This is a genomic window from Methylocystis sp., from assembly GCF_051061285.1.
In the GTDB taxonomy this organism is placed as follows: domain Bacteria; phylum Pseudomonadota; class Alphaproteobacteria; order Rhizobiales; family Beijerinckiaceae; genus Methylocystis.
On the sequence record NZ_JBPFEA010000040.1, the window covers coordinates 1 to 112,110 of the forward strand.

Consider the following 112,110-nt stretch of genomic DNA (forward strand, 5'->3'; position numbering starts at 1 on the left):
GCTCTCAAGCGCGTGCGCGGGCTCGGTTCTACCCGCAGCGGCACCGAGACCTTCTGGCGGCAGAGGGTCACGGCCATCGCCAATATCCCGCTGGTGATTTTCCTCATCCTCGCCCTCGTCACCCATATCGGCGCCGATTACGGGACGATGCGCGTGTTCATCGCTCGTCCGCTGGTTGCGCTTGCATTTCTCGCCCTCATCATTTCAGCCGCGATCCATATGCGCATTGGGTTGAAAGAGATCATCGAGGATTACGTGCACGGCGGCGCCAAAATGATCGCCATATTGCTCGCGACCTTCTTCGCCGCAGGCGTTGGCCTCGCCTCCATCGTCGCCATCTTGAAGATCAGTTTCGGAAGCTGAGAGTTCATGCCGCAAGACGCCACCCCCCAAGACGCAACGCCGCACAACGTGCCGAAGATCAATGGCCGCGCCTATCCCATCACCGACCACGCCTATGACGTGGTGGTAGTCGGCGCAGGCGGCTCGGGCTTGCGCGCCGTGGTCGGCTGCAGCGAGGTCGGCCTGAGGACAGCCTGCATTACCAAGGTCTTTCCCACCCGCTCGCATACCGTGTCGGCGCAAGGCGGCATCGCAGCCGCGCTCGGCAATATGGGCCCCGACGACTGGCGTTGGCACATGTATGACACGGTTAAGGGTTCCGACTGGCTCGGCGACCAGGACGCCATCGAATATATGTGCCGCAACGCCCCGCCCGCCGTTTATGAGCTGGAGCATTGGGGGGTTCCCTTCTCGCGCACGAGCGAAGGCACGATCTATCAGCGTCCGTTCGGCGGGATGACGACGGACTTCGGCAAGGGCCCGCCGGCGCAGCGCACCTGCGCGGCGGCCGATCGCACCGGCCACGCGATGCTCCATACGATGTACGGACAGGCGCTGAAGCTCGACACGAAATTCTTCGTCGAATTTTTCGCGCTCGATCTCATCATGGATCAGGACGGCGCCTGCCGGGGCGTCGTGTGCCTGAAGATCGATGACGGGACAATTCACCGTTTTCGCGCCGCGCTCACCGTGCTCGCGACCGGCGGCTATGGCCGCATCTATCTCTCGGCCACTTCCGCTCACACCTGCACGGGCGACGGCAACGCCATGGTGCTGCGCGCCGGGCTGCCGCTGCAGGACATGGAGTTCGTGCAGTTTCATCCGACGGGGATCTATGGCGCGGGCTGCCTGATCACCGAAGGCGCGCGCGGCGAGGGCGGCTATCTGACGAACAGCGAAGGCGAGCGCTTCATGGAGCGCTACGCGCCCTCAGTGAAGGATCTCGCGCCGCGCGACATGGTCTCGCGCGCGATCACGATGGAGGTGCGCGAGGGCAGGGGCGTCGGCAAGGAGAGGGATCACGCCTATCTGCATCTCGAGCATCTTGATCCGGCGATCCTGCATGAGCGCCTGCCGGGCATTTCCGAAAGCTCGATGGTTTTCGCCGGCGTCGACGTCACGCGCCAGCCGATTCCGATCATACCGACCGCGCATTACAACATGGGCGGCATACCGACGAATTTTCACGGCGAGGCGCTGCGCAAGCGTAACGGCAATCCCGACGAGGTGGTTCCGGGCCTGATGGCGCTCGGCGAAGGGGCCTGCGTCTCGGTGCATGGCGCCAATCGACTGGGCTCCAACTCGCTTATTGATCTCGTCGTCTTTGGACGCGCCGCGGCGCTGCGCGCCGCCGAACTCATCAAGCCGAACGATGCGCAGCCGGAACTCCCTGCGGGTTCGGCCGATCTCGCGCTGTCGCGGCTCGATTTTTTCCGCAACGCCAATGGCTCCGCGCCCACCGCGGCCTTGCGCGACAGGATGCAGCGCACGATGCAGTCGCACTGCGCCGTCTATCGCACCGGCGAGGTCCTCGCCGAAGGCGTCGAACAGATCAACGCCGTCTGGCGCGACGGCGCCGACGTCAAGGTCGCCGATCGCTCGCTGACCTGGAACTCCGATCTGATCGAGACGCTGGAATTCGACAACCTGATCGTTCAGGCGGTCACGACGATGGAGAGCGCCGCCAATCGCACCGAGTCGCGCGGCGCGCATGCGCGCGAGGATTTCCCGAACCGCGACGACAAGAACTGGATGAAACATACGCTGGCGACGATCGACCGCGAGAGGAAAACCACCTCAATCGATTATCGCCCGGTGCACAGCTACACGATGACCAATGAGGTCGCTTACGTCGAGCCGAAGGCGCGGGTGTATTAAGATGGTCGAATTCGCCCTCCCCAAGAACTCTGTCGTCGACGAAGGCAAGACGTGGCCCAGGCCCGAAGGGGCCGAGCGCCTGCGCGAATTGCGCATCTATCGATGGGACCCTGACGACGGCGCCAATCCGCGCCTCGACACCTATTTCATCGACGTTGACGACTGCGGACCGATGGTTCTCGACGCGCTGATCTGGATCAAGAACAAGATCGATCCGACTTTGACTTTTCGTCGCTCCTGCCGCGAGGGCATTTGCGGCTCGTGTTCGATGAATATCGGCGGTCTGAACACGCTCGCCTGCACCAAGGGCATGGATGAGATCGACGGCGTGATCAAAATCTATCCGCTGCCGCATATGGCGGTGGTCAAGGATCTCGTGCCCGATCTGACGATCTTCTATGAGCAATACGCCGCGATCCAGCCCTGGCTGCAGGCCGGACCCGCCCCAGAGACGGAGCGGCTGCAGTCGCCGGAACAGCGCGCCAAGCTCGACGGGCTCTACGAATGCATCCTGTGCGCCTGCTGCTCGACCGCCTGTCCAAGCTATTGGTGGAACGCCGATCGTTTCCTGGGCCCCGCGGCGCTGCTGCAGGCGTTCCGTTGGGTGCAGGACTCGCGCGATGAAGCGACGACGGATCGCGTCTCCTATGTGGACGATGTTTTCCGCCTCTACCGCTGCCACACGATCATGAATTGCACCCAGGTCTGCCCGAAGTCCCTGTCGCCGGCGAAGGCGATCGCGGAACTCAAAAACATGGCCATCGCCCAGGACGAAGCGTAAGCGGCGGTCACATGTGCGAGATCGCCGCGCCGTGAGGCTTATCGGCGGTCGCGGCGCGCCGGCGCAATTTCGTCAGCGACGCGATATGCAACAATATCCACAACGGAACAAGGAAAGCGGGAACGAGCACGAGGGGGAATATGGTGATCAGCACGTTCGGCTGGTCGAACGCCGTGACCTGAATCCTTGATGGCGAACTGGCTATGCCGGTTGCGACGGCGATGATGAGGTCTGTGAGGCCGAGGATGTTCCACCACATGACCAGATCTGGATACACGCGCGGCGCGCGCGCATAGGCGGCCGCAATGACCCCAGCAAGAACGCCGACGAGCAGGTCGCCGACTCCTGCGGGCCAGGCGAATACGCCGGGCATCTTGCCCATTGCATAGAGGACCAAGAAAATTCCGCCGAGCACACGAAAGACTTGAACGCCCACGAGCCATTGCTGAGGTATCGCGTCGATGATCAGGCTGACTGTCGGCGATCGCCAGATCAGCCACGCGCCGATGATAATCGGCGTAAAAAGCGCGTATTGGATCGTAGGCATTGTGCCTGGGGCTGCGTGATAAGCGCCGAGCCACGCTGAGACGGTCGCCGCCAGGAACCAGCCGATGAGCGCGATCGCGAAGGCGATCAGCACCTTGTCACGGTCGCGCGCCGTCCATGGGGGCGTTTGAAGCGCCATGCGCAACCCGAGAAGGATCAGCACGATGATCGAGACGGCGCTGGCAAGCGTTAGGACGGTGAGAAGGACTGAGACGTTCATCGCGTGCCTCAAGCTGCCTGATTCCCGCGGAAGTTAATTAGGGCGACCAGGACCAGGACAAACTGCCGGGCTGGCCCGCCTTGATCCCGCCGCGCCGCCGGTTTAGGAGGGGGTCAAATGTTCACGGAGATTTGCGCCATGTCGACCTGCGCTCGTCTTTCTTTCGGCCCGCTCCTTTGCGCCGCTTTCCTGATCGCGGCCGGGCCCCAGGTCGCCTCGGCGCAGCAGCTTCAGGTCGATCCCGGAGCGCTGGACGCCTCGGGGTCCGTAACGGCGCAGCCGAAAGCCAAGAGAGCGAAGGCGCAGCAGTCCCCGCGCGCCGGCGCCGGCCAGCAGCAGCAGGGAGGCGCCGGCGACCGCCAGTTCGGCGAGCTTGAAGGCTGGTCGCCCGGCAAGGCGCCGCCCGGTGGAAAGCAGAAGGAGAAGGAAGGCGAGGCGGCGAGCCTGCCGAAGGGCGGATTGCCCATTGGCGTGTCGCCCTCGGGCAATATGTCCGTCGGCCTCCCATTCTAAAAATCTCAGGCGCCGGCGTTCGTCGGTTGGAGTTTGAACATGGCGTATAAGGTCGCGGTCGTCGGCGCTACGGGCAACGTAGGCCGCGAGATGCTCGATATTCTCGCCGAGCGCCGCTTCCCGGTTTCGGAAGTCGTTGCGCTGGCGTCATCGCGTTCGATCGGCACGGAAGTCTCCTTCGGCGACAGGACGCTGAAGTGCAAGGCGCTCGACTCCTATGATTTCTCCGACGTCGACATCTGTCTCATGTCGGCGGGCGGCTCGGTCGCGAAGGAATGGGCGCCCAGGATCGGCGCGCAGGGCTGCGTCGTCATCGACAATTCTTCGGCCTGGCGCATGGACCCTGACGTGCCGTTGGTTGTGCCGGAGGTGAACGCCGGCGCGGCGGCGGGATTTTCCAAAAAGAACATCATCGCCAATCCGAACTGCTCGACGGCGCAGCTCGTCGTCGCGCTGAAGCCTTTGCACGACGCCGCGACGATCAAGCGCGTCGTCGTCTCGACCTATCAGTCGGTCTCCGGCGCGGGCAAGGAGGGCATGGACGAACTCTTCGCGCAGACCCGTTCGGTGTTCGTCGCCAACCCCGTCGAAGCGAAGAAATTTCCCAAGCGCATCGCCTTCAATTTGATTCCGCAGATCGACGTCTTCATGGAGGACGGCTTCACCAAGGAAGAGTGGAAGATGGTCGCGGAGACAAAGAAGATTCTCGACCCCAAGATCAAGCTTGTCGCCACCTGCGTGCGCGTGCCGGTCTTCATCGGCCATTCGGAAGCGGTGAACATCGAATTCGAAAAGCCGATCTCGGCGGACGAGGCGCGTAACATTTTGCGCGCGGCGCCGGGCGTGCTGGTGATCGATAAGCCCGAAGCCGGCGGCTACATCACGCCGCATGAAGCGGCCGGCGAAGACGCCACCTATGTCTCGCGCATTCGTACCGACCCGACCGTCGATAACGGGCTGGTTCTGTGGTGCGTTTCCGACAATCTGCGCAAGGGCGCGGCGCTCAACGCCATTCAGATCGCCGAAACGCTGTTGAACCGCAAACTGCTGGCGCCAAAGAAGAAGGCGGCTTAACGCCCAAAGCCGATCACCGCCGCGAGATAGGCCGCGTAGACGGCGAGCAGCGCCACGCCGCGCCACGGACGGTAGACGCCGCTGCGCGGCGGATAAACCAGCGCGAGCGCGATCAAGCCGGCGATGAGAGCCGGCGCCGCCTCCAATTCGGATGTTTGGATCGGCGTAATGGCGCCGGCCACCCCGATGATGAACAGCCCGTTGAAGATATTGCTTCCGAGTAGGGCGCCAAAGCCGACGTCGTCTTGTCGGCGAATGCGCGCCATCAGCGCAGTGGCGAGCTCGGGCGTCGAGGTGCCCACCGCGACCAGAGTCGCGCCGACGATGAAATCGCTCAAGCCAAATCGCTGAGCGATCTTGCTCGCCCCAAAGACAATGAGACTTCCGGCGGCGATCAGCAGCGCGAGCCCGATTGAGGTTTCGAACAGAGCGCGCAAGAAGCCGGAAGACGTCTCCAGCGGGGCTGGCGCCGCGCGCCGCTGCTCGCGCGCCTCCAGCATGACACTCGCGAACCATAGCGCGAAGCCGCCCATGAGGATCGCGGCCTCCAGACGAGACAGTGATCCATCGATCAGCATGATGCTGAGCGCCACAGGCGCCGCAACGGCGACGGCAAAATTCCGCGTCACCTGGGCGCGGATAATGGCGAGCGGCCCGAACAGCAACGCGACGCCGAAGATCAGCGCCAAATTGGCGACATTGCTGCCGAGCGCGTCGCCCAAGGAGATTTCCGGCTCTCCCGCCAGCGCCGACTGGATGGCGACGGTCAATTCCGGGCTTGATGTGGCGAAAGCGGCGACGGTCGCGGCGATGATGCTTGGCGCGATGCGGGCGACGCGGGCGATCCCGACTGTGCCGCGCACGAACAGCTCGCCGCCGCCCGTGGCGCAGAGCAAACCCAGCGCCAGCGCCAGATAGGGGATCGCGGTCGAAATCGAATTCGCCGACGGCAACGGCTTATTTGTTGATCTTGAACAGCGTCGGATCCGGCACTTTCGCCTGGTCGATATTGAAGACCGAGATCAAAGTCTCATAGCCTTGTGGGTCCTTCACCTGCCACTGCTTCAATTTGAAGGTCTTGGGGTCGAAGATCAGACGCACGTGGGACGTGCCGCCGAAGGTCGCCTTGTCCTCGATAGCGATGGTGACGCCGGAATCATCGATCTTCACATCCTCGAGGGTGACGTCCTTTTCGAGGTCGATCTTATCCTTCATCAGGAATTTGAGCGGCGTCTGGGTGATGAAGTAGAGATCCTGCGTGTTGAGCTTGCGGTCGCGCACCGCGACCTGCGCGCCATCGGCGACGACCTCCATCGTCGCCGGCTGGGCGTATTCGAAGCGAACGCGGCCGGCGCGCTGCACGTGAAGCTTGCCTTCCGAACGTTTGCCGTCGCCGCCGATCTGCACGAAATCGGCGGTCATCACCGGCGAGGCGTTGAAAAAGGCGTTGGCGCGCTTAACCGCCTCAGCGCGGGTGAGCGGCTTCTCCGGCTCCGGCGCGGGCGCAGGCGCGATCGTGACGGCGGCAGAGGCGGGTCCCTGCGCTGATGGCTTGGCGCCCTTCTTCCCGGCTGATGGGGAATCTGCAGGCTTCGCCTCGCCGGGCTTGGCCGTCACGGGCTTAGCGTCGGCGCCCTTCTCTTCAGCAGGCTTGACCTCAGCCGATTTGGACGTTGCCTGCGCGGGATTGACTTCGGCTGGCTTCGCCTCCGCTGCTTTACTCTCCATCGCCGCCGGAGCACTCCCCTGCGACGGCCGCGGGGTGCGCGCGATATTCGCAGCGGCGGCCGGGACGGCGAATGAAAGCGCGGCGAGCAGGGCGGCAAAATGAACGTATTTCACGGCGGGTTCCGATTCTGGAAAGCTGTCGCCGTCTTCCTAGCATAAGTTGGCGGAAATGGGGGCGAAGCCTTACTCCGCCGCCTCGATGTCGAAGGCGCCGCGATCGACGCCGCCGCCGACGAGAATTTCGCGCTTTCCGGCGTGGTTAGGCGCTGAGACGACGCCTTCCTGCTCCATGCGTTCGACGAGCGAAGCGGCCTTGTTGTAGCCGACCGAGAGCCGGCGCTGGATGTAGCTCGTCGAGCACTTCTTGTCGCGCAGCACGATATTGACGGCGCGGTCGTAAAGGTCGCCGCCTTCCTCGGCGTCCATCGAGCCGGGCAGGGGCGCTTCGCCGTCTTCGCCAGCATCATCCTCGACGGTGATGGCGTCGAGATATTGCGGCGCGCCTTGCGTCTTCACATGGGCGACGATGTCCTCGACTTCGTGGTCGGACACGAAAGGCCCATGCACGCGCGAGATGCGGCCGCCGCCCGCCATGTAGAGCATGTCGCCCTGGCCGAGCAGCTGCTCGGCGCCCTGTTCGCCCAGAATCGTGCGGCTGTCGATCTTGGAGGTCACCTGGAAGGAGATGCGCGTCGGGAAATTCGCCTTGATCGTGCCGGTGATGACGTCGACGGAGGGACGCTGCGTCGCCATGATCAGATGAATGCCGGCGGCGCGCGCCATCTGCGCCAATCTCTGAATCGCGCCCTCGATGTCCTTGCCCGCGACGAGCATGAGATCCGCCATCTCGTCGACGATCACGACGATATAAGGGAGCGCGGAGAGCGTCATCTCCTCATGCTCGAAGATCGCCTCGCCGGTCTCGCGGTCGAAACCGGTCTGCACCGTGCGGGTGATCGTCTCGCCTTTGGCCTGCGCGTCGGCGACGCGGGCGTTGTAGCCGTCGATGTTGCGTACGCCGAGCTTCGACATTTTCTTGTAGCGATCCTCCATCTCGCGCACCGCCCATTTGAGCGCCACGACCGCCTTTTTCGGGTCGGTGACGACGGGCGTCAGCAGATGCGGAATGTTGTCGTAGACGGAGAGCTCCAGCATCTTCGGATCGACCATGATGAGCCGGCACTCTTCGGGCTTCAGCCGATAGAGCAGCGACAGGATCATCGTGTTGATCGCGACCGACTTGCCGGAGCCGGTGGTGCCGGCGACCAAAAGATGCGGCATCCGGGCGAGATCGACGATCACCGGCTCGCCGCCGATCGTCTTGCCCAGCGCGATGGCGAGCTTGTGGTTGGAGCGGGTAAAATCCTCGCAGGCGATGAGTTCGCGCAGATAGACCATCTCCCGACGCTGGTTCGGCAGTTCGATGCCGATGGCGTTGCGCCCTGACACGACGGCGACGCGGGCGGAGATGGCGGACATCGAGCGGGCGATGTCGTCGGCGAGGCCGATGACCCGCGAACTCTTGATGCCGGGCGCCGGCTCCAGCTCATAGAGCGTGACCACGGGCCCGGGGCGGACGTTGATGATGTCGCCCTTGACGGAAAAATCCTCGAGCACGCCCTCAAGCAGCCGCGCGTTGTGTTCGAGCGCCTCTTGCGGGAGCTTGACGCCGCTCGGTTGTTTCTTCGGCTCGGCGAGAAGGGCCAGGGGCGGCGTCTCATAGCGCGTATTGAAGCGGGGCTGCGCGGCGCGGGCGGGCGCGCGCGTCCTGCGGGGCGCGGGCGGAGCGGCCGCGGGCGCATAGGGCTCCTCGTCGAGATCGCGGGGCTGCGTTGGCGGAAAGGCAGGGTAAAGGTCCAGGTCCTCGAAGGTCGGCTCGACGCGCGGATAGCGCGGCGGCGGCGGCCGGTCCGTCGTCGTGGCGCGACGTCTGAACTTTGCGGCGGCGCGCAGCATCCAGGCTTTCGACGCCAGTCCAAGATGAATGAGCGCGCCGAGCGAGATCAACGCGACGCCAGGCTCGCCGCCGGCGTCGTCGTCATCGTCGGCGCCCGGTCGAATCTTCGCGTCATCTTCAGAGGACCGGCTGCGCATATCCGCTTCGGATTCGAAGCCCAGCCCGGCTGCGCCGGTCACGGCGAGGATCGCGACGAGAGCGGCGCCGACGCCGAAGAGCGCGGTCAGGACGCCCGAGCCGGCGAAGATCAACCGCGGAACAGTAAGGATGGCGTCGCCGGCGACGCCGCCGAGGCCGGTGGGCAGCGGCCAGCGCTCGGTCGCGGGCAGAAGCGACGCGGTCGCGGCGGTTGCGAAAACGCCGAGGACACAGAGTCCGACGCGCAGCATCACGCGGCCGATCCGGCGACGTCTCATGAGACGCAATCCCTGGGTCGCGATCGGCACGATGGCGGCGATCGCCCCGAAGCCGACGAGTTGCATCAACAGATCGGAGACGATCGCGCCCGGTCCGCCGAGCAGGTTGCGGACGTGGCCCGAGGTCGCGTGGTTGAGCGAAGGATCGCGGGCGGACCAGCTGACGAGCGCCAGTGTCAGCGCGCCGGCGCTTACGAGCAAGGCGGCGCCCAGGATTTCCGCCAGCCTGCGCGCCGCAAACTCGCGAAGCTGCTCGGTAAAATGGCCCCTTGCATGGCTGCGCATATGAAGAGAAGCCTCGCTTGATCGCAGCGCCGCCAACGGCGCGCGGATGCGGGCAGCGTAAAAAATCTCGGTTAAGGTGCGCTTAAGCCCGGTTCTTCGGGTTCTTGCCGCCCGCCACGACTGTCTGATTGAGCTCGGCGCCATAAATGAAGATCGCCGCCAGCATTTGCAGAAAAACGATGGCGATGACGATGGAGGCGAGGCCGGCGTACATCGAAATATAGCTGCTGGCGTATCGCGCAAGATAGGCGCCGAAGCCGACGCCGAGCGCGAGCGATGCGATGAGCGTCAGCGCGATGCCGGGCGCGATGACCTTGAAGCTGCGCCGTTCCGCAGGCAAGAACTTGTGAGCCGCGAAAAGCGCAATCGCCAATAGGCCGGTGGTGACGCCATAGCGCACAGGTTGGAAGAGCGGCTCGAGATCTTGGGCGATGAGCGGCGCATATCGTTCCGCAATCGTCCATGCGAGCGGCCCCAGCACCAGCAGAATGGCGACGGCGAGAAGCGCCGCCGCGCCGAGGAAGACGTAAAGAATTGATTCCAGACGTGAGAGCCACCAGGAGCGCGTTTCCTTGACGTCATAGGCGCGGTTCAGGGCGACGCGAAGCGCCTCGACTCCGCTCGAGGCGAAATAGATGGCGAAGACCGCGCCCAGGGTCAGCAGTCCGCCGCGCGGCTGCGTCAGCACATTGCGGATTTGGTCCGAAATCGGCCCGGCCACGCTCGCCGGCCATGTTTCGAAGAGGAGTTTTCTCGCGGCTTCCGCTTCGCCCCGCAGGCCGAAAAAGCCCGCAAGCGCCGTCAGAAAGATGAGGAACGGAAAGAGCGAGGTCAGGATGGATAGCGCAATATAGCTCGCGATCGCCCAACCATCGTCGCGGTTAAACTTGAGATAGGCGTCATAAAGGTGCCGAAAAAATTTTCGCATGCCAAGCCATGATAGCGTGCCGACCGGGAATGGCGATGGCGCAAGGGAGTGAATCCGTCGATGAGAAGCTTTCCTTTACGGCGCGCCGCCGCCATCTGCGCGGCTTTTGTCGTTCTGGCGCATTCGACGAGCTGGGCGAAGGACTGCGACGGTCGCGGCTCTCAGACTGACCTCAATCTGTGCGCGGGAGAGAATTTCAAACAGGCCGACGCGAAACTCAACGCCGTCTACGCCAAATTGCTGAAAAAGATCAGCGCGGCGGGGCAGTCAAAATTACGGGAGGCGCAAAAATCCTGGATCGCCTACCGGGATGCGCAATGCGCCTTCGAGACTCTGGGGACGATCGACGGCAGCATTCACAGCATGGTCGTGGCGCAATGTCTCGCGGATGTGACCGAGCAGCAGACGAAACGGTTGCAGCATCAGCTCACCTGCGAAGAAGGCGACGTCTCCTGCGGCGGTCAGTAGCGCGCTGTTCACTGGCTTCGACCGGCGCTACTCGCGCTGAAAATGCTCATAGACGAGCCGCGCCGTCGTCTTGTTGACGCCGGGGACCTTCTCCAGATCCGAAAGCGCGGCTTTCGAGACAGCCTTCGCCGACCCAAACGCCAGGAGCAGCGCGCGTTTGCGCGACGGTCCGACGCCGGCGATCTCGTCGAGTGGATTCTTGATGAATTCCTTCTTGCGCCGTGCGCGATGCGTGCCGATCGCGAAGCGATGCGCTTCGTCGCGCAGGCGCTGCACAAAGTAGAGCGCCGGATCGTGCGGCGGCAGGCGAAACGGCTCGCGACCTTCGACGAAGAATGTTTCGCGCCCGGCGTTGCGGTCGGCGCCCTTGGCGATCGACGCGATCGCCACGTCTTCGACTCCTAGCTCGCGTAACACGTCCCGCGCGACGTCGAATTGGCCGCGTCCGCCGTCGATCAGGATGAGATCCGGCTTTGCTGGAAAGGCATCGCACTCCTGGTCCTTTTCGCCTTCCTTTGCGAGCCGCGCGAACCGTCGCGTCAGCACCTCGCGCATCATGCCGAAGTCGTCCCCCGGCGTGATCCCCGCGCTTCTGATGTTGAACGTGCGGTAGTGGGCTTTCATGAATCCGGCGGGGCCCGCGACGATCATCGCGCCGATCGCCTGCGCGCCGCCGATGTGGGAATTGTCGTAGACTTCGATACGGCGCGGCGTGGCGGCCAGACCAAAAGCCTGGCCAAGCGCCGCGAGCAGGCGCTGCTGGCTTGCGTCCTCGGCGAGCTTGCGCCCGAGCGCCTGCCGCGCATTCTGAAGCGCGTGGTCCACGAGTTCGCGCTTCTCGCCGCGCTGCGGCGCGAGCACTTCGACGCGGCGGCCAAGCCGCGCGGTCAACACTTCTTCAAGCAGCGCGCTGTCCTCGATCGGATGGGAGAGAAAGACGCAGCGCGCCGAAGGGTGCTCCTGATAGAACTGCGCGAGAAAGGCGTCGAGGACTTCCGCCTCGGACAGCGTCGCGTCGGCGCGGGGGAAGTAGGAGCGATTGCCCCAGTTCTGATAGGCGCGAAAGAAGAACGCTTCGACACAGAAGCGTCCGGCGTCCTTGGCGATGGCGAAGACGTCGGCTTCCTCGACGCTGCGCGGATTGATCCCCTGCGCGCCTTGAACGGCTGAGAGGGCCGAAATTCGGTCGCGCAGCCGCGCCGCGCGCTCGAATTCCAGCCGCTCGGAAGCTTCGGTCATTTCGCGCGCCAGCTGTTCGCGGACGTTGCGACTTTTGCCAGAGAGGAAATCCCGCGCCTCTCGCACGAGCTCGGCGTAGTCTTCCGTGGAGATTTCGCCGGTGCATGGGCCCGAACAGCGTTTGATCTGATAGAGCAGGCATGGACGCGTGCGATTGTCATAGAAGCTCTGCGTGCAGGACCGCAGAAGAAAGGCGCGCTCCAGCGCATTCAGCGCCCGATTGACCGCCCAGACGCTGGCGAAGGGACCAAAATAGTCTCCTTTTCGCGCGCGGGCGCCCCGGTGCTTCAGGATCTGCGGCGCAGTGTGATCCATGGCGATCAGAATATAAGGGAAGGACTTGTCGTCGCGCATCAGCACGTTGAAGCGCGGCTTCATCTGCTTGATGAGATTGGCTTCCAAGAGCAGCGCGTCGGTTTCGGTCTCGACCGAGATGAACACCATCGTCGTCGTCGCCGAGATCATCCGCGCAATGCGGTTCACATGACCTGCGAGGCGCGTATAGCTCGCGACGCGCTTGCGCACGTTTTTTGCCTTGCCGACGTAGAGCACCTCGCCACTTTCGGCGATCATGCGATAGACGCCGGGTCCGTTCGGCGCGTGCCGCCAATGCTTCTTGATGACGTCGACGCCGCGCTTGACGCTTTCGGGCGTCTCGGGCGTCTCGGCTCCCGTATCGCACGGCTCCGCCTCTGCCTCGGCCGTGGCGTCGGGCGCGTCAAAGACGTCGTCTTCCTCGGGGGGAAGATCGCGCGGATTTGCGTGAGCAGTCATTCACCTAGATCTATTCGCCGCCGGCCGCGATGGAAAGAGTCGCGAGAGGCGACCGGCCGGACCAAAGAGCTGTGTAGAACCTCGAGCCCGCGCGCATTTCCCTGGAGCGCCGCCTTGCGCCCGCCTGTCCGTCTGGCCACAGTCCTGCAAAGCTTGGGCTGCGACGATCAGGGGACGGCATGCAGGCGGCAAGGATCACCGTTGGCGCGGTCCTGTTTCCGGCGCTGGCGCTGGGGCTGGCCGGCGTTTTTCTGTTCGGCGAGCGCTGGATCTTGCAAATTCCGGCGTCCATCGATTTCGTTCCGCCGACCCTTGCGGCGGTCTCGTTGATCGGGGCCGTCTTCGCCGCCTTGCAGCACGCCGAAATTCTCGGGGCCAAGACGGGCGAACCCTATGGGACGCTTGTGCTCACGATCGCCGTGACAATTATCGAGGTCGCGATCATGGCCTCGATGGTCGAATATGGCGAAGAGGACCCGACAGAAGCGCGCGAGGCGGTTTTCTCCGCGATCATCATCGTTTGCAACGGCCTTGTCGGCCTCTGCCTTCTGCTCGGCGGCTTCCGTCACCACGAGCAGGAACTCCAGCCGATGGCGACGAGCGCCTATCTGGCCATCCTGATCGCTCTTTCCGTTCTTACGCTCATTCTGCCCGATTATACGACGTCGAGCTACGGACCTACTCTGTCTACAATTCAGCTCATTTTCGTCAGCGTTCTGTCGGTGCTGCTCTATGGCGCGTTTCTCTTCATTCAGACGGTGCGGCATCGGTCCTACTTTATTGACGTGCATGTCGCCGCCGTGGGCCACGGCGAGGCGAAGCCTTCGCGCGCGGTGACGATATTCGCGGTTGTGGGACTGGGCGCCAGCCTGCTTGGCGTCTCGCTTCTCGCGGAGCGCGTCATTCCCGGTCTTGAAGAGGCGCTTCGCTGGGGAGGCGTCGACGACGTGAACCGGGTGACTGGCGCGGCCGTGGCGATGTTGGTCCTGCTCCCCGAATCGCTGAACTCGATCCGCGCGGCGACGCGCAACGCGCTTCAGACAAGTCTCAATGGCGCGCTCGGCTCTGTCGTCGCGACGATCGGGCTTACCGTTCCCGCCGTGGCGCTGCTGAGCGTCGCGACGAACCGGGAGATCGTCTTCGGTCTCGAAAAACGCGACACCGTCTTGCTACTGCTGACATTGCTGCTCAGCGTTGTAAGCTTCGGCGCCGGCCGCACGAATCTCATGACCGGGCTGGTGCATCTCGTCGTTTTCGCGACATATATTTTTCTGTTGTTTGTGCCCTAATCTTCACGCAAAGAGCGCCAATGAACGATGATAATCTGATCTTGTATTACGCGCCGCGCACGCGCGCCTCGGGCGTGTTGACCCTGCTTGAGGAACTCGATGTTCCTTACGATCTGCGCGTGTTGAATTTCCAGCTCGGCGAACAACGCAAGCCGGAATATTTCGCCGTCAATCCGCTCGGAAAAGTGCCGGCCATCGTTCACAATGGCGCGCTCGTGACCGAGCTCGGCGCGATTTTCATCTATCTTGCCGACGCTTTTCCACAGAAAGATCTCGCGCCGGCTATTGGCGACGCCTTGCGCGGGCCTTATCTGCGCTGGCTCGTGTTCTACGGTTCGGCGTTCGAGCCTGCGATCGTTGATCGTTCGATGAAGCGCGAGCCGGCGCCTGCGAGCAGAAGTCCCTACGGCGATTTCGATGGCGTCATGGCGCTGATCAACGCGCAATTGGCGGCTGGCCCCTATCTCTTCGGCGAGCGCTTCACCGCCGCCGACATTCTTTGGGGCGCTGCCTTGCGGTGGACGGTCGGCTTCGGCCTTGTTCCCGAAACCGAGCAAATCTCCGCCTATGTCGAGCGCGTGACGTCGCGTCCATGCTTTGCGCGCGTCGCGCAGACCGACGAAGAGCTGCTCAAGATTCATGAAGCGGCGGCGAGACGATGAGGTGTCCGCCGAAGGCGAAGGACTCGCGCACGACGTATAAGTCTCACCAATCGATCGGCGTTTCACCGTGTGCGATCAGGTAATCGTTCGCCTTCGAGAAATGCTTGCAGCCGAAGAAGCCATTGTTGGCCGAAAGCGGCGACGGATGCGCGCATTCGAGCACGAGATGTTTGCGCCGATCGATCCCGGCGCCCTTGCGCCGGGCATAGGCGCCCCACAGCATGAAGACGACGGCTTCGCGTTCGCGCGATAGCGCGTGAATGGCGGCGTCGGTGAATTGCTCCCAGCCCTTGTTCTGGTGCGAGCCGGCGGCGTTCTCGCGCACGGTGAGCGTGGCGTTGAGGAGCAGCACGCCCTGGCGCGCCCAGCGTGAAAGATCGGGATCGCGCGAAACCGGACGGCCGAGATCGGCTTCGATTTCCTTGAAGATGTTCTGGAGCGAGGGCGGCGGCGGCGTCGTCGCGCCGACGGCGAAGCAAAGGCCGCAGGCCTGGCCGGCGCCGTGATAGGGGTCTTGCCCCAGAATGACGGCTTTCACCGTGTCGAATGGACACTCGTCGAAGGCGCGAAAAATCTGCGACGCCGGCGGATAGATCCGGCCCGCGACATATTCGCCGCGAACAAATTCCCGCAGCTCGCGGAAATAGGGCTGGTCGAATTCCGCAGCGAGATGTTTGCGCCAGCTTTCTTCCAGACGGACGGGTTTGGTCATTTGAAGCAAGATCGCGGTTGTCGACAGGAGGCGTTCGCTTGGGAGATAAAGCCAACATGCGATATAATGCCAGCATGGGGTTGTGAATAACATTTGGTGTTGTTGCTGCCTGGAGGCGGCCCATGGCGAAAGAAGTTTCCCGAAGCGAATCGCTGATTGCGGGCGCAGGCTGGCTGGCGTTGATTATTGGCGGGCTCATCGCCGCGCCGTATGTCGTCGGCTACGGAATCGCGTTCGGAGGATATGTTCCCTATGGAGTCGTCTGCAATACAAAAGACGATCTGTTTTCTGGACGGATTGATCCGCGCGATTACGCAACTTTCCTCATGAATCGCGGATGCGACTACAACGCGGAGATAACGCGCATCCTCGTCGATCCAACCTTCGAAGACGTCGATGCGCATAGGGTCATAGGCATCATAAAAGGCGGCGCCACACCCGACAACTCCGCTCACGAAATTTTGGTGGCGGATGTCGTAAAAGGCGTCAGCAGGACCTTCAAGGCTCCCGAAACTGAAGATTCATGTGGGAGAGGTGAAGCGTCTGCTTATTGTGCTTCGAACCGCTTCTGGGGCGACGACATCATCTCGAGTTTTTTCGCGAAGGTTTCCGCCGCTTACCTCACGTACTTTTTGCCGAGAATGTCCGACGCTATTTTCGATGGCGCGAACTTGCTTATCAATTTCAGTCGTTTGGGGACGGTTTTCGGCGCCGGATTGTTTGTTGGATATGCGCTTGTTATCGGGATCGTCAGCGGATTTGCGATCCGGATGGTAGGCTCGATCATGAAAGGCTAGTTTTTGCAGCCGCAAGCGCTGGCGGAGCATTTGCGTTTACCGCTCATCCTCCGCAGGTTCTCGTGGCCTGCCGCCTCAATCCTGCAGCGGTCCCCAGGCGGGATCGCTCGCATAGCCTGGCGTCGGCACCTGAGTCTCCGAACGGCCGAAAACGTCGACCATATAGATTTTTGGTCCGCCGCCGCCGGAGGAGTCGCGAAAGAACATCAGGAAGAGACCGTTGGGCGCCCAGGTCGGCCCTTCATTGTGAAAGCCCTCGGTAAGAATGCGCTCGCCGGAGCCGTCGATCTTCATGACGCCGATCGCGAAATTGCCGCCGCTCTGCTTGGTGAAGGCGATGTAGTCGCCCTTCGGCGACCAGACGGGAGTCGAATAGCGGCCGCCGCCGAATGAAATGCGCTTCGCCTCGCCGCCATGCGCGCCCATGACATATATCTGCTGCGACCCGCCGCGGTCGCTCTCGAAGACGATGTGCGCGCCATCGGGCGAATAGGAGGGCGCGGTGTCGATGGCGGAGGTGTCGGTCAGACGCGTCGTCGTGCGCGAGCGCAGATCCATCGCATAAAGATTGGTCGTCGAGCCCTGCGCCAGCGACATGATGATCTTCTGTCCGTCGGGCGAGAACCGCGGCGAGAAGGTCATGCCCGGAAAATTGCCGACCACTTCGCGCTGGCTGTTCTCGATATTCATCAACAGGACTTTCGGGTCGCTGTCGGCGCCAAACGACATGTAGGTGACGTCGAGCGAGTTGGGCGAAAATCGCGGCGTGACGACGAGTTCATCGCCGCGCGTCAAAAAGCGCACATTCGCGCCGTCCTGATCCATCATGGCGAGGCGCTTGCGGCGCCTGTCCTTTGAGCCGGTTTCGTCGACGAAGACGACGCGTGTGTCGAAGAAGCCTTTTTCGCCAGTGATGCGGGAAAAAACCGCGTCGGAGAGGAGGTGCGCGACGCGCCGCATATTGGCGGCCTCGGTGACATATTGCTGGCCCGCGACTTGTTCACCCGTCGTCACGTCGAAGAGTCGGAACTCCGTTTTCAGCCTGCCGTCGCCGGCGCGTTGGGAACGACCCGTGAGGACAAATTGCGCGTTCACCGCCTTGAAGGCGGCGAGATAGGGCGCGGCGTCCGGCGGCGCGGCGTTTGCTGGCAATGCGCCCGGGTCGATCGGATTCAAGAACACCGAGCGCTTGAAGTTATTGAGCGTCACCGAGGTCACGGTGCGCGCGGCGTCGTCGCCGACGAAAGGCGGGACGGCGATATTGACCGGCTGAAAGCCGCCGCCCTTGAGATCGATGATGCGTCCGGCGCGCGCCAGAGAAGCGGGAAGGAAAGGGGCGAGCGCGGCGCCGGCGAGGAGGCCGGCGGCGGCGCGGCGGGTGATGCAGCGTGTCATGGGCGATATCTTTCAAGCATCGGCGTGAAGAAAGCGTAGCGCTTTGCCGCGATGGACGAGGTTGTTGGATGCGGCCTTTCAGTCCCCTCCCTGTCCCTCCCCCGCTTCGCTTCGCTCGCAGGAGAGGGGACGCTCACGATCAGCGTTTGCACGAGGCCGATGAAGCGCAGAGTTTGCTCCCTCTCCCGCGAGAGCGGGGGAGGGTTGGGGAGGGGGTGAAGCCTTTCGCCACGAACGAACCAGTTCACTAATTCGCGTCCTGGAAGCGGATGGTGACTTCGTGCAGCGCCTCTTCGTAATAGGGCATGAACTCGGGCGGTATCCGCATCGGGCTGCAACGGCGCACCGCCTGCATCGCCTGCTCGCCGCGGGCGTGTTCGGTCGGGCTCGCCGAGGCGTTGAGCAGTTTCGGACGCCCTTCGAGTTCGCCTTCCGGCGAAAGATGGAACTCGACGATCGGCGTGTAGGTCTGCCCGCCGAGCGACAGACCGGACGCCCAGCAAGGATAATAGTGATCGTGGATGTAGGCGGCGATGCGCGCCTCCATCGAAGCCGACATCCTTGCGGCTGCTCCCGTTGGCGCGCCGAGCGCCGCCGCCTGCGTCGCTCGCCCGGTCGCGGCCTTGCGTTGCGGCGCTTCGCGGCTCAGCAATTTCGAGATGCTGGCGGCGTCGAATTTCGACTTCGGCGCATTCTCTTCGCCCGACTTCGGCTTCGACTCCTTGACAGCCTTTTCGGCGAGTTCGCCGATCGATGTCTCGGGCTCAGGCTTGTCTTGCTGCTTCTTGCGATCGAGGAGCTTCGCCACCTCGTCGATCTTGAGCCGCTCTTTCGGTTTCTCCGTGGCAGCCGCGTCCTTTGCCGTGTTGTCCGGCTTCGTGCGGGCGGGCGGCTTTGGCTTCACGACTTCCGCCTCGTCCGGCTCCTTTTTCTCCGGCTCTTTCTTCTCCGGTTCCGGGGCGGCGGCTTTAGGCTTTGCCGCCGGTTTCGGCTCGGGCTGTTTTTCGACAGGCTTTGGCGGCGGCTCCGGCTTGGGCGGCAGCGCGGCGACTCGCTTGGGCGGCGTCGGCGGCGCATCGTCGGCGGTTGGCTGCGGCAGCGGACGCGCTAAGGGGGGCGGCGTCGCAATGTCCTTCTTCGCCTGCGCGAGCGGCGGCTCGGGCTTCGTCTCCGCTTCCGGCGCGACCTTGTCGACGCGCGGCGTGGGCTTGATCTCGCGCGCGGTTTTCTCGCCCTTCATGATCTGCGTGAGTTCGCTGTCGGTGACGAGGTCGACCGGAACCATCTCCACCGCATCATCGAATTTCCGGGCGTCGGAAAACAGGACGAACGCCGCCAGAAGCAATCCCGCGTGGATCGCCGAGGAGAGAGGAAAACCAGGTTCGGAGCGCGAAATTTTCACTTCCGCTCAGCTCACTTCTTCTCCTGCTCCGTCACCAGCGCGACCTTTTTGTAGCCGGCGCTTATGACAAGCGACATCACTTCGGCGACGCGGCCATAGTTCACCGCCTTGGAGCCGCGCACATAAATGCGTTCGTCGAACCCCTGCTTGGCCGCTTCCTTCAGCCTGTCGAGCAGCTGCGTCGTCTCGACCGGCTGATCCATCAGGAACACCTGTCCCTTCTCGTCGATGGCGATCGAGACCGGCTTCTGATCGATGTTGAGCGCGCCGGCCTTGGTCTGCGGAAGATCGACGGCGACGCCGGTGGCGAGCAGCGGCGCCGCCACCATGAAGATGATGAGCAGCACCAGCATGACGTCGATGAACGGCGTCATGTTGATTTCGGCCATGGCGCCGTAGCGCGGCACGCCGCGCCGCCGCCTGCCGCCCTTGCGTCCCGGGGTCGAGAGGGAAGCGCCCATGCTCAGCGCTCCTTTTGTGGTGTGGCGTACACCCTCTCCCAGGGGGAGAGGGTCGGTCCGCAGGACCGGGGTGAGGGGAAACGCGCTTGCCGGAGAGGCTCGAAACCCCTCACCCGGCCGCTCCGCGGCCACCCTCTCCCAACGGGAGAGGGTTTCGCGCCGCAGCTTTGCGCATGAAATCTCATCGTCATCTTACGCCGCGCGATCGCGGTTCGACGAGGCCGTGTGCTGGTCGATCTGCCGCGACAGGATCGCGGAGAACTCGTCGGCGAAGCTTTCCATCCGCGCCTGCGCCTTGGCGACGTCGCCCTGCATCTTGTTGTAGGCGATCAGCGCGGGAATGGCGGCGAAAAGACCGATCGCGGTGGCGAGCAGCGCCTCGGCGATGCCGGGCGCGACGACGGCGAGCGAGGTGTTTTTCGAGGCCGCGATCGAGCGGAACGACGTCATGATGCCCCACACGGTGCCGAAGAGGCCGACGAAGGGGCCGGCGGACGCCACGGTGGCGAGCACGAGCAGATTGGATTCAAGCTTCTCCACCTCGCGGGCGATAGAGACGTCGAGCACCTTCTCGATACGCGCCTGCAGTCCCATGAAGGAGGCGCTGGCGCCCGCCTGGAAGGAGCGCTTCCATTCCCGCATGGCGGCGACGAAAAGCGTCGCCACGCCGGTCTGCGGCCGCTCGGAGAGCTTGCCGTACAGCTCCTCGAGCGAATTGCCCGACCAGAAGTTTTCCTCGAAGCGGTCCATCGAGCGGCGCATGCGCGCGAAGAGCAGCGTCTTGTCGATGATGATCGCCCAGCACCACACCGAGGCGGCGAGTAGTCCGATCATGACGATCTTGACGACGATATGCGCGCCCCAGAACATGCTCCAAATCGTGATGTCGGCGGCGGGAGCGGCGAGAGGGCTCGCGGCGATCTCGGCTGGATTCATGATTTGTCCTTGAGTCGGCAGGCGTTCTGCGGCGGCTTTGGCTGCGACGCCCGGTCTATCGCCTGCAATTTCGCCATTTGTGGGGCTGCGGTGCGGCGCACAACAAATCATAGGGCTGGGGCATTAACAAGCCGTAAGGCTTAAGCGACGTTTGGAGGGGGGCGGCGCTGTCATACGGGCCCGCCTCGCGCTTGCGATGGGCTTGCCGAGTGAACTCCAAGCGCGGTCTATGAGATTTCGCCGGCCGACGATCAACTCTTGGGCGGAAAATCCCGCACTGTTTAAAGTGTTATTCGCCAGAGAGCCCGACGCCTCCACCTTCGAGCGAAGGCGCCAGGCGTGGTCGTTAGGGGCAGGTTCCCCAAATAACGCCCGACCAGATGGGGTTGGATTACTGTCGATATACACTGAAACCTTCACGCCATGCGGGATAAAGCTTCCGCATGTCTCGCCGCAGACCTTTATGCTGGCGCTGATCGGAATGCTCAGCGGGATCGTGATGCACTTGGTTCCAATCACGGGAATATCGACGCAAAGCTGATGCGTCTGCTGATTGTAGCTTCCTTTCACGCAGAACTTTATGCCCAGCGCCAGAACATTGGGCAGGAGCGCCTGAAACTCCGAAGCGCCGCCCGGCGCGGCGAAGCCTGTGACCGTAAAATCAGGAACTTGATTGGATGATGGATCATTCGCCATAGTAGAAGCCTCCTTGCAATTACAGTTTGACATCAGTGTTACTCCAACGAGAACACAGTCGAGGCTAACTCATTCTAAAATGAAAGAGAATGTAAACATTTTTACAGTAAAATGAAATTTATAGTTGTATATGTAAACATTAATGATTTTATCTACTGTAAACAATATTGGTAAAAGCCATTTTAAACCGGTTATGGCTCACTAATCGGGCGTCGCATGCGCATTCGGACGATCTGTTTGGAGAAGCGCGCAATGGGATTGCGCGCGGCGAAGAGAAGCTGTCGGATTGGCCCCAACGCGTGCTCAGCAGAAAGACGGAAATTGCCCTTGGAGCGTTGAAGGCATGGCGATTACACGAGTCGCGAACGCCGCGCGGATGAATTCGTGTGATGGGGGCGAGTGTTCATCGGCCATCTTGGCGACCTTAGGCCAAGACGGACGGACATCGCGCTGCAATTGCTGACCGACTAATCGTTGAGCCGGTAGATCCACCACCCCTTGTGTTGATAGACGAGGGAAAGTCGCGTGAGGGGGGAGGGCAGGGAGGTGGAGAACGGCAATAGCCGCGCAATCAGCCTGTCGCCGTCGCGCTTGCGCTGGAAATAATGCAGCCGCGTGGCGCCGCCCATCGGTTCGACGGCGAAGCCGCCTTCGATCTTTTGATCGCGCATCCATTGTTGCGCGGATTTGATGAGACCGTGCGAAACGCCGGTCGCGGCGAAATCCTTAAAGGCGATGGAGAGCTGTTGCGGCCGTGCGGCGGCGAGCATCCACGCGTCCGAAATGCGCACGGCGACATAGGCGGGCTTGCCGTCGGCCAGCTTTTTCAAGGCCTCGCTCGCGCGCGCCTCATCGGAGTCGAGCAGCGCGTCCATGAAACGCGTGAAGCTGTTCGCTGACGAGGTCGGGACTCCTGCCCCCCATCGCGCGCGCTCTGCCGCTCCCGCAGCCGACCAGGCGGCGGGCAACAGAAGTCCGCGCGCTTCGGCGTCGTCGAGCGGCGCTTCGCGTCCTGCGACAAGCCGGATCGCGCGCGAGAAGTCCCACCACGCCAGCACGACGGCGTCCTGTGGCGTATGCTCGCGGATTGCGGCAAGAACCTTCGCCGCATCGGCTGCGGAAACATCCGCGAAGAAGATCGGCTCCGTCACCTGAGTGCGCCACACAAGCGGCGTCAGCCGGCCCGCATCGTCGCGCGCGACGACGCCGGTGGCGATAGGGCGGCGCTCGTCCTTCGCCGAGACCTCGATCTGCTGGAGGCGCTCGGGCGTTAGTCCGAAGCCTTCGACATCCTTCGCCGCTTCCGCCGAGATCGGCGTGAGCCGCGTTTCAAACGGCGCGGTTGGATTGAGCCCGGCGTAAATCGCCCAGCCGAGCAGGGCGAAGCCGAAGACGATGAGGGCGACGCCGGCGATGAGCCGAATGCGGGGAGTCATGCGCGTCCACTGTCAGAGGTCATTGCCGCACCCGAATGTCATTCCCGCGAAAGCGGGAATCCAGAGCAACAGCCAAATGCTTCGGAGAAGGCCCCCTGGATTCCCGGTCGCGCATTCGCGCGCCGGGAATGATGGGCGAACCGTTTACCCGCCTTTGCGTTTGCGCATGAGCAGACCGGCGCCGGCAAGCACGGCCAGCAGTCCGAGGCCGCCCGCGAAGGCGCGGCGAGCCGGCGAGTCGAGATCGAGTTCGCCGCGCTTCTGGCCGGCGATGCGCTTCAGCTCGGCGCGGATTTCGGCGGCTTCGCGCAGCTTCGTATCCTCGTCGTTGATCTTCGCCGCCGCGCCGATGAGCTGCGACCAGCCTTCGGTATAGGTGTAGCCGCCGGGGTTCATATGCGCGAGCCCCTTGTAGTGCTTGATCTGATGATGCTCCCACATGTCGGCGAACACATATTCGATGGCGCTCGGATTATTGCCCTTCTGCCAGAACAGCTGGAAGAAGCCCCCCGCGTCGTCCTTCTCGGGCGCCGGCGGCGCCGGACGGTTCGTCGTCTGACCCGGCAGCAGCTTGTCGTTGTAGAGCTTCACCAAGACGCTGCGCGCCTTCTCGGTGATGTCGAGGCCGGAGACGATGCCCTTGTCCATGCCGTCGAGATAGGCGCGGGCGAAGCTGTCGGAATGGCAGTTGGAGCAGGTCGAAACCCACGACTCCTTGCGCTGCGTGAACCAGGGATGGTTCAAGTTTTCCGCGATCTTCGGCATCGGCACGAAGGCCCAGCGCGACTTGCGCACCATGTTGTGCGTGAATTTGCCTTCATACTCCATGTGGCAGAAGGCGCAGGTCGGGGCGTTCATATTGCCCTTTTCCATCGCGTCGGCGAGGCGGACGTTCCAGTCCCATGTGTCGCCGCGCGTCTGATAGATCGTGCCGTGCTTCGAGAGCATGTAGCCTTCGAATTCATTGTGATCGACGCCATTGTGGCAAATGGCGCAGGCCTGCGGCTTACGCGCCTGCACGGCCGAGAATTCGTGGCGCGTGTGGCAGGAGTTACACGTCGTTTGCGGCGTGTGGCAGAAGGTGCAGCCCTCCGCGACTTCGCGCTGCTCCATCGCCGCCCACACCGCGTTCTCGACATTGGCTTTCATCGAGAGAGCGTGTGAGGGATGACCGGGCTTCCACTGATCCTGCGGCCAGGTGAAGGTGTCGCGCTCGGACTCGCGTTCGGCGAACTGCTGCACATGGCACTGGCCGCAGGCGGCGGCGTCGGGCATGCGCAATTCGGTTTTATGCTGGCCATGATCCTTGCCGACTCCCATATGGCAGTCGATGCAGCCGACCTCCTTCAGCGGTTCGCCGTTCTTGAGCGTTCCCATCGAGCGGAGGTTGTTCTCGACCTCCGTGATCATCGCCTTCTTATAGGCGCGCGCATCCGAGTCCGGCAGATTGCGGATCGCGTCGAGATTGCCATGCACGCTGCCCTTCCAGCTATGCGTCCAGCCGGGCGTCACCTGGCTGTGGCATTCGACGCATTGCGCCCGCTGCGCGTCGACGTCGATCGTCTGCGGCGGCTTATAGAAATCATGCGGGTTGAGATATTTCGAGATCGGGATCGGCTCCCAATATTTCGAGAACGAGCCTTTGCCGGCGCCTTGTGATTCGTCGTAGTAGCGCTTGGTCAGCGCGTCATAGAGTTCCTTGGGCGAGGCGGTCTTCGCAAGACCCAGCGCCTTGAAGGTTTCATCCGGCGTATCCGCAAGGGCCGGCGCGCAGAGGACAAAGGTCACGGCGAACGCGAGGATCAGCGCGAGGCGAGCCGCGTAGTTAGAAACCCTTTGCGAATTCAGCATGCTCTCCCTCGCCCCTTCTGCGTCTGGCTGCATTGTCGGGGCCGAGGCGGCCAGAGGAAAGGACCACAGGCTTCCCCGCCGATGAGGCCACCCCCTCAGGCGCCCTATGGCTCGTCAAAACGCTTCCTGACGATAAATGATGACTTCGGGAGAAGCCATGACGACGCGTTGGTTCCCCTCCGCTTTGAAGACCGCCGAGGCGCCGCCCGGCATGCGCGTCTATGCGATCGGCGACATTCATGGCCGGGCCGATCTTCTGCACGTTCTCGCCGAAGCGATCGTCGAAGATCTTGCGGCGCGCCCCTGCCAACAGGCGGTCACCGTCTTCGTCGGGGACTATATTGACCGCGGACTTGGCTCCAACGGTGTTTTAAAGCGCTTGTCCACCGGGGATTTCCCAACGCCCATCGTGACCCTGCGCGGCAACCATGAAGAAGCGCTGCTGCGCTTCCTCAACGACGCCGCAGCGCTCGACGACTGGGTCGAAAACGGCGCGCTGACGACGCTGCATTCCTATGGCGTGGACGCCGGCGAGGAAGTCGCGCACGGCGGAGCGTCGCAGGTGCGCGTCAAATTTCTCGCGCATTTCCCGCAGGAACATCGCCGCTTTATCGAAGAAACGAGGCTATGGGCGGAATATGGCGGCTATTTCTTTTGCCACGCGGGCGTGCGGCGCAGCGCGCCGCTGCATTTGCAGGCTCCCCACGATCTGATGAACATCCGCGAGGGGTTTCTCGACTGCGGCGAGCCCTTCGGGAAGGTGATCGTGCATGGGCATACGCCGCATAACAACGTCGAGGATTTGCCCAACCGGATCAATCTCGACACCCATGCGGTGAGCAGCGGCGTGCTCACGGCGGTGGCGCTAGAGGGCTTTGAGCGGCGGTTTATCCAGACTGCATGAATGGTCAGCCGACGCGAAGCTCGAAGGCGTTTTCGAGATGGCGCGGCAGCCTGCCGGGCGCCAGAAAAATCGCGTCGGCGCGCAGCGTATAATTCATCGCCCAAGGGTTCGCGGCGAGCCAGCGACCTGCAGCCTGCGAGAAGCGGCGCTGCTTTTGCGACGTGATGGCGATGACGGCGTCATCGATAAGGCCGCGCGCTTTCACTTCGACGAAAACGATGGTGCGGCCGCGCCGCGCGACGATGTCGATTTCGCCGCCATGCGCGCGGAAATTGCGCGCCAGGATGTTATAGAGCCGCGCCCGCAGCCACAGCGTCGCCGCCGTCTCGGCGCGAAGGCCGTAGACATAAGCGGCGCGGCGGGCGCGGTCCTTCAACATTCTCTCCAATCGGGCGCGTAACCCTCTCCCAGGGGGAGAGGGTCGGTCCGAAGGACCGGGGTGAGGGGATAGAATCTCGCGGCGTCGCCGAATGCGCAAGAACCAGAGGGATGACCCCTCTCCCGGCCGCTTTGCGGCCACCCTCTCCTTTGGGAGAGGGTTAAGCGCGCCTCACTTCCCACGCCCGGCCGCCAGCTCCAGCGCCCGCGCGTAAACCTGCCGGCGCGGCTGGCCGGTCGCCGCTGAAACCACGCTCGCCGCGTCCTTCACCGAATGCGCCGTCAGCGCCGCTTCGATTTTGGCGTCGAGATCGGCGGCCGCGGTCTGCGCCGCGTCGGCGCCGGGCGGGGCGACGAGCAGCACGATCTCGCCCCGTGGCGGCTCCTCTTCGGCGAGCGTCGCCGCGAGTTCGTCGAGCGCGCCGCGCCGCACCGATTCGAACATTTTTGTCAGTTCGCGGGCGATCGCGGCATTGCGCTTGCCGAGAATCGCGGCGCAATCGGCGAGCGTCTCGACCAGTCGACGCGGGCTTTCGAAAAACACCAGCGTTCCGGGAATCTGGGCGAGTTCGGCGAGCCTTGCGCGCCGCGGCCCGCTTTTGTGGGGCAGAAACCCTTCGAAGAAGAAGCGGTCGGTCGGCAGTCCGGCGACAACCAGAGCGGCGAGCACGGCGGATGGGCCGGGCACCGACGTCACATGCACGCCTTTTTCGAGCGCCTCCTGGACGAGCCTGAAGCCAGGGTCGGAGACGAGCGGCGTGCCGGCGTCGGAGACGAGCGCGAGCTTCGCCCCCGCCTCGAGGCGCGCCAGAAGGTGAGGGCGGATCACTCTGGCGTTGTGCTCGTGATAGGCGACGAGCGGCGTCGAAATCCCGTAATGGGCGAGCAGCGTCTTGGTGACCCTTGTGTCCTCGGCGACCACCGCATCCGCCGCGGCGAGGGTGGAGAGCGCGCGAAACGAAACGTCCTTCAGATTGCCGATCGGAGTCGCGACAAGGTGCAGTCCCGGCTCGATTCTCTCGGCTTCGGCGCGCAGGCCGAAGGCGGTGTAGCTGGCAGCAGGCAGAGAAAGGGCCTCGATGGTCATGCGCGTCGCCGATCTTCGTTCGTTTAAAGATACTAGATGTTCGTTTAAAAGGACAAGCGCCAACTGCGCGCCAGCCGCAATTCCTCCAAATGGACCGTCTATTGACTTTCGGCTAGGGACTCGGACCCTTAGCGCACAATAGCCGCGCCATGGCGGGAGCCCCGGGCGCCGCAGGGGGTTTTCATGTCGACATCGTCTTCTCGCGCGCGCGCCGGCGCGTTCACGCGCGGCGCGGCCGTGACGAAGCGCGCCGCGCTCGTCGGCCTTGCGGCCACGCTCGCCGCCTGCAGTCCCACGAGCGGGCCGTGGGCGCCTGGCGCGCGCGATCTAAAGCTCAGCGGCGCGACCCAGACCGCCCCCGCGGAAAGCGAGACGATCGGAACAGGCGCGGTGAAAATCGCGCTGATCGTGCCGCTGACAGGCCCTTCAGGTCCGTCCTCCGTCGGCGCGTCGCTGCTCAACGCCGCAAAGCTCGCCTATGCCGACAGCGGCGCCAATGACGTGACGATCCTCGTCAAGGACGACCGCTCGACGCCGTCCGGCGCCGCCGCCGCCACTCAATCCGCGATCAACGAGGGCGCCGAGGTCATTCTGGGACCGGTGTTTGGCGCCGGCGTCAAGGAGGCGAGCCGCGTCGCGCGCTCCGCCAACAAGCCGATGATCGCCTTCTCCACCGACTCATCGGCCGCGGGCCGCGGCAGCTATCTGCTGTCCTTCCCGGTCGAGGGCTATGTCGACCGGGGCGTCAGCTTCGCGTCGCAGCACGGCAAGAAATCGATTGCGGCGCTGGTGCCCGAAAACGACTACGGCACCCTGGCCATGGCGCAGTTTCAGCAGAGCGCCGCGACGTACGGCATCCGCGTGCCGGTCATCGAGCGCTACAAGCCCGGCGCGTCCGGCGACTCTGTGAAGCGTCTCGCCGCCGCGCGCGACCAGTTCGACGCGCTGTTCATTCCCGAGCAGGCGGAGGCGATGCAGGCGGTGTCGAAGGAGCTCGTGGCGAATGGCATCGATTCCAAGAAGGTGCAGATTTTCGGCACGGGCCTGTGGAACGACGCGCGCACGCTGAGCCTGCCGGCGCTGCAGGGCGCCTGGTTCACGGCGCCGGAGAACGCCGGCTTCAACGCTTTCGCGCAGCGCTACAAGGCCAAATACGGGTCCGACCCGGCGCGCGTCGCGACGCTCGCCTATGACGCGGTGTCGCTCGCCATCGCGCTGTCGCGCTCGCAAGGATCGCAACGCTATTCGGAAAGCGTGCTGACCAATCCTTCCGGCTTCAACGGCGCCGACGGAGTCTTCCGCTTCAGGCCGGACGGCGGCAATGAACGCGGATTGTCGGTGCTCGAGATCGGCGGCGGTTCGGCGAAGATCATCTCGCCCGCGCCGCGTAATTTCACCGGGAATGGCGCGTAGCGGTTCGTTTCGCTCACCCTCGAGACGCGCCATTGTGGCGCTCTAAGTAGAGTGGGCTCAGTCAGCATTCATTGAATTCTATTGGAGGATATCATGGCGACCAACCGCACGAACGTCTATTCGCCCTCCGAGTTCCTGGAACGCCAGAGCGGCGACGCCTGTATGCTGCCGCTGACCGTCGTCGGCGTCTCAAAGCCGGGCGCGGACAAGAATTACATTTTGTTCGCTCTGGATGTCGCGCGGGACGTCTGGATTAACGTGCCCATCGCGCTTGTCGAAAACGTCGAGGTTTTGGGAGACGCGAAGTGCGGCGCGGACAGCTATCCGCATGTCCGCCTGCGCATGAAGGAGCCGAGTTCGCCCGAAGGTCAGGCCTTCGTCGCCTTCTTCAAGGGGATGGAGACCGCGCTTTTCGCGGTGATGCGCAAGGTGACGCCCATCTTGCAAGCGGCGGGAGAGGCAGGCCTGCGCGACGCGTGCCACGATTGCATTCATGCGTGCACGCTGATCGTTCTTCCGCCGGATGATCCGTTCGCGCAGATCACCTGCATGCTGAATTGCAGCGCTTGCCCCTGACAAACGCTTAAGCGGTCGCGCTTTCGCCTGCGATCTTGCCGAAATCGGCGACGCCCATCATCACGCGGCGCAGTTCGGCAAGAAGACGCAACCGGTTCAAGCGCAGATCGGCGTTCTCGGCGTTGACCGTCACATCGTCGAAGAAGACGTCGACCGGCTCGCGAAGTTTTGATAGCGCGCGCATGGCGCCGGCGAAATCTTCCTTCGAAAGATGTTCGGCGGTCTCTTCGCGGGCGCGGGCGATGGCGGCGGCAAGCTTATGCTCCTGCGGCTCGATGCGCAGGTTCGGCGCATGGCGATGCGCATAGGCGTCCGCGCCGTCCTTCTTCTCTTCGGCTTTCAGGATGTTGCTGGCGCGCTTATAGCCGGCGAGCAGATTCCTGCCGTCGTCGGTTGAGAGGAATGTGTCGAGCGCCTCGACCTTGCGCGTGATCATGAGCAGATCGTCCTGTAGCGGCGGGCCCCCTTCTCCCGCCTGCGGGAGAAGGTGGTCCGGCGAAGCCGGATCGGATGAGGGCAGAGCCCCCAGCGCCGCATCTATCAGATCGTATCGCGCCCCCTTGTCGCGCAAGTAGACCTTCAGGCGATCGATGAAAAATTCGAGCAGGTCTGTAGCATGGGCGAGAAGGATGCCTGGGGCTTCCACTCTAAAATATTGCTGGATGGGGGCGAGAGGCAGGTCACTATCTGCATTAGTTCGCTGCGTCATTTCAGCGAGAATGCCTTCCCGCAAAGCGTCCTTCTGTTCGACGCTAGGCGCGTCCTTAACGTGAGGTGCTGTAGCTGGCATCAGCAGATGACCTTCTAGCCACTTCCGGAACGGCGTCTCCGCATCAAACCAAACCATGCGCTGTGCGGCTGCGAAGACCACGAGCAGGCGAATCCTCAATCCATTCTCCAGCACGATCCGGATCACGCCCAGCGCCGCTCTTCGCAGCGCATAAGGGTCCTTGCTGCCCGTCGGTTTTTCATCGATCGCCCAGAAGCCGACGAGCGTGTCGAGCTTGTCGGCGAGCGCCACCGCAATCGACGCGGGATCGGTCGGGATGCGGTCGTTCGGCCCTTGCGGCTTGTAATGGTCCTCGATCGCCGCCGCGACGCTTGGGTCTTCGCCTTGCGCGCTTGCGTAATAGCGGCCCATAAGCCCCTGCAGTTCGGGGAATTCGCCGACCATTTCGGAGACGAGATCGGCCTTGCAGAGCGTCGCCGCGCGTTCGGCGAGAAAGGCGTCGGCGCCGACGTTTCGAGCGAGTTCTTTCGCCAGCGCCGCGATGCGCCTGACGCGCTCGCCCTGCGTGCCGAGCTTTTCGTGAAAGACGATGGCGTCGAGCTTCGGCAGACGGTCTTCGAGCCTTATCTTGAGATCGGTCTCATAGAAGAATTTCGCGTCCGACAGCCGCGCGGCGATGACGCGCTCATTGCCGGCGACGACCGTCGCGCCGCCGTCGGTGGCTTCGATGTTCGATACTAGAATGAAGCGGTTGGTGAGCGCGTCATCTTTGCGCAGCACGAAACATTTCTGATTCACGCGGATCGTCGCGCGGATGACTTCCGGCGGAATCAACAGAAAACTTTCGTCAAACGCGCCCATGAGCGTCACTGGCCATTCGACGAGGCCGGCGACTTCATCGAGCAAGGCAGCGTCCTCGACAAGCTCCAGCCCTTGCGCGAAGGCGAGATCCTTCGCGTCATGCAGGATGATGTCGCGCCGGCGCGCCGGATCGATGACGACTTTGGCGCGCTCCAGCGAGAGCGCATAATCCTCGAAGCGCTTCACGCGAATGGGCTGCGGCGCCAGGAAGCGATGGCCGTGGGTCACATTGCCAGACGCGATTCCGTCGACCTCGAAACGGACGATTTCGGGAGATTCCGTCTCGGGTCCGAAGGTCGCGACAATGGAATGGAGCGGTCGCACCCAGCGCAGCGAATCCCCGCGCTCGGACGCCGCGCCCCAGCGCATCGATTTCGGCCAGGGAAAGCTCTTGATGATCGCCGGCAGAATGTCAGCCAGAACGTCGATCGTCTGCGCGCCGGCGCGCTCGATGACCGCGACATAGAACTCGCCCTTTTTCGGATCCTTCGCGATTTTCGCCTGATCGAGCGAGGCGAGGCCGGCGCTTTTCAGAAACCCGGCGATCGCCGCCTCCGGCGCGCCGACGCGCGGACCTTTGCGCTCTTCGCGCAGATCCGGCTGGCGCGACGGCAAGCCCACCACTTGCAGCGCGAGACGGCGCGGCGTCGCATAAGCGGCGGCGCCCTCGTACGTCAGGCCGCGATCGACGAGCGCATTGGTGACGAGCCGCTTCAGATCGTCAGCCGCCTGCCGCTGCATGCGCGCCGGAATTTCTTCGGAGAAGAGTTCGAGAAGGAGATCGGACATTGGCGGAGACTATTCCCCCAGGGGAATCGGGTGAAGGATTGTTTTCCTCACCCTCATCCTGAGGAGCCGCCGCAGGCGGCGTCTCGAAGGGCGAGGGTGAGGACAAAACACGCGAAAACGGGCTTCCTCGTCCTTCGAGACGCGTGCTGCGCACGCTCCTCAGGATGAGGAAGCCCTTACCCGATTCCCCTGTCTATTCCCCTCCCCCCGCTAGCGGTGGGGAGGGGTTAGGGGTGGGGGGCTCTGGCGTTTGGTAGAGCGCGGCGCAGATCGTGTCCACAACGCTTTCGAGATTGCGCAAAACCTCGTGATTCCAAAACCGCAACATGCGGTAGCCGCTTATCTCAAGAAATCGCGTGCGCTTTTCATCGCGCAGCGCTTCAGCGTCGAAGCCATGCTGCTCGCCGTCTAGCTCGACGACGATGCGCGTGTGATGACATGCGAAATCCGCGAAATAGGGGCCGATCGGCGCCTGTCGGCGGAAATGAACATTTTTGATTTCAAGTTGTCGGAGCTGTGTCCAAAGCCGACGTTCGGCCGGCGTCGCTTCGCGGCGCAATTTTCGGGCGCGGGGCGTTCGAGGGTCTGAACGATCTGTTTTGTCGTTCATTGCGCGACCCCCACCCCTAGCCCCTCCCCGCCGCAAGCGGGGGGAGGGGAATGCAAACGCCCAGTGCGACAATATCTCAGGCGATTTCCTTGACCGCCGGCTTCGGCGCGTCGAGCAGAAACTTCTCGACTTCGAGCGCCGCCATGCAGCCGAGGCCCGCCGCGGTGACCGCCTGACGATAGACGTCGTCGGCGACGTCGCCGGCGGCGTAGACGCCCGGCATGCTGGTGCGCGTCGATCCGGGCTCGACGGCGATGTAGCCGGACGGTTTGATCGTCAACTGGCCGCGGAACAGTTCGGATGCGGGCGAATGGCCGATGGCGACGAAGACGCCGTCCGCGGCAAGCGTGTGGATCGCGCCGGTCGCGACATTCTTGACGCGCGCGCCGGTGACGCTCAGCGGGTTCTCGTCGCCGACGATCTCGTCGATGACGTGATTGAAGAGTATCGAAACGTTTTCCTGCGCCAGCAGACGCTTCACCAATACGCGCTCGCTGCGGAATTCGTCGCGGCGGTGGATGATCGTCACATGCGACGCGAGATTGGAAAGATACAGCGCTTCCTCAACCGCGCTGTTGCCGCCGCCGACGACAAGCACTCTCTTGCCACGGAAGAAAAACCCATCGCAGGTTGCGCAGGCGGAGACGCCGAAGCCCTTGAACTTTTCCTCGCTCGGCAGACCCAGCCATTTCGCCTTGGCGCCGGTGGCGATAATGAGCGAGTCGCAAGTGTATGACTTGCCCGAATCTCCGGTGAGCCTGAACGGCCGCTCGTCGAGATGCGCCTCTACGATATGATCGGAGACGAGCTTCGTCCCGACATGTTCGGCCTGCAGGCGCATCTGCTCCATGAGCCAGGGCCCCTGGATCGGCTCGGCGAAACCGGGATAGTTCTCGACATCGGTGGTGATCATGAGCTGGCCGCCCTGATCGAAGCCGGCGATGAGCATCGGCTCGAGCAGCGCACGGGCGGCGTAGATCGCCGCCGTATAGCCGGCTGGGCCGGAGCCGATGATGATGACGCGCGCATGCTGCGGCATGAGGTGGCCTCGCGAGTGACGACGCCCGCAATCTAGTCATTATCAGCGTCGCCGCAACCGCTCGGGCGCCGGCGAGGCGGCCAATACAAAACGCCCTCCCGGAAAATCGGAAGGGCGCTTAAGCAGGCCGCCGCGTGGAAGTCCGGCTTACCAGCCCCAACCGCCGTCGCCGCCCCAGCCCGGGCAGACATTCATCCATTGGCGTCGCCAGCCCCAATGGGTCCACACCCTGCGGAGCTGATAGCAGTCGCCATAGCCGGCGTTGGCGTAGCTGGGCCAGCCCCCGCCCCAACCAACGCCCGCGCCGTATCCAGGCGAATAGGCGGGCAGGTCGGTGCGGTAATAGCTCCAGCCCCAAGGCTGGCCCCAGCCCACGGGCCTGCCCCAGCCGCCCCGACCGCCCCAGCGGCCGGCCCAGTGGACGCCGGGCAGTATGGCGCTCTGGAAGCCGCCGCCGCCCCAGCCGAAGCCATGCCATCCGTCCCATCGCTGCGCCTGCGCGACGCCGGAATGGGCCATCAACCCGATGAGCAGAGCGCTTGTCGCTGCCGCCGCTTTAATTGATTTCGACATGTCCAGCTCCTCCCCAATGCAAAAGCGCCCTCCCGAAATCGGAAGGGCGCGTCAAAAGTTGAGGGTGGAAGCCGGCCTACCAGCCCCAACCGGTGTTCCAGCCTCCCCAGCCGCCGCCCCAGCCGGAGCAGACGTTGACCCACTGGGGCCGCCAACCCCAATTGGTCCACACGTTGCGCAGCTGATAGCAGCCGCCGTAGCCGATGTTGGAATAATAGGGCGAACCCCAACCCAAGCCGTATCCGGCGCCGATCAGGCCCGCGCCATACCCTGGCCAATAGGAGCGCGCCCACGGGCGTCGCCAGCCCCATCCGCCGCCACGCCATCCGCCGCCCCATCCGGCGCCGCGCCAGCCGCCGCCCCAGCCCCCGCCGCGCCAGCCGCCGCCGCCCCAGCCGCCTCTAAAGCCGCCGCCGGGCAGAACCGCGCCACGGAAACCGCCGCCCCTGAAGCCGCCAAATCCGCCGCCGAAGCCGCCGCCGCCTCTGAACCCACCGAAACCGCCGCCGCCTCGGAAGCCGCCAAAACCGCCCCTTTGCGCCTCAGCGATGCCTGTATGGGCCAGCAACCCGATAACCAGTGCGGCCGTCGCGACCGCCGTTTTGACCGATTGAGACATGTCCAGCTCCTGATCGTTGTCTCAACGCAATTGCGCTGGCGGGCGAAAATCCACGCGCGGTCCTGGCGCGCTGAATATTCGCCGCCAACCCCGCCAACGTCACTAAATCGCGCGCGGCGCGCGCACTTCAAGAAGCGCTGCATTCGACGCTTGAGCAGGGGAAGGAGTCTCCTGCTGAAAATACTTCTGGTGTGTTGCGCATATGTCGCAGACCTAAAAGAGGCGTTTACGCAAAGCGGTCATGTCGATCAAAGACAAGAATAAGCAGTAATGGAACAATATTGGTTTAAACGCGGTTGCATAATTCTTTGAAGTATTCAGCGGATGGCGGCGTGACGCTTCTGATCTCGCCATTGTTTGGTCACGAGCGATTTCTATTGGCGACAGGTCCGCCCTGCGGCCCTTGGCAAGGAGAATGTTGTGAAAAAGCGTATGTCGGGAGTTTTGGCCCTCGGGTTCGCGAGCCTATTCGCATCGGCCGTGGCGCAAGCGGGCGATTGGGTCGGCCAAGCGTCCTATTACGCGCACAGGGGGCGCACGGCGAGCGGCGCGCATGTCGGCGCCCTTACGGCCGCGCATCGGACATTGCCCTTTGGCTCGAAGGTGCGGGTGACCAATCTGCGCAACAATCGTTCGATCGTCGTCACGGTGAACGATCGCGGGCCGTTTACGCGCGGCCGGGTTATTGATGTCTCAGTCGCGGCGGCTGACAGCCTCGGATTCAGATCGGCTGGCGTCGCCCAGGTCAAAATCGAGCCGATCGCCGACTAATATCGCCACCATAATGCGCTGATCAGGCCGCGCTCGGCGGGTGAGTTGACGCCGCCGATCGCGGCGATCGCGCCGATCTGCAACGAAAGCGACGCGGTCACGTCGTAGACCGCGCTCAGCTGAAATTTCTGCGCGGCGACGACGCCCGCCGGGCCGCCTCTCGGCGCAAAGCCGGAGAAGCTTTGGGCGAGAAGCAGGATCGCGGGCAGGGGGCGTAGGCCGGCGGTGAGATCGGCGCGGATCTCGTCGCCATTCTGTCCGCGCGACCGATAACCCAGCTGCGCGTCGACAAAGCCGGGAAAGCCGAAAAGCTCGAAGGGCCGGCCGACGAGCAGCCGCAGGTCGGCCTGCACGGGATCGCGCATATCGAGGAATCGCCGCGCGGCCGGCGAGGCCGCACGCAGGCCCGCCTGCAGCGAGACAATATAACCGCCCCAGGTGAAGAGCAGCGTCCGGGCGCCAAACGCGCCTAGCCCCAGGCCTTCATAGCGTGCGCCCGACGGCCCGCGCAGCGACAGCGGCAGGCCAGCCTTGGCTTCCTCGATGAGCAGGTTGAGGTGGTCGTAGGGCGCCGCGGCGCCCCGGAAATTCATGTAGCCGCCTTCGGCGACGATCGTCAGCCAATCGAAGAGGCCGTGCTCGACGTATACCTGCGTCTCGAACTTGCGATAGGAGGGCGTCTGGATCAGGCGGCCGCTGGCGTCATAGGCTTTGCGCGCGTCGGCGAAGGTCGTGGTGACGATCGCCTGTCCTGCGCCGGGCGGCATGAGCCAAGCGCCAGCGAAGGCCGACCGCGCCGCAACGGCCCAAAAGCAAAAAACAATGAAAATCGCCAAGACACGCATGGAGACACGCATGGCGCCACGCAAAGCAAAAACCCGCCCGCCGCCGAACGGCCGCGGGCCTTGCTATGCTAAAAGCGATGCGCGCTGTTGACAATCGACGGCTGCGCTTATGCCCCCACATGCGCATGCACGTCGCGTCCGCCGTGACGCCGCATGATCTCCATCGCCGCGCGTTCGCGCTCATCGTTCCAGACGCGGGCCCAAAGCAGCAGTCCGCCATGCTTCAACTGCGACTGCGCCCATTTGGTCTGGCGGTCGCCGACGAGCTTCGACGCCAGCAGGCCCAAAACCCCGGCGCCGCCGCCGGTCAGCAGTCCGACCGCGATGGCGCTGGTCAGCGACAGGCCCCAGGCAAGGGAGACTCCGGCGCCGATGAGGACGCCGACGTAGAACAGCACGCCGACGATCGAGGCCTTGCCGATATTGAGCGACTCGCTGTCGATGTAAGGCGTGCGCGGCGCTCTGGGGCTGTCTTCAAGCGAGTCGGCGCTCACGTCCTTGTCGCCGAGCTTTTCGCGCACTTTGTCCTCTTCGGCGAGAAGGCTGATCTCCGAGCGGTCGAAACCGCCGGTGAGCAGATCGTCGATCGCCGACTGCAGCGTGTCGACGGTGTCGAACAGGCCGACGACCTCGCGCAGCTCATGGCGTTCTTCAGGGGTGGTGGCTCTCTTCGCGTCCATGTTTCTTGCTCCTGCGCGGCGATTTGGCGCGCGGCCGCGCTCTTGATTAAACAGAGCGGCGCGCCCGGTCTTCAAGAGGCGTCGGGCAGGGAAAATTGTGGGGAGGGGGAAAAGCTGGCGGCCTATGCGCCGACGGTCGCCCCTCGCACTTCGAGACGCGAGCGTCGCGCGCGTAATCACGTCTTCCGATCCCAACTGGACATGCCAAAATGCAGTCCTCATCCTGAGGAGCCGCCGAAGGCGGCGTCTCGAAGGACGAGGACTGCGATGCAGATCGAGGGCGCGAGCGTTTATGTCCTGCTCTGCGCGGACGGCAGCTATTACGCCGGGCTGACGCGCAAAGAGGTCGAAACCCGCGTCAGCGAGCACAATCTCGGGATCAACGCCGATTACACGGCGCGGCGGCGACCGGTGAAGCTGGTCTGGTCCGAACATTTTGAACTGTTGACAGAGGCCATCGCCACGGAACGGCGCATCAAGGGCTGGAGCCGCGCGAAGAAAGAGGCGCTGATCCGCGGCGACTACGATGCGCTGCCGGAGCTGTCGGCGAGACGGAACAAGAAGGGCGACCACGGGCGGTCCTCATCTTGAGAAGCGCCAAAAAGCAGTCCTCATCCTAAACAAGCAGTCCTCATCCTGAGGAGCGCCCGCAGGGCGCGTCTCGAAGGACGAGGACTCCGCCGTTCAGAATTTGCGCTTCGCGCGACCGACGCTGCTGTCGAATTTTTTTGCAGACTGGAGTCGGCCCCTCGTCCTTCGAGACGCCTGCTGCGCAGGCTCCTCAGGATGAGGCGCCTTATGTTGCGCGGCGTGCAAAGTGTTATCGACGCTTTCCGCTCGCGGCCAAAGAGCGCCAATAAGCAGTCCTCATCCTGAGGAGCGCCCGTAGGGCGCGTCTCGAAGGACGAGGACTGCGCGACTCAGAATTTGCGCTTCGCAGAAAGCATGCGGTTGCTGATTGTCCGCTATTGGAGGCGGCCCCTCGTCCTTCGAGACGCGAGCTTCGCTCGCTCCTCAGGATGAGGGGCCTTGGGTTGCGCTGCGTCCAGCGTGAACATTCCGAATATGCCACTGCGTTCCGATTTCAACCTTGAAGCGCCACAAGCAGTCCTCATCCTGAGGAGCGCCCGAGGGCGCGGCTCGAAGGACAATGACTGCGACATGACTCCGACATCTAAGCCGCCGCTCTCGGTTGAGTCGACGGTGGAGCTTTTGGAGGTTCTTTCTTTTTTTTAAGGTTCACCTCATAGGGCTCGTTGGCAAGAACCTTTTTAAAGAGCGCGAACGCTTCCTCGGAGTACTTGTGGAAAGGACCACTTTCGCCAAGCTTGATACCGCAGTGATATTGATTGTCCGATTCCTTAATATTTACGCCGGAGGCGTTCTCTATTATGTCGATCGCTTTGTGAGCTTTATGCCAAGATGCATAACCGAGCTTCTTACCAAGTTGAGTCAGAGAATAAGGATAATTCGCGGCAACCTGAGAGGGCTCCGAGATGGTTGTGAGCCCGAAGAGTTTCGCGAAGCCCTCGTTGTTTTCTACCGCGTGTTCCAACATCGAAAAATCGGCTTCGATGACTCTCCTTGGGATGTCGTGACGAACGAGATCGTAGGAGCGGCTTAAAAGCGCGCGGAGAATCCGTGGGCTAACTGCGTTCAAAGACTGGTGTGCACCGAATGCTTCAAAGACCCAGACAAATTCGTCGGTCTCGATGGCTTTGATGCGAACACTCTTACCACCTTCAATTTCGATCAGTTTCTCGCGCGCTGGGTTTGTCGGGGGGCTCTTTCGCCATTCCAAGATGTAGACGTTCGGAATGATACCGCCCGTAACGGGTAACGCTTCGTCGATATCAGACAGAATAGCCCGGATATTAGGGTCGTTCGCGCTATAACCGAGAAACAGTAGAGGGTGTTCACAAAAGAATGTCAGCAATTTTCCGCTAAGATACTTTTTCCGCTTTGTAAACGATGCGTAATCATCTTCGGTGAAGATCAAGCTCTGGAAGTCAGATACGCATCCATGAATTTTGAATATCTCACCTACAGAGAGATTGGCACCTTGGATAATCTGTTGCCCAATAATTGGAGTGAATTCAGGAAAAATTTCCTCGATGAATTGGTCGTAGTTGGTCGTAATGATCGCGTGTGGGCGGATGCTTTTGATCGCGGCAATTTCTTTCGCCAGTTCAGGGTTGTCGCTTTCTGCTGTCTTAGGAGTCAGGCTCTTAAGATGTTCCGCGATAGCGAATTTGATATATGCGTCCGCCGGGATCTCTTCCTTAAACAACTCCTTTGGAAACTTGTTGTGCCCTGCACTCCATGCCCACTCCCTATACAGTTTTGCGAACTCGGAACCGATCTTCAAGGGATTGCCGTGGAGCTGCTTATAATAAGCGTATTCTTTCTCGATTAGCGGACAGTTCGCAGCGAGGTGAGACAAAAGTTCATCCCAACTCGGACCTGAGAAATGCCGCCGCGACAGTCCCGACCCGATAAAAAGAATTGGCTGGCAGCACTTTTCCTGGAGGCACGTCGCAATGTCCTCGGCGACCTCTACTCGGTAATGGTCGAGCTTCATTTTGTCTGCTGACATATCTGCGATCCGCGAATCGTTTCAGTGATATCGTTTCGTAATTACGAACACCCCGTGGTCGCGCCGCAGGTCTCGCACTTGAGGCAAGTGCCGTTGCGCACCAGCGTGAAATTCGCGCATTCGGGACAGGCTTCGCCGACATAGCCTTTCATGCGCGCTTCAGCGCGCTTCTCGGCGACGCCGGTGACGGTTTTCGTCGGTTCGGTCCAGCCGAGCGTCGAGGTCGGATCGTCCGCGTCCGGCGCCGCGTCCGGCGTCTCGCGCAAAGCGACCGCTCCGCCTTGCACCACCATCAGCCGGTCGGTCTTGGAGCGCAGCAGACCGCGTGAGACGACGGAATTCGTCTCGGGCGCCTTGCCCTCATGCTGGCCCTTGCCGAGCACGTCATGGCCGACGTCTTCGGGCGAGACATGCGCGAGATCGTTGCGGCCGAGATAGGAGACGGCGAGTTCGCGGAACACATAGTCGAGGATCGACGTGGCGTATTTGATCGCGTCATTGCCCTGCACCGGACCCGCGGGCTCGAAGCGGGTGAAGGTGAAGGCGTCGACATATTCCTCGAGCGGCACGCCATATTGCAGGCCGAGCGAAATCGCGATGGCGAAATTATTCATCAGGCTTCGGAAGGCCGCGCCCTCCTTGTGCATGTCGATGAAGATTTCGCCGAGCCGCCCGTCTTCATATTCGCCCGTGTGCAGATAGACCTTGTGGCCGCCGACCGTCGCCTTCTGAATGTAACTCTTGCGCCGGTTCGGCAGCTTCTCGCGCTCGCGGATCACCTGATGCACGACGCGCTCGACGATGCGTTCGGCGATGGCCGCCGCGCGCGCCGGCATATTGGCGGTCACGAGTTCCTCGACGACGTCCATCGCGTCGATGTCGTCGTCGCCGGCGATGAGCTGCGCCGAGAGCGGCTGCGAGAGCTTGGAGCCGTCGCGATAGAGCGCGTTGGCCTTGAGCCCGAGGCGCCACGACAGCAGATAGGCCTGTTCGCAATCCTCGATCGAGGCGTCATTGGGCATATTGATGGTCTTGCTGATCGCGCCCGAGATGAAGGGCTGCGCCGCCGCCATCATGCGGATATGCGAGTCGACCAGAAGATAGCGCTTGCCGGTGCGCCCGCAGGGATTGGCGCAATCGAACACCGGATAATGCTCGCGCTTCAAATGCGGCGCGCCTTCCAGAGTCATCGCGCCGCAGATATGGACATTCGCGGCGTCGATGTCGGCGCGCGAGAACCCCAGATGCGTCAGCAGATCGAAGTTCTTGTCGTCGAGCGCGGCCGCTGGAACTTTCAACACGCCGGTGAGAAAGTCCTGCCCGAGCGTCCATTTGTTGAAGACGAATTTGATGTCGAAGGCGCTGCGCAGCGCTCCTTCCACCGCCGCGATCTTCTCGTCCGTGAAACCCTTCGCCCGCAGGCTCGTGGTGTTGATCGCCGGCGCGTTGGAGAGCGAGGCGTGGCCGACGGCATAGGCCTCGATCTCGGCGATCTCGCTCTCGCGATAGCCGAGCGAGCGCAGCCCTTCCGGCACGGCGCGGTTGACGATCTTGAGATAGCCGCCGCCGGCGAGCTTCTTGAATTTGACGAGCGCGAAATCGGGCTCGATGCCGGTGGTGTCGCAATCCATCACCAGGCCGATGGTGCCGGTCGGCGCGACGACAGTGACCTGCGCATTGCGATAGCCGTAGAGTTCGCCTTGCGCGAGCGCCTTGTCCCAGGCGGCGCCGGCGCGCTCGACCAAGAGCGGATCGGGGCAGGAGGCGACGTCGAGCGGCACGGGCGTGATCGCGAGCTGCTCATAGCCGACGCGTTCGCCATGCGCGGCGCGGCGATGATTGCGGATGACCCGCAGCATCGCTTCGCGATTTTCCATGAAGCGCGCGAAGGGGCCGCGCTCCTTGGCCATTTCGGCGGAGGTTGCGTAGCACACGCCCGTCATGATCGCCGACAGCGCGCCGGCGATGGCGCGGCCGGCGTCACTGTCATAGGCGACGCCAGACGACATCAAGAGGCCGCCGACATTGGCGAAGCCGAGGCCCAGCGTGCGGTAGTCGTAGGAGAGCTGCGCGATTTCCTTTGAGGGAAACTGCGCCATCAGCACCGAGATTTCGAGCACGACTGTCCAGAGCCGCACGGCGTGCTCATAGGACTCGACGTCGATGCGCTTCGTCTCGAGATCGCGGAACTGCAGCAGATTGAGCGAGGCGAGGTTACAGGCCGTGTCGTCGAGGAACATATATTCCGAACACGGATTGGACGCGCGAATGGGGCCGCCCGCCGGGCAGGTGTGCCAGTCGTTGATCGTCGTATGGAACTGGATTCCCGGATCGGCGGACGCCCAGGCGGCGTAGCCGATCTTCTCCCACAGATCGCGGGCTTTCAGCGTCTTCGCCGTCTTGCCGTCGAGGCGCTTGATAAGGCTCCAGTCGTCGTCCTTCTCGACCGCCTGCAGGAACGCGTCCGTGACGCGCACGGAGTTGTTGGAGTTCTGACCCGAGACGGTGAGATAGGCTTCGCTGTCCCAGTCCGTGTCATAGGTGTCGAAGTGAATGTCCTTGTAGCCCTGCTTGGCGAATTGAATGACGCGCTTGATGTAATTGTCCGGCACGTCGTTTTTGCGCGCGAGCTTGATCTCGCGTTTCAGCGCCGGATTGATCTCGGGGTTGAAGCAGTCGTCGCCGGGGCCTTCGCAGTTCATGCAGGCGCGCATGATCGCCTTCAAATGCTTCTTGACGATCTTGGAGCCGGTGACCAGCGAGGCGACCTTCTCTTCCTCCTTCACCTTCCAATCGATGAAGGCTTCGACGTCGGGATGGTCGATGTCGACGACGACCATTTTCGCCGCGCGCCGCGTCGTGCCGCCGGATTTGATCGCGCCCGCCGCGCGGTCGCCGATCTTGAGGAAGGACATCAGGCCGGAGGACGAGCCGCCGCCCGAAAGCTTCTCCTTCTCGCCGCGCAGCTTGGAGAAATTGGTGCCGGTGCCGGAGCCATATTTGAACAGCCGCGCCTCGCGCACCCAGAGATCCATGATGCCGCCGTCATTGACGAGATCGTCGGCGATCGACTGGATGAAGCAGGCGTGCGGCTGCGGATGCTCATAGGCCGACTTCGACTTCACCATCTTGCCATTGGCGTAGTCGACGTAGAAATGCCCCTGGCTCGGCCCGTCGACGCCGTAAGCCCAGTGCAGGCCGGTGTTGAACCATTGCGGCGAATTGGGCGCCGCCATCTGCATGGCGAGCATGTAGCGAAGCTCGTCGCTGAACGCCTGGGCGTCTTCCTCGGCGTCGAAATAGCCGCCCTTCCAGCCCCAATAGGTCCAGGCGCCGGCGAGACGGTCGAAGACCTGCTTGGCCGAGATTTCGGAGCCGTTGCGCTGGTCCTTGGGGAGTTCGCTGAGCGCTTCCGTATCGGCGACGGAGCGCCACAGGAAGGACGGAACGGCGTTTTCCTCGACGCGCTTCAAGCGCGCCGGCACGCCGGCCTTGCGGAAATATTTCTGCGCCAGAACGTCGGCGGCGACCTGGCTCCACTGGTTCGGGACGTCGATATTGTCGAGAGAAAAGACAATCGAGCCGTCGGGGTTGCGGATCTCGCTCTTCGTCGTGCGGAACGGGATGTTCGCATAAGGAGATTCGCCCGCCTTGGTGTAGCGCCGCTCAATTTTCATCGCCCCATCCCTTTTTTAGCGCAGACGTCCGCCCGCGCGCGACCGTTCGCCGGCCCGCGACGCAAATCTCACTTGTTGCGTTTCAACTGTTACAAATGACGGCTGTCGGGGCTCTTCTATTGAAGGTGACAGCGCCCGTCGGCTTGACGCGACCACAACACCGCACCTCTTGCGCAACACTGCGCAACGTTGGGCGGTTTCATTCGGCCACCGACATGCCATTTGATGACTCTCACTCGCTGTGGAGTCAATAACGCTACCGCAACAGCGCACGATATGTTGTGATTTGTAGCGCGTATGTCACAACATATCGTTAATGTAGGGGGTACAAGGGCGGAATCCACCGCGACTCTCGATATCCAAGCTTCACGAGCTTGGCTCGAGATCGCCATCTGCGACCGAGCGACGCCCTGTCATTCCCTTGGGTCGCCGTCCTGAAAGCAATAAGACACTGTGCCGCAAGCTTGGCACTTATAGATCGGACCGAGTGGAGTAAGCGCAGGTTCACCGCAAGTTGAACAAGGAGGGCTGATAAACCGCCGGCGAATGCCCGCTTCTGCGCTTTGGACGCTGGCGATGAGAGCTTCCGTCAGCAGGCGACTTTTCGTGACGGCGCTGAAGCGCGCGTCAAGATCCACTAATTCTTTCCGATAGCCGTTCGACATAGGTCGCTTCCTTTGGCGTGAAACATGCGTTTGTTTGGCCCGCAGCCGCTAGCCGGCCCGAGACTCAATCGATGCCCAATCCCGGAACTCGAACGACGCGCGATCTACGCGCGCCGCTGGATGCGCCGCGATTGAAAGTTTTCTCGAAAACGAGGATCACGCCCACGCAAAGCAACGCTCTCGTCCGGCTGTCGCCGAGAGCCGCCGAACGTCGTTGAGACCGTTCGCCGCGTCGCCATTGCGTGTTGCCTCCAGACTGCGTGAGTCTTGCGTCGACGTCAAGATATAGGGGCTAAAATTAATAGAGCGACAATATGTGGATAAGTTAGCGGATAAGGGGAAAATTCCAGCCGGGCAGGATTGAGGTCCGGCATCTGCGCAGATTCGGCAAGGGGGACTTTAATGGGCGCTGGAACCTTAGCCCTCATGCTGAGGAGCGTCCGCAGGACGCGTCTCGAAGCACGAGGGCTAGGGTTTTCGCACTCCTGCAGCATCCTTCGAGACGCCGCTTCGCGGCTCCTCAGGATGAGGATGCGCACTACGCTCGCCGCCGCTATTCGCAGGCTTTCGCGGCCGCCGGCGGAAGCAGAAAGGCGTGGTTCTCCGCATTGTCCGGGCTGAGATAGAGATAGCTGGCGCGCCCGCCCACATCGGGCCCTGGCATTTCCAGCCGCTCGACGACGGTCACGAGCACGCCCTCGGGCTGCGCGGCGATCCGGAACGCGCCGGACTCACTGTAGCCGATCCGGCAATGATGCACGCCGTCGTTCTTGGCCTTGCAGAGGTCGGTTTCCTCTGCGGAGACCGAAGCGTTGCATAAGAGGGCGCCGCGGTCCTCCTTGCAGGCGCCGAAGGTGGAGAAGGTCGCCTTGCCACGCCCCTTCGTCGAAAATTGCAGCGTCGCCAAAAACGGATAGGGCGGCGTGTCCTTTCGCGCCTCGATCGACAGCCACGCCTTGTCGACGATCTGGCTTTTATGGGCGGAAAGATGCGCCTTGTCATAGGCGCGCGCGTAACATCCGAGCGAGGGGAGCGGTTCCGCTTGCGCCGCGACGGTCGCGAGAACAAAAGCGCAGTTCGCAGCGCCGACGATCAGATGAGATTTGAACATTCGGTCCCCTAAAGGCGGTTCGATCCGCCGCCTTGTAGAAGTTCGCGAGTTCGCGCGCGAATCGCAACTTAAGCGGCGCATGAGCAATTCCCGCGTCACAAAAGTTTCGCCTCCCCGTGATCTTCAAGCGGGGAGATCGCAGCGGAGCGAGTCGCACATGTGGACGGTTAACGCGGATTTCGGTCAGACGATCTTCGCCCTCGTCAATTTTCCGCAAGCGGATTCAAAAACGCCGAAAGCGGCCAGGAAAACGCTCAGTGAAACGCTTGGCCGTCTCGGCTCGCTGGAAGTGCGGCTCGCGCGCGGCAAGAGGGAAGTGCGCAAGGCGCAGCGCCTGCGCTACGACGTCTTCTATCAGGAAGGCGGCGCCATTCCCGACGCGCGCACGGCCTTCACCCGCCGCGACGCCGACCGTTTCGACAAATATTGCGATCATCTCATCGTCATCGATCACGCGGCGCAGACCAAGCGCGGCAAGATCAGGCCGAAGATCGTCGGCGCCTATCGGCTGATGCGCGACGACATGGCGAAGAAGGCCGGCGGCTTTTATTCCGAAGGCGAATATGACGTCGGGCCGCTTCTCGCCCGTCACGCCGGCAAGCGCGCGCTGGAATTAGGGCGCTCCTGCGTGCTCGCGCCCTATCGCGGCAAGCGGACGATTGAACTGCTATGGCGCGGGCTTCTCGCCTATGTGCGGGCGCATGACATCGACGTGATGTTCGGCTGCGCAAGCCTGCACGGCGCCAATCCGCTCGCCCATGCGCAGGCGTTGAGCTATCTCGCGCATTACGCGCCGGTGGAAGAGGCGTGGCGCGTCAGCGCGCGAGACGGGCTGCACACGCCGATGCGGATGCTGGCGCGCGACGCCTTCGATGCGCGCAAGGCGCGCGATGCGCTCTCGCCGCTGATCAAAGGCTATCTGCGCTTGGGCGCGCGTTTTGGCGACGGCGCCGTCGTCGACCGCAAATTTAACACGACGGATGTCTTCGTCGTCATGCCCGTCGCTGAAATCGACGCGCGCTATCTGGAGTTTTTCGGCGCCGCGCCGAACCGCCGCGCCGCTTAGCGCTTCCGTCATTCCTGACGCGCGAAGGGCCTGCTTGGGACTGACAGCGCGCCAATGAAAGCGGCTCCTCGTCCTTCGAGACGCGCGCTGCGCGCGCTCCTCAGGATGAGGCGCCTTGGTTCGCGCACTGGAATTCGCTGATACCGCTACAAGCAGTCCTCATGCTGAGGAGGTTGCGCAGCAACCGTCTCGAAGCACGAGGACTGTGGCGATTCCTGGTTGCGGCCATGCGACGCCAGCAGTTTCTGCACACACGCGCGCGTCTCGGCGGCGAGAGTCTTGCGGTCTTTGCCGGCCGTCGCGACTTCCTCGCCGAAAGCAATGTGGCAATGCGTGCGGCCGCGCTTCATCAGGCTCCACAGATGCGGCAGGAAGCTCATGTCGCCATACCAGCCCACATCAATCCTATGCGCGCCGTCGGAATAGGCGATCGCGACCGGCGCGAGCGTCGGCGCTTCGCCGCGCGCCGACATCGCCTCCAGCGGCGCGAAATGCGCCGAACGAAAAGGCAAAACCGCAGCGCCGTCGCTCGACGTGCCTTCGGGAAAGACGACGAGATCGCCGCCCGCGCGCAACACATCGGCGAGCGCGCCATTGACGCGCGCAATATTTTGCTTCGCGCCACGCTCGACGAAGACCGTGCCTTGCAGCCGCGCCAGCAGTCCAAGCACGGGCCAGCTTGCGACTTCGCTCTTCGCCAGGAAGACCAACGGATAGAGGCTCGCGAGCGCGACGATGTCGGTCCACGACACATGGTTGGCGACGATGAAGCGTGGCGCCTTCGAGGGCAGGGCGCCGCGCGCATCCACCTTTATGCCAATGATGGCGCAAACCACGTGGCAGAAGCGCGTCTGGATCGCATGCTGAATCGGCCAGCCGCGCCGGCGCGCCAGCGCCTGTAGCGGGACAAGGAAGAGAAGGGCGCCTGTCAGCGTGAGGGCAAAGGCAAGCGCGCGCAGATAGGCCATGGCGCGCAGATGCGGCGCCTCCAAGACGGGCGTGTGACGGCGCCGCTCGGTTCGCATTGGCGTCTGCTATCGGGAAGGGCGTGACATTGGCAGCTTGATGGTCTGGCCGACGCGCAGGCGGCGAGGGTCGAGGTTAGGGTTGGCCTCGAAGATGTCTCGCCAGCGCCGGGGATCCCCGTAAAGGCGACGGGCCACGCCCGATAGGGTGTCGCCGGCGACGATCATATAGGTTTTGGCGACCTCGCTCGCGGACGTCGGCGGCTGCGGTTCGCCTTTAGCGCTTTCCTCGGGTTGCTCGCCGACCCGCGCCTCAGTCGCGGAGGGCGCGGATTTGCTCGATGTCTGCTGCGGCGGAACCGGTCGCGCCAGATGCGCGGCGTGGTGCGGGGCCGACATCATTAGCTGCATGGCGACGAACATATATGCCATGGAGGCAGCCATCACGCTCAAGCAGAAGTCGCCAACGGTCGACTTACTCTCAAGAGGATTCGTGGCCGAACCGGACCATCCGGAGAAGACCGTTGCAGCGGCCGGACGCGTCGCGTTGACAAGCCAGCCGAGCGCCTCAATACCAAAATAGAGCGCCAAGCCATAGGAGAGCAGCGGAATCCACTGCTTCATCGGCTCCCACATATAGATCATCGCGCCTTGTTGGACGAGCGCCAGCGCCCAGAGCCCGTTGAACGCGCCTCGCGCAACAAATTGCTGCGTCACCCAGAAGGCGATAGCTACGGCTATCACGGCGTATATGATGATCCACGCGCGTGCTGGAAACCATTCGAGGCCGAAGGCGGCCGATCCAAACATGTAAATCATGCCGATGAGCATGACCATGTGGCTGAAATGATAGCAGCGGCGCTCCCCGCGCATACAGATGACATGGCTGCAATGGAAGGCGAGCACGGCGCAAAGCGCGACGATCCAAATCGCCGCCGCCGTTTGCGAGAGCATCTCTTGTCCCAAGAACATCATCCACCATCATCTGGCCGCTGAGATGATGAAGTCGCGCGTGCTCTTTTTTATTATGTTTTTCGAGCGATCGGCGCCTTATCGTTTCATGTGCACTTAGAGTCGCAAGCACCGTTCTCAAGAATGGCGTTGGCGTCTTTCCGTCTCAACGTAAGAAAAATTCTCCGCTTACGGGGAGGGATCGTCCGCTGAGCGATAATTCCTTTGCCGACCGCGAAGGCGAGCGCGCGCAGACGCGGCGCGCTACGCCTTCCCCGCCTCCGCTAGGAAAAACCGCACCATCTCGCGCGAGGCCTCGGGACCATGGCGATCGGCGAAGGAGCCGTCGGGATTGCCGCCCGACCAGGCGTGGCCGAGCCCCTCGACAGCCCAATGTTCCAGCTGCGGCACGCCGCGCGCGTCCGCGATGACGGTGCGGCTGTAAGTGCGGCCGCCCGCCGATCCGGTCTCGCGCGTTTCGCTCGCCAGCGCATCGGCAAGATCGAGCCGAGCCCCGGCAATGATCGTGTCCCCGTTGGTCGGATGCACCTTCTGGTCGGCTTCGCCGTGGAAAACGATCGTCCGCACGCCGTCAGACAGCGACCTGCGCGCCGCGCCGAGCTCAAATTTACCGCCCATCGCCGCGAAGGCGGAGGCGACGTCGCTCGCCGAGCCATGCGCGAGGCCGGAATGTATGCCCACTGCGGCGTAGAGTTCCGGATAGGTCGCACCCATTGTCGCGGCCATGGCGCCGCCGGCCGACAGACCCGCCACATAGACGCGCGACTCATCGACGCGCCACTCCGCCATAACGGCGCGCGTCATGCCGGCGATGAGGCTGGGTTCGCCCTTCTCGCGTGTCTGATCCGCCGGGTTGAACCAGTTCCAGCAGCCCATCTGATTGGCCGTGGTCGACTGCGCCGGATAGGCGACGATGAAACCGTGCTCATCAGCCAGCTCATTCATTCGCGAGCCGACGGCGAAGTCGTCGGGGTTCTGCGCGCAGCCGTGAAGCATCACAATTAACGGCCGTTTGCCGTCTCCAACGCCATTGGGCGCATAGACCTTATAATCGCGGGCGCCGGCCGGGCCGACATAGCTGCGCGAGAGATAGGCGGCGCCCGGCGGAACGTCGATTCTGGGGGCTTTTCGCAGGCCGACGAGCGGCGCGCCGCTTTGATCAAGGCCTGGAAGACCGGCGTGACGCAGCAACTCCACCGTTTCGCCGAGCGGCCGGCGCAGACGAAAAGTCGGGGGATGCGGCTCGGCATGCGCGGCCGGCTGCGGCGCTGGCGCCGCGGCGCCGCTCGTCAGCGCGCGCATCAGCACGCGCGTCGCTTCGTTGAGATTTTGCTCGCGCGTCAGTTGCGTCGCCCTGTTGAAGGCGCTCGTCAGGAAGTTTTTCATTTTGTCTACGCCTCGCAGAAGGGAGGAAAGGTCAACTGATGCGGTCCTGGAGCGCCGCCTTGACGGACTTGCTCGCTTGCAGCGCGCCGAGCACGGTGATGGATTCGACGGTCTCGCGCGCGAGTTCGGGCGTCACGTCTTCGGCGATGGACGCCAGTCCCAGGACATGGATGCGCAATCTGCGGCCGGCCGCCTTCACGGCCTCGAGGTCTTCGCGGCTGTAGTGGCGCAAGCCAAGTTCCAGCGTATTCCGCACGATGGACTGTTTGACCGCATCCGCATGCGCGCCGAGCTGGTTGCGGATCGCGGTGCGGATGAAGTCGGTGCGGTTGGAGTAGAAGCCCTCGCGCACCAGGAGATCGATATGGCCGAGATCGACGTAGCCGACATTGATCGTGATTTTCTCAGCCTCCGGCGGCCTTTCTCGTAATTTGTGTAGGTCCGCCATGGCCATCCTCTCACCATCTGTTTGGATGGTATATGGATGGTCACAGGTTTGGGCGCAAGTGGCGCGCACGACCTTTGTGGCCATAGTCGATCTGACGACTTCCTCCGCGGTCGAGTTCTTCGCTCCTCTTGACGCCGCCGCTTTAGGCGCCGTTATGTGCGCCTGCCCGCCCAACTTGGCGGCCAGTTCAGGCTTTCTGGGAGATCCTAAATGACGATTGTGCTTGCGCGCCGCGCATGTGTCGTTGCGGCCCTGTCGCTTCTTTCCGCCGGGCTGCTCGCTGGGCCGGCCTTCGCGCATGGCCCGTCGCGCCAGAAAGTCGTCGAAAAGATCGAAATCGACGCCCCGGCCGCGAAAGTCTGGGAGATCGTCGGCAATTTCCAGGATTGGAACTGGCATCCCGCTATTGCGAAGACCGAAGGGACGGGCGGCAACGCCGTCGACGCCAAGCGCAAGCTGACCCTCAAGAACGGCGGCGTGATCGAGGAGTCGCTGACCAAATATGACGCCGACGGCAAGTCGCTGAGCTACAAGATCGACGCCGTCGACGTGAAGGTCCTGCCGGTCAATAACTACGCTTCGACGATCAGCGTGAAGGAAGACGGCGGCAAGAGCGTCGTCGAGTGGAAGGGCGCGTTTTATCGCGGCTTCATGAACAATGATCCGCCGCCGGAACTTTCCGACGAGGCGGGCGTGAAAGCGGTGAGCGATATTTACAAATCCGGTCTCGCCGCATTGAAGGCCAAGGCGGAGAGCAAGTAAGCGCGCCATGCGCCAAGCGTCGGTCAATTGCGCCGGTCGATATCCAGGGGAATCGGGTGAGGAAAACACACGCGAAAGCGGGCTTCCTCGTCCTTCGAGACGCGTGCTGCGCACGCTCCTCAGGATGAGGAAGCCCTTCACCCGATCGCGCTGGGTCGATATCGCCGCAACGCGCCGGCTCATCTTTGGCGCCGTCGTGGCGCTCGCCGCTTTCTGCCCGATCATCGCAGTCGCGGCGCATGGCGCGTCGCCGCTGAAAGTCGTCGAGACGACGATCGTCGATGCGCCGCCGGGCAAAGTCTGGGCGGTCGTCTCTGACTTCGCTCACGCCGATTGGCTGCCGGGCGTCGCCCGCGTCGAAGCGTCGGGCGACGACGTTCCCGATCAGGCGCGGCGCAGGCTGATCATGGCTGACGGCGGCGTCATCGATGAACTGCTGACGAAGCGCGACGCCGATCGGATGATGCTTGGCGTGCATCGCGAAGGCGATGATGTGAAGCGGCTGCCGGCGACGAATTACACCGCGCTGATTACGTTGCGGCCCGCAGAAGACGGCAAGACGCAGGTCGAATGGAAGGCGCGCTTCTACCGCGGCTATCCCAACAACGACCCGCCGCCGGAATTGAACGACGACGTCGCCATCGCCGCGGTCACGGCGCTGCAGCGCGCTTTTCTTGCGGCGTTGAAGGCGAAGGTGGAGGGGCGATGAAGCTGTGGCCGCGAATTCCCTCTCCCGCTGCAAACCGGGTGTTCCCGGTTTGCGCATCGGATGCCGAAGTCGGCAGCAGCCGACTTCGGTTCGGGAGAGGGTGTCACGCGGAACGCGTGACGGGTGAGGGCCCTCATCCGACCCCGCTTCGCGGGGCCACCTTCTCCCGCAAGCGGGAGAAGGGACCGCGCGCCTTATTCGCCGCTCTCCTTCTCCTCGCCGCGCCCGCCCTCGCCGACGAGGCCTTCGTCACCGCGCAAGGCGCCGACGCCCTCTCGATCGTCGATCTTTCCAAAATGCAGACCGTCGCGACTCTGCCCATCGGCGGCAAGCCGGCGGGAGTCGCGGTGTCGCGCGACGGCGCGCGCGCCTTTATCACCAGCCCCGAGGGCAAGTTTCTTACCGTCATCGATGCGGCGACGCGCACCATCGAAAAGCGCATTCCGGTCGAAGGCGGGCCGCTCGGCGTCGCCGCAAGCCCGGACGGCAAGCGCGTCTATGTCGCCGATCTCTATGGCCGGCGCCTCGTCGAGATTGTTCTCGCAGGCGGCGCGCAGCGCAGCGTCGGCGTCGGCGCAATGGCGTCGGGCGTCGCGGTTGCGCCAGACGGCAAGACGATCGTCGTCGCCGACCGCGACGACAATGCGCTGTCCCTCATCGACGCGGCGACGTTTTCGCGCGCCGCGACCATACCGGTCGGCAAGCATCCTTTCGGCGTGACGATCGACGCTTCCAGCGCGCGCGCCTATTCGGCCAATGTGGAATCCGACGATGTCAGCGTCATTGACCTCGCTTCCCGCAAAGTCGTCGCGACGCTCAAATGCGGCAGCCGGCCTTACACGGTGGCGCTCGCCAAGGGCCGCGTCTTCGTCGCCAATCAGCATGGCGATAGCGTCAGCGTTTTCGACGCTGAAAGCTTGGCGCCGCTCGAAACGATAAAGGTCGGCGAATATCCGGAAGGCCTCTCGGTTAGCGGCGACGGCGCGCGCGTCTATGTCGCCAATTGGTTCTCGAACGAACTCTGGGCGGTCGACGCGCAGACGCTGAAAGTTCTGGGAAAAGCGGAGACCGGCGACGGCCCGCGCGCTTTCGGCGCCTTTATTCGCGAAGCCGACTGACCGGCTTACGTTTGGATGTGCTCGGGCCGCACGCCGAGCCCGATGAGCCGCGCCGGCAGTCGGCGCAGCAACGGAATGGCGTTAAGGAGTCGCAGCGCCAGCGGCGCCTCAAACGGCTTCTCTGCCGAGAGGACGCTGCGCACCACGCGATTTTGGATCGCGAGCTGAAGGGCCTGCGTCACGCGGGTCGGAAACTCCCGCCGGCGCTGGACGGCGGCTAGATCGTCGTCGCTCAGAGCATTGTCGCGCAGCTTCGCGGCAAGGAGATTGGCGGCGGCGACGGCGTCCTGGATCGCCAGGTTCACCCCGACGCCGCCGACGGGCGACATGGCGTGGGCGGCGTCGCCGACGCACAGCAAGCCGGGCCGGCTCCAAATCTTGAGGCGGTTGACCTGAACGGTCAGCAGGCTCACGTCGCTCCAATCCTTGAGCGTGTCGACGCGATCGGCAAGGAAGGGCGTTAAGCCGGCGATCGAATCGCGAAACGTCTCGATGCCTTTCTCGCGTAATTTTTCGGCGTCGCCCTTGGGGATAACGCAGCCGCACTGCCAGTAGGAGCCGCGATCGATCATCGCCAGCATGCGCCCCGGTGCGACGCGGCCGAAGCTTTCGTCGGGATCGCTCTCCTTGCGCGGCAGCTTGAACCACAGCACGTCCATCGGCGCGCCGAAATCCTCAACGGGGAGCTCCGCGTCCTCGCGTATCCGTGAACTCCGCCCGTCGGCGGCGATGACGAGCTTGGCCTCGATCTTCAGCTCTCCTTCCGGCCCTTTCGCCGAAACGCCGCAGACGCGGTCGCCGTCTAACAAGAGGCGCTCGCCGGCAGTCTGCATCAGAAGGCGGAAATTCGGCAGCGCGCGCGCATGTTCGGCGATAAAGTCGAGAAAATCCCATTGCGGCATGAAGGCGATGAAATTGCATTTGCCTGGCAGGCTGGAGAAATCGGCGACCTTGTATTGACGCTCGCCGATCCAAGCCGAAAGCTCATAGGTCTTGTGGTGCGGAAGCCGCAGGAATTCATCGAGCAGGCCGAGCTCGTCCATGATGCGCAGCGTCGACGGGTGAATCGTGTCGCCGCGAAAATCACGCAGAAAATCGGCGTGTTTTTCGAGGACGATCACATCGACGCCGGCGCGCGCCAGCAGAAATCCGGCCATGAGCCCGGCAGGGCCGCCGCCGACGACGCAGCATTGGGTCGAAAGGGTTGCGGACATACAGTCCTCCATTTCTGGGCGTCGCAAGCGGAAGCGCGAGCAGCTTCGAATCCGAATCGTCGCGGGGCTGCGGCAAGGCTGGACATTGGCGCCATCAGACGCAATAAGGGGCCACAAAATCGAGGACGCCAAATACATGTCCTATATCGTTCGCTTCTTCACCTGGTGGAACCGCGCCACGCTCAGCACCGGCCTGTGGACGCTGCTGTACGGCGAGCGCGTCGGCGAAGACGAATTCGGCAACGTCTATTACCGTCGGCGCGGCGGCAAGATCGATGCGGCGCTCGGGTTTGAACGGCGCTGGGTGATCTACAACGGCTATTGCGAGGGTTCGGCGACGCCGCCCGGATGGTACGGCTGGCTGCACCACACGGTGGATACGCCGCCGACCGACGAGACCTATCGGCCGCGCTCCTGGGAGCTTCCGCATCAGGCCAATTTGACCGGAACGCCGCAGGCCTATCGGCCGCCGGGCTCTCAGCTCGCGCTGGGCGAGCGGCCGCCCGCCGGCGGCGACTACGCCCCCTGGCGGCCTGAAGGCTGAGCGGCGCTCTCCTTGGAAAGGCCTTTCTTGCCTGCTTTCGTCCCCGGCTTGTTTTTGAGGCTGGCGGAGAATCATGCGGTGATCGGATGAAGTTGCCCTTATCCCTGGCGCCAGCGGCAGTCGGCGCGTGGGCTTTTTTTGCGGTCGCCGCGTCAGCCGAGCCGATCCGGCATCCAACCGCGATCTTCGCCGGCCTCGATAAGACCACTGGCCGCATCATCAATTTCGACGTCGCGATCGACGAAACCGTTCAGTTCGGCGCCCTTCAGGTGACGCCGCGCGTGTGCAATACGCGACCGCAGACCGAAACGCCGCAGACGACAAGCTTCGTCGAGGTGGACGAGCTCATCCTCAAGCCGGAACGCCGAGGCGACGCCAAGCCCGAAACGGTCAAGACCGACGCCAAACAAGAGGCGAAGCGCATCTTCTCGGGCTGGATGTTCGCTGCAAGTCCCGGTCTCCACGGGGTCGAGCATCCCGTCTATGACGTCTGGCTGGTCGACTGCAAAGGCGGCAAGGAAACTGTTGCGCCGCCCGCCGAAGCGGCCGCGCCGGCGGCTCCGCCTGCCGAGGCCGAGGCGACGGTCCCGTCAGAAGGGACCAGCGGCAAGAAGCGCCGCTCGCGCAGAGTCGAGCCCACGGCGCCGCCGCCGATGGAAAATCAGCCGATCGGGCCCGCCGATCAGGCGGCCCCGGCGCCCGTCGAGCCTGAGGCGGCTCCTGCGCCAGCGGAAGATCCTGCCGCCTCGCCGACGGGCGGGCGCAAGAAGAAGCGGCGGCGCGCCGAACAGGCAAACCCCGCTGCGGCGCCTCCGGCCAGCAACCCGCTTTTCCCCTTCTAATCGGCAAGCGCGGCCAGCGCCTGAACGCCGCTCACGGGCGCGTTTTTGGGCCAGACGCTGAAGTTGGCTTTCTCCGGGAGCGCCTGTTCGAGCGCGCGATGATATTCCTCGCGCGAAACCTCGATCGCGCCGAGCGAGGCGAGATGCGGCGTAATGAATTGCGTGTCGAGCAGCTGGAAGCCGCCCGCCCGTAACCGCCCGATCAGGTGGACAAGCGCGACCTTTGAGGCGTCGCGCGCCAGATGGAACATGCTCTCGCCGAAAAAGGCGCTCCCGAGAGCGACGCCGTAGAGCCCGCCGACGAGACGCCCGTCGAGGCGGCATTCGACCGTATGTGCGAAGCCAATATCGAACAACTCACGATAAAGCCGATGGATTTCGGCGTTGATCCAGGTCCGCTCGCGTCGAAACGCGGGAGCGGCGCAGGCGTCGATCACCGCGTCAAAATCGCGATCGACGACGACCTCGAAGCGATCGGACCTCACCGTCTTGGCCAGGGAGCGCGACACGACGAAGTCGTCGAGGGGAAAGATCGCGCGCCGCTCCGGATCGACCCAATAAAGCTGATCGTCGTCGGCGCTCTCGGCCATCGGGAAAAGTCCGATGGAATAGGCGCGGAGCAGAAGATGCGGGGTGATCGCATAGGGGGCGTTGAGGCGGGACATATATTCAAGGATAGCGGCGCGAGAACGCCGCGCCACCCTCAGGCGGCGAGTTTCTTTAAAGAAAGTCGAATTAATTGCGCGTCGTGCAGTTGAGCGTCTTGCCGCGCCACTCGACCATGGCGTCGTCGCCCTTGTTCCAGAACTCGATATTCTTGGCGACGTAGCGCGCGCCGCTCGCGGCCAGCGCCTGTTTGGCCATCACGGTCTCGCCCTTAAAGACGAGTTTCGCGCGATTGGCGTTCGCGCCAAGGAAAGTGACCGTCAGAGCGGCGTTGGGATCGCCCGAACATGTGAAGACGAAGGGACCGCGCACAGGGGTTTTTGCGTGGGCGGATGCGAGCGGCGCAGCTGCCGCCAGAACCACCGCGACGATGACCGACGATCGATTCATCTTCTTTCCACCCTTCGCTTTAAAAATCGGGTTCGATGCCGCCCGTCGCCAAAAAATGCTCCAGCCAATGAATGTCGTAAATACCGTTTTGAACGTCGGCGTTGCGCACGAGCGTGCGAAACAGCGGAAGCGTCGTATCGATGCCGTCGACGATAAATTCGTCGAGTGCACGGCGCAGTCTCATCAGCGCTTCCGTTCGGTTGCGCCCGTGAACGATCAGCTTTCCGATGAGCGAGTCGTAGTTGGAGGGGATCGTATAGCCCTGGTAGACCGCTGAATCGACGCGAACCCCGACGCCGCCGGGCGGGTGGTAATAAGCGATGCGCCCGGGCGAGGGCCTGAAGCTCGTGGGGTGCTCGGCGTTTACGCGGCATTCGATGGCGTGGCCATAGAACCACATGTCTTCCTGTCGCAGGGAGAGCGGCGAGCCCGCCGCGACCCGGATCTGTTCGCAGACGAGATCGACGCCGGTGATCGCCTCCGTCACCGGATGCTCGACCTGAATGCGCGTATTCATCTCGATGAAATAGAATTCGCCGTTCTCATAGAGAAACTCGATCGTGCCGGCGCCGGCGTATTGCATGTCCCGCATCGCGCGCGAGCAGATCTCGCCGATCTCCATACGCTGCGCGTCGTTGAGCGCGGGCGAGGGGCTTTCCTCCCAGATCTTCTGGTGTCGGCGCTGGAGCGAACAGTCGCGCTCGCCGAGGTGAACCGCCTGGCCCTTGCCGTCGCCGAAAATCTGAAACTCGATATGGCGCGGCTTTTCGAGAAATTTCTCGATGTAGACCGTATCGTCGCCGAACGCGGCCTTTGCCTCGGTGCGCGCGGTGGCGATCGCGACGGGAAGGTCATGCGCGTCGCGCGCGACCTTCATGCCGCGGCCGCCGCCCCCGGACGCCGCCTTCACCAGAACGGGAAAGCCGATCCTTTCGGCGATCTTCAGCCCTTCTTTTTCGCTCAGGATCGGCCCGTCGGACCCGGGCACGCAAGGAATGCCAAGCTTCCTTGCGGTCGCCTTGGCTTCGATCTTGTCGCCCATCAGGCGGATGTGCTCGGATTTCGGGCCGATGAAGGTGATGTTGTGCTCTTCGAGAATCTCGGCGAAGCGCGCGTTCTCAGAAAGGAAACCGTAGCCCGGATGCACGGCGTCCGCGCCGGTGATCTCGCACGCGGAGAGCAGGGCGGGAATGTTGAGATAGGAATCGCGGGCGGCCGCCGGCCCGATGCAGACGGACTCGTCGGCGAGCTTGACATGCATGGCGTCGGCGTCGGCGGTCGAATGCACGGCGACTGTCGCGACGCCTAATTCCTTGGCTGCGCGCAGGATGCGCAGCGCGATTTCGCCGCGGTTGGCGATAAGGATCTTGTCGAACATCGCTTACCGCCGCCTACTCGATCACGAGGAGAGGTTCGCCGTATTCCACAGGCTGGCCGTCCTCGACCAGTATGGCCGTCACAACGCCGGATTTGGTGGCGACGATGTCATTGAAGGTCTTCATCGCTTCGATCAGCAAGAGCTTGTCGCCGAGCGAAACGCGCGCGCCGATCTCGACGAAGGGTTTTGCGTCGGGGTTCGGCCGAAGATAAGCGGTGCCGACCATGGGCGATTTCACCGCGTCCAGGTATTCGGCGGGCTCCGTGACGGGAGTGGGGGGCGTGGCCGGCTTGGCCATCGGCGGCGGCGGCAGGGGCTGGACCGGCGGCGCCGCGCCGACGCTCGCGATCGCTGCGGCAGGCGCACGCGCCGCGCGGATACGCAAATCGCCCTTCTCCACCTCAAATTCGGTCAAATTGCTGTTTGCGACGAGCTCCGCAATCGTGCGCAGCAGATCCGCGTCGATGGCGGGCGCGGGCGCGGTGACCGACGCCGGCTTGCGGGAGGAAGCGGTGCGAGGCGGTTGAGCTTTGCGCGCCATAAGTGTTTCAGCTCTTTCTCAGTTCGTTTTCAAAGACAGCGTCAAGGGCAAGAACGTATGAGAGCGGGCCGAATCCCGCGATCACGCCGCGCGCCGCGGGCGAGATGAAGGAACGGCTCCGAAAGCTCTCGCGTGCGTGCACATTGGACAGATGCACTTCGATGACGACAGCTTCCGCGCCCTTGATCGCGTCATAGAGCGCGATGGATGTGTGCGTCAGCGCGCCAGCGTTCAAAATGACCGGCGCGCCCGCGCCGCCGGCTTCCTGGATCCAGTCGACGAGATCGCCCTCGTGGTTGGACTGCCGGAAAACCAGCGATACGCCGCGTTCGGCGCAACGCTTCTCCAGCGTCGCGCGGATATCGTCGAGCGACGCCGTTCCGTATATCGCGGGCTCCCGCTTGCCGAGAAGATTGAGATTGGGACCGTTAAGCACATGGACGGCTGACATAGCGCTTCCGAAAACGTTCCCCGAAAAATCTCAAAGGCGGCAGGCTGTCTCTCTTAGCCTTGTTGTCGCCGCAAAGAAAGCCCGTCGCCGCGCTAGCAGGCGGTCTTGCCGCATTTGCGCATGTTTTCGATCTTGGCTTTCAGTTGCGCGTAGGGCACGCCGCCGATGATCGCCTCTTTGCCGATGACCCAGGCGGGCGTTCCATCGAACCGCAGCTCATCGGCCAGCTTAGCGACTTCCTTCAGCGCGGCCTTTGTCTCCGCGCTCGACATGTCCTTCTCGAGACGGGGCATATCGGCGCCCACCTCCTTCGCCGCCGCCAGCGCCTGCTGCTTGCCGATGTGGCCGCGAGTCGAGAGCAGCTTGCGATGGAAATCCCAGAACTTCTGGCTGTCGAGCTGCATGCGCGCAGCGGTCGCGACCTGCGCCGCCTCGACGGAGTCGGGCCCCAGAATCGGGAAGTCCTTGAGCACCACCCGCAGCTTGGGATCCGCCTCGATCAACTTGGCGACCGAAGCCATCGACTGCTTGCAGTAGCCGCAGTTATAGTCGAAGAATTCGACGAGCGTGACGTCGCCGCCAGGATTGCCCACGACGGCCTGGTTGGGCGAGTTCACGATTTTGTCCCCGTGCTGGCCGACGGCCTTTTCCCGTGTGGCGGCCTCGGCGACCTTTTCGCGCTTTCCAAGTTCGTCAATCGCTTGCCGGACCACTTCCGGGTTGGAAAGGAGATAGTCGTGCACGACCTTCTCGATCTCGACCTTCTGCTTGCCTGAAAGGTCCTCGGCGAAGAGCGGCGTCGCCGCGCCTAGAGCGAGACATGCGCCGGCGGCGAGCGAGATAAAAAAGCTCATTGCATTCTCCTTTGCGCGACAGCGCATTCGTGTCGGGGTCTGTTCGTCGCGGCGCTTTTTAGCATGGAGGACGGCTGGCGTCCTCCTGACGTAAGTTGGTGCATATCACGAGGTTGGCACATTTCACGCGAATGGCTTAGCGCGACTGATTGGCCCGAACGCCGTCGTTCACCAGCACCGAACCGACGCCGTAGTTGAACTTCGCTTCGCCCAGGGTGCGCAGCTGGAGCGTGACCATTACCGTTTGGTTGCGCGCCGGCAGGCCCGTGTATGACTGCGGTTGATAGATCTGTGAATAATTGATCGACAGCGTCGTGCATTCGTCCTGATAGCCGATGCCGCCGCCGAGCGTTGCGACTGAGAACAGGGGCGCCGAGCCGATGAGATTTGAGCCTGTAAGCGTCGTCGCATAATAGACGGACGTCGGATTGGTGAGGGAGTTATAGAGATAGCGGCTCATATCGAAGGTGACGGTGCCCGTCAGGAAATAGTTTTTGGTGATGTCGTATTTTCCGGACGCGGAGAGTCCCTGGCGACGCACGTCAAAGCCGATCGCCGGCTGTGAGGCGTAATTCGCGTATTGGAGCTGGAGCGAGATCGGATCCAGATTCATTGTCGCGAACACGTCGACTCGCCGCGCGCGCAAGCTCCCCTTGTCGAAGCGGCCCTTGGCGGTGAGGCTGAGAACGGACGAAGGCGCAAACGCGAAGCGTCCGACGATGTCCGATGCGCGCGAGTTGAGGCCCGAATCGAGGCCGACATTCGCCGCGTCAGCCTGTGCATAGGAGTTGGCGCCGGCGATCTGGCGCGACTGGCCGATCATCGCGTTAATGAAGCCGCCATTGGACAGCGACAGGGTGGCCTGGCCGCCATAGTTGAGGCGCGTGCCCGTCTCGAACCGGTCATAGCCGGAGAATTTGCTCCATTCGAACAGCGTCGAATCGTCGAAGACGAGGCTTTGCGCGTCGATGTTCACCAGCGACGGAATCGAAGTCTGATTGGGGCGCGCGACGACCTGCGCGATCGGTTCGAAGACGATGTCGCCGATAAAGCTTCTGGCAAGGATCGGGTAGCGCCATTCGGCGCCGAAGCCCGGGAGCGCCTGGCCGCGGAAGCGGTTGTCGGCGCCGTTGAAGAACTGGCCCTGCGCGGCATTGGGGATCGCCGACAGACTTTGGTTATAGATCGGGAACAAGCCTTGCCGGTCGTAATCGAGATAGCTTCCGACGAAACGCGCGAACGCGAACGGGGTCCACACGCCGCCGACCGGATCGATGATTTTACGTTTCCAGGCGCCGCTGATCGTCGCGTGCTGATAATCGCCGCCGACGCCGCGCAACAGACAGCCGCTCTGCGCCGGGTCGGTCGCCCGCCCGTAAATCTGGCAAACATTGTACAGGCTATAGATGCGGTCGAGCGTTCGCGGCTGTATGGACTCGAAGTTCGCGACGTTGGCGGAAGTGCTCGTCACATTGGCGTCGAGTTCAACCTGTCCGCCAACGCCAGCCGTCGCCGCAGGATCAATGTCGAAGACGCGGTTATAGTCGATCACCGGATGGACGACGGGCTGCTGCGCCTGCACGTCGTTGGGCGACAGCAGCTGGAAATAGTATCCGCGCATGTCGAAATAGCTGCGCGGTCCTTGGCCGGTCAGATAGATCGTCGACGACGCTTCGCGGAAGAAATAGTTCTGCAGGAGATAATTGTATTGCTGGTAGTCCTGCAGGAAGTAGCGATCGGACAGCGCCGTGATGTCCCAGCCAGCGCGCCAACGGTCGTTGAGCCAGAATTCGCCCATAGACTGGATGGCGCCGCGCCACTGCTTGCCGCCGGCGCCGTACGGGGCTTGCGCGAAGGCGCTCGTGTCTCCCACATGCGTGCCCTGACCGCGGATCGTATAGCCGCCATTGTCGAAGCGCTGACGGAATTCGGCGGTGACGAACGGGCCCTGCCGGGAAAAATAAACCGGCGTTACGGTCAGGTCGTAATCCGGCGCGATCGCCCAGAAGTAAGGCACGCCCACGCCGGCGCCGAGCTGCTGGCGATAGATGAAAACCGGCGATAGAAAACCGGACTTGCGCTTCACCGATGGGTCGGCCGACGACCAGAACGGCACATAGGCGACCGGCACGCCAAGAAGTTCGAAGGACGCATCCTCGTAATAGATCATCTTCTCGACGTTGTCGTGAATGATCCGTTTGGCGCGAACCGACCACGTGCGCGGCTTTGCGGGATCGTCTCGACAGGCCTCGCAGGCGGTGTAGGTGCCCATGTCGAAGGTCGTCGTCTCGCCGGCCCGCTCGGCGCGCGGCGAGGTGAAATGCGTGTTGTTGACGGTGTCGACCTGCAGGCTGTCGATGAACCCGTTCTTGAAATCATCCGTGAAGTCGAAACGCTCGGCCCTGGCGATTGAGCCGTCGGTTTCGGTCAGCGTGGCGTGGCCCTCGGCGAAGACGCGCGACGTGTTGCGGTCATAGGTGACGCGGTCGGCTTCCAGCAGCCGGCCCTTGTAATAGATCTGGACGGCCCCGCGCGCCGTGACGGTGTTGCTTTTCTCGTCGTAGACGAGCTCCTTGGCCTCGACGACCATGCGCGCATCGGCCCCCGCGGCCGGCGGCGCCGCAGCGGCCGAGTGCGTGGCGAAAGCCGCTTCGGCGAGCGCGAGCGCGGCCGCAAGAATGGATAGGCGCCGGGAGGAGCTGGTGAGCGCCATCAGCCGTCCTCCGAATAGAGCAAAATGACCGTGCCCAACATGCTCCCGACAAGCGCAGGCGACCATGCGGCCACCACAGGGCTGATCATGCCTGCGCCGCCGAGATCCGAGAGGACTTTAGTAACGATGTAAAGCACGAAGCCTGCGGCCACGCCACCCGAAAGGGTTTTTGCGACCCCGCCAAATCGAAAGAATCTTAATGAAAAGGAAGCGGCGACGAGAACCATCGCGACGAGCAGCAGCGGTCGCGCAAGAAGCGTCTGAAACTGCAGCCGATAGCCGGTCGCGTCGAGACCCGCTTCGGCGGTGCGCGCCGTCATTTCCGGCAGCGACCAGAACGGCGTGCCTTGTGGCGGCGTCGTCGCCGCCGCCACCTGCTCGGGCGTCAGGTCGGTGGCGAGCATGTAAGAACCGACGCTGCGCGCCGGCTCTCCGGGCAGGCTGACCTGCGCGTTTTCGAGCACCCAGACTCCGGGCTCGAGGCGCGCGTGATGCGCTTCGACCCGCTCCAGGAAACCGCCGCGCGCCGCGTAAATGTTGACGCTGACCCCCGCGAGCTCCGAGCCGCCATTCGAGGAGTTCATGGCGTGCATGATGGCGAGGCCGTCGACGCCGTGCTGGCGCAGCCAAACGCCGTGGTCGATGCGCAAACTGCCGGGCACGCCGAAAAGATCCCACTCCATTTGTTCGGAGCGCTGTTTCATTGAAGCCGAGAGCGGGTTGTAAATCGCCACGGACACAACCCCGATGAGCAGGGCGGTGAGCGCCGGCGGCGCAATGAACTGCCAAACCGACATGCCGGCGGCGCGGGCGACGATCAATTCAAGCTTCCTGGTGAGGTCGACGAAGGTCGCCATCGATCCGAAGAGAACGGCGAAGGGCAGGATCATCTCGGCGGCCGCCGGCACCCGCATCGCCGTCATCAGCGCGACGGTCGCCGCGCCGGCCTGCGGATTGTCGCTGGCGCGCCGCAGCATCTCGACGAAAACCACGACGAACATCAGGCAGAAAATCGTAAAAAAGATCGCCAGAATCGTGCGCATAAACCGCAGTGCAAAATAGCGCGTGATCGTCGCCCCGATCATGGCTGCGGCCGTCCTCCTTTGTGTCTTGGCGCGCCGCCCCAGGGGGAGCAGTTAAGGCCCTGTTAACGATCGCTAGACGCTCGCATCTTTGCGCGCAAGCGTTGCGCGGCTCCTTTGAGCCGCCCCGACATATTCAATTCGCGAGCGTTGCTTTTGCGCCACGTCGGATTTCTGCGTAAAGATCGCGGCGATTCCGCGGCGGGACAATTTCTGGAAGAGCTCAAAATATGACCGGAGCCGCGATTGACCGCCGCCGCCCGCCGGAAGATAGTACGCGCCGCTCCCGTCAAATCGCGCGCCTGGCGCGTCGCCGGCGCTAACTTTCTCAAAAACCGACGCATTCGCGCCGGAACGGCTTCCGCTTCGGCGGAGGAGGCAAGAGGCCCTGATGCTCGTCAACGCCAAATATGAACTCCAGCCATTCGACGCCGCCGAAGCGCTGCTGCGCCAGCCCGAGGACGCCGGGCATCCGCGAACGCTCGTCGTTTTCGTGGGCCGCGACCTCGCCATGGGCGAGCGCGCCGCCAGCGTGCTCAAGGATGCGGCCGCGCATCTTTCGCGCGCCGCCGCGGCGGCGAAATTCAAGGGCAAGTCGGGAACGTCGCTCGAAATTCTTGCGGCGCCCGGCGCGCCCGCCAGCAGAGTGATACTGATGGGCGTCGGCGCCGGGGACGAGACCGGGGGAGAGGGCGGCGAAGCCGCCAAGCCCTTCGAGGACTTCTTGGCGCTTGGCGGACAAACCGCGGCGAAACTCGGTGCGGGGGCGCGGGCGGTCGTGCTGTTCGACCTGCCGGAAGGGATTTCCGCCGCTCACGACTCGGTCGGCCAATTCGCGCTCGGCGGCTGGCTGCGCGCTTACAAATTCGACCATTACAAGACAAAGAAGAAGGACGAGGCCGAGCGCGACGGGCCGATGGAGGTCGTCGTCGCCCTGGCCGATCCGGACAGCCATAGCGCCGCGATGTCGGATGGCGGTCATTTGGCGGACGCCGTCATGCTCGCAAGAACTCTCGTCAATGAGCCGGCGAACGTCCTGACTCCGCCGGAATTCGCCCGCCGTGCGTCGGAGCTGATGAAGCTGGGCGTCGAGGTCGAGGTCCTCGACGAGAAGGCGATGTCCGAACTCGGGATGCGGGCGCTGCTCGGCGTCGGGCAGGGGTCCGAGGCGGGGATCCGGCTCGTCGTGCTGCGCTGGAGCGGCGGCGCCCAGGGCGCGGCGCCGATCGCCTTCGTCGGCAAGGGCGTCGTTTTCGACTCCGGCGGCATTTCGATCAAGCCCGCCGCCTCGATGGAGGACATGAAGGGCGACATGGCCGGCGCCGCCGCCGTGACCGGCGCCATGTACGCGATCGCCGCGCGCAAGGCGAAGGCCAATGTCGTCGGCGTGCTCGGCCTCGTCGAGAACATGCCGGACGGCAAGGCGCAGCGGCCGGGCGACATCGTCAAATCCATGTCGGGCCAGACGATCGAGATCGTGAACACCGACGCCGAAGGTCGGCTCGTCCTCGCCGATGCGCTAACATACGTTATAGAGCACCATAAGCCCGCCGCCGTCATTGATCTGGCGACGCTCACCGGCGCCATTCTCGTCGCCCTGGGCCAGGAATATGGCGGGTTGTTCTCGAACAATGACGAGCTTGCCGATCACCTGACTAAAGCCGGGAACCACATCGGCGAGAAGCTCTGGCGCATGCCGATGGGTCCCGCCTATGACAAGCTGATCGACTCGAAATTCGCCGATATGAAGAATACCGGCGGCCGCCATGCCGGCTCGATCACCGCGGCGCATTTCCTGCAGCGTTTCGTCGGCAAGACGCCCTGGGCGCATCTCGACATCGCCGGCACCGGCATGGGCTCGCCGATGAGCGACACCAACCAGAGCTGGGGCGCCGGCTGGGGCGTCCGGCTCTTGGACCGGCTGGTGCGCGACTATTACGAGGGGTAGCGGCTCGGGGCCTGCGAACGCGTCTAGAGACGGCGATTGTCGCCGCCTCAGGTGCCCCGCTCCAAATTATTACTATAGCGCTGTTCCGGCCTTTTGCAGTTCAACGAATCGGTCGGAACTCAAAATTCTTCCAACGATCATCTCCGCATGTTCTTTGTCACAAAAGATCGTGTCGAGCATAAATAGTATAGGCACGCGTGCGCTCTTCACTCTCATCGAAATAAAACTGCTAACAATGTTCTTGTCAATGCTTATGTCTTGGATCGCCGAACGGGCCTTATTCATCCATACACCCGTTTTATCGAGCTCAAAGACAAAACTGTAATATGGATTCTTGTCGATTGCGAGAGGGCCGGCCGGAACAGGCTTAAAAAAGCTCGCCCCACCTCCTGAAGATGATGCAGCGAAAGACCGCCCAAGCGATATAGCGAAACCACTATTGAACTCAAATATTTTAACAGACGTAGCAATGTCATAGTCATAGCTCTCCAAAGAATATTTAACAAAAAAAACATTAGCACTTTCCTGAACGCAATAACACGATGATATGCCACGACGACTTCCAACGTAGATGAGGCGTTTGCCCACCCTATAGTAGTGTAGCAGCAACAAGATAGGGTACGACATGGCTATAATCGCTGCTGTAACTGCTAGGTCTGTCACGGCTCCCCCAGAAGCCGCCAGAAATAACCACGGTACAATCATTGTGAGCAGCATGATATTAGGCCATCGAAAGGCACAGAGCCTGGAGTTCGCGCGAACCGCCCAGAGCGGCTCGATGTCGGCGATGTCGTCGTCCCGCTCGCTCGGTCGCATCTGGTCCGCCAACATGACGTCCGGTCTCTCCGCATCCCACAATAGCAATCAAACTCGATGCTTAACCGCTTCGCTTGCGTCGTCAAGCCGAAGTGCGAAGAAACTAACGGGATTATATCCAGATCGCTATAGCTTTGCGCTCTCACTATAGCTTTGCAGCTTAGTATATTGCGCATTTTTAATATGGAAACGATGCTGCGCCGCCCAATCTGATGCTCAGTTCAGTTGGTCCTGGACTGAAAGGAACGCATCATGATCGAATCTCGATGGAACGCCGATTTCATCGCGAGCATACTCGGCGTCGTGTTCGTGGCGGTCGGCCTGCTGGGGTTCGTCCCCAATCCGATCGTCTATGACGGCGGCTACTTCCACGTGAATGCAGCCCACAACTTCGTGCATCTCATCAGCGGAGCGCTTTTGCTGCTCAGCCCCTATTTCGGCGTCCCGGTCCTCATGATTCGCGCGCTGGCCATCGTCTATACGGCGGTCGCCATCCTGGGCTTCATTGCGCCGAACGTCGCTGAACTCGGCGGACTGATTGCGATGAACCGCGCCGACAACTGGCTACACGCATTCATCGCTGTCGTCCTGCTCGCGATCGGCTTTACGAAGCCCATGGAACGATCGGTCACCACGGCCCATATGTAAGGTGCAAAGCGCGCGCCTCAGCCTTCGGGCTGGGGCGCTTTGGGCCGAGGCTGCAATGACCGATATGGACACATTAGGGCTTCGCGACGCCGTCCGCGAGGCCCTCGACAAAAGTCCTCTGGCGGACGCCAAGTCGATCTCGGTCGAGATCGTGGAGGGAGAAGTCGTGCTGAAGGGCTCCGTCGCCTCGGCGGCTGAATGGATGGAGGCGGAATACGCCGCTTCAACGGCCTCTTCGCCCCTCAAAGTCAAAAACGCCCTGACCATCAGCGGGGTTTGGGAGGCGCCGAAAGACGACGTCTACCAGGCCGGCCTTGAATCTTTTCCGGCAAGCGATCCGCCCTCCTGGACGCCTGGTGAGACTTAAGTCGCGCTCAGGCCTCGCCAGATAGGGTAATCGCGATCTCGGAACTCTTTCGCGGCCGTAGCACGCGATCGAGATAGCGGTTCAGCGCGCTCAGGTCGGCTCCATCGCCTCGCGCGGCGACCACCTGATCTGGACGGATCAAAACCCAGCCAGCGCCCCCCTGACGATATCGCGCATGCACCTGCTGCTTGGGGTCGTTCTCTGGCGTGAGTCGGAGAATGCTTAAGAGCTTGCCGGCCACGTCGGTCACTTCCGCCGCATGAATCGGCGATGCGGCGTCCTCGAAAAGGAGCAGCGTATGGCGCGATTCGCTGAGGAGCGGCCAGAGAGGCTGATCCTTTCCCCCGACGGTCAGGATTGCGTCGCGGGCTCGAGCGCCGACGTCAGTGCGACCCGGACGGCGCGGCGGCGCGCCGAGCGCGACGAGCGGGCCGTTTCGGTAGACGATCTCGGTCTCCGAGAGCTCAATCTGGAGCCGTTTCTGAACAATCGACAGATTGCCGAGAAGCGAGACCGCGATGTCTTTGACAATCCGCATCGCGGCGCCCGAGCTGAAAGCAAGATGCAGCTTCTGTTCGGCGGCCTTGACCACGTTCTGCGCGATCGCCCGCCGCTCCGGTTCATAGCTGTCGAGCAGGAGGTTTGGATCGCCGATCCCGGCAAGCGCATAGGCGAGCTTCCAGCCGAGATTCACGGCATCCTGGATTCCGGTGTTCATGCCCTGTCCGCCAGCGGGGCTGTGGACATGCGCCGCGTCGCCCGCGAGGAAGCAGCGCCCAACGCGGTAGCGCGCGGCGACACGCTCATTGATCTTGAATACTGACAGCCAGCTCGGGTCCCTCAACCGCATGCCCGGCGGCCCATAGCGATCGGCATGGCTTTGCAGTTCATCGAGCGTCGGCAGGATATCGGCTGCCGAGTCATTCTCACGCACGGCGAAGATCCGCCACGTATCCTCCTCGAAAGGAAACAAGGCGACGGTTCCGCCCCGGCGCCACCAGAGATAGATATTTTTGTGGTCCAACCCGCCGCCGTCTATGCGCACGTCGCCAAGCAGGAAGGTCTGGGGCTCGGTGGAGCCCTCGAAAGGAATGTCGAGGGCTCTGCGGACTTCGCTGCGCGCGCCATCGCAACCGACGAGATAGCGGGCGCGCGCCATTTCGGTCCGCCCGTCGGCGTGGTTGAGGGTCGCCATAACGCCGTCGTCGTCCTGAGCGAGCCCCGCGAGTTCGACGCCGCGCTCGACCGTGACGCCTAAAGCCGACAGCCGCATGGTTAGCAAGCGCTCGGTTTCCGACTGAGGGAGGAGCAGCGGAAACGGAAACGGACTGTCGATACCCTCGCCAACTTCCATGCGGGCCAGTTGTCTGCCGCCATCGCCAATGCAAAGCGCGTTGAGCCGCGCGCCGTCGCGCAGAAAATCATCGACGACGTTCATGCTCTGCATCGCCTCGAGGCTCGCGCTCCACAGAGCCAACGCCTTGGAGACGGAACTCGGCTGAGTCGCACGGTCGATGATGCGCACCCGTACGCCGTATTGGCGTAGCGTGATTGCAAGCGAAAGACCCGTTGGTCCGGCGCCGACGATCAGAACATCCTCGATTTTCTCTGCGGTCATGATCTCTCTCCCGTCGCGAATAAGGAGTGGACGGTTTACTTCGCCGCCGCGTCCGCCCGTTCCCGCATGAGGGCCTCTATCCGGCTGATCTGCATGTAGGAGGCGTATTCGTGGACCATGTCGCTGGGGGTGAGTTCGAGCATGACGCGGTTCTCGACCCAGAATTCGAGAAGATGAAAGACCGGCGGCTTTCCAGGCGCGCCGCGGCCGAAGAACTTGGTCCGCCAGCCCTCGCGTGCGCCGATGCGCTCGATCGCGGCGCGGTCGAGCGGCACGGAGATAAGCGCGTGGAAGGGGAAATACCCCGTCGCCGGCGTGCCCGGAGTGAATGCGACCTGAGCTTCGTTCTCGCCAGGCGCGAGGGTGATCGTGTCCGGATACACCTCGATCATCGTGCCTTGCGGGTCGCCGCTCATCGCCATGTAGGCCCCTGGCAATGGGCCGCTGAACGGAAAGTCGCGGCCCTTCATGAGTTCCGCGAGCACCGCGGCGACGCGGCCGGGATCGCGGGCGGGAATGGAGATGTGGTGAATCATGGCTTCCCCCGATTTGTTTCGGACGCATCATTGGCGACTGGCGGGACCGACAGCCGGTCGAGACCCGAGGGATCGGCTTTCAGTGCGCCAATCAGCGCGCCGATGCCCCAGGATGCGACCGCTTGCGCCTCTGCCGGGGTGAAGCGGCACGTATCCATCAGCCAGCGCCAATAGGTCGGGCTCCAGTACGAGGCGATCGCCAATGCGCCGCGGCGCAATTGTGTCGGCGTGAGATCGGGAAAGTTGCCGCCGATCCCGGCGATCCAGCCGCCCAGGCGATTGTCCCGATCGGCGTAACGCTGACGATCCCAGGACGGCTGATTCATCAGATTCCTGAGCAGCGCCCCGTATTGATCATACAGGGGAAACAGTCGCTCCGGCATTGACGGGAGTTCGGCGAGCGGCGGCAGCGGCTTGTCGAGGCTCAGTCGGGGCTTCAACCAAAGGAAGAAAGCGGCGACCAGCTCATCCATGGTCGCGAAATGCGCATAGACGGTGGGCGGCGAAACAGCAGAGAGCGACGCGATCTTGCGCAAGGTCAGGCTCTCGATGGGGTTCTGCTCGAGATAGTCTTTGGCCGCCATGAGAATACGCTCACGGGTCATGGCCGCCTGCGCCTCGCGCAAGGGGCTTTGGTAGGGGCGGTCAGCCGCCATGACCACAAGGTCGCTTTTCGATCAGCATTTCAAATTACAAGTGTCATGCGAAATTGCGCGTGTCAAGGCGAGGCGCGACAGCCGATCGCGATTGACCCTCGACTTGCGCGCGGTCGAGAGTTCCGACATAGCGCCGGGAGCGAAAGGCGCCCGCCATGCCCGAGATCGCCTTCTATCACCTCACCCGAGCCACAGTGGAGCAGACGCTGCCGACGCTGCTGGAGCGTTCCCGTGCGCGCGGCTGGCGCGCCATCGTGCAGGCGACGAGCGAAACGCGCCTTGCGAAACTCGACGCCGATCTCTGGTCGTATCGTCCGGAAAGCTTTCTCCCGCACGGAACGAAGGCGGACGGCGCGCCGGAGGCGCAGCCGATCTATCTCACCTGCGCGAACGACAATCCCAATGACGCCGATGTGCGATTCTTCGTGGAAGGCGCGCGCATCGCCCCGGCGCTCGCCGGCGCTGGCGCGCCGCGCGAACGCGCCGCGCTGCTTTTCGACGGGCGCGATGACGCCGAACTTGCCGACGCGCGCGCGCAATGGAAAGAACTGCGCGATCTGGGCTATAGCCTCGTCTATCACCAGCAGAGCGAGAGCGGCGGATGGGAAGAGAAGGCGCGCGAACCGAAGGCATAGATCACGCCGCATCTGGGCGAAATCGCCCAGATGCGGATGACGTGATCGATTCCAAAGGATTAGAGCGCGCTCCAGGCGAAAAGCCGGATTCCACTTTTTCGCAGCGCGCTCTAGGCGAAGATTTCGCCGAACGCCGCGCCCGGGCGCGCGAAAGGCTCGACGCCGTTGATCCGCATAAGCGTCCCGGCGGGATCGAGGCCGATCCCAAGCGCCGGGAATGGTTCGAGGCGGTCTATGCTCTCGCCGAGGACGATCCGGCGGCCGTGCCCTGGGCGCATCTTGAGCCGCGCCCGCTGCTTGAAGATTGGCTGGCCGCGCGCTCGCTCGTCGGCCTTCGCGCGCTCGACGTCGGTTGCGGCTTGGGCGACAACGCCGAAGCGCTGGCGCGCGCCGGCGCGCATGTCGTCGCCTTCGATCTCGTCGAGCGGGCCGTGCAATGGGCGCGCGAGCGTTTTCCGCAGAGCGCGGTCGACTATCGCGTCGCCGATCTCTTCGATGCGCCATCCGAATGGCGCGGCGCCTTCGATCTCGTGCACGAGCTTTATACGCTGCAGGCGCTTCCCGAGACGCTTCTGCCCGACGCCGCGCGGGCGCTTGCCGCCTTTGTCGCGCCGGGCGGAACGCTGCTCGTCATTTCGCGGGCGCGCGACAATGGCGAAGATCTTGGCGGCCCGCCATGGCCGCTCGCGCGGAGGGACATCGAGGCGCTCGCCGTCGACGGTCTTCGGCTGGTTGCGCTGGAGGATATTCCGGCAAACGGCGGCCTCGCGCGCCACTGGCGCGCCGAGTTTCGTCGCGGCGAGGCTGGCGGGTGAGCGCGCCGCTGCTGTCGATTAAAAGCGTCAGCAAAAAATTCGGCGCCGTCGTTGCGCTCGAGGAGGTGTCGCTCGACGTGGGAGCCGGCGAATTCTTCGCGCTGCTCGGCCCGTCGGGCTGCGGCAAAACCACGCTGATGCGCTGCATCGCGGGTTTCGAATCGCCGGACGCCGGAACGATCGCATTGAATGGCGATGATCTTTCCGGCGTGCCGCCCTATCGGCGACCGGTGAACATGATGTTCCAGTCCTATGCGCTGTTTCCGCATCTCAATGTCTTTGAGAACATCGCCTTCGGTCTGCGACGGCAAGGGGGGACGAGAGACGCCATCGACGCGCGCGTCAACGAATTGCTTGCGATGACGCAGCTTTCGGCTTTTGGCCATCGGAGAATCGACGAGCTGTCCGGCGGACAGAAGCAGCGCGTCGCGCTGGCGCGGGCGCTCGCGCCGCGTCCGAAAATGCTGTTGCTCGACGAGCCGCTCGGCGCGCTCGATCGCAAGCTGCGCGAAGAGACGCAGTTTCAGCTCAAGGAAATCCAGCGGCTGACGCAGACGAGCTTCGTCATCGTCACGCATGATCAGGACGAGGCGCTGGCGCTCGCCGACCGCATCGCGGTGATGCGGGCGGGCAGGGTGGAGCAGGTCGCCGGGCCGATGGAGATTTACGACCGGCCCGCGACGCGTTTCGTCGCCGGCTTCGTCGGCGAAACCAATTTCATCGAGGGACGCCTCGACTGCAAAGGCGCCGCGGCGCTGGTCACCGATTTTGGACGAATCCCCTGCGAGCCTGGACATTTTCCCGACGGCGCGCAGGCGACGCTCAGCGTGCGCCCCGAACGGATCGGCGTTGCGCGTGAGGGCGAGGGAATCGCGGGCTTCGTCGAGAACTTCGTGTTTCGCGGCGAAACGACGCTGCTGCGGGTGCGCGTCGCCAGCAACATCGTATTGCGGGCGGCGGCGGGCCATGGCGAGCGCCACGCGATCGGCGACTCAGTGAGGCTCAGCTTCCCGCCTGGCGCCGGCGCGCTTCTCGCGGAACCAGGGGGGGACGGTAGAAATGAGCGCGAGGCGCAATGAGGATTTCCTCACCCTGAGGAGGCCGCGAAGCGGCCGTCTCGACGGGCGAGGACAGCCGCGACGCGACGCGACGCCCTCGTCCTTCGAGACGCGCCTTTCAGGCGCTCCTCGGGATGAGGGCGCTTTCACCGAGCCTGTAGGATGAGCGCACGCCGCAGACTCTCGCTGGGCGAGCGCCTCGTCATCGCGGCGCCTTATCTGTGGATCGGCGCCTTTTTCCTTGCGCCGATGTTGCTCATCGCCAAGATTTCCGTTTCGCAGTCGGTGCTGGCGCGCCCGCCCTATCGGCCGATTTTCGAGCCTTCCGACGGTTTGGCCGCCATCTGGGCCAAGGCGCAGACCTTTTCATTCGACGCCTATCGCGCGCTGATGAGCGATACGCTTTATCTCGAATCCTATCTGTCCTCGCTCACCATCGCCGCGGTCTCGACGCTGATCACGCTGATCATCGCCTATCCTTTCGCGCTCGCCATGGCGCGCGCGCCCGAGCGCCTGCGTCCCACGCTCATCGGCCTTGCCGCTGCCCCGTTCTGGACGAGCTTTCTCATCCGCGTCTACGCCTGGATCGCGCTTTTGAAGGATGAGGGATTGATCAATAACGCGCTGATGGCGCTTGGCCTCATTTCGGCGCCGCTGCAAATGTTCGCGACAACGGGCGCCGTCGTCGTCGGCATCGTCTACTCCTATCTGCCCTTCATGCTGCTGCCGCTCTACGCGGCGCTGGAGCGTCAGGACCCCAGGCTTCGCGAAGCGGCGGCGGATCTCGGGGCGTCGCCGGCGCAAGTTTTCTTGCGCGTGACGCTGCCGCTTTCGCGTGAGGGCGTCGTTGCGGGCGCGCTCCTCGTCTTCATTCCCGCGGTCGGCGAATTCGTCATTCCCGATCTCCTCGGCGGCTCCGAGACGCTGATGATCGGGCGAACCTTGTGGAACGACTTTTTCTCCAATCACGACTGGCCGGCGGCCTCGGCCGCGGCGATCGCACTCGTCGCTGTGTTGATGATTCCGCTGCTGCTGTGGGAACGGGCGCGGCTTGCCGATGAGGACGACGCCCGATGAGCGCCGCCGTCTCCTGGGCGCGTCGCGCGACTCTCCTTATAGGCTTTGTCTTCCTTTACGCTCCGATTGTCATTCTCGCGGTCATGAGCTTCAACGCGTCGCGTCTGGTTTCCGTGTGGGGCGGGTTTTCGACGAAATGGTATGTGGCGCTCCTGGAGAATGAGCAGCTTCTACATTCGGCGAAGATCAGCCTCGCCGCCGCGCTGACCTCGGCCACCATCGCGACTCTGCTGGGCCTTCTGGCCGCCATATCGCTCGCGCGTTTTGGACGATTTCGCACGCGCATGCTGTTTTTCGGCGCCGTTCATGCCCCGCTGGTTCTGCCGGAGGTCGTGCTCGGCCTCGCGCTGCTGACCTGTTTCGTCGCGTTCGGGGTCGGACGAGGCTTCATCACGCTGGTCATCGGTCATGTCACATTGACAATGTGTTTCACGACGGTCGCGATTCTCGCGGCGCTGCGCGACAGCGATCCGGCGCTCGAAGAAGCGGCGATGGATCTGGGGGCGACGCCTTTCGGGGCCTTTGTCCGGGTCGCATTGCCGCAGATCGCGCCGGCGATCGTCACCGCTTATCTCCTGGCGTTCACTCTATCTCTCGACGACCTCGTCATCGCCAGTTTTGCGACAGGACCCGGCGCGACGACGCTGCCGATGCGCATCTACTCACAAGTGCGTTTGGGCGTTTCGCCGCAGATCAACGCCATTTCGACGCTGCTTCTGGCGCTCGTCGCCGTCGCGCTCGGACTCGCGGCGCTTGTTTCTTCCAGGCGCGCGCGGCGCGATGGCCAAGTGATGACAAGCTTGGCGCGCGCGCCAGATAACGCATCATGACTCAAAATTGGTTCGCGTCGCTTCCGAATTTCATCACCATTGGTCGTCTCGTGCTGACGCCGGCGGCGATCATCTTGATCGTCGAGCGGCAATGGATCGCCGCCTTCCTGCTGTTCGCCGTCGCCGGCCTGTCCGACGCCCTCGACGGTTGGCTGGCCCGGACCTACCACCTCCAATCGGAACTCGGCGCGATTCTCGATCCCATCGCCGACAAGGCGCTGATCGTTTCGATGTACGTGACGCTCGCGATCGTTGACGCGCTGCCGGCCTGGCTCGCCATCATGGTGGTGTTTCGCGATGTCATGATCACTGGGGCGGTGTCGCTGTCGTGGCTCATGGGCCGGCCGATGAAGGTGCATCCACACTTTTCTTCCAAGGCGACCACCGCCGCGCAACTGGTGTTCGCCGGCGTCATCCTGGCGGCTCAGGCCTACGGCGTTCATTTTCCGCTGCTAAATGTGACGCTCATTGTCGCCGTCGCCGCATTGACCGTCGCTTCCGCCTGCGTCTATCTGTGGCTTTGGGTCCAGCATATGAGGCTGTGACATGTCACAGAGAACACCGACGCTCGGCTTCGATACTGCGCAGCCGGCGGTCATTGATACTGCGCAGCCGCCGCCGCCTCTCGACGCTGGCGACGACGCCGAGATGCAGCAGCTGCAATGGGCGGGGCTGAGCCTCGAACGGCAGCTCGCGCTCTGGGGCTTGACGCTTCTGGCGCTAGGCCTAGCGCTGTATTTCCTGAGCCCGGTGCTTGCGCCCTTTGTCGCCGGAACCGCGCTCGGCTATCTGCTCGACCCCGTGGCTGACCGGCTGCAGCGGCTGGGCCTGTCGAGATTGGGCGCCGCGGGTCTTCTGCTCGTCGTCTTTCTTCTGGTCGTCGGGACCGCGGCCGTTGTTCTGGTTCCGATTCTTTCGCATCAGCTTGCGGGCTTCATCACCTCGCTGCCGGGCTATTTGCAGACGCTGCATGGCCTCCTGACGCAATGGAGCGAGCGCGTCACCAGCGATTCCATCAATGGCTGGTTGCAGGAATTCGGGCTCGGCGGCGCTGCGGCGTCTTTCGATGCGCAAAAATATATAAACGACCTCACGAGCCAGGGCGCGACGCTGCTCGGCGATTTCGTGAAATCGCTGTTGTGGCGGGGCTATGCGCTGATCAACGTGATCTCGCTCATCGTGATCACGCCGGTCGTCGCCTTCTATATGCTGGTTGATTGGGATCACATGGTCGCCATCATCGACGATCTGATTCCGCCGCGCCATCGCGATGACGTGCGCTCGCTCGCCCGCGACATCGATCGCGCGCTTGCCGGCTTCGTGCGCGGACAGTCGCTTGTCTGCCTGTTCCTTGGCGTCTGGTATGCGGGCGGGCTATCGGCGATCGGGCTGAATTTCGGGTTCCTCATCGGCGTCATCGCGGGCTTTCTGAGCTTCATCCCCTACGTCGGCTCCGTCACCGCCTTCGTTCTATCGATCATCGTCGCGATCGTTCAGGGCTGGCCGCACGTCAATCTGCCGATCGAGGCGGTGGCGATCGTGACGACCGGACTGATCATGGACGGCTATGTGCTGTCGCCGCGGCTCGTCGGCGCCTCCGTCGGACTGCATCCGGTCTGGATCATGTTCGCCTTGCTGGCCTTCGGCGCGCTTTTCGGATTTACGGGCCTTATCGTCGCCGTGCCTGTCGCGGCGGCGCTCGGCGCCTTCATGCGCTTTCTTGCAAAACGCTACCGCGGGAGCGCGCTCTATCAGCACCCGATCCCCGACCGCGCATGACAAAGGCCGGCGCGCCGGAGACATGCGAGCCGGGACGTCAGTTGCCGCTCGACCTGCCGACGACGCCGCGCTTCGGACGCGAAGAGTTTCTGCCCGCCGCATCGAACCGGGCGGCGCTCGATATGATCGAACGCTGGCCGGATTGGCCGGATCGGGTTCTCGCGCTGATCGGGCCCGTTGGCGCGGGCAAATCCCACCTCTGCGCCATTTGGGCGGCGCGCGCGGGCGCGCTTGTCGTTGCGCCCGGCGCGCTGCCGACGCTGGAGGGGCTGGTCGCCCAGGCGCCGCGAGCCATCGTCATCGACGACGTCGACCGCGTCGCTGACGAAACCACGCTGTTCCATCTCCTGAATTTCGTGAACGAAAACGGCGCCTTCCTGCTGATGAGCGCGGCCCGCCCGCCGCGGGCGGAAGACACGCGGCTTCCCGACCTGTTGTCGCGTTTGCGCCGCGCCCCGATCGTCGAAATCGGCGCGCCGGACGAGACGTTGATGCGCGCAGTTCTGGTGAAGCTCTTCGCAGATCGACAGCTCCTCGTCGAACCGCCGGCGCTGGCCTTCGCCGCGCTGAGGCTGGAGCGCTCGCTCGCCGCCGCACGCGCCTTTGTCGCCGCTCTCGACCGCGAGGCTTTGGCGCAGGGGCGGCCTGTCACACGGGCGCTCGCGGCCAAGGTTATTGAGAAGTTTACCTGATCGAATGATTTCGTCGCCGCACAGGCCTGTGGCATGATGGCTGGGACCCGGAAGTGGAAATGAAGCCGCATATTCAGGATAAACTCGCCGCCCAGCGCACGGGCGCCGATATCGCCGTGATGGATTGCGCCGACGGGATTCTCGTGGAGGATCCCGCCAAGCTTGCGGCCTCTCCGCAGCGCTTCATCAATCGGGAGCTGTCCTGGCTGGAATTCAATCGCCGGGTTCTGGAGGAGGCCTCCAACCGCAATCACCCGTTGCTTGAGCAACTGCGTTTCCTGTCGATCTCGGCCAATAATCTCGACGAATTCTTCATGGTGCGCGTCGCCGGCCTTCGCGGGCAGGTGCGCTCCGGCGTGACGGCGCGCTCCGAGGACGGCCTGACGCCCGCCGAGCAGCTGACGAAGATCACCGAGCGCGTCACGCTCCTGACGAGCGAGCAATTGCGGCGCTGGCGCGAGCTGCGCGCCGAGATCGAAGACGTCGGCATTGTTATCGTCGAGCCCGCGGACGTCTCCAAGGCCGACCGCGAGTGGCTTGAGGAATATTTCCTCAGCCGCGTGTTTCCGGTGCTGACGCCGCTCGCGGTCGATCCGGCGCATCCCTTTCCTTTCATCCCCAATCTCGGCTTCACATTGGCGCTCGAACTGGTGCGCCCCGGCGATCGCAAGACGCTGAAGGCGCTGATCCGCCTGCCGCCGAAAATCGAGCGCTTCGTGCGCTTGCCGGCGACGACGGGCGTCGCCGGCCGTGAGCGCTTCATGCTGCTCGAAACGCTGATCGCGATGAACGCGCAGCGGCTGTTTCCTGGCTATTTGCTGCGGGCGCAGGGGTTGTTCCGGGTCATCCGCGACAGCGATCTCGAAGTCGAGGAAGAAGCCGAAGATCTCGTGCTGCTTTTTGAGACCGCGTTGAAGCGGCGCCGGCGCGGTTCGGTGATCCGGCTCGAAGTGGCGGCGGATATGCCGGCGACCTTGCGCGCGCTCGTCGCCGAGGAGCTCGACGTCAACGAGCCGGAAACTTTCGAGATCGACGGCATGTTGGCCCTCAACGATCTTTCCGAACTCGTCGCGCTCGACCGGCCGGAGCTGAAATTCAAGCCCTACAATCCGCGCTTTCCGGAACGGGTGCGCGACAATGGCGGCGACTGTTTCCTCGCGATCAAACAAAAGGATCTCGCGGTTCATCACCCTTACGAATCTTTTGACGTCGTGGTGCAGTTTTTGCAGCAGGCGGCGCGCGATCCCAATGTCATCGCCATCAAGCAGACGCTCTATCGCACGTCGAACAACAGCCCGATCGTGCGCGCGCTCGTCGAAGCCGCCGAGGCGGGCAAATCCGTCACCGCGCTGGTCGAATTAAAAGCGCGCTTCGACGAGGAAGCGAATATCCGCTGGGCGCGCGATCTCGAACGCGCCGGCGCGCAAGTGGTCTTCGGCTTCATCGAGCTCAAGACGCACGCGAAATTGTCGCTCGTCGTGCGCCGGGAAGGCGGCGGCCTCGTCACCTACTGCCATGTCGGCACCGGTAATTATCACCCCGTGACGGCGCGCATCTATACGGACATTTCGGTGTTCACCGCCGACCCTGTGATCGGACGGGACATCTCGCGCATCTTCAATTACATCACCGGCTATGCCGAGCCGGCCGGGCTTGAGCGCATGTCGGTGTCGCCGATTTCGCTCAAAAAGAAGCTTCTCGAGCATATCGACCAGGAAATCGCCTTCGTGAAGGCCGGCAAGCCTGGCGCTATCTGGGGCAAATGCAACGCGCTTGTTGATCCCGAAATCATCGACGCGCTTTATGCGGCGTCGCAAGCGGGCGTCTCGATCGAACTCATCGTGCGCGGCATCTGCTGCCTGCGGCCCGGCGTTCCCGGACTGTCCGATAATATTCGCGTGAAGTCGATCGTCGGCCGCTTTCTCGAACACGCGCGTGTTTACGCCTTCGGCGGCGGCTATGTGCTGCCGCATCCGCGCGCGCACGTCTACATTTCTTCCGCCGACCTGATGCCGCGCAATCTCGATCGAAGGGTCGAGGTGATGATGCCGATCGTCAATCCGACGGTGCATCAGCAGGTGCTCGATCAGATCATGCTCGCCAATCTCATTGACAATGAGCAGAGCTATCGAGTCTTGCCGGACGGCTCGTCGCTGCGCATTGTTCCGCCCGAAGGCGAGGAGCGTTTCAATGCGCACAAATATTTCATGACCAATCCCTCGCTTTCGGGGCGTGGCAAGTCGCTCAAGGATTGGCGGCCGCGCTCGCTCTTAAAGCGCGGCCAAAATGCTTGAGGCGGCGGCGCGTGGCGCGACGCAGCGCGCCGACTCCACGCCGAAACCCGTCGCGATCGTCGACATCGGCTCGAATTCGGTGCGGCTCGTCGCCTATCAGGCGCTCGCGCGCGCGCTGACCCCGATCTTCAACGAAAAGGCGATGTGCGGTCTCGGCAAAGGCGTCGTCACGACAGGCCGACTGCCCGATGAGGGCGTCGACAAGGCGATGAAGGCGCTGCGCCGCTATCGGGCGCTTTGCGAGACGATGGGGGTCGATGACATCGAGGTGATCGCCACCGCGGCGGTGCGCGGCGCCAAGAATGGCGACGTTTTTCTGGACGCGGCGCGCGACGCCATTCAACGCGACATTTCGCTGCTTTCGGGCCGTCGCGAAGCGGAGCTTTCCGCGCTTGGCGTCATTTCGGCGATTCATGAGCCGGACGGCGTCGTGGGCGATCTCGGCGGCGGCTCGCTCGAACTGATCGACGTCCACAAGGAAGCGCTCGGCAAGGGGATCACCCTGCCGCTCGGCGGACTCGCCCTGATGGACGCGTCGCGGCGCTCCATGCGCGAGGCGACGCGCATCGCCCGCAAGGCGATCGCCGACGCGAAGCCGCTCGATCATCTCAAGGGCCGAACCTTTTACGCGGTCGGCGGCACCTGGCGATCGCTCGCCAAACTCCACATGCGTCAGCGCAACTATGCGCTCGGCGTCATGCATCATTACCGCATCCAGACGAGCGAAGCCGCCGATTTCGCTGAACTTGTCGAACATATCGACAGCGAGGCGCTCGAGGACATCGACTTCGTTTCGGCGGCGCGCCGGCCTCTGCTCGCCTATGGCGCGATCGTGCTTGACGAGATCATCCGACGCGCCAAGCCTCGCGAGATCGTCATATCAGCCGCGGGCGTGCGCGAAGGCATGTTGTATGAGCGCCTGTCGTCGGCCGAGCGTCGCGTCGATCCCTTGCTCGCGGCGACGCGCGAATTGGAAGTGACTTTCGCGCGCGCGCCGGGGTATGGCGACGATCTCATCGATTGGACGGACGCCTATATGGAAAAGAGCGGCATAGACGAAACCGACGAGGAGCGCCGGCTGCGCCACGCCGCCTGTCTGCTCTCCGACATCGCTTGGCGCGCTCATCCGGAATATCGTGCGCAGCGCGCCATGAACATCGTCACGCAGGGGCCGTTCGTCGCCATTGATCATCCGGGCCGCGCCTTCCTGTCGCTTGCAATCGTCTTCCGTCACGAAGGGCTCGACGGGGCGGAAGGCCTTGCGGATCTGCGCACCCTATTGACGACGCGTCTTTTCGCGCGTGCGCGCATTCTCGGGGCGCTCATGCGGGTCGCCTATTTGTTGTCAGCGTCGATGCCCGGCGTGCTGCCGCGCACGCGCTTGCGGGTCTGCGATCGCGCGGCGACGCTCACTTTGCCCGCCGCTTACGCCGATCTTGCGAGCGAGCGCGTGCTCAATCGTCTGAAGGCGCTCGGCAAGCTCATGGGCGCCGACGCGCAGATCGAGGTGGCGCCCTGAACACAAAAGCGGTTCACTCTCCAAACGGACTTATTTGAAAGGAATTCGATATGGACAGGCAATTCGCAAAAGGTCTTCTGGCGGCCGCCGTTGCGGTCGCATCGATGTGCGGGAGCGCCGAGGCCTGCACGCGCGTGCTCTATGGGACCAGCGACAAGGACTATCTTGTGGGCCGGACGATGGACTGGGACGTCGATCCGCGAACAAACTTGTGGTCCTTCCCGCGCGGCATGGCGCGCGACGGCGGGGTCGGTCCGGGGTCGATCAAATGGACCTCGAAACATGGTTCGCTCATCGCCGACTTTTACAACGCGGCCACGGCTGAAGGCATGAACGACGCTGGGCTCGCGGTTAATCTTCTCTATCTCGCCGAGGCGGATTACGGAGACGCGAAAGCCTCCAAGAAGCCGCTGCTGTCCGTCGGCGGCTGGGCGCAATATGTTCTCGACAACTACGCGAACGTCGCTGATGCGGTGAAGGCGCTGCAAAAGGAGCCCTTCGCGATCGTCGCGCCCGATCTTCCCGGCGGCGTCAAAGCGGCGAGCCATATGGCGCTGGCCGATCAGTCTGGCGACAGCGCGATACTCGAATATCTCGGCGGCAAGCTCGTCATTCATCACAACCCTAAATACACGGTGATGACCAATTCCCCGCCTTTCGATCAGCAGCTCGCCCTTAACACCTATTGGGTCGAGATCGGCGGGTCGAATTTCCTTCCTGGCACGCATCGCGCGTCCGATCGCTTCGCCCGCGCCAGCTGGAACTTGAACGCGACGCCGAAAGTCGACGACAAGCGCGTGGCGATCGCCAGCGTCTTTTCGATCATTCGAAACGTCTCGGTGCCGCTTGGGATATCCACGCCGCAGGAGCCGAACATCGCCTCGACGCGATGGCGTTCGGTCACCGACATCAAGGATCGGCTCTATTATTTCGAGCCGACGCTGAACCCTTCGATTTTCTGGGTCGAGCTGACGAAATTGAAGCTCGAACCGGGCGCCAAGCCCGCGAAGCTCGACCTTGCGGGCAGCCCGATTCTGGCGGGCGAAGTTTCGGACAAATTCGTTCCCGCCGAGCCGTTCAAATTCCTGTCGCACTGACGCGCGGGCGTTCCGCTCCTTTCGAGCAATGCGGCGCGTCACAGGACGCGCCGCTTTCTGATGCTACTCCGCTGGAGCGCGCGCGACTCGATTGATCTTGTCCACGCGCATGGTCTGTGCGCCGGCGGCGCAATTGAAGCGCAGGGACGTGCCGACGGCCGAGTCGAAAAACGCCGCCTTTCCGTCCGTGACGGTGACGACGAGGCGCGTCGCCTGGGTCGCCGGCGTCGGATCCTCCTCCAGCGCGGAATCGACGACCATCATGGTGAGACGGCAGCCGCTCTCGCCGCCGACGAAATAGCTCACGACATGTTTTGAGCCAGCGTCAAAGCTCGCCGCCATAAGCGGCTTCATCGTCAGGGAAGCATCAGCTGCGGACAGGCCCGAGCTTGCTGCAAGACACAGCGCTCCGCCGAACGCCGCCGCGACAATTCGATTTCCTGTAGTCATATCTTATCCTTCCGTTTCGGAGCAGGGCCGGCGTACGCACAACCGTCGCAGCGAACTGCGCGCCCCACTCGGGATGGAAGGTAGCTACTGCATTGCAGCACGACAATATCGCAGCGCAATAAATTATCGTAATATCGCATTATCTATAAGATATTAAACGGTATTTTATGGCGCACAAATATTCGTCAGCCGCTTGCTTGCGCGCAAAAATGGCGCAGCAGCATTGCTGCGCTGCAGCGCAAGCGTGAGGCTCATTCAGCGTTCGCGGGTTCGTCCGCGGCCTGCCAGTCGAAGGTGACGACCCGGCCATTTTCCACCGAGAGCGCCAAGCGGCCCCGCTTCAATTCCAGAGCCTTCTCGCCGAAGATCGCGCGGCGCCATCCCTTCAGCGCCTGAACGTCGGCATGATCGTCATGCGCGACGGATTCGAGATCTTCGACCGTCGCGATCATCTTGGCGGCTACGCCCGTCTCCTCCGACACCTGACGCAGCAATACCTTGAGCAACTCGACCGTCGCGCCGTTTGAGTTGCGTCGGTCGCGTTCGATGCGCGGCACTGTGGCGGGATCGCGCGCGAGGCCGCGCTCCACAGCGGCGATGATGTCGGTTCCCGCGCGGGAGCGCTCCATACCCTTTGGAAAGGACCGCAAATTGCCGAGCGCTTCGACCGAGCGCGGCGCGGCTTGAGCAATCTCGATGAGCAAGTCGTCCTTCAGGACGCGCGAACGCGGCACGTCGCGCGCTTGCGCTTCGAACTCGCGCCAGGCGGCCAGTTCCATCAGAACGGCGAGATCGCGCGGCTTGCGCGCGCGATGGCGCAGCCGTTCCCAAGCGTTTTCGGGATGCTGCTCATAGGTCGCGGGCGAGGTGAGCGTCTGCATCTCGTCCACGAGCCATTCAAGGCGATTGGAACGTTCGAGCCGCGCCCGCAGCGCGGTGTAAATGTCGCGAAGATGCGTGACGTCGGCGATGGCGTATTCGATTTGGGCGTTTGACAGCGGTCGGCGCGACCAGTCGGTGAATCGCGACGATTTGTCGAGACTGGCGCGCGTGATCGCCTTCACCAGCTCGAGATAGGACGCTTGTTCGCCGAATCCGCAGACCATGGCCGCGACCTGCGTATCAAAGATCGGCGCGGGTATGAGACGGGCGAGGCGCCAGATGATCTCGAGATCCTGGCGCGCGGCGTGGAACACCTTGACGACGTCGGGATTGGCCATGAGGCCAAAAAACGGCGAAAGATCAAGATCATCGGCAAGGGCGTCAATCGCCACAGCCTCTTCCGGCGACGCCAGCTGGATCACGCAGACCTGCGGCCAGAACGTGGTTTCGCGCAAAAATTCGGTGTCGACCGTGACGAAGGGATGCCGAGCGAAACGGTCGCAGACCGCGGTCAGTTCGGGATTGGTGGTAAGAAGACTCATTGAACTGGTTCTAAACGTTTTTGGTCTCGGTCTGAAGTCCTAAGGAGCGACTTAGGACGTCTCAGCGGCTCTCGGCCCGCTCCGAGGCTGGCCGCAGCCAAAAAAATACACGATTTTGCCGAGAATTCGCCGACGATCGCGCGCCACGTCCGCGCTGGACTGAACGAAAAGCTGCAACATGGCGGCGATGCAGTTCAGCAGGGTATGCGCGTGGACCGCTCAAGTCGTTGTAGAAAGACAGCTGCGGCCTCGAAATTCCATCATTTCCAAGTTGCGGGCGAAGCCCGATGGGGTAGCATGCCGCCGCCACTCTATTCGGGGAGCCACCCAATTCATGTATGAGCGTCTCACTCTCGCAGCGCGCGCGGCCGCGCGGGCGCGGTGTCCGGCGGCTGTCATCGCCGCTTCACTTCTCGTCGTCAGCGCGCCCGCCATCGCCGCGCACAAGGGCGGCGTCAGCCCCGCCTGGAGTCAGTGCCGCGCGCCTGACCCCGACGCGCGCATCGCAGGCTGCACGCAAGTCATTCAGGAGATCGACAAGGAGACCCCGCACAACAAGGTGGCGGCCTATGTCAATCGCGCCGGCGCCTATCAGGTGAAGGGCGACTATGCGCACGCGCTCGAGGACTTCGGCAAGGCGCTGGAGTTTGAACCCAAATCATCGGTGATTCTGGCCGCGCGCGGCGCCGCGCATCATGCCAAGGGCGATCTCGACGCCGCGCTCGCCGACTATAATCAGGCGATCGCCGCCGACAAAAAGAACGCCGCCGCTCTTCTGGCGCGCGCGTATATTTGGCGCGCCAAAGGCGATGTCGAGAAGGCGCTCGCCGATCTCGAGGATGCGGCGAAAGCCGATCCAAAAGCGACGGCGCCGGACGTCGCGGCGGGCGCTCTCTATCACGGGAAAGGCGATCATGACCGCGCCATCGCGGCATTTTCCGAGGCCGCAAAGCGCGATCCCAAACTGGCCGCGGCGCGCAATGGGCGCGGCGCCTGCCATTACGCCAAGGGCGAATTCGATAAGGCGATCGCCGACTTCGACGCGGCGCTGAAAATCGACGCCGGCTACGTTGGCGCGCTCGTCAACCGCGCCAACGCCTGGCGGGCCAAGAAGGACTTCGCCCGCGCCAAGGCCGATTATGACGCGGCGCTGGCCGCCAAGCCTGATCTCGCCGCGGCGAAGAAGGGATCGGAAGACATGGCCAGGCTCATCGCCAAGATGGGCTCAGGCGCGGCGACGCCGGCCGATTCCGCTCCGCCCGAAGCCGAACACGACCACAATTGAAGCCCCGAAGGCGCGTTAAAGCGCCTTCGCCGCCGTCAGAACCTCCTCGGCGTGGCCCGGAACCTTCACCTTCCGCCAAATCTTGGCGATGCGGCCGTCGGGACCGATGAGCACCGTCGTGCGCTCGACGCCCATATATTTGCGGCCATACATGCTTTTCTCGACCCAGACGCCATAGGCGCCGAGCGTGTCCTTTCCCTCATCTGACGCGAGGGGCAGCGACAATTCATATTTGGCGCGAAATTTGTCGTGGTTCTTGATCGGGTCCGGCGACATGCCGACGACCACGGCCTTGGCCTTCGCAAAACTCTCGCGTAAGGCGTTGAATTCGATTGCTTCCTTCGTGCAGCCCGACGTGTCGTCCTTTGGGTAGAAGTAGAGCACGACTTTTTTGCCCTTCAGCGCGGCGAGCGAGATCTTTTCGCCGCCGGCCCCTGGGAGATCGAAGGCCGGCGCCAAGCTTCCTTCCTTTAAGCCTCCCTCCTTCTTCTCCTCCTTGCGTGTAGCTTCTGCCTTGCCGGCGGTCGTGCTCATGGCGCCTTCCTTTCGTCGCATCTGCAGCTAAAATCAGTTCGTAGAATGCAGACTGCGGGCCAGCCGGCAAGACCGGTGTAATCGCCCGCGTCCGCGCGGCGATCGAGCCGAGAGCGAGGCCAATTGACCGACAGGACGGGGCGCAAGCCTAGCGGCGCCGGAGTCGTCGTCGATAGGGGGCGGCGCGCGATGCAGCGGGCCTGTCGCGCAGCGTTGCGGCTGCCGTTTTTTTGGGCGCCGCGCCGCGGACTTCCCCGCCTGCTCATGCTCAGCGGACTTGCCGCAACGCTGCTGTGCGCGCTGACGTTCGGCGGCTTCTTCCTGCTGCTTTCGCAGGGCTCCATCACCTTTGCTTGGCTCGCGCCGCGCATCGTCGAATCGCTCGACGAACTCGCGGGCGGTCGGTACGAATTTTCGCTGGGCGCCGCTGCGATCGGCAATGGCGATCACGGCCCGACGCTGTCCGTCGATAATTTCATTGTCAAGAAAGACGGTCGTCCCATCGTCGCGGCGCCGCGCGCGGAGCTGTCGCTCGACCTTCGCTCCTTGTTGATCGGCCGCATAAAGCTGCGCCGGCTCGAGGTTCTCGATCTGGACTTGCGACTTTCCGTCGATCCGGATGGATCCGTGGCCATTTCCGCGGGCGCGCATCCGGTTCCGGCCAAGGCGCCAGCGATTGCGCCCGGCGCGCCGGCGAACGGCGCCGGGTCGGAGCGCGTGACTCTGCTGCGCGACGCGGCGGGGGCCCTGCGCGGGCTCATGGACTTCGCCACGAGCCCGAACAGTCCAATCGCCGCGCTCGATCGTCTCGGCGTGGCGCACGGCCGGCTCACCATCGACGACCGCACGATCGATCGCGCCATCCGCTATGAAGACGTGACGCTCAGCCTCGACAAGGGCGGCGCCGGCATGCGCTTCTCCGCGGCGGCCAATGGCCCCTCGGGGCGTTGGACGGCCGTCGCCGTTGCAAAGGGCGCGCCGGGAGGACGGCGCGATTTCCACGCGCAGTTTCGCAATTTTTCGATCGACGAGATTTCGCTTGCCGGCGGCTTCCGCACCACCCGCTTCGACACCGACGCGCCGCTCTCCTTCGACCTGAGGTTCGCGCTCGGTCGGGGCGACGAGGTTCTCGAAGCGTCGGGTCAAATGGAGATCGGCCGGGGCTATTTCCGCTTCGACGAGCCGGATCACGAGCCGGTGATGATCGAAAAGATCGCCGGCGTCGCGGTTTGGGACAGGGCCGCGCGCAAGGTCGCAATCGCGCCGCTTGTGTTCAAGGCCGGCGGTTTCGACATGACCGTCATCGGCGACGCCCGCCCGCCTGAGGGGGCCAGAACCATCGCCGATGCGGCGAGGCTGGATGGGCCATGGACGATCGCGTTGCGCCTGAAAGCGCCAACCATGGTCGCGCCTGAGCGCGCGGGAGAGAAAAATGTCCGCATTGACCACGGACTGCTCAATGCGCGCCTGTTTCGCGACGAACGCCAGATCGTCTTCGACAAATTCGCCTTCGACGGTCCCGACACGCACATCGACCTCAACGGCGCAGTGAGTGGGCGCGACGACATCCGCGTCATACTCAAGATGGGCATCGAGGACACGCAGATACGCGCGCTCGCGCGCCTGTGGCCCACCCATGTCGCGCCGTCCGTGCGGACTTGGTTCGTCGATCATGTGCCGGTCGGCGTCTTGAAGCGCGCCCAATATGCCGCCGACTTCGACGGCGCCGCGCTGAACGCGATGCGCTACGAGCAGGCGCCGCCGGATCGCTCGCTGTTCGCCGAGGGCGACATCGTCGACGCGACAGTCTCCGACATCCTGCCGGGCATGGCGCCGCTTGCCGGCATCAACGGGCGACTGCGGATCACCGGACAGACGGCGTCTTTCGACGCGACCTCAGGCGCCATGGAGACCGGGCCGGGTCGACGCCTCGCACTGTCGTCCGGCCGCTTCCTGGTCGCCGACAGCGCGCTGCGCCCGACGCCCGCGATGGTCGAGGTCACTGTTGGCGGCGACGTCGAAGCCGTCTCGGACCTGCTTGCATTGCCGGCGATCGCCGACTACGCGTCTGTCCCCGTGGAGGCGGGCGCGCTGAAAGGAACCATCGAAGGTCGGCTGCGCGTCGATTTCGAGACAGGGGCGACGGCGCGCGACGCGGCCACGACTTTCGCCATCGACGCGACGACGTCGAACCTTGTGATCGATAAGCTGATCGGCCGGGAGAAGCTCGAGAGCGGCGCGCTGCATATCATCGCTGACCGGGCCGGACTGCGCGTGAGCGGAACCGGCCGACTCTTTGGCGCGCCGGCGACCCTCGACGTGCGCCGCGGCTTTGGCGACAGGGGGCCCGCACAGGCGCAGGTCGCATTCACTTTTGACGATGCGGCGCGCCAGCGCGCCGGCTACGCCATCGCCGGCGTCAGCGGCCCGATTCTGGCGACAATACGCACGCCGATCCCGGTTGAGAACGTCGATACGCAGATCGAACTCGATCTCACCCGGACGAATTTCGACAATCCGCTCCCGGGCCTGGTGAAGCCGTCGGGAAAGCCGGCAAAGTCTTCGTTCACGCTGACGCGCCACGGCGAGGCGATGTCGCTCGAACAATTCGTGTTCGACGCGGGACCGACGCAAGCGCAGGGCGTCATCGAATTCGGCAGAGATGGCGCATTCCGCGCGGCCCGTCTCTCGCAGGCGCGGCTCTCGCCCGGAGACGACATGCGCGCCGACGTGCAGCGTAGCGGCGAACTGGTGAAGATCGTCGCGCGCGGCGCGAATTTCGACGCCCGTCCAATCATGCAGGGATTGATGCGCGCCGACCGCGGCAAGGGCAGCGTCGACGACCTCGATCTCGACTTCAAGTCGCCGATCGTCACCGGTTACGGCAAGCAAATTCTCACAAACGTCGAACTGAAATTGGAGCGTCGCGGCGGCAAGCCCCGCGGGGTGGCGCTTAAAGGCTTTTTTGGCCGCGAGCAGCTCACAGTCGGCATGGGGCGCGGTCAGGATAACCAGTCGCAACTCGAAATTGCGACAAACGACGGCGGCTCGCTGCTCTCCTTCTTTGACATCTATCGGAAGATGGACAGCGGCGCCCTGACCGCGACCGTACAGCTTAGTCAAAACCGCGCCGATGGGGCTTTGCGCATTCGCGACTTCTTCGTGCGCGGCGAACCGACCGTGCGCCAGTTGATGGCGCAAAGCGGAACGGCGCGCGCGGATGATCGCGGCAATTTCCGCTTCGACCCCGACCTCGTTCGCGTCGGCAGATTGGAAAGCGACTTTAGCTGGTCGGGCGGACAGCTTACCGTGCGCGACGGCGTGCTGTCGGGTCCCGAGATCGGCCTCACCTTCGACGGCTACATCGACTTCCCGCGCGAGCGGCTGGACCTCGTGGGCTCATATGTGCCCGCCTATGCGTTGAACAATCTGTTGTCGAATATTCCGGTGGTCGGCGTCGTGCTCGCCGGCGGACAGCATGAGGGCGTCTTTGCGCTGAGCTATCGCCTCTATGGCGCGCTCCCATCGCCTTCGATCAGCGTCAATCCGCTCTCGGCGATCGCTCCCGGCTTGATGCGCAAGATCATGGGCGTCATCGACGGCACCGCGCGCATGCCGCAGGAGCGGTAGGAGTCGCGTGCGACGTTAAGCGCGCTCGAGCAGCACGTGCTTCTTCTTGCCGAGCGACAATTTAACGACGCCATCGCTCGCAAACGCCGCTTCGCCGATGGTTCCGCGCTCGTCCGTCACCGGCGTATCGTTGACGCGCAGCCCGCCGCCCTTGATCTGGCGTCGCGCTTCGCCGGTCGACGCGACGAGACCGGCTTTGACGAAGGCCGTCAGCACGCCAAGGCCGGCGGCGACTTCCTCAGCCGAAACGGCGACCTTGGGGAGCGACAGCGCGAGCGCGCCTTCTTCGAATGTCGCGCGCGCGGTCGCCGCGGCCGCATCCGCCGCCGCGCGGCCGTGAATGAGCGCCGTCGCCTCCGTCGCGAGAGTCTTCTTGGCTTCGTTGATGTCGGCGCCTTGCAGCGCGGCGAGGCGCGCGATCTCTGCCATCGGCAGGAAGGTGAAGAGCTTCAGGAAGCGGGCGACGTCGGCGTCTTCCGTATTGCGCCAATACTGCCAGTAGTCATAGGGCGACAGCATGTCGGCGTTGAGCCAGATGGCGCCGGCGGCGGTCTTGCCCATCTTGGCGCCCGACGCCGTGGTCAGCAGCGGCGAGGTGAGCGCATAGAGTTGCGGGCAACCCATGCGGCGGCCGAGATCGAGGCCCGTGACGATATTGCCCCATTGGTCCGAGCCGCCCATCTGCAGCAGCGCGCCGTAGCGCCTGTTAATCTCGACGAAGTCGTACGCCTGCAGGCACATGTAGTTGAACTCGATGAAGGAGAGTTCATGCTCGCGTTCGAGACGCAGCTTCACAGAATCCATCGTCAGCATGCGGTTGACGGAGAAGTGGCGGCCGACGTCGCGCAGGAAGTCGATGTAGTTTAAACCCGCTAGCCAATCGGCGTTGTCGAGCATCAGCGCGTCTGTGGCGCCGTCGCCAAAGGTGAGAAAGCGTTCGAAGACGGTCCGGATCGACGCCTTGTTCGCGTCGATCTGTTCGACGGTCAAAAGCTTGCGGCTCTCGTCCTTGCCGGAAGGATCGCCGACCCGCGTCGTGCCGCCGCCCATCAGCGGCAACGGCTTGCCGCCGGCGCGCTGCAGCCAGGCGAGCATCATAATCGGCAGCAATGAACCGACATGCAGCGAGGGCGCCGTGCAATCGAAGCCGATATAGGCGGCCAGCGCCCCCGACCGCGCCTTCTCGTCGAGCCCCTCGAAATCGGAGCATTGATGAACGAAGCCGCGCTCAATAAGAGCGCGCAGGAAATCCGACGTGGGAGAAAAATCAGTGGCCATGGCGGGGTGATAGGCGCAACGCGGCGCCCGCGCAAGCGAGCCCGGCTCGAGAGTTCTGGTTGAAATTAATGGCTCCTTACGATATGTAAGGAGTTCTAACGAGAAGGAGCTTGGCCCTCAATGCCGAAGGCGACCCTAACCAGTAAGGGTCAAATCACGCTGCCCGCCGAAGTACGCCGAGCCTTGCGGGTGGATACTGGCGACAGTCTGGTTTTCGAACAGACAAGCGGCGACGCGTTTCTCGTTCGCGCCGCCTCCGGAGACATACGACGCCTTAAAGGCGTTGTTCCGGCGCCCGCGACGCCAGTCACGCTTGAGGCAATGGAAGCGGCGATCCGAACCCGCGCCAGCGAAAAGTGATCGCGCTCGATACAAATGTGCTCGTGCGCTACCTCGCCCAGGACGATCGCGAGCAAGCCAAAGCCGCGACGCGATTTATCGAAGAGGCGCTGACGGCCGGCGATCCAGGTTTCATTTCGGCGATCGTTCTTTGCGAGATCATTTGGGTGCTCGAAAGCTGCTATGATCTGAAAAGGTCGGACGTTGTTTCGATCATCAAAGCGCTGCTCGATACGCGGCAGATTGTCATCGGCGAGGCAAACGCCGTGCGTGCGGCGCTGAATCATTCCGGCGTCGATCTTGTCGACGCAATTATTCACGAGGTGGGCAGGTCGCGACAATGTCAGAGGACGGTGACGTTCGATCGCAAGTTCGCCCGACTCGCCGGCGTCGAACTGCTCGGCAGGTGAGCGGTCCGCAGCTCCGATGACGGGCGCAACCTGCCCCCTCTCCCGCGAAGCGGGGGAGGGTTGGGGAGGGGGCCGACGTTTCATCTCACGTCGGAGCGCTCCTTGCCCCCTTCCGGCGCTTCGCGGCGCCTTCCCCCGCTAAAGCGGGAGAAGGGAGAGCGGCGCCGCCGCGTCTACCGACAGGAATTCAAGAATTCATAGAGACCGTCCCCATGGCGGGCCGCTTTCTTGCCCGACTGCTGGGCTTTTGGTAGAAGCCGCAGGCTTTCGCGCTCGCCCCATGCGCCGACGAACGCAGGACCATCATGCTTTTTTACGAGCCGCTGTTCCTGTTTCTGTTCGGCCCGGCGGTTTACCTCATCTATCTGTTTTTCGGGGAAGTCCGCCTGCGGCGGGCGATCATCCTGTTTGCGGCCAGCGTGATCTTCTACGCCTGGAGCGAACCCGTCTTCATCTTCCTCGTCTTCGCCTCGGTCGGGCTCGACCTTTACGTGGCGCGGAAGATCGCCGACGCGCCAGATCTCCTCATCCTGAGGAGCGAGCACAGCTCGCGTCTCGAAGGAGGAGGAGGAGGATCTTCGTCGCCCTCGCGCTTCGAGACGCGTCCTTCGGACGCTCCTCAGCATGAGGGCGACAAGGAGCGCAAGCTCTGGCTGGCGCTCGGCGTCGTCGCCAATCTCGCGATCCTCGTCTATTACAAATATACCGGCTTTCTCGCGCTCAATCTCGACGCGCTGCTCAAGGCGTTGACGCTGCCGGGGATCAACATCCCGCAGATCGCATTGCCGATCGGCGTCAGCTTCATCGTCTTCGAAAAAATCACCTATCTCGTCGATGTCTATCGCGGAATCACCGCGCCGGCGCGCCGACCCTTGCTTTACGGGCTTTACGTCTTCTTCTTCCCCAAGCTCCTCGCCGGACCGATCATCAAATATCACGACATCGCGCGCCAGTTCGACGCGATGCCGCATGCCGACATCGATGACTTCGTCATCGGCTTTTCGCGCTTCATGCTCGGCGTCGTGAAGAAGCTGCTCTTCGCCGATACGCTGGCGAGCGGCGCCGACCTGATCTTTTCGCGCGACGTCGGTTCTCTCGGCTTTGCGCAAGCCTGGGCGGGCGTGCTGTTCTTCACCTTTCAGATCTATTTCGATTTTTCCGGCTATTCCGACATGGCGATTGGGCTGGCGCGCATGTTCGGCTTCCGGCTTTTGGAAAATTTCAACATGCCCTATGTGGCGACGAGCATCACCGATTTCTGGCGGCGCTGGCATATTTCTCTCACCAGCTGGATTCGCGAATATCTGTATTTTCCGCTCGGCGGCAATCGGCGCGGCGAAGCGCGCACCTACCTCAATCTGTGGATCTGCTTCTTCGCTTCGGGCATTTGGCACGGCGCGGCTTGGACCTATATCGCCTGGGGCGCCTATAATGGCGTGTTCCTCGTGCTCGACCGGCTCTTTCTGGTCAATCGCCTGCAGCGGTTGCCGGACTGGCTCGCCAATATCATCGCGATGATCATTGTCATCGTCGGCTGGACATTCTTTCGCGCAACCTCTCTGTCGCAGGCCGGCGCGCTGCTGGCGTTGATGGCGACTCCATGGGCGCAGTCCAGCGCGCCTGTCGCCATTCCTCCCGAATATGTGGTCGTGGCGCTGATCGCCGCGGCGATCTGCGTCGCACAGCGGCTGTCGCTTTATGTCAAGGACTTCAATTGGGGAAGCGCGGCGCAGCGCTTCGCATTGGCGTCGAACAGCGCGCTGTCCATGCTCTTTCTTGCGGCTTTGGCGAAGGGACTTGCCGATCCCTTCAAGCCGTTCATCTACTTCCGGTTTTAAATCGGATGAGCGATTCTAGCCGAAATGGATAAGCGCATCGAGAAACATGAGGCGGAATTTGGAGCGGCGTCGCAGTCGCCCGTTCGGGCCGAGGGCGTCATCGCCTTTTTGAAGTCGCTGACGCTCGCGCGCCTGCCGATTTTCGGTTGCGCGGGCTTCATCGCGTTTTTGTTCCTCGCCAATTTGTGGAATTTCGCCGTCGAGCGCGATTGGCCGAAGCTGCGCATCCGCAGCGCCTCGCCGCTCGCCGGCGTCGCCAAGCCAAAGCCTGCGCCCTGGACGTTCGACGCCTTTCTTTCCGGAGAAACGCAAAAGGCGGTGTCGACAAATCTTGGCCGAATGTCGCCGGTTTTTCCGATCTCCGTGCGCGCGAAAAATCAGCTCGTCTTTTCGCTGTTCGGCGGCTCGGCGGCGCCCGGCGTCATGATAGGCCGCAATGGCCAGCTCTATGAAGATATTTACATCGACGAATTTTGCGCGCGTGACGGCGGCTTCGATCCGTCTCGCCTGAGCGCCTGGTCCTCGACCTTGCGCGACATTCAGGAGATGGCGCAGGCGCATGGGAAGAGTTTCGTCTATCTGATTTCGCCGTCCAAGGCGGCGCGCTACCCGGAAGATTTGCCGACGTCCGCGCCATGCGCGGCGCGCGCGACATCGATGCCGGACAAGCTCGCGCCCTATCGCGCGGCGCTCGACGAATCGCAGGTGCGCTATGTGGACGGCGCGGCGCTCATTGCGACGGAAAAATCCAAACAGCCGATCGCGCTGTTTCCGCGCGGCGGCTCGCATTGGAACAGCGTCGGGGGCGCGCTCGCCATGCGCGACGTAACGCGCGCGCCGCCGGCGACGCCGATTGGCGTTCTCGACTTTACCTCGGCGCCGGCGCCAGAAGCCGTCGGCACCGACCGCGATCTGCTGGATCTCTTGAATCTCCTGTGGCCCGACGCGTCTTATCCGACGGCGGCGATCGGCAGGGCAGGGGAGAAGGGCGATTGCGCGCGGGCCCCGCGGCTGCTTGCGCTTGGCGGCAGCTTTCTGCATCAGGTTCTGGCGGCGGCGACGCTCGCGCCCTGTCCGCCGCAAATCGACTATTGGTTCTATATGCGCACCGAGAACAACACGATCGAACTCGGTCATTACCGGCGCGCGCCCGGCGACGCCTCGAACGGCGAGCGGCTGACGGCGACATCGGAAGAACTCGATGAAAACCTCGCCGGCGCCGATTTTATCCTGCTCGAAGAAAACGAAGCGGGCGTCGCCACGACGCAGCAGATCGGCCATCTCGCCGAGGCGCTGCGCCGCCTGCCGTAGAGCGCGCGTCGCCGATTACGCCGCCTGCGGCGGATCCTTCCAATATCCCTCGGAACGGGCGATCCTGGCGTATTCGGCATGCACCACGGCCGGGCTGTAAAGCCGCTCCAGTCGGCGCACGACGAAATGGCCGCGCGCGAGGCTCTGGAAGTGCTCGGTGAAAGCGACGTTGATCGCCGCGCCGCTGATCGCGCCAATGATCGGCACAGCCTGCGCCGCGGTCTTTTGCGAAACGACCATGCCGAAACGCGCCCCGATCGCGCCGATCAGACGCGCCAGGGCAGGCGCCGCCTCATTGGAGACCTGCCGGACGGTCAGAAAGCGCGCCGCGTCCGACACGGATTTCGCGAGCACGGCGCGCAGCGCAAGATAGCCGCCCTCCAGCACATTGCCCTCGGCGGAATGGCCGCCCAGGGCGAAAACCTCGAGGCAGGCGAGGGCGGCGCCCGGGTGGCGCAGGTCCTCTCCCTCGGCCTGCGCAATTTCCGCGATCGAGCGCAGCATGATCGTCGTCGACACCGGCAGTTCCAGCGGCAGGCTCGCGAGCCCGACGGCGCCGCCGACGCCTCCGGTGAGCGCCGCGAGGCGACGGTGAATCCGCACCGTGTCCTTCGCCGGCTGGGCGTCGAGGCTCGCCAAGGCCATCTTCATCGCCGCGGCGAGCGCCTTTTGGGTCGCGGCGGCGACCGCCGCCTGCAGTCGCGGCGGCAGGGTCAGCGAGCCAAAACTGAGCTGTCGGCTCGCCAAACCCGCCAGCCGCGTCGCAAAGCTATGTCTTTCCAACGCCGCGACGGCGGAGCGCAGCGCTTCGACATCGGACTGAGACAAGCCCTGGTCCACGAGAACGGGCAGCGGATAGGAATGCGACACGGATGCCTCGGATTTTTGATTGCCCTTTAAAAGTCGGACTCTTCCAAGGTCTTTGCAAGCGCGGCAAAGGTGTGGCGAGACGCAAATGCGCGACGCTGGCTCGTGCGCTGGCGCACATGACGCGCCCGTCGAGGCGCGATATCTTCGGTTGCGGCTGAAGCGGCGCTATTGCATTTCGGGGCTCGTCCTGTACTGCAGTGCGGGCGTTGCCGGCTTCGTTCTGGGTCGGTGGCCCTAGACTAGGAAGAGGAGCACTGAATGCTGAAGTTTTTTTGGGGTCGCGCGCTGAGCGGCGCTTGCGCTCTGGCCCTGCTGGCGCCGGCGAGCGCCTTCGCGGGCGACCGCATCGGCTCCTTGCAGTGCCGGCTGCTTGGCAACGGCATCAGCGTTTTGATCGAAAATCAGCAGATGGACTGCATTTATCTCGATGACGCGGAAGGCGCTGTTCCTGCTCATTACGTCGGCGCGCTCACCAAGGTGGGCGCCAATGTGACGATCAACGGTCCTGGCGAGCTTGCCTGGGGCGTCGTCTCCGCCACGAGCCATATCGGACCGGGCGCCCTGGCGGGCTCTTATTATGGCCCAGGCGTGTCGGCCAAGGTCGTGGTCGGCGGCGGCGGCGCAATATTGGTCGGCGGCTCCAACGACACCTTCTCGCTGCAGCCTTTCAGCATCGAAGCAGGCTCCGGCGTGGGATGGACTGCGGGCGTCGAGCGCTTGACCCTCGCCTATGTCCCGCCGCCCCCGCCGCCCGTTTTGCGCCACGGCTACATCCATCATCATTACCGCTGGCACAAGCTCCACACGAGCCACCATCACACGAGCCACCATCACAGCTAAGGGTCGGCTCTAAAGTCGCATCAGACCGGCGCGGAAAAACTCAGCAGCCGGTCGGTGGGGAAATCATAAAGCCTCGCGCTCTCGCGCCATTCCGGCGCCAGCGGCGCGAGGCATTTTTTTGCGAATTCTTCAGGCGTTTTAAGCGTCATCGGATCTTCGCCCGGCATCGCCTGAGCGCGCATGCGCGTGCGCAGCGGACCCGGATTGGCGAGCATGACGGTCACGCCATCGCCGGCGGCCTCAGACGCATAGGTGCGGGCCATCGCTTCGAGGGCCGCCTTCGAGACCGCATAAGCGCCCCAGAACGGCTTCATTGTCTCGCGATGCGCCGCCCCTGAGGTGATGAAGAGGACGCGTCCGGCGCCTGACGCGCGCAAGAGCGGATCAAGGGAACGGATCAGCCGCCAGTTTGCGGTGACGTTGATCGCGATGACGCGATTCCAGTCCTTCGGGTCGACGTGGGCGAGCGGCGACAGAGGGCCGAGAACGCCTGCGTTGCCAACGAAGGCGTCGAGCTTGCCCCAGCGTTCGAACAGTGCGGCGCCGAGACGGTCAAGCGCGTCGAAGTCGGCCAGATCGCAGGGAACGAGCGTCGCCTGTCCGCCCTGCGCGCGGATTTCATCGTCGAGTTCTTCGAGCGCGCCCTGCGTGCGCGCCAGAGCCACGACATGCGCGCCGTCGCGGGCGAGTTCCAGGGCGAGCGCGCGCCCGATGCCGCGCGAGGCGCCGGTGACGAGAGCGATGCGGGGAGGCTTCACGCAGGGATCTCGGGAATCATTTCGTCAACAGCGACATCCAGGCCTGGAGGATCGAGCGTCATGCGGCCTTCCTTGACGATTCCGACGACGATCTGATCGGCTTGCCGGCGGTAGTGCAAGATCAGCCGTCGGCTAAGGTCCACGACGAGATAATGCTTGACGCTCGCGAGCCGAAAATAATCGCTGAGCTTTGAATTTTTGTCGAAGCTCCGAGAAGAGGGCGAGATGACTTCGACGATGACGATGGGCATAGGCGCCAGGAGCGAATCCGCCTGCACAGGATCGCCGCAATTGACCAATGCGTCGGGTTCGTAAACGGTGTGATCGTCTATTTTTACGCCGAGCCCGTCGACAAATGCTTCGCACGGCGCTCCGACGCGCGCGATTGCATCGGCAAGCGCGCGCCAAATGCGGGCCTTAGCGGCGACATGCTCCGCGCGTTCCGGCGCCATCGCGAAGGTTTCGCCGCGAAACAGCTCATAGCGGCCCTTCTCCTGAGATTGCGCCCAGGCGAGAAACTCCGCCGCGTTGATGCGTCTCTGGGCCGTTGCGCTCATGGCCTCTCATAGCACGCGGATCTCGCGTCGGCCGCCTCTCAGCTCGCCTCCGCCAACAGCGACAGTTGCGCGCGGTTTTCGCCGACAAGGTCGGTCAGCGACGTGGGATACTCCCCGGTGAAGCAGTGGTCGGTGAACTGCGGCCGGATGGGATCGCGGCGCTCGTAGCCCATGGCGCGATAGATGCCGTCGACCGACAGGAAGCCCAGCGAGTCGCAGCCGATATATTCGCGCATTTCATCGAGCGTATGCGTCGCGGCGAGCAGATTCTCCTTCTGCGGCGTATCGATGCCGTAGTAGTCCGGATTGGTGATCGGCGGCGACGAAATCAGGAAATGCACTTCCGTCGCGCCGGCGTCGCGCATCATCTGCACGATTTTCACTGACGTCGTGCCGCGCACGACGGAATCGTCGATGAGGATCACGCGTTTCCCGGCGACGACGCAGCGGTTGGCGCTGTGTTTCATGCGTACGCCGAAATCGCGGGCGATTTGCGTCGGCTCGATGAAGGTGCGCCCGACATAGTGATTGCGGATAATGCCGAGTTCGAACGGCACGCCGGATTGCTGCGAATAGCCGAGCGCCGCCGGCACGCCGGAGTCCGGCACGGGCACCACGACGTCCGCCTCGATCAGGCGCTCGCGCGCGAGCTCGGCGCCCATCGCCTTGCGCACCTCATAGACCGGACGGCCATGGACGATGGAATCGGGACGGGCGAAATAGATATATTCGAAGATGCAGGGGCGCATCGGCTGCGGCGGAAACGGCCGCAAGCTTTGAATTCCGTCCTCGGAGATAATGACGATCTCGCCGTTCATCACGTCGCGCACGAAGCGCGCGCCGATGATGTCGAGCGCGCAAGTTTCCGACGCGAGAATATATTTTCCGTTGAATTCGCCGATGACGAGCGGCCGGATGCCGAGCGGATCGCGCGCGCCGATCAGCTTCTTGTTGGTGAGCGCGACGAGCGAATAGGCGCCTTCGATCGAGCGAAGCGCTTCGATGAAACGGTCGATGAGCAGCGGCCTGCGGCTGCGCGCCACGAGATGAAGGATGACCTCGGTGTCCGAAGTCGACTGGAAGATCGCGCCTTCGCGGATCAGTTCGCGGCGCAGCGTCTGGGCGTTGGTGAGGTTGCCATTGTGGGCGACCGCGAAGCCGCCCGTGTTCAGTTCCGCGAACAGCGGCTGCACGTTGCGCAGCATGGTTTCGCCGGTGGTGGCGTAGCGCACATGTCCGATCGCCGTGGCGCCGGGCAGGCGCTTGATCGTGTTTTCCTGAGAAAAGTGATCGCCGACCAAGCCCAGTCGACGCTCGCCATGGAAGCGGCCGCCGTCGAAGCTGACGATGCCGGCCGCCTCTTGGCCGCGATGCTGCAGGGCGTGCAAGCCCAAGGCGGCGATCGCTGCGGCGTCCGGCAGATCGAAGACGCCGAACACGCCGCAATATTCGCGAAGCCTGTCGCCGTCGAGATCGTCTGTCGCGTCAATCTCGCGGGATGAGGATCGTTGAAGATCCTCGGCGGCCTCCGTCATGCTTCGTCCCCCGTGACGCGCCGCCGCTCAGCACTCCCAAGCGCCCGGCCGTCGCATTCCCGTCATATGTGCCAGCGGCGGGGCCCAACCGCAAGACCATCATTCAGGCTTGTCGTCCGATTGAGGCGCCGCCTCGGCCGGCGCCTCAGTCGGAGCCTCCGAGCTTGCGTCGGTCGGCGCAGGCTGAATCTTGTCCGGCTCGACGTCGGCCGGCGGCTCCTCATTCGTCGGAGCGCCCTTCTTCGCCTTGATCTTGGCGACGAGGCTGTCGATGTCGTCGGGCAGCATTTCCCGCAGCTTCTCGCCGCCAGCCGTCAGGAACGGTTTAGCGCGCGCGTCCTTGATCCATTCCGGCTGATTCGTTTCGGGCACGAGCCAGCTGTAAAAGACGAAGGCGACGACGGCGAGCAGCGCGCCGCGAACGGCGCCGAACAGGAAACCGAGCGTGCGATCGAGGGCGCCGACCTTCGAATCGAGGATGACGTCCGAGAGCTTCACCGTGATGAGAGAAACAGCGATCAAAGCGACGAAAAACACGGAGGCCACGGAAGCCGCGAGAGCGATCTCGTCCTTGCTGACGTAGGGTTTGATGTAGGGCAGGGCGAGCGGATAAAAGAAATACGCCGCCGCCGCCGCCGCAACCCAGGACAGGATTGCAAGGACTTCGCGGGTGAAGCCGCGCAAAAGAGCGAGCATCCCCGAAACCAGAACGACGGTAATCACAGCCAAATCAAGATATGACGGCATCGCTAGCCCCTTGCTTGTTCGCCCCGAGCTCTGAACGCTTCTGAACGGGCTGTTGGCCGCCTTCCGGGCGACATCCGTTCGACCCTCTCCAGAACCTGTGTCAACTTTGCGCCGCCGCAGGCAGGCAAGCGTCGTTCCGGCAGGCGTCTCGCTTTCGCACTGGCAGCCTTCTAACGCATCTTGGGGCCAGCCGGAAACACTAATGCGCGAGCTCATTAGCCGCGCGCGATGGTTCTTTCGCGCGTCGAAATGCGGGCGATGGCGGCGACGAGGCCGCCGACGTCTGCGCAGGGACGGATCGTCACGCCGGCGCCGCGCCCATCATCGGAAATTTGTTGGGATTGCGGGACGACGGCGAGATGGAACCCGAGTTTCCCTGACTCGCGCAGTCGCATGCCGGCGTGAATGACGGGCCGCACGGCGCCGGAGAGCCCGATCTCGCCGAAAAAGCACATGTCGGGCGGCAGGACGGCGCCGGTGAGCGACGAGACGAGGGCGGCGGCCGCGGCGAGATCGGCGGCCGGTTCGTGGGCCCGAAATCCGCCTGCGACGTTGAGATAGACGTCGTGCATGCCAAGCTTCAGCCCGCCATGCGCTTCGAGCACGGCCAGGATCATTGAGAGCCGATTCTGGTCGAAACCGACGACGGCGCGTCGCGGCGTGCCGAGGGAGCTCGGCGCGACGAGCGCTTGGATTTCGATCAGCAGCGGACGCTGCCCCTCCATGCCGGCGACGACCGCGGCGCCCGGCGCGCCAGAGTCTCGGCCGGCAAGAAAAAGCGCCGATGGATTGGCGACTTCGGCGAGGCCGAGACTGGTCATCTCGAAGACGCCGATTTCGCCTGTCGCGCCAAATCGGTTCTTGGAGGCGCGCAGCATGCGGAAATGATGCGCGCCGTCGCCCTCGAAGGACAGGACGGCGTCGACCATATGTTCGACCACGCGCGGACCGGCAACCTGCCCATCCTTCGTGACATGGCCGACGAGAACGATCGTCGAACCCGTCGTCTTGGCGTGGCGCAGGAGCGCCTGGGCGCTTGCGCGCACCTGCGTCACCGTTCCAGGCGCCGACTCCGCCATGTTGGTGTGCATCGTCTGTATCGAATCGATCACGATCAACGCCGGGCGGGCGCCTGTCGCGCAGGTGGCGAGAATGTCCTCGACCTGGGTTGCGGCGGCGAGCTCCACCGGCGCATCGGCGAGATTGAGCCTGGTCGCGCGCAGGCGCACCTGGGCGACGGCCTCTTCGCCCGAAATATAGACGACGCGCGCGCCGCGGCGCGCCAGAGTCGCGCAGGCCTGGATGAGCAGAGTGGATTTGCCGATGCCGGGCTCGCCGCCGAGCAGCAGCACCGAGCCCGGCACGAAGCCGCCGCCGGTGACGCGGTCGAATTCGTCGATTCCTGTCGCAATTCTGGGCGCGGGCCGGCCTTCGCCAGCGAGCCCCTCGAGTTCGAAGACGCGGCCGCGCGCGGCGCGGCGGGAAACGGCGGGCGCGCCGGCGTCCGACTCTTCAACGAGGCTGTTCCACTCGCCGCAGGAGTCGCAGCGACCTTGCCACCGCGACGCGACGGCGCCGCAGTTCTGACAGACGTAGACCGCGCGGCTTTTAGCCATGCATGCTTGGCGCATGGCGCGCCGACGCTTGTCAAGCGGGTCAGCGCGCTCGAAGCCGCAAGCGTCACTCGTCGCCGTTGATTCTCGCACGCATGATGTTGGACGGCTTGAAGGAGACGACCAGCCGCGCCGAAATCTTGGCGCCTGCGCCAGTCTTCGGATTGCGTCCCAGCCGCTCCTTCTTTGAGCGGACAACAAAGGCGCCAAAGGAAGAGAGCTTGACGTCTTCGCGCGCGATGATGCGCTCGAAGATCTCTTCCAGCACCATTTCGACGTATTTCGCGGACTCCGCCCGCGGCACTCCGACTTTCCGATGGATTGCGTCTGCAAGGGCCGAACGGGTCACGGTGCCCCCGCTCGCCATGCGCTCTTCTGTCGCTTCGCCGTTTGGCTTAGCGGTTGCGTCCCCCTTGGCCATCTTCTGCCTTACAATTCATCAAAAACGACGGTCGTGGGCTGTTCGGAGCGCGCCGGAGGGACGACGGGGCGCTATCAGGGGCGGCGCGTTATCGCTCCGAAACCCACCCACAGCGGGTATTCGCCACCGGCTATTGTCAGAATTTTTCAGAATTGAATGCGGAAATCAAGCGCAGGTTGTAACCGCGCGTGTAATATTTCCTGCCAATATTTGCTTACATTGAAATAGTTGTTGTATTACGCCAGCTTACCAGCGTATCAGCGCAGATCCCCAGGTAAAGCCGCCTCCGACAGCTTCAAGCATGACGAGATCGCCCTGTTTGATTCGTCCGTCCGCCGCGGCGACGGCCAAGGCCAGGGGCACCGACGCGGCGGAGGTGTTGCCGTGCAAATGCACGGTGGCGATGATCTTTTCCGGCGCAATCCCAAGCTTTTGCGCCGACATATCGATGATTCGGCGATTGGCCTGATGCGGCACGAACCAGTCGAGATCCTCGGGGGTCAGTCCCGTCGCGGCGAAAGCGTCCTTGACGACGTCGGTGACTTGGCCGACCGCGAAGCGGAACACTTCTTTCCCCTCCATGCGCAGATGACCGACGGTTTGAGTCGCGGAAGGCCCGCCGTCGACATGGAGTTTCGCGCGATGGCGTCCGTCAGAGCGCAGATGAGTCGTCAGCACGCCGCGCTCGTCGGCCCCTCCCTGCGACGGTTGCGCCTCGAGCACCATCGCGCCGGCGCCGTCGCCAAACAGCACGCAGGTGGTGCGGTCGGTCCAATCGATGATCCGGGAGAATGTCTCGGTGCCGATCACAAGCGCGCGCTTGTGCGAGCCCGAGCGTAGAAATTTTTCCGCCGTGGCGACGGCGAAAACGAATCCCGAACAGACGGCCTGCAGATCAAACGCCACGCCATGCGTAATGCCGAGGGCCGCTTGAATCTGCGTCGCGGTTGACGGGAAGGTCCAGTCTGGGGTCGATGTCGCCACGACGATCAGGTCGATGTCGTCGGCGGTAATTCCCGCATTGGCGAGCGCATCGCGCGCGGCCATCTCCCCGAGCATCGACGTTGTCTCGCCTTCCGCGGCGATATGGCGCTCCTTGATTCCCGTTCGCTGCACAATCCACGCGTCGCTCGTGTCGACGAGCTTGGCGAGCTCGTCATTGGTGAGGGTTTTTTGCGGGAGATAGGCGCCGACGCCGAGAACGACGGAACGCAGTTGAGGCATGCTTGTGGTCACTGAGCGGCTTCCCGGGGAGAACTGGTCGAAACGGCGCCGTCCTGGCCCTCGAGGCTGTGCGCCAGCGCGACAGTGTCGCGAATGCGATTGAGCAGGTCGCTGCCGGCCACCTCATGGCCGATCTCGACGGCCCGCGCGAAGCCGACCGAATCGGCGCCGCCGTGGCTTTTGATGACGATTCCCTGGAGCCCAAGAAACACGCCGCCATTCGTCGCCCGTGTGTCCATTTTGGCGCGAAGTTGGCGGAAGGCCCCGAGCGCGAGAAGATAGCCGAGCTTGGCGAGCAACGTGCCGCCCATCGCCTCTTTGACATAGGCGGTAATCTGCGCGGCGGTTCCTTCAGCGGTCTTGAGCGCGATATTGCCGGTAAAGCCCTCGGTGACGACAACGTCGACGGCGCCCTGTCCGATCCCGTCGCCCTCCACGAAGCCGCGGTAATCGAAACCGGGCAGGGCGAGATCGCGCAGCAGGGTCGATGCGGCCTTCACCTCCTCAATGCCCTTGATCTCTTCGGCGCCGACATTGAGCAGGCCGACGGTCGGGCGCTCAACTCCCAGCATGACCCGCGCCATCGCCGCGCCCATGATCGCAAGATCCACGAGGTGGCTGGCGTTGGCGCCCATGGACGCGCCGACGTCGAGCACGACGGACTGCCCCCTTAGCGTCGGCCAAAGGCAGGCGAGCGCGGGACGATCGACGCGCGCCATCGTGTGCAGACAGATTTTCGCCATGGCCATGAGCGCGCCGGTGTTGCCGGCCGAAACCGCGACGTCGGCGTCGCCTTTCTTGACCGCATCGATCGCGAGCCACATCGACGAGACGCGCCTTCCGGAGCGCAGCGCCTGGCTCGGCTTGTCGTCCATCCGGATCGACACTGAAGAGTGGCGCACGTCGGCGCATTCGGCGAGGCGCGGATGACGCTCAAGCTCGGCGCGGATCGCCGGCTCGTCGCCGATCAGCAGGAAGCGGCTGTTGGGACGCCGTTCGAGCGCGCTGGCCGCGCCCGCGATGGTCACCTTCGGGCCAAAATCGCCGCCCATCGCGTCGAGCGCGATCCGAACAGTTTGCGGCATTTAATTCGTTTCTCCCGACTGCGCGCCTGGATTCGCCGTCTTAACTCTTGGCCGGCCTTTGTGACGCGTCCGAGAAGCGCGTTCGCGCTCCCGCCCTTGCGGGCGACTTGCCATTTGCTGGCCATAGGCGCAAGTGCCTATTCTGTCTCGCCTCAAGCCTCGCGGCGCGGCTTGAGCCGTCCCAGGGCGGCGAAAGGCGAGACGGCCTGAGCTCCGTCGCCAGGCTGCGGTTCGACGAAATTTGCACCTGGCTTGCGAGGATAGGGGTCAAGCGCCAGCGTGAAGAACTCGGAAACCGCCGCGCCGAGATCGACGACGCCGCCAATCAACGGATCAGGCGGATCCTCATCGAGCGAAATTTCAGTCAACTCTTCGTGTCGCCCTCGGCTGCGCGGCGCCTCGTCCGGCGGCGGCGCAAAGCGCATCTGGATGGGTTCGATGAGCTCCGAGTCGAACTCCTCGAGCGTCGTGACGCAGGTTTGCCGAAGCCTGGCGCGCAGCTCGCCTTCGATCTCCAATCCGTCGCCGCGCCGCCGCCGCGCGCGCAGCTTTGCATGGAGCGAATGGACGGCGGGCAGCGCATTGTGCTGCGCCAGTGCGGCGCATTCGAGCGGCGTCGCCCGGATGTCGACGTCGAGACCTTCGGGGGGCACTTCAGAGAGGGCGAGACGGCGCGAAAGCGGCGGATGCGAGTCGAAAGTGTTGTTCATGGCGCTGTCTCCATGTCGCGCTGTCTCCATGTCGCGGGCGTTCCATAGAACCAGATATGTGCGTCGGCGCACGGACGCCAGCGCTGCGCAGCGCGAGAACAGCCGTCTTGCTTTCGCTGCGTTCCAAGATTACGGATTTGGCGAGGGACTATCGACCGGGCGCAGGCGCGCCGCGGCGGATGATTTCGGAGACATTCATGGCGCAGGCTTTGCGCGTCGTTTCTCGTTTAGCGGCCGTGGCCGGCCTCGCTGCTTCGCTTTCCGCTTGTCTCGGGTATGAGGGCGTCGTCAACCGCGGGGCCGTGCTCGATTCGCGCAGCACCGGGCAGATCAAGCCTGGCATGCCGGCGCAGCAGGTGATGGCGACCCTTGGCACCCCCTCCACAACGTCGACGGTCGGCGGCGACGCCTGGTATTACGTCAGCCAGCGTATCGAGCGCAAATTCGCCTTCATGCCACAGAATATTGCCGATCAGCGCGTCTATGCGGTTTACTTCGACAAGTCGAAGAAGGTTCAGCGCGTGGCCGATTACGGCATGGAGGACGGCAAGCCGATCGACTTCATCACCCGCACGACGCCGACCGCCGGCCCCGAATATCATCTGCTCCAAGGCATGCTCTCCAAGGTGTCGAATCTCTTTTAGAGACGCCCGCTCTCGTTTTGAGACGCCGGCCGCAGCAAGTTCGCGTCTCGACTAGTGGCGTCATTGTGGCGACGGCGACGCGCCTGTCTGCGTAATCTATTGTAACACATAAGTTTACGGCCGCCGCGCGTCTGTGGTGCGGCCGTAATTGTGGCGCGAGCAAGGCTCCGGCCGCCGATCTTTCGCCCCGCCTCGCAGGTAACCTTCTGTTTACGCAAACTTTGCGTAATTGTGGAGAAACCGCGAAGCATGACCGTCACGCTGACGAACGCCCCGCCGCCTTCAAAAGACGAGAAGGTCGCGTCGCCTCGCTCAGGCCGGCAATCCAAGGCGTCGCCCAGCGCGACCCTGCCGGGCTTACTGCTTGATCAATCCTGTTCGCCTTTGTTGCGCGCGCTTTGCGTCGCGACCCTGCTTTCGGTGCTGGCTGTCCTGGCGATGACCGCTGAGCGCGACGAGACTTCTCGTCCGGAGCGGACCGCGCGCGCTGCACGCGTCCGCGTCGCCGCCTCTCCGCTGACGACGCTGACGCAATCCGCCGATGACGATACGGCGCTCGATTCGGATTTCTCTTTGGACCAGGCGGCGCTCACCTGGTCGCATCGGCTGGGGAGTGACGACGCCTTTGATACGCCGGGGGTGATGAGGTTCGGGTCCATCAAGGTGCAGCAGTCGATCGTCGAGCGCGTCGTTAAGGCGGCGCAGACGACTGAAATGGATCCGGCGCTGCTCATGGCCATCGCCGACAAGGAGTCGAATTTCTCCTCCACCGCGAAGGCGCGGACGTCTTCCGCCAGCGGGCTCTTCCAATTCGTCGAGAAGACCTGGCTTAAGGCGATGAAAACCTTCGGTTGGCGCCATGGGCACGGCGAGACGGCGGCGGCGATCGCGAGCGACGATTCGGCGCGCGTCAGCGGACAGAAGCGGGCGCAAATCTTGGGCCTGCGCAATGATCCCTATCTTTCCGCGGTTCTCGCGGCCGAAATGCTTAAGAAGGACAGCGCGCGGATCGCCGAGAAGATCGGCCGTCCTCTGACCCGCGGCGAAACCTACCTCATCCACTTCCTGGGTCCGGACGACGCCGAGCGCTTCATGAGGACCATGGACGAGGCGCCGCACACGTCGGCGGCGTCGCTACTGCCGAGACCGGCGCGCGCCAATAAGCCGATCTTCTATGAGCAGCAGGGCCGCCGGCTCAAGGTGCGCTCGGTCCAGGAGGTGCATGAAGCCTTCGAGACGATGATGGACAAGCGCACCAGCCGCTATGAGGACGTCGCGGCGAAACTGCCGGGAGGCGCCACCGCCTATGCCGAATAGGCGCCCCGAAGCTTCGCTGTTGGCGCTCGAGCAGGTCCGGAAAAAGTTGACAGACTTTTTCGATGAGAACCTGCTCGAGCATTTTGATTTTGAGCGATTTCTTATCGATCACATGATTCGATGTGATCGGGAAGCGCTCTAAGCTGAGACGGCGGTCTTCCCCATCATCAGGTCGAGATTTTGCACCGCCGCGCCGGCCGCGCCCTTGCCGAGGTTATCAAGCCGCGCGACGAGCAGGGCGTGGCGGCGCGCTTCGTTTGCAATGACGAAGACCTCCATGTCATCGGTTCCGTTCAGCGCCAGCGGATCAAGCTTGCCGCTTGTCGGCGCGGCCGCGAGCCGGACATGTTTCGCCTCGGCGTAGTGACCGGCATAGGCGCCTTCGAAATCCTCGGCTTTGGGCTTGCCGGGCAGCGCGTCGAGCGCGAGCGGCATCGAGACCAGCATGCCCTGCCTGAAATTGCCGACGGACGGCACAAAAAGCGGCCGCTCGGAAAGCTTCGAATAGGCCATGATCTCGGGCACATGTTTGTGCTCGAGGCTGAGCGCATAGAGCTCGAACGCCGGCGCTTCGCCGCGCTCATAGGCTTCGATCATCTGCCGTCCGCCCCCCGAATAGCCAGAGATGGCGTTGATCGTCAGCGGCTGGTCCGGCCGGATAAGCCCGGCGTCGACGAGCGGACGGATGAGCGCGATCGCGCCCGTGGCGTAGCAGCCGACGTTCGCGATCCGGCGCCCGCGGGCGATCGCCGCCGCCTGTCCCTTGCAAAGCTCCGCGAAGCCATAGACCCAGCCATCCGCCACGCGATGCGCCGTGGAGGCGTCGAGCAACCGCGGGCCGCCCGCGCCGAGGGCGTCGCAGAGCGCGACGGTTTCTCTGGCCGCGTCGTCCGGCAGACACAAAATCGCGATGTCGACGGAAGCGAGAATGTCGCGTTTGGCGCCGACGTCCTTGCGCGTCTCCTGTGGGAGCGCGTGGAGCGAGATGTCCGCACGCCCGGAGAGCCGCTCGCGGATTTCGAGCCCGGTGGTGCCGGCGTCGCCGTCGATGAAGATCTTGGTTTTTGTCGTCATGGCCCGCATCTAGTCGATTTGGCGAAGGAGAAAAAGGATTGTCGCGAAGAACCGTCCGACGTTTTTGACGCGCGCGGCGCGCCATCCTATAGCGCGGCGGGACGCATTCGCCGCAATCCCGGAGCGGCGCAGTCAAAAGTTGAGCCGATGGTCGACAGTCCGTGCATAAAGATCTGCGAACTCGATCAGGACGGCGTGTGCGTCGGCTGCGGCCGCACGCGCGTCGAGATCGCCGGCTGGATGTCGATGTCGGAGGCGCAAAAGGCCCAGGTCGTCGAGCTGGCGGACAAGCGCAAGCGCGCGATGAGCGCCCGCGACAAAAGCAAATCCCAACCTCTGATAGCATCGAGCGAATAGTGGTGACGGCGACATTTCGCGCGCTATATCGGTTTACAGGAAATGGGTTTTGACCGCCTCCTTAAGGAGGAGAGCTTATGGCGAAGCAGGTAACGGAAACAGACGGCGCGCTGAGAGCATACGCGCTGCGACTGTTGGACACGGTCTACAACGGCTCGGTCTATGCGGTGATCGCTTACAGTGGGCTGCTGGTCCTGCTCGCGATCGTCGGCCTGGCGATCTTCATGAAAATTATTTACGTGCCAGAATTTCATCCCTGGTAGCCGCGCTCATTTTGCCAAAGCGCCTGCTCATCGTCGCGCACACGCCTTCGCGTAACACCGAGCGATTGCGGGACGCGGTCGCCGCCGGCGCGCGCGCGCCCGAGATCGAGGGCGTTGACGTGGAGACGCTCAGCCCTTTCGCGGCGACGCCCGAGCATGTTCTCGCCGCGCAGGCGGTCATTCTCGGAACCACCGAAAATCTCGGCTACATGAGCGGGGCGCTCAAGGACTTCTTCGATCGTTGCTACTATCCCTTGTTGGAGCGCACGCAGGGCCTGCCATACGCGCTTTACATTCGCGCCGGCCATGACGGCACTGGAACGCGGCGCGGCGTCGAAACGATCGTGACGGGACTGCGCTGGCGGGCGGTACAGGAGCCGCTCATCTGCCGCGGCGAATGGCGGGAAGACTTCGTCGACGAATGCCGCGAATTGGGGATGCTGGTGGCGGCGGGCCTCGACGTGGGGGCGATTTGAGCCGATCAAGCCTTCGTCTATAGAGGCTGCACGGGCCACAGCGGCGCGCGGAACGAAAGCTCGGTCCGGCAGGACGAATGCAGCGAAGCGACGATTTTCTTGGCCATCCGCGCGGGCTCGGTTTTCTCTTCGCTTCCGAAATGTGGGAGCGCTTTTCCTATTACGGCATGCGGGCGCTGCTCGTCCTCTACATGGTCGAATATCTGTTGACGCCGGGGCGCATGGACACGGCGCTCGGCCTTGACGCCTTGAAGCGCGGGCTTGAGACGCTTTCCGGTCCGCTCGGTCCGCAACCTTTCGCCTCGCAAATCTACGGGCTCTACACCGGCCTCGTTTATCTCGCGCCGATCCTCGGCGGGGCGATCGCCGACCGTTGGTTAGGGCGCGCGCGCACGATCGTCATCGGCGCGGCGTTGATGGCCGTCGGCCATTTCATGATGGCGTACGATCGCCTCTTTCTGATCGCGCTGCTTTGCATCGCGTTGGGCTGCGGCGGCTTCAAGCCGAACATCTCCGTCCAGGTCGGGGAGCTTTACGCGCCGGCGGACGCCCGTCGCGACCGCGCTTATTCGATCTTCTACGTCGGCATCAATATCGGCGCGTTCTTCGCGCCGCTGGTTTGCGGAACAGTCGGGGAGACGATCGGCTGGCATTACGGCTTCGCCTGCGCGGGCGTCGGCATGGCGATCGGCCTCGCGACATATGTGATGGGTCTTCCGAGCCTGCCGCTCGAGCCGATGCACGGCGTAAGACGCGCGCCGACGGCGCAAATGCACGCGCAGTTTCGCCGGTCGCTCACCATCCTTATGCTGCTCTTTGCGCCTTCCGCGCTGTTCTGGGCGGCCTTCGAACAGCAGGGCAACACCATCGCGCTCTGGGCGGCGCAATCCACCGACCGCGGCGTCGATGTTTTCGGATGGCGCGCCGAAATTCCGGTGACGTGGTTTCAGGCCTTCAATCCGCTGATGATCTTTCTCTTCACGCCGCCGCTCGTTTCCTTTTGGAGCCGGCTCTCTCGGGCCGGGCGCGAGCCCTCGACGATCGGTAAAATGTCGCTTGGCTGTCTCGGCCTCGCCGTGAGCTACGGCGTCATGGCGCTCGCCGCCTGGACGAGCGACGGCGGCAAGGCGAGCTGGCTTTGGCTCCTCGCCTTTTTCTGCGTCATCACCGTCTCGGAGCTGCACTTTTCGCCGATCGCCCTGTCGCTCGTGTCGCATGTCGCGCCGGAAGGATCGCGCTCGGCGCTGATGGGCGTGTGGTTCACATCGATGTTTCTCGGCAATCTCCTGGCGGGATGGCTCGGCAGTTTGTGGTCGAGCGTGCCCAGCGTGTATTTCTTCCTGCTCATGGGCGCGCTCGGGGTCGTCGGCGCGCTGATCGTTGAGGCTGCGCGGCGACCGCTTGGCGGCCTCCTGTCTTCCCGCGTTCGGCGCAGAGGCGACTGAGGAGCGGCTCGCGCTCTGTCGTCGGCTCGTCGCCGCCGCAGCGGCAATGTTAGCCGATCCGGCACGGTTTAAGTTACAAGGATGGGGAAGCCCTTCACCCGATCGCGGTCCCCGCGCCATTGCCGTTTCCCCCCGAAACTGTCATATCGCGCATGACGAAGCGCGCGACGGCGCCGCCTGCCGCAGCCTTCGCCGCAACCTCGGGCCGTCGCCTGTTTCGTTGAAACGAAAGGCCGCTCCAGGTTATTGTTTTAAACGCGTCTCCCGCATCGGCGCCGCCGCTTGGCGACAGAGACGCATTCGCGAGCCGTGACCGCATGAGTGGCGTCAACCAGATCCGAACCGCCTTCCTCGACTATTTCGCGCATAATGGGCACGAGAAAGTCGCCTCCTCGTCGCTCGTGCCGCACAATGATCCGACGTTGATGTTCACCAACGCCGGCATGGTGCCATTCAAGAACGTCTTCACCGGCGTCGAAAAGCGCGCCTATGCGCGCGCCGCCTCGGCGCAAAAATGCGTGCGCGCCGGCGGCAAGCATAACGACCTCGACAATGTCGGCTACACCGCGCGCCATCACACCTTCTTCGAAATGCTGGGCAATTTCTCCTTCGGAGACTATTTCAAGGAAGGCGCGATCGAGCTCGCCTGGAACCTCATCACGCGCGAATTCGGGCTCAACGTCGATCGGCTGCTCGTCACGGTCTATCACGACGACGACGAAGCCTATGATCTGTGGAAAAAGATCGCCGGCTTCGATGACAGCCGCATCATCCGCATCGCCAGCGCCGACAATTTCTGGAGCATGGGCGACACCGGCCCCTGCGGCCCTTGTTCGGAGATCTTCTACGATCAGGGCGAGACGCTCAAAGGCGGTCCGCCCGGCAGCCCTGACGAGGACGGCGACAGGTTCCTGGAGTTCTGGAACCTCGTCTTCATGCAATATGAGCAGGTGGCGCCGGGGCAACGCGCGCCGCTGCCGCGCCCCTCGATCGACACCGGCATGGGGTTGGAGCGCATCGCCGCGCTGATGCAGGGCGTGACCTCCAATTACGACATTGATCTCTTCCGTGCGCTGACCGGGGCGGTCGCCGATTTCACCGGCGCGCCCGTTGACGGCCCGCAGGGCGCGAGCCATCGCGTCATCGCCGACCATCTGCGCGCCGCCTCCTTCCTCGTCGCCGACGGCGTCACGCCCTCGAACGAAGGCCGCGGCTATGTGCTGCGCCGAATCATGCGCCGCGCCATGCGTCACGCGCAGCTTCTCGGCGCGAAGGAGCCGCTGATGTGGAGGCTGGCGCCGACGCTCGTCGCCGAGATGGGGCAGGCCTATCCGGAGCTCGTGCGCGCCCAGTCGCTCATCGCCGATACGCTGCTTTCCGAAGAGACGCGGTTTCGCGCCACGCTCGCGCGCGGCCTCGCGATCCTTGACGAGGAGACGGCGGCGCTCGGCCAGGGCGACAAGCTTTCCGGCGAAACGGCGTTCAAGCTCTACGACACCTACGGCTTTCCGCTCGATCTCACCGAGGACGCCTTGCGTCCGCGCGGCATCGGCGTCGACAAGGAAATCTTCAACGCCGCGATGGAGCGCCAGCGGGCGGACGCGCGCAAGGCCTGGGCCGGCTCCGGCGAAACCGCGACCGAAGCGCTCTGGTTCGCGCTGAAGGAACGTCTCGGCGCGACCGAATTCCTCGGCTACGAAACTGAAAGAAGCGAGGGCGTCGTCACCGCGATCATTCATGACGGCGGCGAGGCCTTTTCGCTGAAGGAAGGCGCGCGCGGGGCGCTGATCCTCAATCAGACCCCCTTCTACGGCGAGTCGGGCGGACAGGTCGGCGACGTCGGCGTGATGCGCGCCCGCGGCGTGCGCTTTCGCGTCGAAAACACCGTCAAGAAGCTCGGCGACCTCATCGTTCACGAGGGCGTCGTCGAAGAGGGCGAGATCACCCCCGGCCTCGCGCTCGAGCTCGATGTCGACCACGAGCGGCGCACGCAGTCGCGCGCCAACCATTCGGCCACGCATATTCTGCATGAGGCGCTGCGGCAGGTGCTCGGCGAGCATGTGGCGCAAAGGGGGTCGCTCGTTGCGCCGGACCGGCTGCGCTTCGACTTCACCCATCCCAAGCCGCTCACCGACGAGGAGCTGGCGCGCGTCGAGACGCTCGCCAATGAAATCATTCAGGACAATGCGCCGGTCGAGACGCGGGTAATGGCTCAGGACGACGCCATCCGCTCCGGCGCGCGCGCGCTCTTTGGCGAGAAATACGGCGACGAAGTGCGCGTCGTCTCGATGGGGCCGTTAAAGCCCGGTGCCGCGCATCCCTTCTCCGTCGAGTTATGCGGCGGCACGCATGTCGCCCGCACCGGCGACATCGGCCTCGTCGCCATTGTCGGGGAAGGCGCGGTCGCCTCCGGCGTGCGCCGCATCGAGGCGCGCACCGCTGAGGGCGCGCGCAGCCAGCTTGTCTCGCAATCGCGCGC

The 112,110-nt window shown here is 63.5% G+C and carries 106 protein-coding genes (1 of these 106 only partly in view); 48 read left to right on the forward strand and 58 right to left on the reverse strand.

All coding sequences use genetic code 11. From position 1 onward, the window contains the following. The 3 genes from sdhD to ACR65T_RS14050 form a co-directional block, all read left to right on the forward strand. The coding region (gene sdhD / locus ACR65T_RS14040; RefSeq protein ID WP_434497056.1) for a succinate dehydrogenase, hydrophobic membrane anchor protein at positions 1-363 on the forward strand (363 nt) is incomplete at its 5' end. Positions 364-369: 6 nt separating this feature from the next. Beyond that, positions 370-2,220, forward strand: coding sequence for a succinate dehydrogenase flavoprotein subunit (gene sdhA, locus ACR65T_RS14045; protein ID WP_434497057.1), 1,851 nt, complete (start codon positions 370-372; stop codon positions 2,218-2,220). Between the two features lies 1 nt (position 2,221). Next, the gene (locus tag ACR65T_RS14050; RefSeq protein WP_434497058.1) at positions 2,222-3,001 is read left to right on the forward strand and encodes a succinate dehydrogenase iron-sulfur subunit; all 780 of its coding nucleotides are present in this window, start codon (positions 2,222-2,224) and stop codon (positions 2,999-3,001) included. 7 nt (positions 3,002-3,008) lie between these two features. On the opposite strand, the gene ACR65T_RS14055 is transcribed toward ACR65T_RS14050, so the two are convergent. Then, complete coding sequence (locus ACR65T_RS14055) at positions 3,009-3,767, reverse strand: hypothetical protein (RefSeq protein ID WP_434497059.1); 759 nt, start codon at positions 3,765-3,767, stop codon at positions 3,009-3,011. 117 nt (positions 3,768-3,884) lie between these two features. Here ACR65T_RS14055 and ACR65T_RS14060 point away from each other — a divergent pair, with 117 nt between their 5' ends. Both ACR65T_RS14060 and ACR65T_RS14065 read left to right on the forward strand, forming a co-directional pair. Beyond that, positions 3,885-4,280, forward strand: coding sequence for a hypothetical protein (locus tag ACR65T_RS14060; RefSeq protein WP_434497061.1), 396 nt, complete (start codon positions 3,885-3,887; stop codon positions 4,278-4,280). Positions 4,281-4,319: 39 nt separating this feature from the next. Beyond that, positions 4,320-5,354: an aspartate-semialdehyde dehydrogenase gene (locus ACR65T_RS14065; RefSeq protein ID WP_434497062.1), complete on the forward strand. Its 1,035-nt coding sequence runs from the start codon at positions 4,320-4,322 to the stop codon at positions 5,352-5,354. On the opposite strand, the gene ACR65T_RS14070 is transcribed toward ACR65T_RS14065, so the two are convergent. From ACR65T_RS14070 to ACR65T_RS14085, 4 genes are all read right to left on the reverse strand, one after another. Continuing rightward, positions 5,351-6,307: a sodium:calcium antiporter gene (locus ACR65T_RS14070; protein ID WP_434497063.1), complete on the reverse strand. Its 957-nt coding sequence runs from the start codon at positions 6,305-6,307 to the stop codon at positions 5,351-5,353. The two genes, ACR65T_RS14065 and ACR65T_RS14070, sit on opposite strands and share 4 nt — an antisense overlap. A gap of 4 nt (positions 6,308-6,311) precedes the next feature. Further along, the gene (locus ACR65T_RS14075; protein ID WP_434497064.1) at positions 6,312-7,196 is read right to left on the reverse strand and encodes an outer-membrane lipoprotein carrier protein LolA; all 885 of its coding nucleotides are present in this window, start codon (positions 7,194-7,196) and stop codon (positions 6,312-6,314) included. 69 nt (positions 7,197-7,265) lie between these two features. After that, positions 7,266-9,740: a DNA translocase FtsK gene (locus ACR65T_RS14080; protein WP_434497065.1), complete on the reverse strand. Its 2,475-nt coding sequence runs from the start codon at positions 9,738-9,740 to the stop codon at positions 7,266-7,268. A gap of 82 nt (positions 9,741-9,822) precedes the next feature. Next, on the reverse strand, positions 9,823-10,668 hold the full coding sequence (locus tag ACR65T_RS14085) for a YihY/virulence factor BrkB family protein (protein ID WP_434497066.1): 846 nt from the start codon (positions 10,666-10,668) through the stop codon (positions 9,823-9,825). A 60-nt stretch (positions 10,669-10,728) separates the two neighbouring features. Between ACR65T_RS14085 and ACR65T_RS14090 the strand changes: the two genes are divergently transcribed. Further along, positions 10,729-11,136 (forward strand): lysozyme inhibitor LprI family protein, encoded by a 408-nt coding sequence (locus ACR65T_RS14090; RefSeq protein ID WP_434497067.1) that lies wholly within the window; start codon positions 10,729-10,731, stop codon positions 11,134-11,136. Positions 11,137-11,163: 27 nt separating this feature from the next. Here ACR65T_RS14090 and uvrC read toward each other — a convergent pair whose 3' ends face one another. After that, positions 11,164-13,149, reverse strand: a complete 1,986-nt coding sequence (uvrC, locus tag ACR65T_RS14095) for an excinuclease ABC subunit UvrC (RefSeq protein ID WP_434497068.1) — start codon at positions 13,147-13,149, stop codon at positions 11,164-11,166. A gap of 179 nt (positions 13,150-13,328) precedes the next feature. On the opposite strand from uvrC, the gene ACR65T_RS14100 reads away from it, so the two are divergent. Both ACR65T_RS14100 and ACR65T_RS14105 read left to right on the forward strand, forming a co-directional pair. Further along, positions 13,329-14,438, forward strand: a complete 1,110-nt coding sequence (locus ACR65T_RS14100) for a calcium:proton antiporter (RefSeq protein WP_434497069.1) — start codon at positions 13,329-13,331, stop codon at positions 14,436-14,438. A 20-nt stretch (positions 14,439-14,458) separates the two neighbouring features. Beyond that, complete coding sequence (locus tag ACR65T_RS14105; RefSeq protein WP_434497070.1) at positions 14,459-15,100, forward strand: glutathione S-transferase family protein; 642 nt, start codon at positions 14,459-14,461, stop codon at positions 15,098-15,100. 43 nt (positions 15,101-15,143) lie between these two features. Here the strand turns inward: ACR65T_RS14105 and ung are convergent, their stop codons facing one another. Continuing rightward, complete coding sequence (gene ung / locus ACR65T_RS14110; protein WP_434497071.1) at positions 15,144-15,812, reverse strand: uracil-DNA glycosylase; 669 nt, start codon at positions 15,810-15,812, stop codon at positions 15,144-15,146. A 122-nt stretch (positions 15,813-15,934) separates the two neighbouring features. Here ung and ACR65T_RS14115 point away from each other — a divergent pair, with 122 nt between their 5' ends. After that, positions 15,935-16,609 carry a hypothetical protein gene (locus ACR65T_RS14115; RefSeq protein WP_434497072.1) on the forward strand — a complete coding sequence of 225 codons (675 nt, stop codon included), beginning with the start codon at positions 15,935-15,937 and terminating at the stop codon, positions 16,607-16,609. Positions 16,610-16,684: 75 nt separating this feature from the next. On the opposite strand, the gene tolB is transcribed toward ACR65T_RS14115, so the two are convergent. The 7 genes from tolB to ACR65T_RS14150 form a co-directional block, all read right to left on the reverse strand. Then, positions 16,685-18,004: a Tol-Pal system beta propeller repeat protein TolB gene (gene tolB / locus ACR65T_RS14120; protein WP_434497073.1), complete on the reverse strand. Its 1,320-nt coding sequence runs from the start codon at positions 18,002-18,004 to the stop codon at positions 16,685-16,687. Between the two features lie 247 nt (positions 18,005-18,251). Further along, on the reverse strand, positions 18,252-19,406 hold the full coding sequence (locus ACR65T_RS14125; RefSeq protein WP_434497074.1) for a cell envelope biogenesis protein TolA: 1,155 nt from the start codon (positions 19,404-19,406) through the stop codon (positions 18,252-18,254). Positions 19,407-19,417: 11 nt separating this feature from the next. Then, positions 19,418-19,867 (reverse strand): ExbD/TolR family protein, encoded by a 450-nt coding sequence (locus tag ACR65T_RS14130; RefSeq protein ID WP_434497075.1) that lies wholly within the window; start codon positions 19,865-19,867, stop codon positions 19,418-19,420. 192 nt (positions 19,868-20,059) lie between these two features. Then, positions 20,060-20,803, reverse strand: a complete 744-nt coding sequence (gene tolQ / locus ACR65T_RS14135; protein WP_434497076.1) for a protein TolQ — start codon at positions 20,801-20,803, stop codon at positions 20,060-20,062. A gap of 123 nt (positions 20,804-20,926) precedes the next feature. Then, positions 20,927-21,499 carry a hypothetical protein gene (locus ACR65T_RS14140; protein ID WP_434497077.1) on the reverse strand — a complete coding sequence of 191 codons (573 nt, stop codon included), beginning with the start codon at positions 21,497-21,499 and terminating at the stop codon, positions 20,927-20,929. Between the two features lie 467 nt (positions 21,500-21,966). Continuing rightward, positions 21,967-22,935, reverse strand: coding sequence for a hydroxylamine oxidation protein HaoB (gene haoB, locus ACR65T_RS14145; RefSeq protein WP_434497078.1), 969 nt, complete (start codon positions 22,933-22,935; stop codon positions 21,967-21,969). 144 nt (positions 22,936-23,079) lie between these two features. After that, positions 23,080-24,786 carry a multiheme c-type cytochrome gene (locus ACR65T_RS14150; protein WP_434497079.1) on the reverse strand — a complete coding sequence of 569 codons (1,707 nt, stop codon included), beginning with the start codon at positions 24,784-24,786 and terminating at the stop codon, positions 23,080-23,082. A gap of 157 nt (positions 24,787-24,943) precedes the next feature. Between ACR65T_RS14150 and ACR65T_RS14155 the strand changes: the two genes are divergently transcribed. Beyond that, positions 24,944-25,690, forward strand: a complete 747-nt coding sequence (locus ACR65T_RS14155; protein ID WP_434497080.1) for a metallophosphoesterase — start codon at positions 24,944-24,946, stop codon at positions 25,688-25,690. Positions 25,691-25,694: 4 nt separating this feature from the next. Here ACR65T_RS14155 and ACR65T_RS14160 read toward each other — a convergent pair whose 3' ends face one another. Both ACR65T_RS14160 and rsmI read right to left on the reverse strand, forming a co-directional pair. Beyond that, the gene (locus ACR65T_RS14160; RefSeq protein ID WP_434497081.1) at positions 25,695-26,069 is read right to left on the reverse strand and encodes a YraN family protein; all 375 of its coding nucleotides are present in this window, start codon (positions 26,067-26,069) and stop codon (positions 25,695-25,697) included. A gap of 171 nt (positions 26,070-26,240) precedes the next feature. Beyond that, on the reverse strand, positions 26,241-27,155 hold the full coding sequence (gene rsmI, locus ACR65T_RS14165; RefSeq protein ID WP_434497082.1) for a 16S rRNA (cytidine(1402)-2'-O)-methyltransferase: 915 nt from the start codon (positions 27,153-27,155) through the stop codon (positions 26,241-26,243). 183 nt (positions 27,156-27,338) lie between these two features. On the opposite strand from rsmI, the gene ACR65T_RS14170 reads away from it, so the two are divergent. Then, positions 27,339-28,568, forward strand: coding sequence for a penicillin-binding protein activator (locus ACR65T_RS14170; protein WP_434497083.1), 1,230 nt, complete (start codon positions 27,339-27,341; stop codon positions 28,566-28,568). Positions 28,569-28,661: 93 nt separating this feature from the next. Then, positions 28,662-29,144, forward strand: a complete 483-nt coding sequence (locus ACR65T_RS14175; RefSeq protein ID WP_434497084.1) for a hypothetical protein — start codon at positions 28,662-28,664, stop codon at positions 29,142-29,144. A gap of 7 nt (positions 29,145-29,151) precedes the next feature. On the opposite strand, the gene glyS is transcribed toward ACR65T_RS14175, so the two are convergent. The 5 genes from glyS to ACR65T_RS14200 form a co-directional block, all read right to left on the reverse strand. Further along, entirely contained in the window at positions 29,152-31,524 is a 2,373-nt protein-coding gene (gene glyS / locus ACR65T_RS14180; RefSeq protein WP_434497085.1) for a glycine--tRNA ligase subunit beta, read from the reverse strand. A 193-nt stretch (positions 31,525-31,717) separates the two neighbouring features. Next, complete coding sequence (locus ACR65T_RS14185; protein ID WP_434497086.1) at positions 31,718-32,134, reverse strand: endonuclease domain-containing protein; 417 nt, start codon at positions 32,132-32,134, stop codon at positions 31,718-31,720. A gap of 76 nt (positions 32,135-32,210) precedes the next feature. Continuing rightward, on the reverse strand, positions 32,211-33,173 hold the full coding sequence (trxB, locus tag ACR65T_RS14190; protein ID WP_434497087.1) for a thioredoxin-disulfide reductase: 963 nt from the start codon (positions 33,171-33,173) through the stop codon (positions 32,211-32,213). A gap of 147 nt (positions 33,174-33,320) precedes the next feature. Beyond that, complete coding sequence (locus ACR65T_RS14195) at positions 33,321-33,746, reverse strand: hypothetical protein (protein WP_434497088.1); 426 nt, start codon at positions 33,744-33,746, stop codon at positions 33,321-33,323. Positions 33,747-33,822: 76 nt separating this feature from the next. Then, complete coding sequence (locus ACR65T_RS14200) at positions 33,823-34,365, reverse strand: hypothetical protein (protein ID WP_434497089.1); 543 nt, start codon at positions 34,363-34,365, stop codon at positions 33,823-33,825. A gap of 420 nt (positions 34,366-34,785) precedes the next feature. Between ACR65T_RS14200 and ACR65T_RS14205 the strand changes: the two genes are divergently transcribed. After that, complete coding sequence (locus ACR65T_RS14205) at positions 34,786-35,136, forward strand: septal ring lytic transglycosylase RlpA family protein (protein ID WP_434497091.1); 351 nt, start codon at positions 34,786-34,788, stop codon at positions 35,134-35,136. Here the strand turns inward: ACR65T_RS14205 and ACR65T_RS14210 are convergent. Further along, positions 35,133-35,903, reverse strand: coding sequence for a hypothetical protein (locus tag ACR65T_RS14210; RefSeq protein ID WP_434497092.1), 771 nt, complete (start codon positions 35,901-35,903; stop codon positions 35,133-35,135). The genes ACR65T_RS14205 and ACR65T_RS14210 overlap by 4 nt on opposite strands. A 185-nt stretch (positions 35,904-36,088) precedes the next feature. Beyond that, on the reverse strand, positions 36,089-36,661 hold the full coding sequence (locus tag ACR65T_RS14215) for a hypothetical protein (protein WP_434497093.1): 573 nt from the start codon (positions 36,659-36,661) through the stop codon (positions 36,089-36,091). 267 nt (positions 36,662-36,928) lie between these two features. Between ACR65T_RS14215 and ACR65T_RS14220 the strand changes: the two genes are divergently transcribed. Continuing rightward, positions 36,929-37,252: a GIY-YIG nuclease family protein gene (locus ACR65T_RS14220; RefSeq protein WP_434497094.1), complete on the forward strand. Its 324-nt coding sequence runs from the start codon at positions 36,929-36,931 to the stop codon at positions 37,250-37,252. A 583-nt stretch (positions 37,253-37,835) separates the two neighbouring features. On the opposite strand, the gene ACR65T_RS14225 is transcribed toward ACR65T_RS14220, so the two are convergent. The 3 genes from ACR65T_RS14225 to ACR65T_RS14235 all read right to left on the reverse strand — a co-directional run bounded on the left by ACR65T_RS14225 (position 37,836) and on the right by ACR65T_RS14235 (position 44,710). Next, positions 37,836-39,257, reverse strand: a complete 1,422-nt coding sequence (locus ACR65T_RS14225) for an SIR2 family protein (protein WP_434497095.1) — start codon at positions 39,255-39,257, stop codon at positions 37,836-37,838. Positions 39,258-39,298: 41 nt separating this feature from the next. Continuing rightward, the gene (locus ACR65T_RS14230; protein WP_434497096.1) at positions 39,299-42,934 is read right to left on the reverse strand and encodes a vitamin B12-dependent ribonucleotide reductase; all 3,636 of its coding nucleotides are present in this window, start codon (positions 42,932-42,934) and stop codon (positions 39,299-39,301) included. Between the two features lie 1,218 nt (positions 42,935-44,152). Next, positions 44,153-44,710: a hypothetical protein gene (locus ACR65T_RS14235; protein WP_434497097.1), complete on the reverse strand. Its 558-nt coding sequence runs from the start codon at positions 44,708-44,710 to the stop codon at positions 44,153-44,155. Positions 44,711-44,867: 157 nt separating this feature from the next. Here ACR65T_RS14235 and ACR65T_RS14240 point away from each other — a divergent pair, with 157 nt between their 5' ends. Further along, the gene (locus ACR65T_RS14240; RefSeq protein ID WP_434497098.1) at positions 44,868-45,776 is read left to right on the forward strand and encodes a GNAT family N-acetyltransferase; all 909 of its coding nucleotides are present in this window, start codon (positions 44,868-44,870) and stop codon (positions 45,774-45,776) included. A gap of 146 nt (positions 45,777-45,922) precedes the next feature. Here ACR65T_RS14240 and ACR65T_RS14245 read toward each other — a convergent pair whose 3' ends face one another. The 4 genes from ACR65T_RS14245 to ACR65T_RS14260 form a co-directional block, all read right to left on the reverse strand. Next, positions 45,923-46,801, reverse strand: coding sequence for a lysophospholipid acyltransferase family protein (locus ACR65T_RS14245; RefSeq protein ID WP_434497099.1), 879 nt, complete (start codon positions 46,799-46,801; stop codon positions 45,923-45,925). A gap of 9 nt (positions 46,802-46,810) precedes the next feature. Beyond that, positions 46,811-47,716, reverse strand: a complete 906-nt coding sequence (locus ACR65T_RS14250; protein WP_434497100.1) for a LysM peptidoglycan-binding domain-containing protein — start codon at positions 47,714-47,716, stop codon at positions 46,811-46,813. 240 nt (positions 47,717-47,956) lie between these two features. Next, entirely contained in the window at positions 47,957-49,099 is a 1,143-nt protein-coding gene (locus tag ACR65T_RS14255; RefSeq protein ID WP_434497101.1) for an extracellular catalytic domain type 1 short-chain-length polyhydroxyalkanoate depolymerase, read from the reverse strand. 31 nt (positions 49,100-49,130) lie between these two features. Further along, a complete protein-coding gene (locus tag ACR65T_RS14260; protein ID WP_175094944.1) occupies positions 49,131-49,547 on the reverse strand; it encodes a CopG family transcriptional regulator in 417 nt (138 codons plus the stop codon). Positions 49,548-49,757: 210 nt separating this feature from the next. On the opposite strand from ACR65T_RS14260, the gene ACR65T_RS14265 reads away from it, so the two are divergent. The 3 genes from ACR65T_RS14265 (at position 49,758) to ACR65T_RS14275 (ending at position 52,136) form a co-directional block, all read left to right on the forward strand. Further along, positions 49,758-50,309, forward strand: a complete 552-nt coding sequence (locus ACR65T_RS14265; RefSeq protein ID WP_434497102.1) for an SRPBCC family protein — start codon at positions 49,758-49,760, stop codon at positions 50,307-50,309. A 124-nt stretch (positions 50,310-50,433) separates the two neighbouring features. After that, positions 50,434-51,018 carry an SRPBCC family protein gene (locus ACR65T_RS14270; protein ID WP_434497104.1) on the forward strand — a complete coding sequence of 195 codons (585 nt, stop codon included), beginning with the start codon at positions 50,434-50,436 and terminating at the stop codon, positions 51,016-51,018. Between the two features lie 116 nt (positions 51,019-51,134). Next, the gene (locus ACR65T_RS14275) at positions 51,135-52,136 is read left to right on the forward strand and encodes a YncE family protein (RefSeq protein WP_434497105.1); all 1,002 of its coding nucleotides are present in this window, start codon (positions 51,135-51,137) and stop codon (positions 52,134-52,136) included. A gap of 5 nt (positions 52,137-52,141) precedes the next feature. Here the strand turns inward: ACR65T_RS14275 and ACR65T_RS14280 are convergent, their stop codons facing one another. Beyond that, positions 52,142-53,350, reverse strand: coding sequence for an FAD-dependent oxidoreductase (locus ACR65T_RS14280; RefSeq protein ID WP_434497106.1), 1,209 nt, complete (start codon positions 53,348-53,350; stop codon positions 52,142-52,144). A 136-nt stretch (positions 53,351-53,486) separates the two neighbouring features. Here ACR65T_RS14280 and ACR65T_RS14285 point away from each other — a divergent pair, with 136 nt between their 5' ends. Then, on the forward strand, positions 53,487-53,894 hold the full coding sequence (locus ACR65T_RS14285; RefSeq protein WP_123175493.1) for an NADH:ubiquinone oxidoreductase subunit NDUFA12: 408 nt from the start codon (positions 53,487-53,489) through the stop codon (positions 53,892-53,894). Between the two features lie 86 nt (positions 53,895-53,980). Then, entirely contained in the window at positions 53,981-54,736 is a 756-nt protein-coding gene (locus tag ACR65T_RS14290; protein WP_434497107.1) for a DUF2155 domain-containing protein, read from the forward strand. Here the strand turns inward: ACR65T_RS14290 and aat are convergent. From aat to lptG, 8 genes are all read right to left on the reverse strand, one after another. Then, positions 54,733-55,401 carry a leucyl/phenylalanyl-tRNA--protein transferase gene (gene aat, locus ACR65T_RS14295; RefSeq protein WP_434497108.1) on the reverse strand — a complete coding sequence of 223 codons (669 nt, stop codon included), beginning with the start codon at positions 55,399-55,401 and terminating at the stop codon, positions 54,733-54,735. The genes ACR65T_RS14290 and aat overlap by 4 nt on opposite strands. Positions 55,402-55,471: 70 nt before the next feature. Next, positions 55,472-55,792 (reverse strand): MliC family protein, encoded by a 321-nt coding sequence (locus tag ACR65T_RS14300; RefSeq protein WP_434497109.1) that lies wholly within the window; start codon positions 55,790-55,792, stop codon positions 55,472-55,474. Between the two features lie 19 nt (positions 55,793-55,811). Next, a complete protein-coding gene (accC, locus tag ACR65T_RS14305) occupies positions 55,812-57,170 on the reverse strand; it encodes an acetyl-CoA carboxylase biotin carboxylase subunit (protein ID WP_434497110.1) in 1,359 nt (452 codons plus the stop codon). 13 nt (positions 57,171-57,183) lie between these two features. Further along, on the reverse strand, positions 57,184-57,711 hold the full coding sequence (gene accB / locus ACR65T_RS14310; protein WP_434497111.1) for an acetyl-CoA carboxylase biotin carboxyl carrier protein: 528 nt from the start codon (positions 57,709-57,711) through the stop codon (positions 57,184-57,186). 7 nt (positions 57,712-57,718) lie between these two features. After that, positions 57,719-58,162: a type II 3-dehydroquinate dehydratase gene (aroQ, locus tag ACR65T_RS14315; RefSeq protein WP_434497112.1), complete on the reverse strand. Its 444-nt coding sequence runs from the start codon at positions 58,160-58,162 to the stop codon at positions 57,719-57,721. Between the two features lie 92 nt (positions 58,163-58,254). Further along, positions 58,255-59,043 carry a DsbA family protein gene (locus ACR65T_RS14320; RefSeq protein ID WP_434497113.1) on the reverse strand — a complete coding sequence of 263 codons (789 nt, stop codon included), beginning with the start codon at positions 59,041-59,043 and terminating at the stop codon, positions 58,255-58,257. Between the two features lie 109 nt (positions 59,044-59,152). Next, positions 59,153-61,729, reverse strand: a complete 2,577-nt coding sequence (locus tag ACR65T_RS14325; protein ID WP_434497114.1) for an LPS-assembly protein LptD — start codon at positions 61,727-61,729, stop codon at positions 59,153-59,155. Next, positions 61,729-62,814 carry an LPS export ABC transporter permease LptG gene (gene lptG / locus ACR65T_RS14330; RefSeq protein ID WP_434497116.1) on the reverse strand — a complete coding sequence of 362 codons (1,086 nt, stop codon included), beginning with the start codon at positions 62,812-62,814 and terminating at the stop codon, positions 61,729-61,731. The genes ACR65T_RS14325 and lptG overlap by 1 nt, the downstream gene beginning before the upstream one ends. 388 nt (positions 62,815-63,202) lie before the next feature. On the opposite strand from lptG, the gene ACR65T_RS14335 reads away from it, so the two are divergent. Continuing rightward, positions 63,203-64,759, forward strand: coding sequence for a leucyl aminopeptidase (locus ACR65T_RS14335; protein ID WP_434497117.1), 1,557 nt, complete (start codon positions 63,203-63,205; stop codon positions 64,757-64,759). Positions 64,760-64,831: 72 nt separating this feature from the next. Here ACR65T_RS14335 and ACR65T_RS14340 read toward each other — a convergent pair whose 3' ends face one another. Beyond that, positions 64,832-65,590 (reverse strand): hypothetical protein, encoded by a 759-nt coding sequence (locus ACR65T_RS14340; RefSeq protein ID WP_434497118.1) that lies wholly within the window; start codon positions 65,588-65,590, stop codon positions 64,832-64,834. Between the two features lie 237 nt (positions 65,591-65,827). Here ACR65T_RS14340 and ACR65T_RS14345 point away from each other — a divergent pair, with 237 nt between their 5' ends. Next, entirely contained in the window at positions 65,828-66,223 is a 396-nt protein-coding gene (locus ACR65T_RS14345) for a DUF4383 domain-containing protein (protein WP_434497119.1), read from the forward strand. Between the two features lie 55 nt (positions 66,224-66,278). Then, on the forward strand, positions 66,279-66,590 hold the full coding sequence (locus ACR65T_RS14350) for a BON domain-containing protein (protein ID WP_434497120.1): 312 nt from the start codon (positions 66,279-66,281) through the stop codon (positions 66,588-66,590). 7 nt (positions 66,591-66,597) lie between these two features. On the opposite strand, the gene ACR65T_RS14355 is transcribed toward ACR65T_RS14350, so the two are convergent. The 3 genes from ACR65T_RS14355 to ACR65T_RS14365 are packed head-to-tail and all read right to left on the reverse strand — an operon-like array spanning position 66,598 to position 69,400. Beyond that, on the reverse strand, positions 66,598-68,208 hold the full coding sequence (locus ACR65T_RS14355; protein ID WP_434497122.1) for an FAD-dependent monooxygenase: 1,611 nt from the start codon (positions 68,206-68,208) through the stop codon (positions 66,598-66,600). A 35-nt stretch (positions 68,209-68,243) separates the two neighbouring features. Further along, positions 68,244-68,744 (reverse strand): hypothetical protein, encoded by a 501-nt coding sequence (locus ACR65T_RS14360; RefSeq protein ID WP_434497123.1) that lies wholly within the window; start codon positions 68,742-68,744, stop codon positions 68,244-68,246. Then, the gene (locus ACR65T_RS14365; protein ID WP_434497124.1) at positions 68,741-69,400 is read right to left on the reverse strand and encodes a TetR/AcrR family transcriptional regulator; all 660 of its coding nucleotides are present in this window, start codon (positions 69,398-69,400) and stop codon (positions 68,741-68,743) included. Before ACR65T_RS14365 ends, ACR65T_RS14360 begins: the two co-directional genes overlap by 4 nt. A gap of 155 nt (positions 69,401-69,555) precedes the next feature. Between ACR65T_RS14365 and ACR65T_RS14370 the strand changes: the two genes are divergently transcribed. From ACR65T_RS14370 to ACR65T_RS14420, 11 genes are all read left to right on the forward strand, one after another. Then, positions 69,556-70,035, forward strand: a complete 480-nt coding sequence (locus ACR65T_RS14370) for a DNA polymerase III subunit chi (protein WP_434497125.1) — start codon at positions 69,556-69,558, stop codon at positions 70,033-70,035. 41 nt (positions 70,036-70,076) lie between these two features. Next, on the forward strand, positions 70,077-70,850 hold the full coding sequence (locus ACR65T_RS14375; protein WP_434497126.1) for a class I SAM-dependent methyltransferase: 774 nt from the start codon (positions 70,077-70,079) through the stop codon (positions 70,848-70,850). Beyond that, positions 70,847-71,929, forward strand: a complete 1,083-nt coding sequence (locus ACR65T_RS14380) for an ABC transporter ATP-binding protein (protein ID WP_434497127.1) — start codon at positions 70,847-70,849, stop codon at positions 71,927-71,929. Before ACR65T_RS14375 ends, ACR65T_RS14380 begins: the two co-directional genes overlap by 4 nt. Before the next feature lie 141 nt (positions 71,930-72,070). After that, positions 72,071-72,985, forward strand: coding sequence for an ABC transporter permease (locus ACR65T_RS14385; RefSeq protein ID WP_434497129.1), 915 nt, complete (start codon positions 72,071-72,073; stop codon positions 72,983-72,985). Continuing rightward, complete coding sequence (locus ACR65T_RS14390; RefSeq protein ID WP_434497130.1) at positions 72,982-73,815, forward strand: ABC transporter permease; 834 nt, start codon at positions 72,982-72,984, stop codon at positions 73,813-73,815. Before ACR65T_RS14385 ends, ACR65T_RS14390 begins: the two co-directional genes overlap by 4 nt. Beyond that, complete coding sequence (locus tag ACR65T_RS14395) at positions 73,812-74,360, forward strand: CDP-alcohol phosphatidyltransferase family protein (protein ID WP_434497131.1); 549 nt, start codon at positions 73,812-73,814, stop codon at positions 74,358-74,360. Before ACR65T_RS14390 ends, ACR65T_RS14395 begins: the two co-directional genes overlap by 4 nt. Position 74,361: 1 nt before the next feature. Continuing rightward, positions 74,362-75,594, forward strand: a complete 1,233-nt coding sequence (locus ACR65T_RS14400; protein WP_434497132.1) for an AI-2E family transporter — start codon at positions 74,362-74,364, stop codon at positions 75,592-75,594. Beyond that, positions 75,591-76,286: a hypothetical protein gene (locus tag ACR65T_RS14405; RefSeq protein WP_434497133.1), complete on the forward strand. Its 696-nt coding sequence runs from the start codon at positions 75,591-75,593 to the stop codon at positions 76,284-76,286. Before ACR65T_RS14400 ends, ACR65T_RS14405 begins: the two co-directional genes overlap by 4 nt. Positions 76,287-76,345: 59 nt before the next feature. Beyond that, positions 76,346-78,580 carry an RNA degradosome polyphosphate kinase gene (locus ACR65T_RS14410; protein ID WP_434497134.1) on the forward strand — a complete coding sequence of 745 codons (2,235 nt, stop codon included), beginning with the start codon at positions 76,346-76,348 and terminating at the stop codon, positions 78,578-78,580. Then, on the forward strand, positions 78,573-80,099 hold the full coding sequence (ppx, locus tag ACR65T_RS14415) for an exopolyphosphatase (protein ID WP_434497135.1): 1,527 nt from the start codon (positions 78,573-78,575) through the stop codon (positions 80,097-80,099). Before ACR65T_RS14410 ends, ppx begins: the two co-directional genes overlap by 8 nt. A 50-nt stretch (positions 80,100-80,149) precedes the next feature. Then, the gene (locus tag ACR65T_RS14420; protein ID WP_434497136.1) at positions 80,150-81,196 is read left to right on the forward strand and encodes a linear amide C-N hydrolase; all 1,047 of its coding nucleotides are present in this window, start codon (positions 80,150-80,152) and stop codon (positions 81,194-81,196) included. A 63-nt stretch (positions 81,197-81,259) separates the two neighbouring features. On the opposite strand, the gene ACR65T_RS14425 is transcribed toward ACR65T_RS14420, so the two are convergent. Both ACR65T_RS14425 and rnd read right to left on the reverse strand, forming a co-directional pair. Further along, positions 81,260-81,646: a hypothetical protein gene (locus ACR65T_RS14425; RefSeq protein ID WP_434497137.1), complete on the reverse strand. Its 387-nt coding sequence runs from the start codon at positions 81,644-81,646 to the stop codon at positions 81,260-81,262. Between the two features lie 251 nt (positions 81,647-81,897). Further along, the gene (gene rnd / locus ACR65T_RS14430) at positions 81,898-83,070 is read right to left on the reverse strand and encodes a ribonuclease D (RefSeq protein ID WP_434497138.1); all 1,173 of its coding nucleotides are present in this window, start codon (positions 83,068-83,070) and stop codon (positions 81,898-81,900) included. A 334-nt stretch (positions 83,071-83,404) separates the two neighbouring features. On the opposite strand from rnd, the gene ACR65T_RS14435 reads away from it, so the two are divergent. After that, positions 83,405-84,355 (forward strand): tetratricopeptide repeat protein, encoded by a 951-nt coding sequence (locus tag ACR65T_RS14435; RefSeq protein WP_434497139.1) that lies wholly within the window; start codon positions 83,405-83,407, stop codon positions 84,353-84,355. A 15-nt stretch (positions 84,356-84,370) separates the two neighbouring features. On the opposite strand, the gene ACR65T_RS14440 is transcribed toward ACR65T_RS14435, so the two are convergent. Beyond that, positions 84,371-84,889: a peroxiredoxin gene (locus ACR65T_RS14440; protein ID WP_434497140.1), complete on the reverse strand. Its 519-nt coding sequence runs from the start codon at positions 84,887-84,889 to the stop codon at positions 84,371-84,373. Positions 84,890-85,012: 123 nt separating this feature from the next. Between ACR65T_RS14440 and ACR65T_RS14445 the strand changes: the two genes are divergently transcribed. Continuing rightward, complete coding sequence (locus tag ACR65T_RS14445) at positions 85,013-88,519, forward strand: AsmA-like C-terminal region-containing protein (RefSeq protein ID WP_434497141.1); 3,507 nt, start codon at positions 85,013-85,015, stop codon at positions 88,517-88,519. Between the two features lie 15 nt (positions 88,520-88,534). Here the strand turns inward: ACR65T_RS14445 and tyrS are convergent, their stop codons facing one another. Continuing rightward, the gene (gene tyrS / locus ACR65T_RS14450) at positions 88,535-89,797 is read right to left on the reverse strand and encodes a tyrosine--tRNA ligase (RefSeq protein ID WP_434497142.1); all 1,263 of its coding nucleotides are present in this window, start codon (positions 89,795-89,797) and stop codon (positions 88,535-88,537) included. Positions 89,798-89,917: 120 nt separating this feature from the next. On the opposite strand from tyrS, the gene ACR65T_RS14455 reads away from it, so the two are divergent. From ACR65T_RS14455 to ACR65T_RS14470, 4 genes are all read left to right on the forward strand, one after another. Continuing rightward, positions 89,918-90,157, forward strand: a complete 240-nt coding sequence (locus ACR65T_RS14455) for an AbrB/MazE/SpoVT family DNA-binding domain-containing protein (RefSeq protein ID WP_434497143.1) — start codon at positions 89,918-89,920, stop codon at positions 90,155-90,157. After that, positions 90,154-90,546 carry a PIN domain-containing protein gene (locus ACR65T_RS14460; protein WP_434497144.1) on the forward strand — a complete coding sequence of 131 codons (393 nt, stop codon included), beginning with the start codon at positions 90,154-90,156 and terminating at the stop codon, positions 90,544-90,546. The genes ACR65T_RS14455 and ACR65T_RS14460 overlap by 4 nt, the downstream gene beginning before the upstream one ends. A 305-nt stretch (positions 90,547-90,851) precedes the next feature. Continuing rightward, a complete protein-coding gene (locus tag ACR65T_RS14465) occupies positions 90,852-92,384 on the forward strand; it encodes an MBOAT family O-acyltransferase (RefSeq protein ID WP_434497145.1) in 1,533 nt (510 codons plus the stop codon). Between the two features lie 24 nt (positions 92,385-92,408). Next, positions 92,409-93,695 carry an alginate O-acetyltransferase AlgX-related protein gene (locus ACR65T_RS14470; protein WP_434497146.1) on the forward strand — a complete coding sequence of 429 codons (1,287 nt, stop codon included), beginning with the start codon at positions 92,409-92,411 and terminating at the stop codon, positions 93,693-93,695. A gap of 15 nt (positions 93,696-93,710) precedes the next feature. On the opposite strand, the gene ACR65T_RS14475 is transcribed toward ACR65T_RS14470, so the two are convergent. Continuing rightward, positions 93,711-94,565 carry an EcsC family protein gene (locus tag ACR65T_RS14475; RefSeq protein ID WP_434497147.1) on the reverse strand — a complete coding sequence of 285 codons (855 nt, stop codon included), beginning with the start codon at positions 94,563-94,565 and terminating at the stop codon, positions 93,711-93,713. A 258-nt stretch (positions 94,566-94,823) separates the two neighbouring features. Between ACR65T_RS14475 and ACR65T_RS14480 the strand changes: the two genes are divergently transcribed. Further along, a complete protein-coding gene (locus ACR65T_RS14480) occupies positions 94,824-95,405 on the forward strand; it encodes a DUF992 domain-containing protein (RefSeq protein ID WP_434497148.1) in 582 nt (193 codons plus the stop codon). Positions 95,406-95,425: 20 nt separating this feature from the next. On the opposite strand, the gene ACR65T_RS14485 is transcribed toward ACR65T_RS14480, so the two are convergent. From ACR65T_RS14485 to ACR65T_RS14525, 9 genes are all read right to left on the reverse strand, one after another. Next, positions 95,426-96,163: an SDR family NAD(P)-dependent oxidoreductase gene (locus tag ACR65T_RS14485; protein ID WP_434497149.1), complete on the reverse strand. Its 738-nt coding sequence runs from the start codon at positions 96,161-96,163 to the stop codon at positions 95,426-95,428. Continuing rightward, on the reverse strand, positions 96,160-96,720 hold the full coding sequence (locus tag ACR65T_RS14490) for a Uma2 family endonuclease (RefSeq protein WP_434497150.1): 561 nt from the start codon (positions 96,718-96,720) through the stop codon (positions 96,160-96,162). Before ACR65T_RS14490 ends, ACR65T_RS14485 begins: the two co-directional genes overlap by 4 nt. Positions 96,721-96,758: 38 nt before the next feature. Then, complete coding sequence (gene purF / locus ACR65T_RS14495; protein ID WP_434497151.1) at positions 96,759-98,255, reverse strand: amidophosphoribosyltransferase; 1,497 nt, start codon at positions 98,253-98,255, stop codon at positions 96,759-96,761. A gap of 99 nt (positions 98,256-98,354) precedes the next feature. After that, positions 98,355-99,002: a CvpA family protein gene (locus tag ACR65T_RS14500; RefSeq protein WP_434497152.1), complete on the reverse strand. Its 648-nt coding sequence runs from the start codon at positions 99,000-99,002 to the stop codon at positions 98,355-98,357. Positions 99,003-99,217: 215 nt separating this feature from the next. Next, positions 99,218-100,618: a DNA repair protein RadA gene (gene radA, locus ACR65T_RS14505; RefSeq protein WP_434497153.1), complete on the reverse strand. Its 1,401-nt coding sequence runs from the start codon at positions 100,616-100,618 to the stop codon at positions 99,218-99,220. Positions 100,619-100,682: 64 nt separating this feature from the next. Further along, positions 100,683-101,036: an integration host factor subunit alpha gene (locus ACR65T_RS14510; protein ID WP_434497154.1), complete on the reverse strand. Its 354-nt coding sequence runs from the start codon at positions 101,034-101,036 to the stop codon at positions 100,683-100,685. Positions 101,037-101,282: 246 nt separating this feature from the next. Beyond that, positions 101,283-102,260 (reverse strand): beta-ketoacyl-ACP synthase III, encoded by a 978-nt coding sequence (locus ACR65T_RS14515; protein ID WP_434497241.1) that lies wholly within the window; start codon positions 102,258-102,260, stop codon positions 101,283-101,285. Between the two features lie 8 nt (positions 102,261-102,268). After that, a complete protein-coding gene (plsX, locus tag ACR65T_RS14520) occupies positions 102,269-103,345 on the reverse strand; it encodes a phosphate acyltransferase PlsX (protein WP_434497155.1) in 1,077 nt (358 codons plus the stop codon). A gap of 152 nt (positions 103,346-103,497) precedes the next feature. Further along, positions 103,498-104,055 carry a YceD family protein gene (locus tag ACR65T_RS14525; protein ID WP_434497156.1) on the reverse strand — a complete coding sequence of 186 codons (558 nt, stop codon included), beginning with the start codon at positions 104,053-104,055 and terminating at the stop codon, positions 103,498-103,500. 197 nt (positions 104,056-104,252) lie between these two features. Between ACR65T_RS14525 and ACR65T_RS14530 the strand changes: the two genes are divergently transcribed. After that, positions 104,253-104,699, forward strand: coding sequence for an outer membrane protein assembly factor BamE (locus ACR65T_RS14530; RefSeq protein ID WP_434497157.1), 447 nt, complete (start codon positions 104,253-104,255; stop codon positions 104,697-104,699). A gap of 249 nt (positions 104,700-104,948) precedes the next feature. Next, positions 104,949-106,016: a transglycosylase SLT domain-containing protein gene (locus tag ACR65T_RS14535; protein ID WP_434497158.1), complete on the forward strand. Its 1,068-nt coding sequence runs from the start codon at positions 104,949-104,951 to the stop codon at positions 106,014-106,016. 138 nt (positions 106,017-106,154) lie between these two features. On the opposite strand, the gene argC is transcribed toward ACR65T_RS14535, so the two are convergent. After that, complete coding sequence (gene argC, locus ACR65T_RS14540; protein ID WP_434497159.1) at positions 106,155-107,090, reverse strand: N-acetyl-gamma-glutamyl-phosphate reductase; 936 nt, start codon at positions 107,088-107,090, stop codon at positions 106,155-106,157. Positions 107,091-107,108: 18 nt separating this feature from the next. On the opposite strand from argC, the gene ACR65T_RS14545 reads away from it, so the two are divergent. From ACR65T_RS14545 to alaS, 5 genes are all read left to right on the forward strand, one after another. Beyond that, positions 107,109-107,447, forward strand: coding sequence for a DUF1289 domain-containing protein (locus tag ACR65T_RS14545; RefSeq protein ID WP_434497160.1), 339 nt, complete (start codon positions 107,109-107,111; stop codon positions 107,445-107,447). A gap of 77 nt (positions 107,448-107,524) precedes the next feature. Further along, entirely contained in the window at positions 107,525-107,710 is a 186-nt protein-coding gene (locus tag ACR65T_RS14550; RefSeq protein WP_434497161.1) for a hypothetical protein, read from the forward strand. Between the two features lie 11 nt (positions 107,711-107,721). Further along, positions 107,722-108,186 (forward strand): flavodoxin family protein, encoded by a 465-nt coding sequence (locus tag ACR65T_RS14555; protein ID WP_434497162.1) that lies wholly within the window; start codon positions 107,722-107,724, stop codon positions 108,184-108,186. Between the two features lie 77 nt (positions 108,187-108,263). Further along, positions 108,264-109,631, forward strand: a complete 1,368-nt coding sequence (locus tag ACR65T_RS14560) for a peptide MFS transporter (RefSeq protein WP_434497163.1) — start codon at positions 108,264-108,266, stop codon at positions 109,629-109,631. 317 nt (positions 109,632-109,948) lie between these two features. Next, positions 109,949-112,110, forward strand: partial view of an alanine--tRNA ligase gene (gene alaS / locus ACR65T_RS14565; protein ID WP_434497164.1) — the 5' portion only. The gene runs 511 nt beyond the window's last position; the window shows 2,162 of its 2,673 coding nt (coding positions 1-2,162); its start codon is at positions 109,949-109,951; its stop codon lies beyond the right edge, outside the window.

What these genes read in the sequence shown, in the direction of transcription:
- sdhA (WP_434497057.1), top strand. Translation starts at nt 370, where the DNA reads ATGCCGCAAGACGCCACCCCCCAAGACGCAACGCCGCACAACGTGCCG.
- ACR65T_RS14050 (WP_434497058.1), top strand. Translation starts at nt 2,222, where the DNA reads ATGGTCGAATTCGCCCTCCCCAAGAACTCTGTCGTCGACGAAGGCAAG.
- ACR65T_RS14055 (WP_434497059.1), bottom strand. Translation starts at nt 3,767, where the DNA reads ATGAACGTCTCAGTCCTTCTCACCGTCCTAACGCTTGCCAGCGCCGTC.
- ACR65T_RS14060 (WP_434497061.1), top strand. Translation starts at nt 3,885, where the DNA reads ATGTTCACGGAGATTTGCGCCATGTCGACCTGCGCTCGTCTTTCTTTC.
- ACR65T_RS14065 (WP_434497062.1), top strand. Translation starts at nt 4,320, where the DNA reads ATGGCGTATAAGGTCGCGGTCGTCGGCGCTACGGGCAACGTAGGCCGC.
- ACR65T_RS14080 (WP_434497065.1), bottom strand. Translation starts at nt 9,740, where the DNA reads ATGCGCAGCCATGCAAGGGGCCATTTTACCGAGCAGCTTCGCGAGTTT.
- ACR65T_RS14085 (WP_434497066.1), bottom strand. Translation starts at nt 10,668, where the DNA reads ATGCGAAAATTTTTTCGGCACCTTTATGACGCCTATCTCAAGTTTAAC.
- ACR65T_RS14090 (WP_434497067.1), top strand. Translation starts at nt 10,729, where the DNA reads ATGAGAAGCTTTCCTTTACGGCGCGCCGCCGCCATCTGCGCGGCTTTT.
- uvrC (WP_434497068.1), bottom strand. Translation starts at nt 13,149, where the DNA reads ATGACTGCTCACGCAAATCCGCGCGATCTTCCCCCCGAGGAAGACGAC.
- ACR65T_RS14100 (WP_434497069.1), top strand. Translation starts at nt 13,329, where the DNA reads ATGCAGGCGGCAAGGATCACCGTTGGCGCGGTCCTGTTTCCGGCGCTG.
- ACR65T_RS14105 (WP_434497070.1), top strand. Translation starts at nt 14,459, where the DNA reads ATGAACGATGATAATCTGATCTTGTATTACGCGCCGCGCACGCGCGCC.
- ung (WP_434497071.1), bottom strand. Translation starts at nt 15,812, where the DNA reads ATGACCAAACCCGTCCGTCTGGAAGAAAGCTGGCGCAAACATCTCGCT.
- ACR65T_RS14115 (WP_434497072.1), top strand. Translation starts at nt 15,935, where the DNA reads ATGGCGAAAGAAGTTTCCCGAAGCGAATCGCTGATTGCGGGCGCAGGC.
- tolB (WP_434497073.1), bottom strand. Translation starts at nt 18,004, where the DNA reads ATGACACGCTGCATCACCCGCCGCGCCGCCGCCGGCCTCCTCGCCGGC.
- ACR65T_RS14130 (WP_434497075.1), bottom strand. Translation starts at nt 19,867, where the DNA reads ATGGGCGCTTCCCTCTCGACCCCGGGACGCAAGGGCGGCAGGCGGCGG.
- tolQ (WP_434497076.1), bottom strand. Translation starts at nt 20,803, where the DNA reads ATGAATCCAGCCGAGATCGCCGCGAGCCCTCTCGCCGCTCCCGCCGCC.
- ACR65T_RS14140 (WP_434497077.1), bottom strand. Translation starts at nt 21,499, where the DNA reads ATGGCGAATGATCCATCATCCAATCAAGTTCCTGATTTTACGGTCACA.
- haoB (WP_434497078.1), bottom strand. Translation starts at nt 22,935, where the DNA reads ATGACTCCCCGCATTCGGCTCATCGCCGGCGTCGCCCTCATCGTCTTC.
- ACR65T_RS14150 (WP_434497079.1), bottom strand. Translation starts at nt 24,786, where the DNA reads ATGCTGAATTCGCAAAGGGTTTCTAACTACGCGGCTCGCCTCGCGCTG.
- ACR65T_RS14155 (WP_434497080.1), top strand. Translation starts at nt 24,944, where the DNA reads ATGACGACGCGTTGGTTCCCCTCCGCTTTGAAGACCGCCGAGGCGCCG.
- ACR65T_RS14160 (WP_434497081.1), bottom strand. Translation starts at nt 26,069, where the DNA reads ATGTTGAAGGACCGCGCCCGCCGCGCCGCTTATGTCTACGGCCTTCGC.
- rsmI (WP_434497082.1), bottom strand. Translation starts at nt 27,155, where the DNA reads ATGACCATCGAGGCCCTTTCTCTGCCTGCTGCCAGCTACACCGCCTTC.
- ACR65T_RS14170 (WP_434497083.1), top strand. Translation starts at nt 27,339, where the DNA reads ATGTCGACATCGTCTTCTCGCGCGCGCGCCGGCGCGTTCACGCGCGGC.
- ACR65T_RS14175 (WP_434497084.1), top strand. Translation starts at nt 28,662, where the DNA reads ATGGCGACCAACCGCACGAACGTCTATTCGCCCTCCGAGTTCCTGGAA.
- glyS (WP_434497085.1), bottom strand. Translation starts at nt 31,524, where the DNA reads ATGTCCGATCTCCTTCTCGAACTCTTCTCCGAAGAAATTCCGGCGCGC.
- ACR65T_RS14185 (WP_434497086.1), bottom strand. Translation starts at nt 32,134, where the DNA reads ATGAACGACAAAACAGATCGTTCAGACCCTCGAACGCCCCGCGCCCGA.
- trxB (WP_434497087.1), bottom strand. Translation starts at nt 33,173, where the DNA reads ATGCCGCAGCATGCGCGCGTCATCATCATCGGCTCCGGCCCAGCCGGC.
- ACR65T_RS14195 (WP_434497088.1), bottom strand. Translation starts at nt 33,746, where the DNA reads ATGTCGAAATCAATTAAAGCGGCGGCAGCGACAAGCGCTCTGCTCATC.
- ACR65T_RS14200 (WP_434497089.1), bottom strand. Translation starts at nt 34,365, where the DNA reads ATGTCTCAATCGGTCAAAACGGCGGTCGCGACGGCCGCACTGGTTATC.
- ACR65T_RS14210 (WP_434497092.1), bottom strand. Translation starts at nt 35,903, where the DNA reads ATGCCGCCCGGCGCAGGACAGGCGATCGTCACCACGACCTTCGCCGAC.
- ACR65T_RS14215 (WP_434497093.1), bottom strand. Translation starts at nt 36,661, where the DNA reads ATGGACGCGAAGAGAGCCACCACCCCTGAAGAACGCCATGAGCTGCGC.
- ACR65T_RS14220 (WP_434497094.1), top strand. Translation starts at nt 36,929, where the DNA reads ATGCAGATCGAGGGCGCGAGCGTTTATGTCCTGCTCTGCGCGGACGGC.
- ACR65T_RS14225 (WP_434497095.1), bottom strand. Translation starts at nt 39,257, where the DNA reads ATGTCAGCAGACAAAATGAAGCTCGACCATTACCGAGTAGAGGTCGCC.
- ACR65T_RS14230 (WP_434497096.1), bottom strand. Translation starts at nt 42,934, where the DNA reads ATGAAAATTGAGCGGCGCTACACCAAGGCGGGCGAATCTCCTTATGCG.
- ACR65T_RS14235 (WP_434497097.1), bottom strand. Translation starts at nt 44,710, where the DNA reads ATGTTCAAATCTCATCTGATCGTCGGCGCTGCGAACTGCGCTTTTGTT.
- ACR65T_RS14240 (WP_434497098.1), top strand. Translation starts at nt 44,868, where the DNA reads ATGTGGACGGTTAACGCGGATTTCGGTCAGACGATCTTCGCCCTCGTC.
- ACR65T_RS14245 (WP_434497099.1), bottom strand. Translation starts at nt 46,801, where the DNA reads ATGCGAACCGAGCGGCGCCGTCACACGCCCGTCTTGGAGGCGCCGCAT.
- ACR65T_RS14250 (WP_434497100.1), bottom strand. Translation starts at nt 47,716, where the DNA reads ATGATGTTCTTGGGACAAGAGATGCTCTCGCAAACGGCGGCGGCGATT.
- ACR65T_RS14255 (WP_434497101.1), bottom strand. Translation starts at nt 49,099, where the DNA reads ATGAAAAACTTCCTGACGAGCGCCTTCAACAGGGCGACGCAACTGACG.
- ACR65T_RS14260 (WP_175094944.1), bottom strand. Translation starts at nt 49,547, where the DNA reads ATGGCGGACCTACACAAATTACGAGAAAGGCCGCCGGAGGCTGAGAAA.
- ACR65T_RS14265 (WP_434497102.1), top strand. Translation starts at nt 49,758, where the DNA reads ATGACGATTGTGCTTGCGCGCCGCGCATGTGTCGTTGCGGCCCTGTCG.
- ACR65T_RS14270 (WP_434497104.1), top strand. Translation starts at nt 50,434, where the DNA reads ATGAGGAAGCCCTTCACCCGATCGCGCTGGGTCGATATCGCCGCAACG.
- ACR65T_RS14280 (WP_434497106.1), bottom strand. Translation starts at nt 53,350, where the DNA reads ATGTCCGCAACCCTTTCGACCCAATGCTGCGTCGTCGGCGGCGGCCCT.
- ACR65T_RS14285 (WP_123175493.1), top strand. Translation starts at nt 53,487, where the DNA reads ATGTCCTATATCGTTCGCTTCTTCACCTGGTGGAACCGCGCCACGCTC.
- ACR65T_RS14290 (WP_434497107.1), top strand. Translation starts at nt 53,981, where the DNA reads ATGAAGTTGCCCTTATCCCTGGCGCCAGCGGCAGTCGGCGCGTGGGCT.
- aat (WP_434497108.1), bottom strand. Translation starts at nt 55,401, where the DNA reads ATGTCCCGCCTCAACGCCCCCTATGCGATCACCCCGCATCTTCTGCTC.
- ACR65T_RS14300 (WP_434497109.1), bottom strand. Translation starts at nt 55,792, where the DNA reads ATGAATCGATCGTCGGTCATCGTCGCGGTGGTTCTGGCGGCAGCTGCG.
- accC (WP_434497110.1), bottom strand. Translation starts at nt 57,170, where the DNA reads ATGTTCGACAAGATCCTTATCGCCAACCGCGGCGAAATCGCGCTGCGC.
- accB (WP_434497111.1), bottom strand. Translation starts at nt 57,711, where the DNA reads ATGGCGCGCAAAGCTCAACCGCCTCGCACCGCTTCCTCCCGCAAGCCG.
- aroQ (WP_434497112.1), bottom strand. Translation starts at nt 58,162, where the DNA reads ATGTCAGCCGTCCATGTGCTTAACGGTCCCAATCTCAATCTTCTCGGC.
- ACR65T_RS14320 (WP_434497113.1), bottom strand. Translation starts at nt 59,043, where the DNA reads ATGCGCTGTCGCGCAAAGGAGAATGCAATGAGCTTTTTTATCTCGCTC.
- ACR65T_RS14325 (WP_434497114.1), bottom strand. Translation starts at nt 61,729, where the DNA reads ATGGCGCTCACCAGCTCCTCCCGGCGCCTATCCATTCTTGCGGCCGCG.
- lptG (WP_434497116.1), bottom strand. Translation starts at nt 62,814, where the DNA reads ATGATCGGGGCGACGATCACGCGCTATTTTGCACTGCGGTTTATGCGC.
- ACR65T_RS14335 (WP_434497117.1), top strand. Translation starts at nt 63,203, where the DNA reads ATGCTCGTCAACGCCAAATATGAACTCCAGCCATTCGACGCCGCCGAA.
- ACR65T_RS14340 (WP_434497118.1), bottom strand. Translation starts at nt 65,590, where the DNA reads ATGTTGGCGGACCAGATGCGACCGAGCGAGCGGGACGACGACATCGCC.
- ACR65T_RS14345 (WP_434497119.1), top strand. Translation starts at nt 65,828, where the DNA reads ATGATCGAATCTCGATGGAACGCCGATTTCATCGCGAGCATACTCGGC.
- ACR65T_RS14350 (WP_434497120.1), top strand. Translation starts at nt 66,279, where the DNA reads ATGACCGATATGGACACATTAGGGCTTCGCGACGCCGTCCGCGAGGCC.
- ACR65T_RS14355 (WP_434497122.1), bottom strand. Translation starts at nt 68,208, where the DNA reads ATGACCGCAGAGAAAATCGAGGATGTTCTGATCGTCGGCGCCGGACCA.
- ACR65T_RS14360 (WP_434497123.1), bottom strand. Translation starts at nt 68,744, where the DNA reads ATGATTCACCACATCTCCATTCCCGCCCGCGATCCCGGCCGCGTCGCC.
- ACR65T_RS14365 (WP_434497124.1), bottom strand. Translation starts at nt 69,400, where the DNA reads ATGGCGGCTGACCGCCCCTACCAAAGCCCCTTGCGCGAGGCGCAGGCG.
- ACR65T_RS14370 (WP_434497125.1), top strand. Translation starts at nt 69,556, where the DNA reads ATGCCCGAGATCGCCTTCTATCACCTCACCCGAGCCACAGTGGAGCAG.
- ACR65T_RS14385 (WP_434497129.1), top strand. Translation starts at nt 72,071, where the DNA reads ATGAGCGCACGCCGCAGACTCTCGCTGGGCGAGCGCCTCGTCATCGCG.
- ACR65T_RS14390 (WP_434497130.1), top strand. Translation starts at nt 72,982, where the DNA reads ATGAGCGCCGCCGTCTCCTGGGCGCGTCGCGCGACTCTCCTTATAGGC.
- ACR65T_RS14395 (WP_434497131.1), top strand. Translation starts at nt 73,812, where the DNA reads ATGACTCAAAATTGGTTCGCGTCGCTTCCGAATTTCATCACCATTGGT.
- ACR65T_RS14400 (WP_434497132.1), top strand. Translation starts at nt 74,362, where the DNA reads ATGTCACAGAGAACACCGACGCTCGGCTTCGATACTGCGCAGCCGGCG.
- ACR65T_RS14405 (WP_434497133.1), top strand. Translation starts at nt 75,591, where the DNA reads ATGACAAAGGCCGGCGCGCCGGAGACATGCGAGCCGGGACGTCAGTTG.
- ACR65T_RS14410 (WP_434497134.1), top strand. Translation starts at nt 76,346, where the DNA reads ATGAAGCCGCATATTCAGGATAAACTCGCCGCCCAGCGCACGGGCGCC.
- ppx (WP_434497135.1), top strand. Translation starts at nt 78,573, where the DNA reads ATGCTTGAGGCGGCGGCGCGTGGCGCGACGCAGCGCGCCGACTCCACG.
- ACR65T_RS14420 (WP_434497136.1), top strand. Translation starts at nt 80,150, where the DNA reads ATGGACAGGCAATTCGCAAAAGGTCTTCTGGCGGCCGCCGTTGCGGTC.
- ACR65T_RS14425 (WP_434497137.1), bottom strand. Translation starts at nt 81,646, where the DNA reads ATGACTACAGGAAATCGAATTGTCGCGGCGGCGTTCGGCGGAGCGCTG.
- rnd (WP_434497138.1), bottom strand. Translation starts at nt 83,070, where the DNA reads ATGAGTCTTCTTACCACCAATCCCGAACTGACCGCGGTCTGCGACCGT.
- ACR65T_RS14435 (WP_434497139.1), top strand. Translation starts at nt 83,405, where the DNA reads ATGTATGAGCGTCTCACTCTCGCAGCGCGCGCGGCCGCGCGGGCGCGG.
- ACR65T_RS14440 (WP_434497140.1), bottom strand. Translation starts at nt 84,889, where the DNA reads ATGAGCACGACCGCCGGCAAGGCAGAAGCTACACGCAAGGAGGAGAAG.
- tyrS (WP_434497142.1), bottom strand. Translation starts at nt 89,797, where the DNA reads ATGGCCACTGATTTTTCTCCCACGTCGGATTTCCTGCGCGCTCTTATT.
- ACR65T_RS14455 (WP_434497143.1), top strand. Translation starts at nt 89,918, where the DNA reads ATGCCGAAGGCGACCCTAACCAGTAAGGGTCAAATCACGCTGCCCGCC.
- ACR65T_RS14465 (WP_434497145.1), top strand. Translation starts at nt 90,852, where the DNA reads ATGCTTTTTTACGAGCCGCTGTTCCTGTTTCTGTTCGGCCCGGCGGTT.
- ACR65T_RS14470 (WP_434497146.1), top strand. Translation starts at nt 92,409, where the DNA reads ATGGATAAGCGCATCGAGAAACATGAGGCGGAATTTGGAGCGGCGTCG.
- ACR65T_RS14480 (WP_434497148.1), top strand. Translation starts at nt 94,824, where the DNA reads ATGCTGAAGTTTTTTTGGGGTCGCGCGCTGAGCGGCGCTTGCGCTCTG.
- ACR65T_RS14490 (WP_434497150.1), bottom strand. Translation starts at nt 96,720, where the DNA reads ATGAGCGCAACGGCCCAGAGACGCATCAACGCGGCGGAGTTTCTCGCC.
- purF (WP_434497151.1), bottom strand. Translation starts at nt 98,255, where the DNA reads ATGACGGAGGCCGCCGAGGATCTTCAACGATCCTCATCCCGCGAGATT.
- ACR65T_RS14500 (WP_434497152.1), bottom strand. Translation starts at nt 99,002, where the DNA reads ATGCCGTCATATCTTGATTTGGCTGTGATTACCGTCGTTCTGGTTTCG.
- radA (WP_434497153.1), bottom strand. Translation starts at nt 100,618, where the DNA reads ATGGCTAAAAGCCGCGCGGTCTACGTCTGTCAGAACTGCGGCGCCGTC.
- ACR65T_RS14510 (WP_434497154.1), bottom strand. Translation starts at nt 101,036, where the DNA reads ATGGCCAAGGGGGACGCAACCGCTAAGCCAAACGGCGAAGCGACAGAA.
- ACR65T_RS14515 (WP_434497241.1), bottom strand. Translation starts at nt 102,260, where the DNA reads ATGCCTCAACTGCGTTCCGTCGTTCTCGGCGTCGGCGCCTATCTCCCG.
- plsX (WP_434497155.1), bottom strand. Translation starts at nt 103,345, where the DNA reads ATGCCGCAAACTGTTCGGATCGCGCTCGACGCGATGGGCGGCGATTTT.
- ACR65T_RS14525 (WP_434497156.1), bottom strand. Translation starts at nt 104,055, where the DNA reads ATGAACAACACTTTCGACTCGCATCCGCCGCTTTCGCGCCGTCTCGCC.
- ACR65T_RS14530 (WP_434497157.1), top strand. Translation starts at nt 104,253, where the DNA reads ATGGCGCAGGCTTTGCGCGTCGTTTCTCGTTTAGCGGCCGTGGCCGGC.
- ACR65T_RS14535 (WP_434497158.1), top strand. Translation starts at nt 104,949, where the DNA reads ATGACCGTCACGCTGACGAACGCCCCGCCGCCTTCAAAAGACGAGAAG.
- argC (WP_434497159.1), bottom strand. Translation starts at nt 107,090, where the DNA reads ATGACGACAAAAACCAAGATCTTCATCGACGGCGACGCCGGCACCACC.
- ACR65T_RS14550 (WP_434497161.1), top strand. Translation starts at nt 107,525, where the DNA reads ATGGCGAAGCAGGTAACGGAAACAGACGGCGCGCTGAGAGCATACGCG.
- ACR65T_RS14560 (WP_434497163.1), top strand. Translation starts at nt 108,264, where the DNA reads ATGCAGCGAAGCGACGATTTTCTTGGCCATCCGCGCGGGCTCGGTTTT.